The following is a 115,343-nucleotide window of genomic DNA, read 5'->3' on the forward strand; positions in this document are numbered from 1 at the left end:
AATAAAAAATCCCTAGTACAATTAGTGCTAGGGATTTTATCATCATTACTTATAACTTACTTATTAGTATTACTGATTATTTACAAACTTCTCTTTGAAAAGCTCGTCGAAGTCAGCCTGCGCTTCCGCAGTCCACTCTAGCCCTGCCTCATGGAACGCCTTTCTTTGCTCCATGTAGTCTGCGTTGTAAGTGTCTCTGACGTTCATCATTTTATTGCCCGTACCCAACGATACCTCTTTGATTGTATTCGCTGTCTGTGGCTTGTACTTGCCCTCTACGGTCGTTACGTAAGGGGTGATACTCATTACAGACAGGTCGCCGTTAGGTTCTGCGTTGATATACGACTCAATGGCGTGAGACCACATAGCGGCAAACTCTTCTGTTCCTGCCGCTTCGGCACTGTATCGCTTGTTGGCAAGAAAACGTGTAGCTAGTGTTGCCACTTCGCCCTCTAGTGCCTTCATTTGCTGCGGGTCGTAGCCTTTGCGGTTGCCAATCACACGTGCGATGTCCTTACCAACTTGCGTGAGCTTTTCGCGAGTCTGCTTCTGCATTTTCTGACCGTCTTCGAAGTTTGTGCGAGTGGCCTTAGCTGCTTCGATTTGGCTGTCGAGTAGAGCCTTCTCAGCCTTAAGGACACGCGCTTTGTTTTGGCTACTTGCAGTTTCGGTCGTGACACGGTGCTTCTCAAGGTCATACTTGTTGAAGCGCATATCACCTGTTTCCATGAAATTAGCCATAGCTCTTTCATCAATTTGGCCTGTGACGTAAAGCTCACCTACAGCCGCATATTGATCACGGATGCGAGAAAAGCGCTCTCGGACTGCATGTGTCTTGTCTTCGACAGTTGGCTTCTGCGCGATTTCCTTAGTCTTAGCGCTCGGCTTAGGTAGGCCACCGCCGTTTTCTTCCATGATACGTCGAGTCTTCTGCAAGTCCTCGACACCTTTGGGCGTGTTTATGCTATTCGTTGGGCGAACCGTGGCCTCGTCGTTCTTGGTTAGTTTGACCTTGGCCTGATCACCGAATAGGACATACGAGCCTGTCTTGCGTACATGGTCAGAGATGCCACTAGAAACGAGCCAGTCACCACGGATGAACGTATTATACATTTGGCGAGCGCCTCGGTTGCCTGCTTCGTACAGCTCTTTACCGTGGCCTACAACGCCTTTGAAAGCGTCCTTTTTGGCCTGCTCCGACTCTCCACCGTTCCCTACGTCAATTGGGACGTCCGAGTCAACGAACTTCCCTTTCATGGCGTCCAGTAGGCCTTGTTCCTTAAGATTAGCCATGAACTCACTCTCGCTCGCTGGTCGTGCTTTGCCATCGTCGCCTACTGTGAAGCCTGCACGGATATAAGCCGCCGTTTCTTCAGGTGTTGCGCCATTGGCCTCTGCTATCTCAGCGCTACGAGCTGCGTGCTGTCTAGCCTCACCAACATTCGCTTTAGGGATGCGGAACGGCGGCGAGTTCTGGTCGTGCGGGTTCTTAGTGAATGGATCGACACGACCTTCGCCTTTCTTTACACCGAGGATAATGTCATCGCCATCGTCGATGACCTCAACGCCTTGGCCTTGGCCTGACGCACCCGCGCCAATTGCTGCAAAGGCCTTTTGCTCACTAGCGTTAAGCTCCGCCATCATTGAGTCGCGGTAGCCCTCACGTGCTTTCTGTGCTGCTGCTCGCTCGTCTGCAATTCGCTGGCGTTCTGAGTTGCGGTACTCCGCTTCGTCCATCTGCATAGAGAGTCGCGCATTTTGTCTGTGCTCGTCCATCGCTAGACGACGCTCATTGATGCGGTTCTCGTAGTCTTGTTGGTCGCGAGCATATTCGATTTGCTCTTGACGTTGTCTGTAATTGGCGTAGTCGCCAATGGCGCGAACGATTGCTGAACCGTCGCGCATACCATATCCTGCCATATTAACTCCCCATTGCGCCGCCAGCGGCACTGCCTACTGCTGCACCTGCCGAAGCACCCGCAGGGCCACCATAAATTCCGCCGATAACACCACCGACAACCGCACCAGCTTGGGACATGAATCCCGTCTTAGCTGATTTGTAAGCCTGTTCGCGTTGGTTCTTCGCCATGTATGCCTGAGACATAGACGCCTGACCTGATTGCTGTAGCTGCTCAGAGATAGACATCAGCTCCGTTCGAGCCGCTTGCTGTCTGTTTCGCTGGTCATCATGAGCCTGTGTCATCACAGCGTTTCGCGCCTTAGTTACCGAGTGTCGCTGATTATTAGTCAGTGAAGACTGTCGAGACCAACGTGCCGCCCATGCTATAGCCGAGCTGCCGTTGCGTCATTTCCTCAGTCTTACCTTGAAGCTGCTCAGACAAACGACGAGAGCTGTCAACAATCTGGGTGCTGGTAGTTTCATCAACTAGCTGGTCGATAATAGGCACAGTATTTTTGTTGTAATCCAGAATCTGTGACTGGTACATCTGATTCAACTTGTACTCATACGTATTCGTATAGTTGTCTGCGGCTACCGACAACGGGTTGTTGCCATTGGAGCTATTAACTTGCCCCGTCCCGTCCTTGGTCTTTCTTCTGCCGTCCTCAACGGCTGGTCTTGTTGCCATTTTATGCCCCCATTCCTGTTGAATCGTAATTCATAGCCGACATGCTGCTGTAAGGGTCAACACGTGTTTCTGCCCTCGTTTGGTCTGCGATACGTCGTTCTTGTTCAGCCTCTCGCTTGTCCGCTTCATCTTTCGCGTACATTGCCGCTGTGACCGCTGACATGCCTAAGTCCATCACTGCCTGTTTCTTCTTGTTATCTTCGACAAATTCAGACATAGACTCGTCATTGTCGATGCGAGCCATGCTGCGGGCAACGCGCTCAGTGCTTGAAGTGTCACGACGTACAATATCGCCCTCAGTGTTGTATGAACGCCCGCCTTTGCCTGTCGCTGAAATCCCCGCACTGGTCACATCAACCGACGAGCTAACGGTCTTTGTGCTGCCACTTCTACGCGCCTTTTTGAGCCTGTTGAGTGATGCTTTAGCCGACTCTGCCCCGACACGGGACATTGCCTGACCTCGCTCGTCGCGTCTGTGTGAAGCTAGGAAGTCGTCACGCACACCGTCTTTAATGGTCGAGCCTTTTTCGAACATTTCGGTCGCTAGATTAACCTGTAGCTTCTCACTTAGCGGCGTTTTTGGTTTATCAGGTGAAGCCATCAAATATCCTTCGCATAAGTTATTGTTTCAACGTGGAAACCATTTCTGATCGCCACCTTTTTCCAGCCTTCTCTTGGGCTAGTGAAAGTGATTTTACTACAGTGGTACTTCTTAGCATAGCTAACAGTTGAACTAATAACCTCACTCAAGTCTGAAGCACGACCATTGAAGGAATGAGCCGCCAGAACGTGGCAAACACCCGGCATCCATTGAGCAATGAAGAACCCTTCATCACCTACCAGATGCAAGGTAGCTGCACGCATTTCTAACAGTTCGTAGGTCTCTTGCGGCGAGTAGCCACCAAAAGAACGGTAAAGCCGTTCAATGAACGGCTCTACTATTGGGTACACTTCAGGTAAATCCTTTATCTGGAAAGGGTCTGTTACCATGAGAACCCCTTGTTAAACTGGACTGCGCGCTTAGGCCTGCTACGGTCTCTACGTGTCTCACGTTTAGCGAGTTCGATACCCTCGCGGAAGTGGTTTTCGTAGAACGCAGCCGCACGTCCATTAGTCCAAGGCTGTTCGGGCATAGACAGCAAACGAGCTACTGCGCCACGTCGAATAACATCGAACCACTTATCGCCTAGTGAGTCAGGCACACTGTCAATATTACGGTTGGGCTGCACGACAACCGATACCTCAAGCGTGCCCTTCTCTGCTGCGTCTAGCAAAATGGTGTTACCACTGTGCGAGAACTCTGAGATCTGGTTCGTTGACTCGATACGGTGCGGCAGAGTGCTTACGAGCTTTCTGCGACCGTCACGGCCTTCTGGTTCAAAATAAGCGTAGCGAGTCGATGCTACATACGTTTCTGCTGGCATGTCCTGAAGTAGTACGTTTATGTCTTTCACTGGCAACCGTTCCGTGTGTCGCCATGCCTCAGACAGCCTGAAGAACTCTTGGATTGCGTAACGTACCTGTCGCGCAACCAAGGAGTCTAAAGGCTCTGGTACATCAGGGCGAATGCTGTCTACCCAGTCTTGCACCAGTACCATTACTTAGCCCCGTTTCTATCGCGTGTTACTGCGTTGTCTTGCTCCATGCTTGACTGCGTATCACTGATTTGCGACGTGAACAGGTTATAGTAACCAGATGCTCTCGTTTGCATCGCTTCTGACTCTGTGAACTTGGCGAACGCACGGAATAAGACGTAGTTCGCAACACAGGCCGCATACATTGAAGGTAGCGGGAACGCGTCAGTCAGTTCAACAACCTCGTCAGGTGTTGTGCCGATGACCATTAACAGGCTACCAGTGCCGTCAGAAGGCGGGTAAACGAAGAATGAGCGTGGATCAGTAAGACTCGCACTGTATCGGAACACAGTCTTTGTCTTAGTGCCAGCCATCCAGTCAGGGTCTTCATTGTCTAACGTAGAGCGCTCTACGCGACGAACAGCACGACCTTCTTCACCATCAACAAGGTTGCAGATAACCTCTAGTACACGCGATGCGCCTGTTGACACTACAGACTGCTTAGAGCCTGCTGCTAGTGCGAATGATTCAGTGCTGCTACATGACTCAGGGCGAACACGGGCAATCTCTGCGCACGCTTCGTTGAACCATTGAATAAGCTCTGGGTCGCGCCACTGCACACCACCTTCGTCGATGTCGCGCAATAGAACGCGCACGCGGTTTGTTAGTATTGTTCCTACGGTAAGCAAGACGCTATCCCCTTATTAAGCTTGTTCTTTCTTTGCTGCGCGTGTTGCTGCTGCTTTCTTGGCTGCTGCACTACGCTTAGCTTTTTCGGCTTCTTCTTCAAGAATCGCTGCTTTTTCCGCTTCAGCCGCAAGTTCAGCTTCGCGCTCTGCTTTAGCTTGGCGTTCAGCTTCAGCCGCGAGTTCAGCTTCGCGCTCTGCTTGGCTCATAACGTCTTCAAGCGGTACAAGGCCAGCACGGATAGCTGCTTCTTCTAAGTGCTTTGGTACTGTGCGTACTTCGCCTGATTTAACGCGGATAACATGACCGCCGATTGGTGCTGTTACACGGATTACGTTGCGTGAGAAGTTTTTTAATTGCATTGTTATTTTCTCTTAAGGTGGTAACTGGGGGTGCGTACGTCACCCCCGTTCAAGTTAGATTGCGAAGTCGATTCGCAGTACACCGTAGTCTTGCTTGACGTTACGGTCGGCAGTCTTCTTAGCGTCTTTGAACTGCATTTTCTTCATACCGAAGATTTTGCCGTACGCGATGCCGTAGTTGTTGCCGTAGTCGAAGTGGTCTCGCTCGTCCCATGAAGGAGAATCTAAGTCGATGAAACCTAGAGCCTGAGCACCACACAGTAAGCCCATGCAGCCTTCAACTGTGCCGTCTGCGCCCCACTTAGAACCAGCCTCAGCACCTAGCGTTGTAGGAACGTGGCGGAACTCGTGAATGTGTAGGCCGTCAACGATGTATGACTCACCGCCAGCGAATAACGTGTTGCTTTCACCACGAACGCCTGCATGACGCGCGTTTTCTTTGAAGTCAGGGTCTAACTTCAGTGCCGCTAGTGCCATTGGGTGTAAGAACAAGTGATACACTTCTGAGCCGCCGTTACCGCGAATACCACGGATATAGCGAGTTTTAGCGATCGCTTGTAGGCGAACGATGTGGTCATAACCTAACTTGTCGTCAGCCGTAATTGCAGTTGTATCTGCATCAACAACTTTACCGCCTTTAAGACACATTAAGTGGCGCTCTGAAGTAGGCGCTAAGCCACCCGCAGTGTTGAACGCAAGGTCAGATAGGTTGTCGTCATTTTTACCCTGACCAGGGCGAACGCGACCGTCGTTGGTTTGTGCGAAATCTAGGCCTGCTAACTGTAGGAACGTCATTTGGTCCATACGGTCAGATAACCAGTAAGCTAGTTGGTCACGGGCTTGCTCACGGAAGTTAACAACCGTCTTCTGGTCGTTCATCTTACCTGTGTTCTTAACAGCGTTTCGAAGTTGGTCAACTTCTACTTTGTCTTGGTGAGCAGTTAGCGTCGCTTCGTTGCCCGTCAGTTCGTTGTCACCAACGATACCGTCGCCGTGCATATCTGGTACTAAGGTCACGATTGCTTCTGTACCACGCTCTGACTTAGTCAGCTCCGTGATGCGTTGGATCATCGCGTTCTGGCCTGTACCCATGAACTTCGAAATGAACATCTTTTCGCGTGCTTGGTGCCACGTATCACGTGACCATACTTTTTTAGCGTCGTCGTCTAACGCTGAGAAATTAGTCTTTGCCATTTTAAGCATTTCCTTCGTTAGTCCCTGCGTCGTACTTCTTCTGGAACGACTACAGCGGACTTGTAAATCCGAGTGTTTGTGTCGTCCCGTAACGAGGGTCTAGCGATAAAATGCACGGCATAACTGAGCTGTGAGGCAGGATTGTTTGACAAGGCATCACCTTGGCGATATGGCTAAATATTAGCAAACCTAATATTTAAAGTAAACAGTGCAGCTAATAAAAGTATTTAGCAGTGATGCTGTCATTTATCTCATAGGGGCGAATTCTGTCATTGACGATGGTAATAATATTTTTTAGAGGGTACTATTTAATCGTGGGCTGGCTTAGAGGCGTTTGACGTAAGTGTAAGCTAACTTTTTATGCCGTATAATGTTTTCTGTAGGCATGAAAAAGCCCGCAAACCAAGGGAGTGCGAGCTTCTTTACTGGACTGCCTTTAGCAGAGGCAGACACTTAATTTTGACTTTAGCGGGTCATTATCAGATGAGGCTTACCAAATCTGATAACACATATTAGTGTAGCCAGTTAAGAACTTCAACCATTTTGGTTTAATTCAGTACGCTTTTTGAACTATCGCGTGTGTTTTACCAGAATGTAGGCGCTCCCATACTGCGTAATCCTTATTTGAGGAAATTAAATGACTAGACTACTTCTAGACCTAATGTCATCGATAGAGCTTGTAGGGAGCTTCTGGGGCTACGCCTCAGTTTTAACAGTCTGTATTACTGCAATCATTTTGCAGAAAATGGAAGGGGCTGCGAAAAAAGAATAGATAAGCAAAAGCCGACCACTGGGTCGGCTTTTTTACGTTTAGAGTATCAGGAACAGCACAGCGGCTACTATGGCAACCACTACACCCAGCGCCGTAGCGATTGCTGAGTGAACCCATGCACCGATGACAACGTAGGTAGGGTAAGTCATACCCGCCCCCGCCAGTCTGCGGCCTGTGAGTGGGCACACGGCTAGAACCCACATTAGGCCGAATAGGACAGCGAACGAGATCATTCTACGTAATCGCCACGTGCATGAGCTAACGCTTCTTTGCTAAGCTTGCCGAACTCGTCGTCGCCTAACTTAGAAATATCAATTCGAGGTCTGTTGTTCTCACCTGAACCGCCTAGCTTACCACGCTCTTTGTTGGCCGCTTCTAGCTTGCGCTTAGCGTTGATTGGCTTCTGGCGAGGCTTAGCCATGTCAGGCTTAGGCTTCTCGTATTACGGTCAACTAGGCCATTGTCCAATGCAACAAGCTTAACTGACTTCATAAGCGCTTCAGCCATCGACATGCCACGGTCAACGTACAGGTCACGCATTTCGACAACTTCTTCGATTAGGCCTTGGTCGGCATCTTCGTTGCTGCTGTCTAGCTCTGGGTAACTTTCGCTAAGCTGTGCCGCTGTGCTCTGTAATTCGCTTACGGCACGGTCACGGTCAATCTCAGAACGAACACGGCCTGACACTTCAGCTTCCGTTGCTTCACGAACTAACTGGCTTTGAGAGGCCATCATCTTGCCGAAGATTTCGAACGCCTTGTCCGTTTCACCGTCAAGCATCGCTTCCTGCATACCCTCAAAATCTTCGCGTGTGAACGCCTGTGCCTGTTTCTCAGGTTTAGGGTTATCATCCTGCGGTGCTTGCTCTTTAGCGCTTCTGAGCTGTTTCAGCTCGTCCTCAAGCGCACGACGTTTCAAGATTTCCTTGTTTAGTCGAGACAGTGGGACTTTAGCGTTTGACTTACCTTTGGGCTGCTCAAGCTCTTCGTCTTCGCTTTCTTCTTCAGAATCAGCCTCGTCAGCATCTTCGCCCGCTTCTTCCGTAGACTCGTCTTCTTCTTCCAGATCGTCTTGCTCGACATCCAACTCACCTTCTTCTTCTTCGTCTAGTTCTTCCTGTTCAGGCTCTTCCTGTTCAGGCTCGTCATCCACGATGAAGTCGCCACGCTCTTCTGGCGTAGGAGGTGTGTAGTCATCGTCCAGTACAACTGTACTTGCGTTTAGTCCGTTGATGTCTTGGTTTGCAGCCATTATTAGTCACCCTTTTTGTTATTTTTATCAGTGTTACTGTTATTTTCGGCATTATACGCTAAATCCATAGATTTCATAGCGATTTGGCTAGAAATACGTTTATCGTTCATGCTGTTTTGGTTCTGGTGGCCTCTAGCCGCCAGTGCGATGCGTAGTGACAGCTCTTGCTGTTTGGTCTCACGTTCTTGCTCTAGGCGCTTAAGCTCCATCTGAGCCTCGTTGAAGCCTTCCAGCGAGTTAGCCTTCGCCATCTTCTCTTTAGCCGTAGCCAGTGCCACGCCGATGTCCGCGTCCATCTTCTCAAGCTCTTTGCGAAGCATGTTAATCTGGTGCTCGACTTGTAGTTCTTCAAGCGCTGCTTGTTCCTCGGTAGGTTCACCGAAGCCTTGGCTGTTCTTAAGGAACTCAGCGATTTCGCCACGTTTGTTAAGGTTAGAGTGCTGTACGACAACATGGTCAGGGATTGCGACACCCATTTCACGTAAGCGCAATGCTTCTTCAAGCTCTTGGTCAGCCATAGTGCCGCCTGCTGCTTTGAAGCCAACTTCAACTGCGTAGTCACCCACTGTTACATCGTTCAGGATATTACCGTCGTCCTGTGGCATATTGATGCCGATCTGTTCTGTTCGTTCCTCACCCTGCATGATGCTTGAACCCGTGTTGTTGAAGTAGCGAGTCTCTGTGTAAAAGTCCTGCACTAGCTCAAGTATCTTACGGCCTACACTTCTACGCGCACGCTTCAAGTTACCAACGACAACTGACACTTGGATTTGACCACGGCTGATTGCTGCTTCTTGCGCACGGCCTGACTGGTCTGCTCGCGATGTGCCAAGCATTGACGAGTTAACTGCCGAGATTTCACGGATAGTCGAAGCGGCTTTCTGTGAGATTCGGTCGATACCGGTAGGGATTTGGTTTGGCTGAATCTTGTCTGGCTTTTCGTAGCCACGCTTGTACTGAAGCACTAGGCCTGTTTCAGCGCCGCGCTCTTCTAAGTCTTCAGCGTCCATGTCAACGAGCGAGTCTTCTTGGATCACCCAGCCTGAGTTAGCCGTCGTATTAACGATGTGCAACTCTTGTGAGCTGGTCTTGTTTAGAAGGTTCTGCGGGTCGATAAGGTTATCAACTGGGCCGAACGGATTACCGCGACGGAAGTACGGGAAGAACGGTACAATAGTGAACGAGCGATAGATTGACCAATCATCATCAAGCACTACGTCGTCTGCCGTTACAGTCATGCGAACTCGGCGACCTTTGCGCTTAATTACTTCTAGGCCGTACTTTTCTGCGAAGGCTTCTGCTTCTTCTTTCTTCGAGCCATACGGTACTGGGCGAAGTGCACCAGTCGTCAGGTCAGCAAAGAAATACTGGTCATCAACTCGATAGTGTTGGCGTTCGATAACACGGATGCGGCGAAGCTCACGGCTGTCGGCCTCGTCCTGCTGTGGTCTACGCTCACCGCCGAATGTCTGCTCGAAATACTCGAAGTTCTCGACCGAGCCAACCATACCGCTATCGACTAAGCCTTCTAGCTCTTCGGCCTTGTCCCAACCATAAGTCGCACCGATTTCATCAGGCGTCAACCAGCGTGAAATGAATACCTCATTCCATGTGGCAGGGTCAGCGCTCTTGGCCTCACTGTCTGGGATAATATCGACTGGGTCTTCGTGCGTTACTACAACCTCACCTTGTAAGTTACGTTCGAACGACATACGCACGTCGAAGTAGCCACGACCAGTGATAAGGCCATCAGCAAACACGTCTTCTTCCACGTCGTCAAAATTACACGCGTCAAGAATCGTCTTAGTGATTGTGTTAAGGGCGAAGGCTGTCTGTTCGTCACCATAGTCGCGAGGGCGATAGGTTACTTCGACCTTACGCTCAAGCTGCTCGCCAATGATAGCGTTCACGGTAGATAGAATCATGTTCAGTGTAAGAGCTGGTCGGCCTTCACCGTCTAGGCGTGCCTTGTCCTCTTTCTTCCACTGTTCCCCAGCGTAATACTTGTTATTGCGTATCGCGCGTTTAATGAAGTCTTTGTGCTTGGAGCTGTTAGCTTCCTCGAAACGAGCAAAGTTATCGCGAGCTAATATCTTGCCTTCGAGCTTTTTGCGCGGCGATGTCTTCTTAGTCATGTTTATCCAGCCTATCTGTCAGGCGCTCAATGGCGTTCTTTAGAGCATCGAGTGTCGAATCTAGTTTCGCGCTGCCAATCTCAAGCTTGCGGATACTCTCGTTGTTCAGCTTTGTCTGGTCTTTTAGAGGCTTAATAACGACCGTGTGCCATAGGCCTACGACACCGACTACTAAACCCCCAAAAGAAACGACTATCTGGAAAGTCTTAACGTCCAAGGTTCACCCTGTTTTATTATTATTGTTTTACTGTTGGGATATAATAACAGTGACACTAATAATTAACAACGCGAAGCTATGCAGACATGCCCGATTTACGTGCTTTCCTGCCACCGCCATACTTGCCCAACTTATCCTTAAACGACTTCTTAGGTTTGGCCTTCTTCTCGTTGCGAATACCGAACAACATAATCATCTGACCAATCCAAGCTAAGGCGTCCACTTGGTCATCGTTAGCGCCTAGAGGGAACTTAAGTAGCTCATTCTGTAGCGCAGACATCCAAGGGGTTGACTCAACTGTCGGAAAGTAAACCTTGCCCTGCTCCATACGACCCTGAATAGGTCTCGCACGTGTACCCTTGTCCGCGCCGCGTGTCCTAAGCTTCTCGTAACGTAGAGAGATACCGCGCTCTTGCTCGGCCTTCTGGATGAATGGCTCAAGGGTTAGCTCTATTTGGCCTGTCTCGATGCCGAATAGTTCTGGGTTGTACCGCTCTTGTATCTCGAACATCTGGTCGATTAGTCCCAGCGAGTTCCAGCGCCCCCGCTTCAGGTCAATGAGCCAAATGTTCTGTTTCCGGTCGATACCCACAACGGCGAACACGCTGTAGTCGGCAGTCTGCTTAGTTGAGATAGCCAAGTCAGCGGACGCATACAAGCGCATTTCATTCAACGGTGGGCACTCCGACGGGTGATAGTAGCGGAACATATCTTTAGTGAAGAAGTCACCGTCTTCTGATACTGGGCGCTGTTGGTATAGTGCTTCCCAGTCTCGCGGGATCATCGCACGCTTGATACGACGAAGCGCAGGCAGTGGGTAGCGGTCTTCGTGCAGCGCTTCACCCTTTTTACGGTACTTCTCGTCTTGTGTTGCAATGGCTGGGTATTCCACCAAGTCCCATTGGTCAACGTCTTCAGAGATTGGTTCGCCCTTCTCTGCTGCTTCCTTCTTCGCTTCAGCAAATACGTTAAGCAACCAGCCCGCTAAGTCGTCATCGTGCCAGCGAGTCTGAATGATAAGGACACCACCACCGGGGGCAAGACGTGTATAGAACGCTGACGAGTACCAGTCTTTCACTTTCTGGCGTGTAACTTCCGACTCGGCCTCTTCACGGTTCTTCACGGGGTCATCAATGATACCCAAGTGAGCACCACGACCTGTGATTGGACCACCTACACCCGCCGCAGTGAAGCCGCCACCTTCAGTCGTCATCCACTTTTTAACGCTCTTCGTGTCTGGCGATAGTCGAGTCTTGAACGCGGCCTTGAACTTGTCGGTGTCGAGTAAGTCACGGCACTTACGGCTGAAGTCCTCTGCTAAGTCGCCCGAGTAAGAACAGGTAATAACCTCATGCGTCGGGTTACGGCCTAAGTACCAGCTAGGGAAAGTCTTTGAACCGATTTCACTCTTACCGTGACGTGGCGGCATGGTGATCATCAAACGTGGTGAAAGGCCGTTCTCGATGTCCTGTGCAAACTTTTCCAGCCGCATACAAATGTCAGCATGAACCCAACCCGGCATATACGCGTCATTGTGTCGCTTAATGAACGGCAGTAACCGTCGGCGCACAAGCTCACGTTCTGCAAGCTCTTTCTTGGCCTCAAGTTCTGCGTTGAATGACTCGATTTCCTCATGGTCTATGCGCTGCATTTCCATCTGCACACGGTCTATCTGGTCTTTGTTTGTAGGCCGAACGAACGTACCGAGCGACTTAGCACATGGTATGCAGTGTCGCTTGTCGTACATTTCAAAGTGCGGGATGGACTTCAAACATTCATGACAATGTTCTACTTTAACCATCCTCTGACACCTCCATGTAATCGTCAGGTGATAGGTGTATCTCTTGGCCTGCCAGCTTCATTAGCTGTTCGTCGTCCATTGATTCCATTTGAGAACGGTTGGTCACAGTGACTTCGACCTTCTCAGGCGTCGCTAGGCCGTGCAGCTTAACCAGCGAGTCAACGGCACGTATCTCTTCCATCGCCGTAGCGGATTTCGCGTGCGCCTCAAGGTAGAGCGCCGTTGCGTCGTCTTTGGTGAACTCAATAGCACCAGCCTGAACTGCAACTTGTCGCTGCATTTCGCGCATGTATGAGATAGCGAGTTTGATGTCTTCGCGTTCGGATAATTCCGCGACAGCACGCGCTGGGTGTCGGTAGCCCGCAGCTCTAGCCGCAGCAGAAGGGTTAACCCCCTGCGTGCGACGTTGAACGTAAGTTTCTTCTTGAGCTGTGAGTTTTGCGATACCGAGTGATGCGTAGCTGCCACTTAAAGTTTGCAGTGACAGGTCGCTCATATTAATCCCTCCAGACGAAGGTGTTGCTACCCACGTGTGCCCACTGCTCTTCGTCGTACTCAAGAGCCTCTGTGACGGTCAAACGGACAGAAGTATAGGTAATGCCCCCCATTCGCTTTTCGCCCACGTAGACGATCTTAGGCGTCGTTTTTAGGCCTATGGTGTCGATGGCTGTGCCAGCAAACATGCCTAAAGGGATAACGAGCGTGATTTGTCTTGGCTCGCTCTTAATCTCAGTATTCGCTTCGTACATTAGGTCTTCTGCCACTTCTACTAGTTGAGTAGCCAGCGCCTTAAGTTTTCCAGCGAGGTCTTTCTTATTCATTATTATTAGCCTTACTGTTGATGTTGGCTAATAGTACCACTAATGGTTATCGTCGCAAAAAATTTGCAGAAAAATAATTGAGATTCGTCGATAGAAGACCCCCGCCCCCTTGTTCGTTTTTAGTTGAGAGTTGCCCGTGGTTTTTCTGTGTTTGTGGTTGGTTGTTGTTATGTATGTGTCTTCTCTGTGAAGGCGCGGTCAGTTCGGATTGATTCTGATTCGGACTATTCAACACAGATGGGATTGAACCTACTTAGGAGTCCCTTAAACAATAAAGGTAAATACAATGAAAAACACTTTAATCACTCACGCTACATCTCAAGAAATCGTTGTTGACGGCAAGGCTATGCTCAGCCTATCAGTGGCTAAGTTCGCAGAGCAGGTCACACTGGCTGTAGATGAAATGGCTACGGTATATGGACACACCACTAACCGAGTCATAGGCTCGCTGTCAGGTGCTATGCGTAGAGAGTTAAACAGATATATATACAAGGCAGACGGTGCAGTCAGCGCCTCAATGTCAGCAGCACTGATGAACAAGGAAGCAGGCAAGGTCAAGGAGTTGAGCAAGCGCGTACAAGCTGTGGCGGACTGGGCTGAAGAGTTATTCGACAACTACAAACCACACGCAGACATACTGGCTGGCCTGTCATCGTTCGAGGTCGAGTTCCACCCATTCCAACGCCAAGTCGCTCGCACATTCGAGGTCAACAACGAGTTGGATGCTGAAGAGCATGACGAGTACACGTTCGACGACTCAGAGGACTACATGGACGACATGGCCTCACTATGGCTGGAAGAGCAATCGTTGATAGCTGAAATGTCACAGGCTGAGCTGCGGACACAGAAGGTAAACGTCACACAAGCAATGGACAGCGAGCCACAGTTCGAGACACACAACATCACCAAAGAGGAATGGGTCGAAGACCGTGTCCACCGTAAGCCTGACGAATGGTACGAAGCAAGCCGCTTCTCAGCATGGGACGCTATTGCACACGTCATGGAAGAAGGTAAGAAGTCACCGCACTATCCGCTAGTTGTTGAGACCATCGGAGACATGCCAGAGAAGAAGCTAGGCTATGCAACGAAGGTTATGCGCAAGGCGATAGACATGGAGCTGCGTATTGACTACCTAGAGAGCCGTAAGGTCTACATTCAAGACCAAATACACAAGATGGACAACACAAGCGAAGAACTCACGATAGCAGCTATGTCGAACTCATTTAGAGAGGACGAGATAGACGAGCTAGACATGAATCTGCGCGATGCACGTAAGGTTTACAACTTCTTAGCGCATCAAGCAGCACAGTTCGAGCAATGGTTGTCGCTTGTTCAGCTGGACACACCACACCGCGTCTACTCTTCATACGTCGCCTTCGACCCTGTTGAGTTCATGGTCAACCAGATGGTTAAGAAAGCTGGCTATCAAGGCGAACGCGTCAGTCCACGTGCTCTAACACAGTTCCAAAAGGACGCATACAAGATGCTGGGCAACCCGACGACGATTGAGTCATTCAAGCTAGAAGATGGAGACAACGCAGGCTTGGAGCTGTGGGGTATTCACTTCACATCGGGAGCACATGACGAGCTGAAGGACGCAGCACGCAGCATTTCAAAAGTACGCGCTATCAAGAACCGTCACGATGAACTTGGCGCACGAGCTGAGAAGTTAGACAAGATAGTTAAGAGCGCAGCAATGCGCAATAAAAAGCCTACTAGCCCTTTCGAGCTAGAGGCCATCACGAAAAAATTCTTATTCTAAGAAAACTTAGATAAAGAAAATAAAGACAGGGTGTTACCAGCACCCTGTCTTCGCCACGCACTATAAGAGAGAGAAAAACATATGTCAATCAACACTTTATCAATCGACGATTTATTCGACACTAACGACCTGTTCGAGAGCGCAGCACACTTCGAGGCATCACTAGCCGAGGTTGACACGCCTGTTGCTGAGAAGATACGCATAAGAGCGTACAGCGCTGAGTATTACGAGTGGATAGGCCAGAGCATACCAATGCCTGAGAAAAGCCCTGAGATTAAGGCTGTGGAGCTAATCAAGGCATCTAGCCACGGTAAGGACTGCAAAGCATGTGACGGCACAGGCCTGTATCGCATCCACAAGCACAACAAAGACATTCCATGCGCCAAGTGTGCAGGCAAAGGCTACATCACCCCAATCGACGAAGCACGCGGCAAAGCGTACACAGCACGTCGTAACGCTGGCCTACCGATGGACGCAAGCCACACTGACTACATTCACTAGTCTGTAGCCCTCGTCATTCCTACAAATCTTAATAGCCTGGTCAAACACCGAAAGGGACACTGAACAACGGCTAAAACATCTGCTTTTAGGGCACAGTCAGGGCGATGGCGCACAGGTATGTTGTTCTGTCTCGCCAGTCAGTGAAGAGTGAAGAGGTGAAGAAACAGCGGGTATGTGAGTGTGAGAAGTGAGAAGTGAGAAGTGAGGAAGTGAGGATCAATAAAGAATAAAAAATGAATGTCGATAGTCGCTCATATAACAACGATCAGATTCTATATAACAAGCGGTTAGGAGAGGGATATAGAGCAATGTGGACAGCAATGTGGTTCATGCGGTTTGGAGAGTGGGCGTTGTGATTGTAAGTGGGGAGCTTAGATTTTGCTTACAGACGTTCCACTTAACCTCAACGCTTAGTACGCTTCGTACAGCCCGCTACGCTCTTACACTCGTTCCTCGTTCCACATGTCCGGCGTCCTGCGTCAAGGTAGATTCCACGACTGACACAAAAGTCCAAGCGATCACCCCACTGACTGCACACAAGCCGAGAGCGGGATAACGGTTACGAATTTACTTTTACTGGGGCCTCTTATGACAGAATTATAGAGTCATTCCGATAGAGGCCACACTACTGAGGCCACACTACTGAGGCCGTACTACTGAGGCCGCTCGCCGAGCAACGACCACTGACCACTGACCACTGACCACTGACCACTGACCAACACACAACGCGCACCACTCACCGCGCGACGCACGACGAACAACACTCACCGCCTGCTGCTCACTGCATACTGCAGGACGCGACACCACCGCGCATCGACCAGTGAGAAGTGAACAGCTAGCGGCGCTCAACACAGACTGGCCGACCTTCATAGGCCGACCTTCAACACAGGATAGACACATGCAACCGATTAACGCACTACACCGCCGACTGCTGGCTGCTGAGCCAACGCTTGACCTCTTCACACTTAGCGGGCGAGTAACAGCGCTCGGCATGATAGGCCAATGGCTAGACCACTGCGGTCAATGCTTAGATAAGGCGCACGCCCTTCAAGCGGCAGGCGACCGACGAGCAGCGGCTAAGCCCTACCAACAATGGTTCAACCTGACGATACAGATTGGGCAGTTGCACGACCTGATACACGAAGCTATCCAGCTACACGACAAACAACAAGCAGCATAGAACAGGAGACATTCGCATGGCGATGAACACGACCAACACAATTGAACGAATCAAGATGGCACGACGCGCGATGGGCGACCAACGTCAGCAATGGCAGGCGGCGATGGACGCAGGGCTTAGAGGACGAGCCGAGTACCATGCCCAACAAGCGGCGATGTACGGGCGAGAAGTGAAACGCCTACTAGACCGCTGCCCGACCTTCATTTACAGTTAATTGCAAAACAACGGGGAGAAAGTCGTTAAGGAACAACAGCTTGCACGCGGGTAGTGCTACTTTTACGGCTTTCGGCCAATATTCGACGCGTATTGAATAGCGGGTACAGGGCGTTTTCGGGGCGGTGGACGCAAGATAGGCAAAGTGTCCAAGTTATGACACCGACTGTCCACCCGTTGTCCAACCCCCTTGGACAGCCACAGCCCAGAGGACGCAACGCCCAGAGCGATTTGTCCAACTTGTCCAACTTTTTTCTACCCTACACTGTGTAATAACTATTATTCATTATTTAATACTTAACACATAGTAAAAACTTTTCTCTCAACGCTAGGCTGTAGAAGTTGGACAACTTGGACAACATGGACACTGTACGAATGTCGAGCAACTAGCGGCTCTCGTATAATTCCAACAAACTGTCATAAAACGGGTGCGGGGTAAGTGACCACTAACAGGTCGTACCAGTGAAAGTGTCCAACTTATTTTTGAAACTTGGACACCAACTTGGACAACTTGGACACATTGTTTAATCATTAACCACTTTGCGCAGATTATCGACAGGTGGTTAATGATTGCACAAAGACATGCAATTTCACACGATAGACGCCCGATATGAGGCGAACCGACCAAAACAGACAATTAGGAGCACAGAATGAGTGTAACAGTACCCTACTCGCGGCGGCGGAGATATGTTCAGCCATACTTCGACCAAGGAGTGTATTTGTTTGAAATCGAAGGCGCAACACTGAACGGCGCAGGCGACCCAGCTATCAACATGAGAGTGTTGGAGTCGTTTGACGGGCGTCGTGTTGGTGTCTACTACTTCCGCAACTTTCATCTTACTGCAGCTACCAGCGAGAAGTCTCGCGCCCTGTGGGACAGAAAGTTCGACATGCTACTCTCAGCGCTCGGCATCCAAGAGCTAAATGACCTCGGTGTCCTTGTAGGCCGCACGGTGCTTGTGGAGTTCACGAAGGCAGGCCTTGAGCCATTGCCCAACTTCTTATCACCTGAAGCGCGAATGAAAGCACCGCCAACGTTCACTACCGAGCTGGCTGCTGCTTAAATATATTAGCGCTACTGTTGACATAGGTTAACAGTGGCATTACCATTCGCGACCTTTGACGGAGGGAGAGCAATGCCCAAAGCAAGAACAAGAGCTGTTAAGTTTAACAGCATGTCGTACCGCCAACGAGCGGAGAAACGCCTAGCACGCACGGCTTTCGGCTGTCTAGGTATAGTAGTAATACTGTTGGCAGCGGCTATAAGCTACGCCAGCAAGTAACGAACAACAAACAACTAACACAACTTACAGAGAGAATCCCCGATGGAAACTATTCGCACTAACGCAATGACAGCTACTGAAGTAACAACGCTAATCAAGAACTTCATGGGCAACCCACTCCACGCGCTAAGCAAGGACTTGCACCCGCTAATCATAGGCAAGCTGTTCGCCGAAGGCACAGGCGCTAGATACCGCCATCAGCTAATGGGTGCAGCTATTAACTCAATGTTTGTAGAGGAACTGGCAGCGAACATCAAGTTCGACCGCGAGAACCCACAACAGATGATTGAGCAAACCATCGAGTACATGACTGTGATGTTCAAGGAGCAACTTGAGCACTTCGCTGCGCAACCTATCGCCCTAGAATCGGCGACGATAACGCACGACGAATACTACGCGAAACGTGACGAGAAGCCTGAGCAGGCCGACGAAGAACCTGCAGTAAGCAGCGAACCATCGGACGACGTGCCAGAAGAGATTGTCGAACTACTTGACGCTATCGCTGACGCAATGGGTGGCGAAGGCTGTGGTGAGTGTGAAGGCTGTAAGCGCCGCGCGGCTAAGAAAGCTGAAGCGCAACAGGCGAATGACTAGAACTCTATTGCGGGTATTCCAAGGCGGAATGTCCGCCTTAAGCAATAAAAAGGAATACCCCATGTTCGGCAGCAAAGAACAAGCAAGAATAATTAATGAACTAACAGCGCGCGTTTCAGCACTGGAAAGCGCCCTACGCCAGAACCGACGTGAAGCCGTGAAGTCACACGACCGTATCGACCAAGCAAACCTACGAGTAGCGAACATCGAGCACTACATCGGTATGCGTTCACACAGCTTCAATGACGGCGGTCGCATGTGGAACTACATGCAACTGCACAAAGACATAAAGAACGGACAGCGCCCACAGTCGTTGTTCGTAACCAAATCAAGAGTACAAGCAGCATGACAGACAACAACCAATACCTACCAGTCACCCAAGCGGCGGCGGTTGAAACAAAGATTCAGAACTCAGTAAAGATTAGCAAGCAGCTAATGAAGTCTGAGCTCAAGAAGCGCATCGACGACCTAACGAAAGAAGAGCGCGAGGCTGACACCAAACTATCAGTGGCACGCGACTTGGTGAAGATGGCGACCAGAACGCTAGTCGAGAAACACGCAATGGACTACGTAGCCAGAGATGGCGAGCTGACGCGCATACGTAACTTCTTCAACAAGTTCTCATGTATTGAGCGCGATGCGGCTGAGAAATACTTCGACAAGAACACAGACATGGTTCGTTGTGTTGAAACAGGCCTTGCTGAGTCTTGCATGTTAGGCACTAGCAACTTCAAGAACATGTGGCCTGAGTACCAAAAGCAGTTTGAGGAAGACGGCACGTTGAACCTGACTGTTGAGTTGCGTATTCGTGACTATGAAACAACTGACTACCATGAAAACTATTTGCGATTCGACCTTGATTTCCATGCAACCGAAGAGCTTTACAAGCTGAGCGATGCCTTCAAGGAAGCGGAAGAGAAGTGGCGCGAGCTGAGCAACAAGCTTGATTCACTCAAAGAGAAGCTGAACGGCATCGACCAAGTTGCTGAACAGATGGAGGCACAGCTATTAGTTCAAGAGCTTAGCCAGTCAGAAGAAGGTCGCTTGGCACTTGAGACCGCAGGCCAACTGGTAGGCGACATGCTGGGCGAGACCCCTACTCTTCTACAGCTGAGCGGTGACAGCAATGGTTAAGCACCCATACGCTGTCCAGCTATTGATTGAAGCGGGTACTTACGAGAAGTATGTCACCCTAGTCGGCGAAGCACGAACAGAGGACGAGGCTATCACAATGGCCTTGCTCCAAGAGTGCCACAACGAGCTGTACGAAGACGAAAAAGAAGAAGGTAAGTTCATCGACGACATCTTCACATACTCAGTGCGCAACGTTGCACAGGTGTCGTACGACGAATATCTAGTAATCAAGAAATACACAGGAGCATGGTAAATGGCAAGTCATAACAACGTACTGGTTGAACGCGCAGACATTCAAGACATGGAATTTCATGTAGACCTAGAAGCTGTGGTGGCTGACTTTGTATCAACCCCTAGCGACATCAAAGACGTATTAGCAAGTGTTGACAGCGACGACGTTGCTGCCTTCGTTGCAGCATGGCTGAACGACGAATACAACTCAGGTGAGTTTGTCCCTGCAATACGTCACATCATGTATGCGAATACCATGCTAGACCTAGCGAGCCTACTAATCGCCGCCGCTGAGCAAGAGCTTGAAGATGGTACGGACGTGGACCCGCTGTGTGTCGAGAAGATGGTAGCTGAAGAGCTTGCGAAGCGCGGTCATACTGAAGAAATGCAGAAAGTGTTATCGGAAGATTACGAACTGGCGGAAGCACTGAAGCAGCAGCTATTCGGAGACCACAGCAGAGCCTTGCGCAAGATTAGCCAGTCACTAGAACCAGCTATCGAAGCGCAGCGAAGCATTCTTGACGACACAAGCAAGCCTATGCTTGAGCGCATTGACGCTGCGGCACGCATCAAAGACCTGTCGGAGCTAATCAAAGCGATTAACCCTACCAATGAAAAACAACCTTTAGAGGAAGCAGCATGAACCATAATTCATTTCAAAGCCAGTTAGCAGCAGCAAAAGGCGCACCAGCGAAAGCCGCACCAGCGAAAACACCGACTGCACCAGTCTACAGCAAGACACCGGTAGTCGAAATTAACACCGTAACATTCCTAAATGGTTCAGCAGTTGAGAGTTACTCGACCGACGAACTAGTGGAGATTGTACGCAGCCTTGAAGCACGTCGAGCGGAACTTGAAGGCATTAAGGCCGAGAGCGGCAAGATCAAAGAGATGGTAAAGGCCATTGATGAAGACATTAAGCAAGTTATTGGGTTCATTGATGAGCGCGATTAACAGTACCACTACTATCAGCGGCATTAGTGGTAGCACAGTGACCATCAACGGTCAGTCGTTCAAAGGCGGTGACGTGGTGATTGCTAATGGTCGCGTTTACGTGGACGGCAAAGCACAGACAGTGCAGGCCGAACCAGAAATCAAAATCGAGATTGAAGGCGCTGTCCACTCAGTCTCGACCACATCAGGCGACGTGTCAGTGAACGGCACAGTCGAGCGAGTTAAAACGATGTCAGGCGACGTTGAAGCTAAGGCCATCACTGGCAATGCAGAGACTATGTCGGGTGACATCATAGTTAAACCATAACCAACACAGGTATTAATCATGAAAAAATTGAAGCTAGGCCTACGCCTTAATGCGTACAACCGCCAGAAGATTGCACAAGCTGTAGTACACTCAAAAATCGGTGGTCGTATTGACAGCCTGAACCGCGAGCTAGCTGAGCTGGGCAAAGAAGTTTACCAATCACTGTTCGACATGTACGGCCTTGGCAACCTTTGTGCTGACGGCCAAGACGTATCGACTATCATAGAAGGCACACTGCCTACTGCCCCGCACTTAACAGTTGTAAGCGCTGACCGTGGCTCAATCATGAACCTTGAGTTCGGCGGTGTGAAGCCTATCCCTTACCGCTATCAGGTGGGCAACGTTAACGAAGCATTGTTCGAAGACTTGCCGATGATGGAAGAGCGCATCATGGGTGTATTCCCTAAGAGCGCCTATGTGCAGAAGCAGGCGGCTGAGATTCAAGAGAAGATTATCGCTTTCCTTGAAGGCCACAAAACACTTCGTACAGTGGTTGAAGAAGCCCCAGAACTGGCTGACATCATCCCCGACGAATACTGTGAAGCACCAGTCGAAGGTAAGTCACTGGACAGCATCTTGTCGGGCGACGAGCCTGCCGAAGAAACTGCAGTATCGGAAGAAGCTGCGGAAGAGTCAACAGAAGAACAGGAAGGTGCTGCATGAGCAGCACTTTCAACCGCAACGACCGCCTAACGCTGGACGTGATCAAAAAGGCTTTTAACCTAGACATTATCGTTTTCCTTGACTGGGAATCGTTCTACAAGTCGAAGGCCAACCAAGGTTCTAAGTCGTACAGCCTGAAGTCTCTAACCTACCCTGAGTACATCTTAGGCGAGCGTTTCCATGAGACAGGCCTAGGTTTAGCAATCGACCTTGACGAGACCATTTTGTACGGACATGGCAATGATTTCTACCGTGAACAGATGGACATGATCAAACGTGCAAGAGCAGACGGCCTGCGTGTTGGCGTTGTTGCTCACAATACAACGTTTGATGGTGCAATCTGTAACTGGGTGCATGGCGTTGAGTTCGACTTCTACTTCGACACAATGCTCATGCGTAAGTATCTAGCTGCGCACAAACCAGCACGCCTTGACGCGTGTGCAAAAGACGAGTGGCCTGATGACCCTGCATTGCGTAAAGGTAATGACTTGGCGGACGTTGACGGTATCAAGTACGAGTACATCACCGACGAGCAGCACGCATCGCTTGCTAAGTATTGCCGTCAGGACGTTAACCTAATGCGTCGCTTGTTCTTGGCTTACGTACCGCGTATTGGCCTTGGCGAAAGCATCGAGTTAAACGCTATGAACATCACGCTACGTGGTGCGATTGAGCCGCAGTTCGACATCAAAAACGAGCTACTGCATGAAGTGTTGGTCGAAGAGCGAGAGAAAGACGGCAAAGCGGTTGTTGCGGCTATTGAGTATTGCTTAGAGCACGACATCAAAGACGTAACACCTAAGACGTTCGGCTCTAACCAGCAGTACGAACAGCTACTACGCGAGTTCGGCCTAACTGTGCCTAAGAAGATTTCGAAGACCACAGGCCTACTGTCACCAGCACTGGGCAAGGGCGACCCTGAGTACATTCGACTACAGATTGACAACCCACAGCACGCAGCGCTCTACAAAGCCCGTGAACGTGTGAAGTCAACCATCGCGTCGAGTCGTGCCCAGCGTATGATTAGCGTTTCAGAGACCTTCCGCAGTGTTGGTTTTGATGACGCATGTATGCCGTTTTTCCTTAACTACTATGGTGCGGGACAGACAGGCCGTTGGTCGGGTGGGCAGAAGCTTAACCAGCAGAACAACACCCGTGGCGGTAAGCACCGTCTATCAATGTTAGCGCCTGATGGTTATCAGATTGGTGTGTGTGACTTATCGAACATCGAGCTACGTGTGAATATGTGGTTCTGTGGTCAAACTGACGTATTAGACCAGATGAAGGCCACCGATGACCTACCAGACGACCACCCAGACAAGTATGACTACTACTGTGACGTAGCGGGCGGCATCTTCGACCGTAAAATCACAAAGTCGCAGGACAAGAACGAGCGCCAAATGGGTAAGGCTGCGGGCTTAGGCCTAGGCTTCGCTATGGGCTGGTTCGGCTTCCAACAATACCTTGCAAGTGGTCCGCTGGGCATGGAACCGATGTTCAAAGACGATGCGTTCTGTCGCGGCGTAAAGAACTCGTACGACACCAAGCACTACGCAGTTAAGGCTATGTGGCACTACCTAGCGAACACTGTAATGCCAGTGTTGGTTAACGGTGGCGAGCTACGATTCGGCCCTAATGACTCGTACTTGGCACGCAAAGACCAGATTGTTCTACCTTCAGGCCGCGTACTTCAGTACAGCAACGCCCGTTACAAAGGCGAAGAGACTCAGTCAGGCGTGACGATGAAAGTCGTGTTCGACTCTGACAAGTACGACCGCTGGGGTAAACCAGTCCCTAAATACCTATGGCACGGCCTACTAATCGAGAACATCGCGCAGGCAACAGCTCGCGACATTCTTGCCGAACAGCTTGTGAACGTGAACGCAGAGCTTGAAGACACTGGCCTAGGCTGGGTTATGGGTAGCGTACACGATGAAATTCTAGCCGCTCTAACTGAGCGAGACCTTGACCGTGCGTACGCCGTAATGGAGCGACACATGGCAGTAGCCCCTAGCTGGGCAGTGGGCTTACCACTGGCTAACGACGGTGGCTACGCAAAAGAGTATTCAAAATAAGAGTAAACCAGAGGGCGGCGTCCTTGTACCCGCCCTATTTCCCCATTGAAGAGAATTAAATATGTCAGTTCAAAACATCGCAGACAACGCTACAGCAATCCTTGAAGAAATCGTAAAAGTAGCTGATGACCATAACAAAACCGTTGACCAATTCAACGAGGCCGTTGACGAAATCGAACGTCTACGCGCACAGGTGGAAGACATGCAGAACGTCATCAATGAGAAGAACCGACTACTAGACAAACAGAGCATGGTGATTGATAAGGCCGTCGAGCACAAAGGCATCGACAAGGCGGAAATCACGCGCTTGAAAGCAGAGCTGAAGCACCTACAGCAGCTTGACCCTAAACGCTTGTTCAAAGTTAACAAGACCCAGAAAGCAACGATTGCTGACCTTAAGGCGACAATCAAAGACCTTGAAGAGAAACGCAAAGACTCAATGCGCAAGGCTACTGAGATTGCACGCAAGGCCAAAGAAGAAGGACAAGCGCCGTTCTACGTTGACCCTGTGACGGGCAACAGCCTCCGAGCTATTCCGCGCATGTATGTAGCTAAGAACAATGAGTACGGCGGTATGCCTGACACACCAGTTCTTGAGTTCCATCACCGAGACCGTGGCATCACACGCCAAGGCACATTGCTGCAGAACGGCAAGGTCGCATGGGCAGCAGCACAGAACTCAGCGCCGACCGAGTCTGACGCTCAAATCGCAAAAGATTATATCCTGACGGACGCTAAGCGCCGTGGGGTGAAAATTAAATTCACTAAAGAACTAGAGGCCGCATAACATGGCAAAGCCAAACAATTTCGCACAAACAAAACCAGTCGTTGTATTGCTTGTAGTACCTGACGAAGAAATCAAGGTACTGAAGGACGACAATAACGAAGTAATGGTATTCCCTAACCTCAAGAAAGCGCAGAAACACGTTTCTAACCGCATTGAGTCAGAGTTCCACCCTTTCATCCAATACGCCAACGAAATGCCTGTAGCGGGCGCAGGAGACCGTGAAGAGACCAACAATCGTCGTTGCCTTCGCTGCAAGGAGTTCCTACGACCGAGTTACCGCCAGACAATGTCGAAGATGCCTGACGGCTCTCAGATGGCAGTAACCGAGCTAGATTGTCCTAAGTGTGACTTAGGCGAGTAAATTCACAATAGTTCCTTGGGGGGTGTGCGGAAACGCCACCCCTTTTTTCTGTGGAGTAAAACATGAGAACAGTTGATCAACTAGTCGTAAACGGCGGCAAGAAAGTTTATTCAGTAATGAAAGAAGCGAATACCGGTGTATTCGTTTACATCGAAATGACGTACAGCAAGAAGACCGGTATCAAGCATAAGGTTATCCAAGCGCACGAGAAAGAGTGTATTCGAATGATGGATAAGGCCAAGTTACACGCACGCAAACAAGAAGAAATGAAGGCAGCATGATAACGCACCAATTCGACAAAAAACGAGGGATGCTAACCCTTGAACACATTAACGACGAGCTGGCGATAGTAATCGAAAGTCACTTCGTCCAATACCAGGGTACTACGACACATACACGGATTGGTTCGCCTTCCGATTCTGAGTCGTACTACCTTCAACGCAAGCAAGAACTATCACCGCCTAAAGTGCGGAAAGACCACAACACAAGGATTTAAAGACATGAGCGCAGTATTGAACTTCCCTACAAAACCATCGGCCTTAAACTTAATCAAAGCCCGTGACGAAGCAGCTAAGCAACATGCCGCAGCAGGCCTGTTCTTCCCTGTAGACTGTCAACCGCTGTCAGACCTAACAGGTATGCCAGACCGAGGCCTACAGGCCGTTGTACGTAAAGACACGGACACTGTACTGGCGGTGCATGGTCAACGTTACAGCCTAATCAAGAATAGCGAAGTGTATGAGCGTGTAGACGCTGCAATTCGTGAATCAGACGTACTCGATACGAACGGAATGGAGATTACCGACTCTATTGCGTATGAAGGTGGTCGTTCGATTCGTTCGTACATCTTCCCTGAGCACAAGATTAGCATTGGTCGCGGTCGTCGGGATGTAACCAATCTGCGCTTGAATGTAATCAACAGCTATGACGGTTCGACGAACCTACGCATCAACATGGGCGGTTATCGCTTAGTGTGTGCGAACGGTATGGTTGTCGGAACGGACGTGTCGAACTACGTCGCCCGCCACACATCAGGCTTCAAGGTTGACGAAGTTAAGCAGCGTGTAGCCGCTTCAGTAGAGAACTTTGTGACTATGGGCAACCAGTGGCGCAAGTGGTCGAAAGAGCCATGTTCTGACGAGAAGGCAATCGGCCTAATCAGTGAGTTCGCTCGCGGCTCATTAGCCATGAACAACAAGCTGTTCGATATTTGGATGAACGAAAGTAAAACACTTGGCAAGACCATGTGGGCGTTCTTCAATGCCCTGACCTACTGGTCTACACACGCCGAAATTAAAGAGGCCAGCGTACCAAACGCCCCAGCGATTGTACTTGAACGTGAAGCTCGCGTGTCACGATTCTTGGGCAACCCGCTAATTAAAGCCGCAGCTTAGGTTTCATAATTATTAGTAATACTGTTAGAATAGCAAATTTATTAACTAATAATCATAACAACCGATGCCCGACATTATAGATAACTCTGTGGCGCAGCAGGAAATGATGCTTGCTGTCCACATACAAAACGCGCGGCTTAACACACCGCGTTTAACACCCAAAGAAGCTTGCCACAACTGCGATGAACCGCTGGACAGCCTTGAACAGTTGTTCTGTGACGCAGATTGTGCCGAAGATTACGAAAAATACCCAAGGGAGGCTTAAACCAAATGAAACTGCACTTTGTTTCAGCACTGAGTAAGATCGGCCCCTTACGTAAAACAATCGGTCTAGCTGATGGCAGCTCGCGCTCGTACCCACTTGCCGCAAAGCTAACATCGCATGAAGCAGAGTTGAACGTCGAAGAAGACGGGTTAAAAGGCTACCGCAGTCTACTTGTAGAGAACGCTAACCTAGGTAGAGCACTTTACAAAGGCCAATTCATACGCCCATTACAAGCTGAGTCGCGCCGTGGTATGACAGACCAAGACGCCAAGACGCAGTTCCTTGTGTTGGACATTGACGGCCTGAAGCTAGAAGGTGGGATCAAAGACCGATACCGCAAATCGGACGTTGAAGCCGTAGCCGAATCAGTAGTTAAAATGCTACCGAAAGAACTAGCCAATGTGTCATACGTGGCAATGGCGTCTAGCTCGTTCGATTTGCACAAAGACGAAGTATCGGTACATATCCACTTCTTACTTGAAAACCCAGTTAGCCACCGTGCATTGAAAGACTGGCTCACCTCGTTGAACTATACACAGGCAGAGATTTACGAACGTCTAAAGCTTACGAAGACCAAGACACGACTTAAAAGTGTTATTGACCCTTGTTTAGCTGAGCCGTCACGCCTTGTGTATATCGCACCACCTAGTTTTGGTCCTAAGAAAGCAAACCCGTTTGTTAACGATGAAGACCGCTTTGTGTTGGTTGAGAAAGAGCATAAATTGCTTGACCTTGAACCACTGCTAGAAGAAGTGCTCGACAAGATGGAGCGAGTTAACCAAGTACGCGACCAGCGTATTAAGGACTTGCAAACGGAAGCTGGCATCACCCGCCACAAACCGAAGTATGACCGAATTAATGTGAACGGTCGTGCGGTGAACGTCATGTCTAACCCGCCGCCTGCCCGTATGGAGTTTGCATACGAAGACGACGAGTTTGTTCGCTATAACGTTGGCGGTAGCCGCAACAACGCGTACTGGGTAGCCCGTTCTAACCCTGAGATTGTCCGCTGTTTCGTGCCTGACGAACCTGCGTTCTTGTTCAAAGCCGCTGACCCAGAGGCCTATGCCAAGCACGTTGAGAAGTACGGTGCGGCCTATGACGAAGTGAAGGACGAGGAAGTCGGTGTCGTACGTAAAGTACAACGCAGCATGTTCATTGACCAAACCACTGACGCTTACGTCACGATGGAATACGACAAGGAACACGACGAAATCGTTGAAATGAACGAGCGACGTAATGGACAGGTAGCCGAAGAGTGGATGAAGCACTACGGTCAGCTTGTACCAGACCCAGTCCCTGCCCGTCATGTAGTTCTCGACCCTAACAACTCTAAAACGTTGTTTACCGTTGGCGACAAGGACTACGTGAACCGATTTAAGCCAACTGTGTTTATGCGTGATAAGACAGTTCACGAACACCAAGACACGTTGCGCTACGGTAATGGCTGGATGCTCAGCTTAGACTGCCCAATTATCAGTGAAATCATCCTGAACATGCTCGGCGATGATATGGACTGTTTTGAGCACTTCATTAACTGGCTGGCCTTCATCATTCAGAAGAAGGACAAGACACAAACAGCATGGCTAGTACACGGTACTGAGGGTACGGGTAAAGGCCTGTTCTTCAAAGCTGTACTTCGCCCTCTATTCGGTCATGACTACGTTGCACAGAATACCCTACAAGGTATCGCTGACGACCAGTTCAACGGCTGGATGGAAGACTTAATGCTGCTAATGGTGGACGAGTTCAACATGCGTGGTGCACAAAGTCTGACGAAGACTGCATCGCTGCTCAAAACGCGCATTACTGAACCGACAATGATGCTTCGTAAGATGCAACAGCAACAACGCGAAGTCGTGCAACGCTTGAACTTCATCTTTGCGACGAACGACCTAGATGCAATGCCTGTAGAAGACAAACGTCGTTACAACATCGCGCCTAGACAGCAACGTATGCTTGAGACTCGATTAGCGTATCTTAAGGTTTTCCGAGAGCACTCTAACGAGTTAATCAAGGCCGAGCTATTCAAGTTCGCTACGTTCCTACGCTCGTTCAAAGTTGATGTGAACCAATCAGGCTCAATCATCATGAACCAGGCACGTATCGACACCCAGAAAGCGGGTATGAGTGCTGCTGATAGTTTCTTCGATGCGCTAACGACTGGTGATTTTGGTGCCTTCATCGGCATTTTAGATAAGTCAGCCGCCAACCTAGAAGCTGCGGACTTCACGCAACTATCACGCGTCAAAACGTTCCTGACTGCGAACCTAGAGCACGTAAACACGGGCAAGCCTTGTTACCTATTACCTGACGACCTAAAGATGCTGTACGGCTATCTGGCGGGCAAGGAAATATCGGACAACGCCCTATCACGGATGCTCAGTACGCATGACATCGTACGTAAACGCAAATCGACACCTGTAGGCGCACCTAAAGCCCTACCTACACGCCCTCGCTGTGTAGAGGTTGTGTGGAAGTACGACGACCTTGAGATTCTAGAAGAAATCCGAGAGGCCAACGCTGCACTGCCGACCAACGTGTCATCAATCAACAAAAGAAACAGCTCAGAAGAGTTCGAGCGTGCAATGGCTGAGGCCAAGGCAGAGCTAGAACAATCGGCTGAACCAGAAATATATTCAAATGAAGGTTACGAACTATGACCCCTGTACTATTCAAAACAAAGAACTGTAAATTCTGCGGTGACGTCCGCGACTACGCAAATTTCGCTGGCGTTGAGCTAGAAGAGAAATTCATTGAAGAAGAGAACCCGCACGGCCTACGTACTGCGCCTGTAATCGCTCATGAAGGTGAGCTTTACACTGGCCTAGACGAATGTGCAGCGTTCCTTCGTCGTCAAGCAAAGCGAGCCGCCTAATGGGGTTCGCTGAAACGCTTAAGGCCAAAGCGAAAGAAACAGGCCAGCAGACTATTCAAGGCACGTCAATCGAAGGCCAAGCCAAGAAGGAAGCAACGCAAGAAAGCTTTGCCGCCCGTCTTGGTGCAGTGGCTAAAGCGACCAAGCAGAAGGCCGTGAGCACGCCGCCGCCGTCTGGCCCACCCGTCGGTAAGTCGAAAGACCTTAAGAGCCTAGCTGACTCACTGAAGAAGGCTAAGGAAACACGTGACAATGAGCGTGGCGCAATGGTTGTAGACTTCCCTGTCGCAGCCGTCAAAGCATGGTCATTCTCAACCCTTAAGAAGTTCGAGAACTGCCAGTGGGCGGTGAAGCTTGGCAAGGTAGACAAAATCTACGTTGAGTCAGGCGAAGCAGCACAGCGCGGTACACTGATCCACGATGGTTGTGAGGCTTGGGTACGTGGCAAGATTCCAGAACTACCAGCCGACGGTCGCACTAAGTTCGACGCTTTCGCAGCCGACTTCGCACAGCTTCGTGAAGACTTCCGAGCGGGTAAGGTATCACTTGAGGACGACTGGGGTATTCGCAAAGACTGGTCGCCGTGTGACTGGGACGACGAAGAGCTGTGGGGACGCGCTAAGCTAGATGGTTTTGTGATGGAGAATGAGAACTCATGTGTAATCATCGACTACAAAACCGGTAAGAAGTTTGGCAACGAAATGAAGCACGCTGACCAAGGCCTAAGCTACGCATTGCACGCGATGCACCGCTACCCTGAGTTAGATGTGTTTAAAGTTGAGTTCTGGTACATAGACGAAGGCGTGAAGATGATTCGCTCATTCAACCGCCGTCAGCTATCAATGCTATTACTTCGCTATCATAACCGTGCTGTGAAGCTTACGACGACCCGTGACTTCATCCCATCAGCCAACGCACATACCTGTCGTTTCTGCGAGTACGGCTGTAACACTAACCGTGACGGTGTTGCATACGGCAATGGTGCATGTGGTTTCGACCACTATAGGGGGTTAGATGAAGCCGTCTAAGCCAACCTTTAAACCATTCACGCACCAAGAGCGCTTTGCCGCTCTTTGGGGCGCTAACGAACGCGTATTGAACTTCGACGGTTGTGGTACAGGTAAAACCCTTGCCTGTGTCCACACGGTCAAAACGTACTGGCCTGAAGCCCGTGTGTTGGTTCTTGCCCCTCTTTCCATCCTCACGCCTGCATGGGCTAAAGACCTACGTTTCGGCTGGCCTGAAACGACTTATGCTGTTGCCGCTGGTACTGCCGCTAAGAAGCGCAAGGCCTTTGAGAGCGATGCGCAATGGGTTATCACCAATCACGACACCGTAAAGATGATCGACAAAGAAGGTTATGCCGACAAGTTCGATGTTTTGATTATCGACGAAGGTGACGCATTCCGCAATAGAACGTCGATTCGTTCTAAGTCCCTGAACGCTGTTTCCGCAGTAATCCCACGAATGACGCTTATGACAGGTACGCCAACACCTAATACCATTTTAGATATTTGGCACTTGGCTTTTCTTGTTGACCGTGGCGAGCGCCTAGGTAAAAACTTCTTTGGTTTCCGCCAGCAAGTTTGTGACCCTAAGCCTATTCTCGGAGCACCACCGGGAGCTATGGAATGGAAGGACAAAGCAGGCGCGGCTGACCACGTGACATCAATGTTATGTGACATCACCTCGCGAGTGTCGCTAGATGACGTGCAAGAACTGCCAGACACCGTATTCCGTGAAGTAACCGTCGAGTTACCGCCGAAGATACGCCGTGACTATGAGTTCCTGAAGCGTGAGTCAATGCTTGCCCTTGAATCTGGCGAAATGCTAAACGCGGTTCATGCTGGATCACGTATGCAGAAGCTATTACAAACACTGTCGGGCGGTGTCTACAACGAAGACGGTTCAGTGGTTAACGTTCACAAAGAACGATACGAGCTGGTACTTGATTTAGTAGAAGAAACCGACCACGCCCTTGTGGCCTTCAACTGGACGCATCAGCGTGACGGCCTGATAGCTGAAGCTGAGAAACGCAAGCTTAAGTACGCTGTAATTGATGGCTCTACGAAGACGCTTGAGCGTAACCGCATTGTCTATCAGTTCCAGCAAGGCAACATTCAAGTAATTTTCGCACACCCGCAGTCAGCGGGACACGGCCTTACCCTAACACGCGCTAACCGCATTATCTGGGCAAGTCCAACCTACCGCGCCGACCTATACGAGCAGTTCAACCACCGTATTGTCCGTACAGCGTCAGCAACGTAAAACTGAGATTATTCATATTGCAGCCGAGAACACTGTAGAAGAAGAAGTCTACGCCAAGATGCTCGACAAGCAGATGAATATGATCGACCTACTGAACACAGTAGCAGGCCTATTCCAAGCGGCCTAAACCAAGCAACCTAAACAAAACACTATAGAGAGAACCAGTAATGACTGATAAATCAAACCAAGCACCAAAAGCACCATTAAACGCATTTGCAATCACAGCAGCAGACTTCGACATGGACTTGTTCACGGACATTGTGAAAGACGTTCGTAACACCCGTCGTCAGGTTGTAGAGTTCGGTAGCGACTTCGACGAAACGCGCGATTCACTACGCAAAGCTGAAGAAGGCCTGAAGGCAGCTATGGCTGACCTGAACCTTGAGGAAATCACGAAGCTAACAGCCGAGTGTAAACGTCTTAAGGCCAAGTTAGCTACTACGCCGACCATCAAGATTCAAGCGTTTGATGAAGCAATGGACAGACTGCACGCGTTCTACGAAGCGCAGTGTCGTACACCGGTAACAGAAACAGAAGATAAGAAGGTAGCATAATATGTCAGCAGCACTACAATTAAACATCGAACCAGAAGCAGTCGAGCAAGCACCAACACATGACCGTAAAGAGATCGTCACGGAGCTTATGAACGTTCGTCGTGAAATCGCCCTAATCGAATCAGCAGAGCTGAAGTCACTGAAAGAGCGCAGAACAGAGCTTGAGAACCACCTTAAGGCTACCCTTGAAGTAGGCGAAAAAGTCTCTTACGCGGGCATTGGCATGGTTTCAATGAGCGAAGAAACACAACCATCAGTTCAAGACTGGGATGCACTATACGAGTACATCAAAGAGAATGATGCGTTCTACTTCCTTCAGCGCAAGGTGAACGGCGCACCATATCGAGAGCTTTTGAGCACTGGCGAATCACTGGCTGGTGTTGCCCCAGTAAAAGTCCGAAAACTATCGGTTAGAAAATCTTAGCGTTACTGTTGACTTAAATTAACAGTAACACTAATATAGCGACCTCAACTGGTTCTCTCCTTGTGTCAGTTGTGGTTGCTTACTTATTGGCCCCGCTTCCTCGTCAGTCGTGGGGCTTTATTGATCTTAGCGGATCGAGAATGACGAAAACTAACTAATTAACGAATAAACAGGATATAAACATGTCTAAGAATACAGAAGTAGCAGTACAAGAAGAACAATTTGCTGGCGTAGCGACAATCGAAGAACGTAACGAATACGTTGGTCGCGGTTCTGAAGCCGTAACGACTAACGATTTAGCGATTCCTCGCTTGAAACTACTTCAAATGATTAACGACGAAGTACAACCTGGTCATCCGAAGCAAGTTGAAGGCGCACAAGCGGGCATGATCATGAACAGCGTGACAGAAGAACTCTACACGTCGATGTTCGTAATCAACCTTAGCTTTACAAAGAAATTCGTTGTATGGCGCACACGCAAGACTGGCGGTGGCATGGTAGGCACTTACGACTCAAAAGAAGAAGCACTAGAAGCTTTAGCTGAGCAAGGCCTTGCTGAAAAAGACCACGAAATTAAAGAGAACCCAACTCACCTAGTATTATTGCTAGACGATGAAGGTGCTCCTAAAGGCGTGGCAATGTTAGATATGCCGGGGGTTAAAGTCAAAAAGTCTAAGGTTTGGAACACCCGAATCAACGACGAAGAAAAACAAGGCAACCCTCGCTTTGGCTGTGTGTGGCAGCTTGGCGTAGTATCTGAGTCGAACAACTCAGGCAACTATTTCAACTACGACGTTACATTGGTCGCTCACGCACCTGACGACCTTTATGACCAAGCAGTTGCAATCTACGACGGTCTGTTCGCAGCTCCTGCGGCTGAAGCAGCTTAACTCAGGCTTAAATGAGTCTTTCGCCGACCCCCACTTGGGTCGGCTTTTTTATGTGCAACGATCCCCATTTGGGAACAAAGTGCTAACATTTCCAAAAGAAAGCCGAATTTTTAAAACTTTATCCAAAATTCAAGCTTTTGTTCCAAACGGGCAACAAACTTAGGCCGAAATTGCACATAACTTATTTAAAATTAAAGGTTAATTTTGGCAGCAGAACTGTAAGGAAATGTAAACTTGTCGATCAATGTTTGATCAACGATAACGTTTCCTTAAGGCATTGTTAAGCCTTGGTAAAATCGTTCCAATTTAGTAATTTTACCCTTTTCATTCACAAATCATTCAGATAGAGTTCGCCACCCAGTGAAGGTGAACGATCGTTCAGTAGGAGAAAAACTCATGGCATACAAAGACTTCATGCTTGACCTTGAATCAATGGGGACAGAGCCAAAAGATGCGATACTGTCTATTGGCATCTCACCGATGAACCTCGCCGAGCGCAAAATAGGCGAAGGGTTCTACACCCGTGTAAACCTAGAGAGTTGTCAGAAACTTGGGATGAATATTAGCGCCACTACCGTTATGTGGTGGCTTCAAGAGTCGCAGGAGGCGCGTGACGAGTTTAGAGCAAACTACGGACACGCGCATATCACGACCGCATTGGCAGCCGTGTCGGAGTTCATTAGCAAACAGGCTGGTGACACGCCGATAGATCAAATCCGCGTCTGGGGTAATGGTTCTATGATGGACAATGCCCTTCTACTAGCGGCGTACGACATGGCTGACAAGCCCGCCCCTTGGACATACAGAGGCGACATGTGCTACCGCACCCTAAGAGCCTTAGCACCGAACGTTGAGCGCGTTAAACCAGAAATCGCGCATCATGCGTTAAGCGACGCGGAAGCACAGGCTAAAACGTTATTTGCCATCTTGGACGAGACTGACCTAACCCTGTAATGATTGAATCCCAATACACATCGAACGTTGGTAAGAGATTACCAACGGCGCTGTTTCGTAGCTGGAAGATAAACGACAACTTTGCTGGGGGTGTCCCTGACGCCTTCTACCGCTCGAAGAATGGTGTTAAGCCGCTTTGGGCTGAGTACAAGTTTATCAAGCAGCTACCCAAGCGCGGATCAACAAAGATTAAGCCGAACCTGTCTGAACAGCAGTTGTTCTGGCTCAAAGAAGCTTTAGCGGCTAACGAACTAGCAGTAGTTATCGTCGGCTGTGAATCAATAAAATATAAACGACAAATTTGCGGCGTGGTGCTGACCGACCCTAGAGAATGGGCGGAAGGTATTACCGCTGACGAATTTGCAAAACGTGCAGAGACAATGAATTACGATGCCATGGCAGCGTTTATTTCTCAGGTCACGGTGAACGGGTTTATAGTCGAACCCCAGTAGAACACACGGGACGGGCACGGATTGCACTGCTTATAATAGTGCATAAATTAACATGGGTTAACACAAATGCTTTGACTTTTAACAGTAACCCTGATAATTTAATTATAAGCAACTACAATAAACATAGGCACGAGTATGGAATACGGTGAAGACGTACTCAAACGAGTACAAGCAGCTTGGCAGTCTCTCAAGCAGACTAGCAAACTGAGCCAAACATCTGCTGCACAAGCAATGGACATGAATCAGTCTGCATTTAGTCAGTATATTCGCGGTGCAATCCCGTTGAACACAGACTTTCTTAGAAAGTTCGCTGCGTTATCGGATATGGAGTTAGATGATTTTGGCATTTCTAATGCTATCTCTGACACCGTTCCTTCAAAACCAATTAAAGTAATGGCGACCCTATCTGGACGCAAGCCGACTGAGAAGTCAATTCTTGTGAACACGATACTCGAAGCAAGTGGTTGCTACTTCGTAGAAGTAGACTACAACGACCACCCTTTCGAACGAGGAACTATGCTACTGGTGAACCCTAAAGGGAAGATAGCCAGCGGCGATAGCGTCATCTACTTTAAAGGTGAAGGCGAGCGCAATGTGTTTGGCAAATTGGAATTAACCGAGGAAGGCTGGGAGCTGACAGAAAGGCTCTGGCAAGGCGGAAAGCGCTACTTGGTTGACAGTGTAGACCACGTCTACCGAGTATCTAGCGTTTACTTACCTAGTCAGGGGGGAAAACAATTTAGATAGTGGCGGAAGCCGCAGGATACAAATGTCGAACGCAGTACAAAACGACCAAGACAACACAGAAAAAGCAACACATTACAACAGCCGAACGATCGAAGCTATCGAGTTCATCCGTGAACTGGACTTCGCGCTCGGCTCAGTGTTCAAATACGTTTGGCGCGATGACGTTTAAAGATGCCACGACCGTTGAGCGAAAGAAACGAAACTACTATATACGCGACGCGTTGATTCACCGCCCTGTTACAATCGGTGTTCATCACGCAGACACGCTTATTCGTAAGCTGTCACTTATTTGTGACCAATTCGAGAACGATGATTTCGAGTTACTGGTCGCTGTTCTATCCGCTGCCACTGGTGATTACACTCTACTAGCGGAGCAAGCCAAAAAGCATAAGCTGTTTTCGACCGCCGAAACCAAGTTTGTACTGAAGGCATAGTATGACCTTCAGAGTTGAGTGGGTGACGCTTAACGCTATGGCTGAGGCGACGGGCTACTCCGTTGCCGCACTGAGAGCGAAGATAAAGCGCGGACAATTATTTGAAGAGAAGCATTGGCGTAGAGCACAGGACGGTCGTCTTCTGATGCACGTCGAGAATTTTAATGCTTGGCTTAAACAGTAACACTAATAAAGTAAGTAGTAGTATCATGATAAACGTAACAATCATAGCAGACTCAATCGCAGACGGCGTACGTATAACGACCGTTGAAATGGAATACCCGCGCTTCATCCACGCGGAGCTTATGACGCATCGTGTGTTCTCACGAAACGCAGCAAGCAGCCGAGCGATACCAGCAAAGAAAGTGAGACAGCAAGTATGGGACAACCCTGCACGGCCTTTACATTGGGGCGAGAACAGACGTGGTATGCAAGCGACCCGACAACTACTGGGAATGAAACGACGATTAGCGCGCGGTTTCTGGAACGCTGCATCAAAAGCGGCATGTACGTTACATTGGGGGATGGAAAAAGTCGGGCTACACAAGCAAGTCTGCAATCGTATCTTAGAACCGTTCCAAACAATGAAGGTTTTGGTTACATCGACGGAATGGGCAAATTTCTTGTGGTTACGGGATCACACTGATGCTCAACCTGAGATTCATCGCCTTGCAGCTGAATTAGACGTGGCTATGAATAACAGTAGACCTGTTACTTTGGGTTATCAGGAATGGCATCTACCGTACATCACTGCCGCGATGCGCGAAGAGCTGGAATTGCAAGACCAACTAGCGTTGTCGGTTTCATGTTGTGCGCAGGTGAGCTACCGAGCGCTTGACCTTTCAATGTCTAAAGCGTACCGAATCTTTGAATCACTGACGTCGGGTAGCCGTGTTCATGCGTCACCGTTCGAGCACCAAGCGTCGCCGATTCCTAAGTTCCAACGGATTACTAACGCTAAAGCGAAGCGCATTGGTGTTACACACACAGACAACGACGGTGTTCGCTGGTCGGGTAATTTTAAAGGCTGGATACAACACCGCCAACTTATTAAGGGGCACGTAGTAAATGACTGAGATAGAAGCAATGATGCGAGAGCTAGGCTGTAAAGACGCTTACATTAGCTCGGAACACATACTAAGTAAGATACAAAAAGTAGAGTTTGAAACAGTTGAACTGTGCGGCACTAAATTCATGTACTGCGGGATTTTGATGGACAACGGCTTTACCATTGTAGGTACGCCATCAGCCTGTATGAGTCCTGAGAATTGGCGAGAAGAGATAGGCAAGAAAGTATCTTTCGACAATAGCTTCGAAGAGATATACAAGCTCGAGGCCTACAGAACAATGGGCAGTGGCTATGTTAAATAGATTTAAAATCAACATGTTCACTGTTGACTTTTTGTAGCAGCAACACTACTATGCGCGCCAAGAAGTGATGTTCTTGCCATTGTCCGATCACCTTTTGGCTTAATTACTACTCGTACTCTATACAAATCATAGTTGATACAAAAAGCCCCGCTATCCAGTGGGGCTTTTTTATATGGACCAATAAGCCTCAGCACTCCAAATCGCTCTACTCTTCCCACGACCTGCCACTGTCGGAAGACAATAATTTGAAACTTTTTTGCCTTCCCAGTCCGCCTTTCGTGTCAATAGAAGGTATGTATGACAATAAAGATCAAAACTTAGATCCAATCAACGTACCTATCCAAAGAAAAATTGTGACAACAAAGATTGAAACTCACTTTTGGACAAAAATGAGTTAGAGCTGAAGGACGGCTCTGTGCCCAGACTGTGTGAAAACTAATTTTTAATAAATTGTCTTGGGTATGTTCTTAGTTTGAAACCATTTAAGATGGTTGCGATCGATTTTTTCTCAGTATCGCAATTTTCTCCGCGCGAGCGAAACTGCTATGGCAACGCTACTCTAATTGCTTTACTTAGGCCGTTAACTCCCATAATTGTTATCATTCTTCTGAAGTTGTAAGCTAGGACATGAAGACTTATTTCTGTCCCCACGCTTTTTAAACCTCGTGTTAGTAAGTGGGTAGCTCCCATCCAGAGTTTAATTGTGCCAAAGGGGTGCTCAACAGTTTGCTTGCGATGAAGCATCAATTCAGGTTCATTCTTTAGCTTTTGAAGCATTTCTTCTGTCAGAATCTCATGCACCCACCGCCTTATTCGCCTAGGGTCTTTTTTAGAGTTAGTGCACTGACTTCTTATTTTACAATCTCGACAAGCAATGTGATTGAAGTAAACATCAAGGTATTTACCTTACTCAAATACCTGCATTCGATTTTGAAGTTCATTACCAGCGGGGCATAAGTAAATATCTTTATTTGCATCGTATTTGAAGAGTGAGCGGTTAAATATCCCTTTCTTTTCAGAGGACGATGTATCCGTCTTGGGCATGATTGGCTCTGCACCCAAATCGATAGTATCTTTTATATCGGGCTGACTGAAGTAACCTTTATCTGCTAATACCCTTATATCTTCCTTGCGCAATGCTTTTTGTGCGAGTTTTGTCATTGACGCAAGCTGGCCTCTATCTGGCACGTTGGTCACCTCATGCGCCACTATAAGGTGGTGCTTGGTATCAACCGCACTTTGCACGTTATAACTCACAACTCTTGTAAAACCTTGAGTTTTCATTAAACGTGAATCAGGATCAGTAGTGGATATTTGCTTGTCAGGATGAGCTTCAACTTGTTCTTTAATCTCGTGTAGTTTTTTTAACTGGCTGCGAAAGTCAGCTAGCCTATCTTTTGTGGCTTTAATTTTTGTGACGTTAGCTTGCTCTTTATCGGCTTCATCAAGTAATTCAAGGTAACGTTCAATATTCTTTTCGACTCGGTCGATGTGGAATTTAACTTTGCTTGGCGTAAAATTATTGCCTTTGTTGTTGCTAGCTTTAAACTTACTACCATCGATGGCAACAACTGGTTTCTCAAACATATTCAGACGACGGCAGACTTCAACAAACGTTTTGCACACATTTTTTATACCATCTCCGTTGTCTTTTCTAAAATCAGCAATCGTTTTAAAGTCGGGTGCCAACTTACCAAGTAGCCACATCAGTTCAATATTGCGTTGGCATTCGGTTTCTAATCGGCGGGATGATTGAGTACGGTTGAGGTAACCATAAAGATACAGTTTTAATAATGTGGCTGGATGATACTTAGGGCGGTTTGTGGACTTTAAAGTTAACCCTTTAAACTCCAATTCAGCTAGATTTAGTTCCTCAATGAAAACATCAATCACTCTGACCGTATTATCTTCACTGACGTAGTCTTCCAACGATTCTGGAAATAACGTTGATTGGTCACGACTTTCACCGCTTATAAACTTTGACATACTGCCTCAACCCTCAACTGAATCAATAGTCTAATTATATAAATATCAGTATATTAAGTGAACTAAATGTATAGATTAATAGATCATAAGCAGAACATACTTAGACCAAAAGGTGATCAGAGTTTTCACACAGTCTGTGCCAATTGCGGACGTTTGTAACGCCAGCCAGTATGCGCGGCTACGAAATGGAGGCGAAGCCGCAATGTAGTAGGCGTCGCCGTGCCTGGCCTTGTTAGCGACTCCATGGCACCGGGTTATCTCTCCAATCTAGGCCATCGCCCAGAGCATCCTCAGCGGATTTTAAAGCCTCGGAGTGACTACCACCTTGGCCATACATACCGCAATCCTGACACTCGCACAGATAGAAGGTGTCCTTGATTTTGTAGGTATTCAGTGCCTCCAACCCACACTGCGGACATTCATCAACCTGAACAAAAGACCGTTCTTTCTCTGCCTTCCAAGCATTAGCGAGCATCTGCGTGATTTCTGCGCTAGCTGCTGAACGTTTCCCCTCTGCCTCCCGAACTCTTTTGGCTCCTTCTGGGTCGAACTTTCCACCGACATAATTGCCAGGATTCTCTTCAGGAAAATCCTCGAAGTATTCAGACCATTCACCCATTTTTAACCCCTCCTGTGGGTTTGTTTACTGCTCGCTAACGCCCGCCTAACACGCAATGTGTTGGCGTGGCTTTTTGCGTTGTTTGCCAAAACCATGACAACTAATCATTGTCGGAGTTAAGGCGCTTGTTATATGTATCTGCGAATCTAAATAAGAATGACAAAGCAGACGCGTAGATTGTAAAGAAAATAAAAAATGCCACTGCCAAGCCTATTTGTGCAGCCCAATTACTTTTAGTAGACAATTCATAAATTAAGTATACGGAAATAGGCAATGAAAGAAGATAGTTATTACTCTTAGCAATAGCCTTTTCAAAAGTCGATATACATTTATCAGTCAGGTTTGGAGAAAAATAAAGGGCTAATGGGATGAGAAATAAGCCAGCGAAAAGTATATCTATTACAACTTCTTTCAATTTAGAAACTCCATATCTAAGTACATATAACGCCGCGATGTGCGGATTTTAAAAGTGGAGGCGAAGCCGGAGCTTCTAAAATTCCGTACCATCGCCTTGTTAGCTGTATCCTAGCCGCACAACAAAAGGCAACCAAATTACATCCAGAAACCCCAAACTTCCTTCACACTTACTCTTAACACCCAACAATCATAAAAGACCTTTCCCAGTAAGAAGAAACTTGATTGCGTCACCAACCAATGCGAACCCAGCTATCGCAAGCAAAGCAGGCATAAGATAAGCACTAGCGCGCTCTACAACTAGATTTATACGCTTCAATAAAGATTGACTGCGCTCTCCATTCATCGCCACTAGAACAGGAACAATCACGAAAGGCAGAGCATAAAGCAAGTTGTAAGCAAACAGCACGATAACCGAATCAATAATCGTCAGGTCAGCCTTAAGAATTTGGTTGAGTGCAGCAAAATACGGCAAAGCAAAGGGGATGCCTACAAAGTTGATGATTGCTCCTAAACCGAATGCTTTTACCGGAGTGAGAACTCCATCCGGTTTAGCTTGTTCCTTTTTTGTTTTATTTTTTGGACGGAATGTAACCCACAATAAAAGGATTCCAAGTAGCAAGCTGATAATATAATCAACAAATTGCGGATTTGCTAAACGGTCGGTAATTCGCTCAAGTCCAAGCGCTAAGATAAAGCCTGCAATGAAGTAAGCAACAGCGTGCCCAATAAGAACTGCACTACTGTTTGAAACCGGGTGTTTTGTGCCTGCAGCATACACCATAAAGGCAAACAATACTGGGTTCATCACGTCTACAATCAGGATAGGTATCAGAATAGTCCAAATTTCAGTCACAATCTCTCACTCTTCTTCGGGTAGAAGTTAATATACAGCTAACAATTTAATAGTGCGCTCATCGCGCATATCTCTGCCGACTTAACGCTCACTTTTCTATATTATATAGTTTTAACAAATTACCTAAGGTATTACTATCACTAAGTTTCTAAAACTTTTAAGTAAAGTTAAATGGAACAATATGCGCGCATCGCTCATTTTCATGAATATATGCGCAAAGAGTAGTTTAACCAATCAACTAACTCTTGTGTTTAGCCAACCTCAATGACCGGTTATCGCTAAAAGCTGCCCTTAGAGCATTTACGTTAACTCGTTTTGGGGCAAAAGCTTGTTAGAACAAAAGGCAGACTGCGACAAATAGCATCGAAAAGTTTCGAACTATTGTCCTCCGACAGCCACACGCAAACTTTAATACACGTTTTTTGGGTCTAGGTGGGGGCTAGAACGTCTGTGCGGGCGCACACTTTTGGGACTACGTTGTCAGAGGGTCGATAGATTTTTTTGGGTCCATTGAGGGTCCATTTTGGGTCTGTTTTTAGTGTGGGGTCCATGCTGGGTCCATCCCGATTATAGTCTATGTTTAACTATGTCAACGCTACAGCCCAGCAAATTCGGGGGGTGTTAATTTATGATAATGTATGTTCGAACAGGTAGTCGTAAAGCCCCTTTACAAGCTATTATGGTCAACATAGATAAGTTCATCTGTTTTAAAGCCATATTCTTTTGCAGTGTTTATAAAGTCCTGCATTTGCTGTTTTGTCACGGTCGGTGTGCGCGACAAAAACCATAAATACTCTTTGTTATAACCTGTGATATAAGCGTATTGATAATTTTGCTTATCTAATTCAAACACCACGTAAGAGCTGTAAAATGGTCCAAAGAATGAGACTTCTAAGTGGCCTATGTTTTGTTCCTCTGCAAACTTCGCTTTACCTTCAGCTTGCTGCCATTCTTTATCTTCAGCGCTGTAACCCTTGTTGATAACCTTCACACTGCCATCTGGGTTAATTGAGTATTCGGCGGTAATGCCCTCAATACGCGTTCAAATGAATGATCTAAACGTGCAATTTCGTACCATGTTCCTGTGTATCTGTTTAACTCAAAATTATCGACGGGTTTGATGTTGTCTGGCACGCCTGTACATGCAGATAAAATGACTGTGATACATAAAACCCCGATTAATTTTAATGATGTTTGCACGTTTTTACTCCCTTTAAAAATTAAACAAATTAATACGTTAATAGCACTAATTTAGTTCAATTACGGTAAACTATTAATGTCTAAAATTAAAGATTGAGAACAGCATGAAGATTTGGGTTGATGCAGACGCCTGCCCCGTCGTTATTAAAGAAATATTGTTTCGTGCCGCAGAGCGCACACAGACCTTTACCACATTAGTGGCGAACCATGCGATGCGAGTACCACCCTCAAAGTTTATTAGCCGTTTGCAGGTATCTTCGGGTTTTGATATTGCCGACAACGAAATCGTTAAACGTATTGAGCCGAATGATTTGGTGATCACCGGTGATATTCCCTTGGCTGCAGAAGTCATCGAAAAAGGCGCACAAGCGCTTAATCCGCGCGGTGAATTATATACGACCGAAAATATTCGCTCACGTTTAAACGTTCGTGATTTTATGGAAACAATGCGCTCAAGTGGTGTTGAAATGGCCGGTGGCCCACCGCCGTTAAGCCAAGCAGACCGCCAAAACTTTGCAAATAATCTTGATCGAATCCTAGCTAAACAGTTATGAGTGTCGTTAATAGTGCGCCACTGCAGGGTTTTGGTGATGATGCGTTTAAAGTCGCTGTTTATATAGAAAAGCGCCCGCCGATGCCTGCTTGGCAACAGCTTGATCATTTGCATGCAATGCAACCCGGCCAAATAAACGAAATAAACCAAGCATGTGGAAATGGTTGGCGCAAAGTTTTTAACGTGTATGGCAAAGTGCTGTTTGCACTACCAAGTGAATATTATGATTTTGCAAAAAGAGCATCTGATTGGCAGAGCTATCGCGATGAACAACTGCTGCAAGCACACAGCCAAACTACATTACTGTTTAGTCCGCCGATATTAGGCAAACCAGAGCAATTGCATATAATTGCAGGGCGAACACATGCTAAACAGCTTATAAATGACGGACTTTTGCATTGCCAATTAACTTGGCTTGATGATGAATTTGCTATTAGTAAATCAGATAAAGTGATTGTTTGCCCCTATTTTGATTATCGCCAGTTAAGTAATATTAAAATTGCACGACTTAGCCAGCTTGTTGCCGATATTTTTTCTTAGTTTCTAGTTTATTGCGTTATTGAGTTAGCAAACTAAGCTTTAAATACTGTAGAGCTTAATAGGAGTTTAGATGAAAACTCTGATCGAATTGTTAAAGTGTGAAAAATGGAGCTAAACCGATGTTTAAGCATTTACCAATAGTGAGTTTGTTTACAGCTAGCTCTGTTATGGCGAGTGCTGAACAATTTACTTTATATACTGAAGTGTTCCCACCCTATAATTTTGTGGAGCACAATCAGCTCACTGGTATTAACACCAAAATCATGGAATCTTTGTGCGAAAGAGCTAAGTTGAGCTGTACGTTTAGTGTATTGCCTTGGAAGCGCGCAATGTCACTAACCCTCGCCCAACCGAATGCAGGAATTTACTCTACTTCACGTACCGCAAAGCGAGAAACTCAATTTTACTGGGTTGGTCCTTTGGTATCTGGGCATTCATGTTTCTATCGCTTAAATGATCGAAACGACATTAAAGTAACGAGTACACAGTCGTTGCAAAACTACACCATTGGCGTATCTCGTGGTGATGTATATCAAACCGTTCTTGCTGATTTTAACCTTACTGAAGGCCAGCAATTTTTAACTTACTCAAAAAAGTTCGAAGAACTTAAAATGTTTAAGCAAGGCAAGCATGATTTACTGATTGGCTCCTCTCTCACTCTATCAACACAATTGATGAATGTAGGTATGAGCCCAGACCAAGTCACACCTGTATTTGAGTTAAAGCACCCTGCTTTAGTGGGTAATTATTTAGCACTTAACAAAAACACATCGCCGGAGGTAGTTACTAAGCTGCAACACGCCCTCGATACCATGAAGCAAGAAAACCTGATTGACCCTTTTGTTGATCAGTTTGTCGAAGAGGATAGGCACTCTCACGGCGAAGCATCCAAAGTATCAGAGCAGTGCTTAAATGGCTCTGCCATTTATTAAATTGGAGTGATTTTAGGTAAGTTAGCCGCTATTTTTCTTATTTTTGAAGTCAATCGCGATTTTTCGCGCTCGAACGCAAAGCCATTGCCTGATCTTAAATTGCTTTTTATAGTGACAAATAAAAAGGGCAAAAAATTATGAAACCAACTCCACTCTTCAAAAGCTTAGTGCTAGCAGTATGCTTAGGCACAGTAGGTGCTGCTCAAGCTTACGATCGTATCACAGGCCATAACTTTGCTAGTCGTTCTGAAGTCATCGCACAATCAGGGATGGTTGCTACATCACAGCCGTTAGCTACGCAAGTAGGCTTACAAGTTTTAAAAGACGGCGGTAATGCTATTGATGCGGCTATTGCGGCAAATGCAGTGCTAGGCCTAGTTGAACCAACAGGATGTGGAATTGGTGGCGATTTATTTGCCATTATTTGGGATAACAAAAGCAAGCAACTTTACGGTTTAAATGCCTCTGGTCGTTCACCACAAAGCTTGTCTTTTGAAACTTTAAAAGCACAAGGTGACTACATTCCTGCTTATGGGTCATTGCCTGTCTCGGTACCTGGTGCTGTAGATGGTTGGCTTGAGTTACATAAAAAGTTTGGCAAAACACCAATGAAAGCCTTACTGCAGCCTGCTATCGACTACGCTGAAAATGGCTTCCCTGTGTCTGAACTGATTGCCTATTACATGCAAAAAAGTGTGGCTGCGCGTGGTAAATACCCAGGCTTTAAAGATGTATATATGCCTGATGGGGCAATGCCAGAAAAAGGAGAGATCTTTAAGAACCCTGCCCTTGCAAACACCTATCGTAAAATTGCCAAAGGCGGCCGCGATGCTTTTTACAAAGGCGATATTGCTAAAGAAATAGGTCGCTACATGAAAGAAAACGGCGGCTATTTATCGTATGAAGATTTAGCTGCCCACCATAGTGAATGGGTTAAGCCTGTGAGCGCCGATTATAGAGGGTATACGCTTTGGGAGTTACCACCAAATGGCCAAGGTATTGCCGCACAGCAAATTCTTAATATTCTTGAAGGTTACGATATCAAAGCAATGGGTTTTGATAGCCCAGAATACGTACACACCTTTGTTGAAGCGAAAAAGCTCGCGTTTGCAGATCGTGCAAAGTACTACGCCGATCCTGCGTTTAACACTATTCCCGTACAAACACTTATTTCGCAGCAATATGCTGATGAAAGGCGTAAACTGATAGACCCTAACAAAGCTGCAAAACGTGACCACGCAGGCCCAGTAGAAGGCGATACCATTTATATGACGACCGCCGACAAAGACGGCAACATGGTTTCGCTTATTCAAAGTAATTATCGTGGCATGGGCTCAGGTATGACACCTGCAAAATTAGGCTTTGTATTGCAAAACCGTGGCGAAATGTTTGCCCTTAAAAAAGGCCACATGAATCAATATGAACCAGGCAAACGACCATTTCATACAATCATTCCTGCGTTTGTCACCAAAGATGGCAAGCCATATATGAGTTATGGCGTAATGGGCGGTGCCACGCAGCCACAAATGCATGCTCAAATACTTATCAACATGATTGATTTTGGCATGAACCTACAAGAAGCCGGTGATGCACCACGTATTCTGCACACAGGTTCATCGCAGCCAACCGGCGAGATCATGGAAGACGGTGGTTTTGTAAGCTTAGAGTCAGGTTTTTCGATGGAAACCCGCCGCGAGTTAATGAAAAAAGGCCACACCTTACAAGACGCGGTTGGCCCATACGGTGGTTATCAAGCAATATTGAAAGACCCAAAAACCGGCGTTTATTACGGCGCATCTGAAACCCGTAAAGACGGACAGGCCGCGGGGTATTAGGCTATTGTAGGTTGGGTAGAGCGGAGCGAAACCCAACAAGCAAGCGAGTTTCAAGAGTAAAGTTAGCGAGCTTTGATGTAGTAGCGATTTCACATCGCGTAGGCGTGAAATTTATTTCGCGCGATGGTTCATTACTCGCTAACTCCCAACCACCTACCCTGCAAATAAGATCAAAATCAGCGTTGAGCCGTTTTTCTGAATATCTTTAGTATCAATAAAAATTTATAGTTAGCAATGCATTACGTTATTTGTTTATAGTAGATTTACTAAATACATTAGCGTGATATCGGCAAAAAGATACGCGAAGCGCGCATTGTAAATTTTTGTCTGCTATGAGGAAATCACTATCAGTTACTCCGAAAAAGCACTTATTGAATGTTGCAATTTGATTGCGGATGATTTAGGTGTTCCAAAACCAAAATCAAACGACGTAGTAGATAAATTAACGGAAATTCTGGTTAACCGGGAAAGCTATATTTGCATGGAAAAAGGCATTATAACTCAAGACGAATTAGCTAATCTTGTGTTTCAACACCTCTATTGCTTGGTAAATAGGGAGTTAGATTCTGCCCATTCAATAACCTGCTCAAAAGGTGTTGAAATACATGCCAAAATCAAACGAGCACTTTTACAAAATGCCACATAACAACCGTATGAACTTGTTTCCTTCGGTCACTCAGACAAAAACATGGCGCTGCTTCGTCGCTAATTTAGGCCAACAATTTTAGCCCTTTATGGGGGCGTGAATATCGAGAGTTGATGTTTAATTTACTAAAAGAGAAACTAAAATTTGCTATTTTACTTGCGCCAGATGCTTTTGCTTATTCTCTAGTTTGTATCGTTTGGGAGCCTCTTTATAGGCTATGTATTTTAGTCGGTCTTGCAGAAACAGGCTTGGAGTGGTTTCCATTTAAATTTGGTTTAATAGTATTTGCTCTGCTTTTCAGTTATCGATACACCGTCTATTTAATAAAGAGAAAAAGTAAGTAGCCATATAACAAGCCGTTTAAACGGGGGTCTAAAACTTGGCTTACGCTCGTAACTTGCCGCTTATTGGGGTGTTGGTATCAAATGAAAAGTTCTGAGTTATATGAAGATTGGGGTTTACCTTATATCATCATCGGATCAGGTGTACTAATCGCTCGTGAACAGGCTTTAAGAGTGATTGAGTTGTTATACGAAAAAGGTTTTTACTTCTTGGGGTACGACGCCTTTACAGTTTTCCCAGATGGTACTAGACAACCACATATGGAATTCAACGCATCATTCAGCAGGGAAAGACAAATAACGTCTATGGAAGCTATTGAAACTATCAATGAAGATCCATCAGAGATTACTCACTATGAATTTTATTTTGGACCACAAGCCTAACAAGCGCCATCAAAACACCGCTTCGCTTACCCAACGAGCTCTAAAGGATGAAAAACGCTTGGCTTGCGCTCCTTCTTCGCTGATTTTAGCTAAGCATTTTGTGTGGTTTAGCACGGCGTTGCCTTATAGAAAATTCACCTAATACAGACGACCTAAAACGTTTTTCCCTAGGAGTGAGTTTGTTGACTCAAGGCACAAAGCTGATATTCAAAGCAAGATTAAGCTCAACTATTAAGTGAAGTTACCAAGTTCAAAGAGTAAAGTTAGAACCATCGCGCGAAATAAATTTCACGCCTACGGTAACTAATCCATCTCAGCAGCGAGTAGGCATCAACGACTTACAGCTTAAAGCGCCTTACTCTTTCCCCTTGAAACTCGCTAACTTTACCTAAGTTTGTTGGGTTTCGCTGCGCTCTACCCAACCTACGAGTTGACAGCTCTAGAACGTAGCTAACTCCCAACCACATATCCAGCAAAACCAAGCACTTTAAAGTACTGTTTAGGGGTGCTGAAGCGGGTTTCATTCATTAACTCTGCAAAACGAATTCGGTCTAATGGGTAAAACTCGTGCTCTAGGTTGTGGCGCATGCGTTCTACGCCGACTTCGGTTAAACCTAACTGCATACACAGCTGTAGTTGAGATTCGCGCTCAAAAGCGGTTTCAGGGCGCATTAAATCGGCAATGTATAAGTTGCTCGATTTTTTAAGCTTGCTGTGAATCGCTTTTAACAGCGTTTTTTTATCGCCGTTATCTTCAACAAAGTGCATTACTAGTAAACACAGTGCGGCGTCACATTGAGTGTCGATGTCGTTGATATCACCGCAGTGAACTGTCACGCGATCGCTGATGTTATGCTGGCCAAACTGTTGCTCGGCAATATCGAGCATGTCTTGTGAAATGTCTTGAGCAATAAACTGCCAGCTTGGTTTTAGCGCCGCTAATTCGATGATTTCTTTACCAGTTCCGGCACCAACCACTAAAATGCGCGCATCATCGCTCAGCGTGGTTGCTAATTGTGCTGCGGTTGCTTGATGTAATAGTTCATAACCTGGAACTAGGCGCAAAATGCGTTCGTCGTAATGATTTGCTTCTTCGTGGTTAAAAGTAGGCATGCTAATCCTTTAAATAACTGAGATGGTCGAATAACCACCTGGTTTTTTCGCCACATGCACTTGCGTGGCAACGCGTTCGGTCATTTCTGATACGTGCGAAATAACCCCTACTTTGCGGCCTTGTGCTTGTAGTGAATCAAGAGCATCCATCGCGATGCTTAACGTTTCACTGTCCAACGTACCAAACCCTTCATCGATAAACAAAGAGTTTATTTGCACTTTATTCGACGATAACGAAGCAAGCCCAAGCGCCAGTGCTAACGACACTAAAAATGACTCACCGCCCGATAATGTATTAACAGAGCGCTGCTCATCGGTCATGTCTTTATCGATAATTGCGATATCGAGCGTTTGCCCTATGGCTGTTAATTTGTAGCGTTTATTTAGTGTCTGTAAGTGACTATTCGCGTAGTGCAGCAGTATTTTTAAGGTTTGCGTTTGCGCTAAATTACACATGGTTTTGCCGCTGGCATCCCCTAAGACCTTATTGAGTAAATGCCAGTGCTCATAGCTTTTTTGCTGCTCAACCAATTGCTTTTGTTTATCAGCCAGCGCTTCGCTATTTTGTTGATGGGTTTTAAGCTCAGTCGCAACTTGCAATAATGCGTTATTTTCTTGTACTTGTTGCTCTGTGGCTTTATTAAGCTGTAATTGCAGCTCATCTTCACCGAGAGCTGGCTTGTCTTTTTGATGCTGAGCCAATGCCTGTTGTCGTTGTTTTAAAAGAGCCTCTGCGTCTTTTAAGCTACTTTCGCTGGTGTGGAAATCTGCCAGAGTTTGTTTGATTTCAGCGGGGTTTATCGTTAATAGCTGACTAACAACTTGCTCATCCAAGCTTGGGTGCTGCGATTTAAAATCATTAAACCACAGACTAAAACGCTCATTTAGCGCAGCTTGCTCTGCGGTGAGTTCTTTTTCACGCTCGTCAAAATTGGCGATTTGAATGGCTTGTTCGTCACGCGCTTTTATCGCGTTACTATGGGTTGCTTGGGCAAGTTGCAGTGCCTGCTGCGCTGAATCTATCGCCTTTTCAAGCTCTGCTATAAACTCATCTACCGATATCGCCGCGTTACTAAATAAGCCCTCGCGCTTTGATTGTATCTGCGTTAATTCGGTTTGAGTTTGGCTTAGTTGCTCGTTGCACTGAGTTAAAGAGGCATGTGCTTCGTTAAGTTGCGGCGTTACATGCGCAAGGTGCTGCTCAATGGCTTTTAAGTTCGTTTTAAGCTCATCCGCCGTTTGCAGCGAAGCTTGATAAGCCTCAACATGCTCTGCAATAACCTCTAAAGAAACGCTTTGTGTATTGAGTGCCTGCCACCAAGGTGCACTGGTGAACTGTTGATTCAGGGTCGTATAAAGCTGCTGATGCTCATCATTGAGCTCATTTAAACGAGTTTGCAGATTATTTAGCTGTTGCTGTAATTCGTTTAACTGCTGCTCTTTGCCATGTAGCGCTTGCCCTTGCTGATTATACTCAGCTTGCTTAGCCGCAAGCGTGTTTTGCAGCTGTTGTTGCTGTTCAAGGGTTTTGTAGTATTGCTGTTTTTGCAAGCTGAGCTGTTGTTGACGCTCGTTTAACTGATCTTCGGTTAAATCATTTAGCTCAGTACGATTAGCCGCCATGGTTTCTTTGAGGTTCTGTTGTTGAGCGCTCAGTTCCGAGATTTGCCCGCTTAACGAGCTTATCTGTTGGCTGCATGCCGACAGCTCATTACTTTTAGCTTGCTGTAATGCTTGCTGAGCTTTTAAGTGCTGTTTGGCGTTAGTTAGTTGGTTGGTAAAGTCGTTAATAAGTTGACTAAATTGCTCGTTTACCATTTCTTCATGCATAAACGGGTGCTCTTTTGAGCCACATACAGCACAAGGCTCCCCAGCCTTTAAAGTGGCGCGTAACTGGCTGACCCCTTCACTGGCTCTTAACTGCACTTGTTGTAAGTTTTGCTCACAAAACGAAACCTGCTGCTGTGCTTGCTCTGCCCCTTGCTGCGCATCTTTTAATGCTGTTTGTAGTTGCTGCTCAGTTTGGTTTAATGTGTTTAACTGGGTTTGCCAACTTTTTAACTGCTGATGATTAGTTTGCCATACTTGGCGCTTTTCAATCAGGTGTTTAATCGCCTCAAGCCTAGCGTCGATATCTGCCATTGATTGGGTGTTTAAACTCGATTTAAAGGCAGTATCTTGCTCATTTAGGCGCTTAATTTCTTGCTCAAGGGCTTGGTATTGAGTTTTACACTGTTGCGCAGCTGTTTGCTGCTCATCAATTTTAGGTTGAAGAGCTTTTACGTTTTGCTGTGATTGGCTAATTGTGTGCTGTTGCTGGCTAAAGCGGCTTAACTCACTTTTAAAGAATGACCAGTCTTTTGCTAATGGTTGCCATTGTGCATGTGTTTCTAAATAGCTATTTATTTGCGCTTGTTGATCGAGCTGTTTTTGCTGCTCTGCTTTATGGCTATTTAGTGTATTAGTCAGCTCTTGATGATGGTGCTTAGCTTTCTCTGCTTGTACTTTTTGCGCGGCTGTTTGCTGGTTTAATACAGCAAGTTGCTTATCTAACTCTCGGTAATTGGCTAATAATAGGCTGCGCGTCTTTTTGTGCTTGCTTTGCTTGGTTTAGTTGCGCGGTTTGCTTCTCAAGCGTTTGCTCAGCGTCTTTGATCACTGTTTTATGATCAACATTTAAAAGCTGCTCACGGTTTTTAATAAGTTGCCCATGTTGAGCAGCAATCGAAGTAACGCGCTCGCGGTTATCTTTTATTTCTAGGCATTGCTGGGCTTGTTTCGCTTCAGTGGCTTTTTCAGCAAGCGCGTGCATTTGTTGCTGTAATTCTTGCTTTGCTTGCTCTGCCTGGTTTAGCTGTTGTTGCTGCTGAGATGCTTGCTTGTACCACCCTTGGTACTGTTCAAATTGTTTTATTTGCTTTTGCAACTCAGCAAGTTTAGCTTCAAGCGCTTTTTGTTCTGCTTGTTTCGTTTCGACCTGTTCAGGGCTTAAAACCTGATAATTACTTAAACTTAACTTTAACTGCTCTAATGCTTGCAGCTGCTCACGATGGCGTTCAAAAATTCGCTGACCAATACGGCTAAATTTATCGGTGCCTGTTAAGCATTCAAGTAGTTGCGCACGCTCATCTCCGGTCGCTTTTAAAAATGCCGCAAATTCATGTTGCGCAAGAAGGACTGCTCGTGAGAACTGCTCAAAGCTCAAACCGATAATACGCTCGATTTCTTTACCTGCCGCGCTTCGATCGGCGATTAGGGTTTCATCGGGTAATGAGTGCAGGCTATGTTGTGCAGGTTGTAACTTGCCATCGGCTTTATTACGCGCTCGGCTAAAGCTTAACCTTGCTCGGTACTGTTGTTTATCTTGGCCAATAAAGTCGACTTCGGCATAGCCCTGCCCTGCCCCGCGGCGTAATAAGTTTCGCGAGTCATTGAGTTTGATATTGTCGCCGTTAAAGTCAATTTTATTGCCTGTATCGCCGCGTAACCTTGCTGTTTTGTTATAAAGTGCTAAGCAAATGGCATCGAGTAATGTGCTTTTACCGGCGCCGGTATCACCGGTGATAGCAAACAACCCTGCTTCTTTTAAAGGCGAAGCGCTAAAGTCGACTTCGGCGTCTAAGATAGAGGCTAGTTGGTGAACACGAATCGCTAAAATTTTCATAGTAGGTCCTCTGCATTCAATTCATCGATCACTTGGCTTAGTAAGCTTTCTAATTCTTTTGGCACCGCCTGCCCTGCCATATCTTTATTGTTTGCAAATGCTTGCTCTAAAAGTGAATGTGGATTTAGCGCTTCAATTTGCGAGACATCTTCAAATAGGGTTTGTTCATCGTCTTGCTGGTTGCTTTGCTGACGTACTCTTTCAATGCCACAAAACTTAACCTGCTTACCTTCAAGGGCTTGTTCTATTTGTTCTCTGAAAGTGGTGTCAGTGTCATGGGCGCTCAATTTAACCCGCAGATAGGGCGCTAAATCTTCATCTGTTAAATCGAGCTGTTTTATAAGCTCACAGAGTTCGTTCAGTGGCACACAGTCTTTTTCTGGTAGTAACATGACTTTACAGAAGCTAGGAATGTAAAGGGGGTTTACAGAAGTACCTGAGTCAGTAAGCTCGACTATTACAACTTGATGTTGGTAACGCCTTTCAGAAAATGACATCGGCATTGGCGTGCCACTGTAGCGAATGGTCTCTTTCTTCGCGACGCTTTGAGCCTTATGAAGATGCCCTAGTGCGACATAATCAGGTTGATCAGTAAATATGCTTGCCGATATCGCATCTTCACCACCAATCACTAAGTTACGTTCAGAATCAGATGAGATGTCTCCACCTTTTGCATGCAGGTGACCATAGCAATTAATGGCGCGCTTGGTAATTCGCTTGCTGTTTGTAATGCATCTTTGTAGGCAAGGGCAACGCCTTGATTGTATGTTAGCGGCTGCTCTTGTTGACGGTTATAACTGCTTAAATCACTACTTCGTAAAAACGGCATAGCAACAACATTCGCATCGCCGTTTTTTGTGCTGATTGGCAGTACTACTTCATGAGGAGCATTACTATCAAAGCGGCCAACAACATAGGTATCAAACTGAGCCAATAAAGGCTTTGCCGCCATAATGCGATTTGCTGAATCGTGGTTACCAGCAATAATCACTATGTGTAAGTCAGGGCAATGCTGCTTAGTGGTTTTAATAAATTGGTAGAGTTGGTTTTCTGCGCTGGCAGGAGGTGTTGCCGTATGATAAATGTCACCCGCAACCAGTAGTAAGTCAATCTTCTCTGACACAAGCGTATCGGTTAACCAAGCTAGAAATGCTTGATGCTCATCGAATCGGGAATGCTCGTAGAATTGTTGGCCTAAATGCCAATCAGATGTATGAAGGACTTTCATTAAACGCTCTTATTATTTATTAAGAGCGTCAATATACCTAAGCTGAGCCAAGATGCCCAGCCTGGTTTGTTAACTTAAGCTATACCAAGCAAAAACCACCATTGGCAAAGCTAACAATGCCATTATCATAGGTACTTTAAGCGCTTTAGTTTGCTTAGCTTGTAAAATCTTAAGGGCATTTGTTTCATTACATGCCGCTACTTTGTCGATATAAAAATACCCTGAATCTAGGTACTGTTTACAATTTTGTTCGTCCGCTGGAATTGCAATTAGTTCTTGTTGTTTTTTTAGGATATAGAAATCCATACGCTCACCGAATTCTATGCTGATTACCAAACATTTTGGGGTTAAAATGCATGCTGCGTAGACCCCAAAATCAAAAAAGTGGGCGATTTTAAATATAAATGGCAGTAAATTTCAATAGCAAATGCTACAAAAATTACTTAATTGCAAAAAATAATTATGGATAGGGTCAAAATAACCAATGAAGATGACCAAATTAGCCATTTGTTAGCTCTTTTAATCTCTGGTTTTGTTCGTGATAGGGCGTCTGACTCATCACATGCATTGATGACCTCAACAAACTTAAAACCACGTTCTTGGTACTCATTTAAGATTGATTCTTGCGCAGGAATGGCTGCTAAACGAGAGTCTTTTTTTACAATATAAAACTTCATCTAATCACCCTTTCATCATTAACTAGAATTTAAGTAGATTACCTTCTCTTTAACTGTAATGCTTTGGAATGAATTAGTGCTGAATTAAAATTAATCAGTTTTTGTAAACCCCCTTTACAAGATATTAATTAAAAAAAGCAACAATTAATCTTGATTAGTAATAACCGATGAATACTACCTGAAAAATACCGCAATTTATCGTGATAATGTTGCAACTTTGTTTTTAGTTTGCGATGTTACGGTTGCAAACTAATTACAGGATAAACAATGAAAAAAGCAGTTCTCAAATTGAGTGCTTTGGTATTGCCTTTAGCAGTATCTTCAGCTGTTATGGCGTCATCTGTTGAGCAAACTAAAGGCTCATTCGTTGACAAGTTCCGTCAGCTAGATGAAGCACTTCCAACTCCAAACGTATACCGTAGTGCGGCCGGTGAGCCTGCTGAAAATTACTGGCAACAGCAAGTAAACTACGACATCGATGTAAAGCTAGATGAAAAGAAACGTCGCTTAACAGCAAGCCAAACTATCGAATACAAAAATAACTCGCCGCACACCTTAAAGTATCTTTGGTTACAGCTAGACCAAAATATCTTTAAATCTGACTCAATTGCTGAAATGACATCTACTTTCAATGGTAAAACATTGCAAGGTGATCCTCAGCCAAAATCAACTAAATTGAGCTTAGGTCAGTTACGTCGTCAGCAATTTATGGCCGACAACGAGCTGGGTTATCAAATCGCCAATGTTAAAGACGAAGACGGAAAAGAGCTTAAAGTTACTGTAGTAGATACCTTAATGCGTATCGACTTAAACGAGCCGCTTAAACCGGGAAAAGACGTTGAGTTCAGCATGGACTTCGCCTTTAACATTGTTGAAGAAGACGCCGTTGGTGCACGTTCAGGTTATGAACACTTTGAAGAAGATGGTAACGATATCTTCTTATTAGCGCAATGGTTCCCTCGTCTTGCTGCATACACTGATTATGAAGCGTGGACTAACAAAGCTTTCTTAGGCAGCGGTGAGTTCACACTTGAGTTTGGTGATTACGATGTAGAAATTACAGTACCTGCTGACCATATCGTATCGGCAACGGGTCAGCTTGATAACCCAAGCAGCGTTCTGACTAGCACACAGCGTAAGCGTCTTGAACAAGCTGAAGATGCTAAGCGCCCTGTTTTCATCGTGACTGAAGAAGAAGCGTTAGAAAACGAAAAAGAAGGCACAAACAAAACGAAAACATGGCATTTTAAAGCTGAAAATGTACGTGACTTTGCGTGGGCTTCTTCACGTAAGTTTATGTGGGATGCAAAAGGCTATCATCAAGGCGGTAAAGATCAGCCGTTAGTAATGGCGATGTCTTTTTACCCTAAAGAAGGTGGTGACCTTTGGAAGAAGTATTCTACTGAGTCAGTAGTTCATACAATGGAAGTGTATTCACGCTTCTCGTTTGACTACCCTTACCCAGTTGCTCAATCTGTAAATGGCCCTGTAGGCGGTATGGAATACCCTATGATCACCTTCAATGACCGCGTACAGATCTACAAGAAGATGGAACTCGTACCTACTCCCAAGCAGAAAAACGCTTCTTGATCGGTGTGGTTATCCATGAAATTGGCCACATTTACTTTCCTATGATCGTCAATTCTGATGAACGTCAATGGACGTGGATGGATGAAGGCCTTAACAGCTTCTTAGATGGTGTTGCTGGTCGCGAATGGGACCACACTATTCCTTGGGGTGTTGAGCCTCGCGACATCGTTGAGTACATGAAGTCTGAAAACCAAGTGCCTGTTATGACACAGTCAGACAGCGTATTACGTTTAGGCCCTAATGCTTATACTAAGCCTGCTGCTGCACTTAACATTTTACGTGAAGTGATCCTTGGCCGTGAGCTATTCGACTTTGCATTCAAAGAATATGCACAGCGTTGGAAATACAAGCGCCCTACTCCTGCTGATTTCTTCCGCACTATGGAAGAAGCGTCAGGTGTTGACCTTGATTGGTTCTGGCGTGGTTGGTTCTACACCACAGATCACGTTGATATCTCGCTAGACAAGGTTTACCAACTTCGTTTAGATACCAAAAATCCTGATATCGACTTTAATCGTTTACGTGATATCGAAGCTGACAAGCCAATGCCGTTATTCGTAAAACGTAATAAAGAAGAAGGTAAAAAACTGTGGGTTGAAGAAAACCCAGATGTAACTGACTTCTACGACGAAAACGACCGTTTCACAGTAACTAACAAAGAGCGTAACGCGTATAACAAATTCCTTAAAGGATTAGAGCCTTGGGAGCGTAAAACGTTTGAGCGTGCAATCAAAGAAGATAAAAACTACTACGTACTTGAGTTCTCAAACTTAGGTGGTTTAGTCATGCCTATCTTATTAGAGCTTACTTATGAAGATGGTACGAAAGAAGAGCAGTACATTCCGGCTGAAATCTGGCGTCGTAACCACAAGCATGTACAAAAGCTAATTGTTACAGAAAAAGGTAAAAACCTAGTGTCTGTTACAGTGGACCCTCGCTGGGAAACAGCGGATGTTGATGTAGAAAACAATAACTACCCGCGTCGTATTATTCCATCACGTATTGAAGTGTACAAACGTGAGAAGAGTAAAGCGAAAGTCAGCCGCGATATCATGCAAGATATTAAAACTGAGCTGAAAAAAGACGACGAAAATGATGCCCAGGAGCAACAATAATGCGCTTTATAGCCATTATTTTTGCTTTATTACTGAGTGCGCCAACCATGGCGCACCAGTTAAAAGCGTCTGTGACTACCGTGTTATTTAACAAACGCACCAACAATATTGAGCTGATGCATCGTTTTTATTTACATGATACAGAGCACGCCGTTGAATATTTGTTTGACGGCAATGCTGATATTTTATCAAATAAAGAAGATCAGAAGCGTTTTGCTGATTATGTTGAGTCACATATTGCTCTACAAACTTTAGATGGCAAGCCGCTTGAGCTTAAAGATGTGGGTGCGCAAGTTGATGGTAAATTCTTTTGGGTTTACCAAGAAGTCATGATCCCTGAGGGAATTCATGGTATTCGAATGAGCAACGGAGCACTTCGCGACCTATGGCCAACACAAGTGAATATGGTAAATATTGAGGGTAAAGGTAAGGTAAAAACGCTGACCTTTAGCCAAGATGATACTTGGCTTGAGGCTAGATTTGAGCCGGTCAATCCAGAGTAATAGCAGTCCTAAAGGATTAAAAAAGTTACTTTTTTAATCCTTTGATCCTTTAATAAACCCATTTCGTAAACTATCTTATTAATGGGCATCAACATTTTCCCACTTCTCATATACAGGGATTTATATGACTATCCATGACAACAATATCCGTGGCGTAATTTTTGACTTAGATGGTACTTTGGTTTCATCGGAGTTGGATTTTTCACTGATCAAAGCACAGGTAGGCTGTCCGCTTGATAATGACTTACTTGCTTACATTGCTTCGTTACCTTCGCCTTACATGCGTGAAGAAGCGATGAATATTGTTCATCAGCATGAACTTATTGATGCGCAGCATGCGCATTTATTGCCAGGCGTTGCTGAGGCAATTAAGAGGCTGAAAGAAAATAACATCCCGATGGCGATTGTGACTCGCAACTACGACCGTGCAGCTGCCATTAAATTAAAGAATAACCCCTTACCAATAGAAACCGTGTTGACTCGCTCTGATGCGCCTGCTAAGCCTGATCCAAGTGCTTTAAATGCGATTGCGACATTATGGGAGCTTGATCAGTCTGAGTTACTGTATGTCGGCGATTACTTATTTGATATACAAGCAGCTCACAATGCCAACATGCGTGCTTGCTTGTACGCGCCAGATGAAATTCCTGAGTATGCAAATCAGGCCGATTATGTAATGCATCATTTTTCAGAACTACCTACTTTGGTTGACTCATTCCAAGAAAATAAAGTGTTATGTTAAATAGCTTTGTTTTTTATTTTTCCTGAGATTTATTGTTAGTTTTTTATTTTTCAAAATGCCCTAGTACTAGCCCAAGCTGTCATGAGTTGCTAAAATATCGGCAATTATCAAATGTATTCATAGAGGCATAAGATGGGCAGAGCATTTGAAGTCCGCAAAAACGCCATGGCTAAAACAGCCAATGCAAAAACTAAAGTAAATTCTAAGTATGGTAAAGAAATCTACGTTGTTGCTAAAAATGGCGAACCAGATCCAGAAGTAAACCAAGCGCTAAAACGTATTATTGAGCGTGCAAAAAAAGACCAAGTTCCAGCACACGTAATCGACAATGCGATTAAAAAAGCAGCCGGTGGAGCAGGGGAAGACTACTCTCCAGCACGTTACGAAGGCTATGACCGGGTAACTGTATGGTTATTGTGGACTGTTTAACTGATAACCCTAACCGTACTATTAAAGATGTACGTTTACCGTTCACTAAAACAGATTCAAAAATTGGCACACCGGGTTGTGTAGCGCATATGTTCGACCACTTAGCTGTTTTAGGCTTTGAAGGCGATGACGACGAAGTTGTACTTGAAGCGCTAATGATGGCTGATGTAGACGTAACAGATGTAGAAGTAGAAGACGGCAAAGTATCTGTATTCGCTCCACATACTGAGTACTACAAAGCAAAAACAGCTCTTGAAGAAGCATTTGAAGGTATCAACTTTGAAGTAGACGAAATCACGTTTGTTCCACAAGTTCATACTGACATCACTGATCCAGATGATATCGCAAACTTTGAAAAGTTTATTTCTATGCTTGATGACTGTGATGACGTGCAAAACGTTTATCACAATGCGATTGTTAAAAACTAATTTTTAAAAAATTAGTACGTATTAGTACGTAAAAAGGGGCATTTGGTAACAAATGCCCCTTTTTTAATAGATTTTCATTATGCCATGAATGGTGGCTATTCACTGTCGTTATGAGTTTATACCAATACGCTTAATTTAGTGGTCTATTTTGAGGCAATAAAACCTCGTTGATAACAAGGCAAAAGTTTCGTTATTTAGTTGTTCTAAATCAGAAATTTTTAACGCAGGTAGCGACAGGTTTAATCCCTCAAAATAATTAAGTATTATTGCGGATTGGTATCAGTTGATATTAGCAAAAAAAAGCAGCCCTTGGGCTGCTATGAACGACACATGAAACTCGAAGGGGAGTTGTGTAGTGGCTAATTTAACGATTTATACTTTATACGGAACGCATGCAATAATGGTTCAGTATAGCCACTAGGTTGTTTAACTCCCTCTAATACAAGGGCTAAAGCTGCTTGATAAGCAACACTTTGTGCTAAAGTTTCGGCTGAATCAGCCATATTATTGTAGGCCGGATCACCTTCATTTTGACCATCAACAACTTTCGCCATACGTGCCATGGTTTTTCTAATTTGCTCTTCAGAACAAACGCCATGATACAGCCAGTTGGCCATGTGCTGGCTTGAAATACGCAGTGTGGCACGGTCTTCCATTAAACCGACATGGTTGATGTCTGGTACTTTTGAGCAACCAATACCTTGGTCAATCCAACGCACAACATAACCTAAAATACCCTGAGCGTTGTTATCAAGTTCGGCTTGAATATCTTCTTTGCTTAAGCTGCTGGCATCTTTCATAAGCGGTGGAGTGAGTAAGCTAGTAAGGCTTGCTTCTTTGCGGTCCATAAGCGCTTTTTGGCAGGCAAATACATCAATATCGTGATAATGCATTGCATGTAGGGTTGCAGCAGTAGGAGAGGGCACCCAAGCGGTATTTGCACCACTTTTCGGGTGACCACTTTTTTGTTCCATCATTAACGCCATTTTATCTGGCATTGGCCACATACCCTTACCAATCTGTGCTTTACCACTAAGGCCAGTTGCAAGACCAATATCTACGTTGCGATCTTCGTATGCGCTGATCCAAGGTTCAAGCTTAATAGCGCCTTTTGGCAGTACTACACCTGCTTGCATTGAAGTATGAATTTCGTCACCAGTGCGGTCTAAGAAGCCGGTATTGATGAATACAACACGCTTTTTAGCTTCGAAAATACAGGCTTTTAAGTTAGCTGAAGTACGACGCTCTTCATCCATAATACCCATTTTAATGGTGTTTGCAGGCAAGCCTAACAGCTGCTCAACGCGGGTAAACAGGGTATTAGTGAAGGCAACTTCTTCTGGACCATGCATTTTTGGCTTAACAATATTAATACTATTAGCCGTTGAATTTTTAAGGCTACCTGTAGCTTTTAAGTCATGAAGTGCAGCGGTGCTAGTGATAATGGCATCCATAATGCCTTCAAACACGTCATTGCCCTCACTATCTTGGATAGCTGGATTAGTCATTAAGTGGCCAACATTACGCACAAACATCATGCTACGACCTTTTAGCGTGATTGTTTCGCCATTTACACCTTGATATTGGCGATCTTCTGCTAAACGGCGTTCAATGGTTTTACCTTCTTTGTTAAATGCTTCTACTAGGTTTCCTTGCATTAAACCAAGCCAGTTTTGATAGACGTTTACTTTGTCTTCGGCATCAACGGCAGCAACGGAATCTTCACAGTCCATAATCGTTGTAAGGGCTGCTTCTAGTAGTACATCTTTAAGGCCTGCTTTATCTGCTTGGCCTATTGGGTGATGATGGTCTATTTGTAGCTCAATATGTAAGCCATTATTTTTCAATAAGATAGCGCTTGGATTTTGCGCTTCACCTTGGTAACCAATAAGTTGTTCAGGGTTTGCTAGGCGAACCTGACTACTATCACGTAATGTGATTAAAAGCTCATTATTAACCACTGCATAGCTGGTGCTTTCGATGTGTGAGCCGTTTGCTAAAGGCAGTGCTTTATCAAGGAACTGGCGGGCATAAGCCATGACTTTAAAGCCACGCACAGGGTTGTATGTAGAGCCTTTCTCAGCGCCGTCGTCTTCACTTAATACATCTGTGCCGTATAGCGCATCATACAGTGAGCCCCAGCGCGCATTTGCGGCGTTTAAGGCAAAGCGTGCATTACTCACTGGCACAACAAGCTGTGGCCCAGCTGTGTTTGCGATTTCAGGCTCTACTTGCTCTGTTTCTATGCTGAAACTAGCTGGCTCAGGAACAAGGTAGCCAATGTCTTCAAGGAATGCTTGATAGTTAGCAGCATCCCATACCGGCTGCTGCTTATGGTAGTCATCAATCTTAGCTTGTAGTTGTTCGCGTTTTTCTAAAAGCGCACGATTGATTGGCGTTAGTTCATTGACGATATCAGCAAAACCTTGCCAAAAAGTGTCTGTGCTAATGCCTGTTCCTGGTAAAAGTTGCTGTTCAACAAACTGTGCAAGTTGTTGATCAACGCTTAAACCGTTAAGTGAGAGAGTGGTCATAATAATGTCCTTTAAACGAGCTTAAATTGATCATTCATGGTTCAACCATATCGTAAAAAAGGCTAATAAGCAGGCTATTTACCATTCACTAAAAATATAGTGGTAATAACAACTATAAATTTACTAAATTCCAAAAATCCGCCTAATGTTGAATTAAGCGTTACGAAGCAAACGCCAAGTAGCCACTCTCACTAACAAAAAATAGATAACCCGTTCGAAGGATTTTTATTATGACAACATATCAACGCGAAACCGATAACTTAGCTACTTTATGTCAATCACAAGGCAAAACGTGGCAGTCAATCAACCCAGAATACGCAAGCCGTATGCGTTTACAAAACCGTTTTCGTACGGGTCTAGACATTGCTCAATATACTGCAGACATTATGCGTGCAGACATGGCTGCTTATGATGCTGACCACAGCCAATACACACAATCATTAGGTTGTTGGCATGGTTTTACTGCACAGCAAATGATGATGGCAATTAAACGTCATAACAAAACAACTAAACGCAGCTATGTATACCTAAGTGGCTGGATGGTTGCGGCACTTCGCTCTGAGTTTGGTCCATTACCTGACCAAAGTATGCATGAAAAAACATCTGTTCCAGCGCTAATCGAAGAAATCTACACTTTCTTAAAGCAAGCTGATGCACGTGAGCTTGACCACCTTTACAAAGACCTAGACGAAGCGAAAGCAAACGGCGGTGACGTTCAAGCAGTGCTAAATAAAATCGATAACTTCGAAAGCCATGTTGTGCCAATTATTGCTGATATCGATGCGGGTTTCGGTAACGAAGAAGCAACTTACCTACTTGCTAAAAAGATGATTGAAGCGGGTGCATGTGCTATCCAAATCGAGAACCAAGTATCTGACGCAAAACAATGTGGTCACCAAGCTGGTAAAGTAACTGTACCGCATGAAGATTTCCTAGCAAAAATTAACGCGGTTCGTTACGCATTCTTAGAGCTTGGCATTGATAACGGTATTATCGTTGCTCGTACTGACTCATTAGGTGCAAGCCTTACTCAAAAAGTGCCAGTATCTAAAACTCCTGGCGACCTTGCTAGCCAATACACGTCGTTCCTTGAAACAACACCAGTAAACAGTGTGGATGACTTAAACGAAGGCGACACTGCAATGAAGCTGAATGGTCAGCTTTGCAAACCAACACGTTTAGATAATGGTTTATACCAGTTCCGTGAAGGTACAGAGAAAGACCGCGTAGTTCTTGATTGTGTAACTAGCTTACAATCTGGCGCAGACTTACTGTGGATTGAAACAGAAAAGCCAAACGTTAAACAAATCGCTGAGCTTGTTAACCGCGTTAAAGAGCAAGTACCCAATGCTAAGCTGGTATACAACAACTCACCATCGTTCAACTGGACACTTAAATTCCGTGAGCAAGTTTATGCTGAATGGCAAGAACAAGGTAAAGACCTATCTGCTTACCCAAGCATTGATGACAATAAGGCATTAATGGCGCCAGAAATGGATGACACAGAGCTTGCTGCGGCAGCAGACGTACTTGTACAAAACTTCCAAAAAGATGGTGCACGTGAAGCGGGTATCTTCCATCACCTAATCACGCTACCAACTTACCATACAGCGGCGCTAAGCACTGATATTCTATCAGAAGGCTATTTCGGCGACCTAGGAATGCTGGCGTATGTTCGCGACGTACAACGTCAAGAAATCCGCCGTGAGCAAGCATCAGTGAAACACCAAGACCTAGCAGGTTCAAACATTGGTGATACTCATAAAGAGTACTTTTCTGGTGATAATGCGCTTAAAGCCGGTGGTGAAGCAAATACCATGAACCAGTTCTAACCAAGTTGTAATTTCCTTTATAGCTATTCAATAATGTTGTTAGGGCCTTCGGGCCCTTTTTCATTTGAAGCTGCTAGCTTTCAGCCGTCAGCCATCAGACTCGCACCTCGTATCTCGTATCTCGTAGTTCGGATCACTCTTTAACCAAGTCTTGGATCAGCCATTTACTAGCTTTATAAAAATACAGATCACGCATTTACCAGCGTTAGAATTTTAGATCAGTATTTAACTACCTCCGCCGTATAAGTCTTAATTTAGGGCCTATTGCCTTATTACAGCCTATAGAATGGTTAAAATTGGCTCATATAAATGGCAATTTAATGTTGTTTTGTAGAATCTTGTGATTTACAAACCGATTTTTTATTAACTCACTCAAGCCATAAACCGATTTTTTACCAACTCAACACCCTTACAAACCAAAATTTTACTAACTGAAGCTAGGTTTTTAGCGGCGCAAACCGGTTTTTTACTAACTCAAGTTACTGATTTTGGCTATAAACCGATTTTTTACTAACTGCTTTTGGATTAATGTCCGATATTTGAGAGGTGTATGTAAGGAGTTACTCACATTTTGACTGTAAAGGGGGTTTACAGAAAAGAGAGCTGTCAGCTTTCAGCCGTCAGCTATCAGATTGAAATTCAAAAGTTAGAAAATAGCAGCGGGTTTATCCCGCGTTATGGTTTATATATGGCGCGGCATAAAGCCGCACCTAAACTATTGCTCGCAACCCGCAACTACTTACTATGTTTATCAAACCACCATTGAATATAGGCGACTTTGGTCATCAGGTTTGATGGGCGCGCGGTAATACCATGTGAGGCATTAGGAATACGCACCATCGCTGTATCAACGCCTTGAAGCTTTAACGCTTGGTAAAATTGCTCGGTTTCAGAAATCGGCGTGCGATAGTCTGATTCACCAGTTAACAGCATAGTGGGTGTTTTTACATTGCCCACATAGCTAATTGGAGAGCGCTTCATATAATGCTCAATATTGTCCCATGGTTTACCTGGGAACCAATAGTCAGCAAAGAAAGGGTAGAAATCAGCAGTTAGTACAAAGCTGATCCAATTGATTACAGGTTTAGCAACAACAGCGGCTGCAAAGCGGTCTGTATGACCTACAATCCATGCAGTTAAAACACCGCCACCTGAACCGCCGGTGACAAACAACTTACTCTCATCAATAAAGCCCTTATTGATGACAGCATCAACACCTGTCATCAAGTCATCAAAGTCATTACTTGGGTAGTTATGATGAATTGTTTGCGCAAACTCTTTACCGTATGAGTCACTGCCGCGTGGGTTCATATACAGTACAACATTACCTTTGGCTGCGTATAATTGTACTTCAGGGCTAAAGTGAGGGCCGTAGTTTGCAACAGGACCGCCGTGGATCTCTAAAACAAGTGGATACTTTTTGTTTTTATCAAAGCCCGGCGGGTAAGCAATCCAACCTTGAATAGCCAAGCCATCGTGGCTTGATTTAACCCAAATTTCTTCAACCTTAGCCAGCTCTTTGTCGCCCAGCGCATCTTCGTTTAATTGCGTTAAACGTGCGGTTTTACCACGCTTAATTAATGCTACATCAGCTGGACGCTGGGTATCTGCAAGTGTGAATGCAACTTCACCATCTTCGCTCACATCAAAGTCACCACCTGAATATGGGCGACCAAAGGCGACACTACCAATCTCTGAGGTAATCACCTTATGTTTACCACTACGCGGCTGGTAAGCTAGGTGAGTTTTACCTTCACTATCGTAGCTAAAATAAAGACCTCTGCCGCTATCATCCCATTTAATGCTTTCGACACTACGGTCTAAATCAGCAGTGAGTACTGAGGTTTTGCCTGATTTTAAATCAAGTAAATAAATGTCGTTATTTTCATAGTTAGTTTTTTTGTCGTCGTAGCCTGTGTATGCAAGGTAACGACCATTTGGCGAGACTTTAGGGCGTGAATCTGGGCCTTTACGGTCTGTTATTTGGGTAATTGAACGATCCGCTAAGCTAAGTTTATAGATTTCAGATTCAGTTGGGTGTAATTCATTGTCTTCATAGCGATTAGCCGAAAAATAAAACGCATCGCCTTGTTCGTTAAAGCTAATAGCACCACCATGATCAAAATCACCAGAACTTAATTGACGTGCATTGCCGCCCGTTGCACTGATGATAAAAAAGTGACGATAACCTTTTTCAGAGTAGCCACCGCCATCGGCACGGTAATAGGTATCGTCAATATATTTAGCTGGCTCTGCCCACTTAGCGCCTTCAGGCTTGCCCGGTAAAGACACTGGGCTTGCTGATTTTGCTGGCACAAACTGGCTAAACACCAATTGTTTGCCATCTGGCGTCCAAGTTAATCCGCCAGGGCTTTGCGTTAGGTTACTAATTTTTGCTACGTTACCGGTTTTTAACCATTTTACATAGATTTGGCTGCTACCATCTCGGGTAGAAATAAACGCTAAACGAGTTTCATCTGGTGACAATACCGGAGAGTAATCCATATGCACGCCAGACGTTAGCGGTAGCATGGTTTTACCATCTGGGTTTACTGACCAAATATTACTGACTTTACGGTCGCTTTTAATATCCATGCGATTACGCACAAAGTAAATTGTATCGCCATTTTTTGTCATTTCTATTTGGTTGGCGTATTCAAGATCAAAAACATTTTCAAGTTGAAAGGTATTGCTAGCTCCTGCATGGCTGTAAAAGCTGGCTGCTGCAAGCAGTGCTAAAGACGTTTTAAACTTCATTTTATTTCCTTGTTAGTGAGCAGAAATTAGGGCGTGTTAACCTGTTATAAAGTAACAACCATCAGAAATATAGTCCATTGCGATGAATGGAGAAATCAATAGACAGATGGTCATTTCCCTTTTATGTTGAGTACAGACACTTTTAAACGTAAGGAGCACACAATGATAGGTTACATCATGTTAGGCACTAACAACCTAGCTAAAGCAGTAAAGTATTACGATGAATTGTTCGCCACTCTAAGCGCCGAGCGCTTTTTAGAAACTGACCGCTTTGTGGCATGGAGCACAGGCCAAGATAAGCCCGGTTTTGCGGTTACCAAACCTTATAACGATGAAAAAGCCACAGTAGGTAACGGCACTATGATTGCTCTGGCAGTCGACACCCCAGCCCAAGTAGATGCCTTTTATAAAAAAGCCATAGAACTAGGTGGCACAGATGAAGGTGCCCCCGGCCCACGCGAAATGCCCGGCTTTTATGCGGGATACTTTAGAGACTTAGACGGTAACAAACTTAATGTGTTTTGTTTTACGCATGGGTGAGGGGAGTGAGCGAGGGAAAGTGAGCTGTAAACTTTCAGCCGTCAGCTATCAGATTGAAAGTTAACAGGCGCTAGGCTCTAGGAAACAGGGCCTAGCTTATGTAGCTTTATGCCGCGTAACTCTTAACTCTTCTTTGCGCTATGCTCACATGGCACGCCAGTAACATCGCATACCTACCGGCTCTTCGCGCGAAATAAATTTCACGCCTACAAGAAAATTGTAGGGTAATCTTAAGCTGTGATTAGGAAGTTGTTGTTCGGCGCTAAAGCACCTCCTACCTCACATCTCGGTCCTCGCATTTCGCACCTCGAATCTCATACTTCGCATCTCGAATCTCGTACTTCGCACCTTAAAAACACACATCACAATACGGTTGTATTTATTTTAGGAAATAGTTGTCTTTTTCACTATTTATTGGTGGAAATATCAACTATGCTTTTGCGTGAATAATCCATTTTATTGATTTATATGAGGTTATATTGTTGGTTCGATAATTGCTCCAGTCTTTTTACCAACACTTTTAAAGGAAATAAAAATGAAAAATACACTAACGCTTACCCTTCTTGCTGTACTGCTTTTGGTTCTGTATTCACAGTTCACAGAATTAGCCTATAAATTTGGTTTTGCTGAGCTCAAACTAAATGCGGTTTTGGAAAACAGTGAACATATGAAAGTAAAGTGTGATGCATACTCACTAGGCTTTTTTGATGAAATAAAACTTCAAAATAAATTTCAAAAATGCATCAATGATTATGAAGCCAAAGGCTACGAAATCGTGAGCAGAACAGACCAATAATCGTTTCGAGTAAGCGCCATGCTCGCATGGCGCGCCGCTGCACCGCACAACTGCCAGCGCTTCGCGCGAAATAAATTTCACGCCTACAAAAACTGATGGCTGACGGCTGAAAGCTGACAGCTAGTTCCCCTACCAACTTCCGCTTATTTTCATTACACTGCGCCAATACAAAAATAATTATAAAATTGAGAATAATCATGACGTCGAAACTGTTTAAACCTCTGTGCTGTGTATTTGCACTGAGCCTTTTGGGCTGTGGGGGAGGTGAGGTGTTTACTGCCCCTGCTAGTAGTGAGTTTGCCCATGGCAATGAGTTACTAAGTGCCACGGCACTAACCGAGGATGCTAGTCACGCGTTAGTGGCAACCCAATCTGAGGTGTGCGTTTGGGATAATCAGTTAAAAGCGCGTCTATACGATTGTATAACAGGGCAGGGCGCTGAACATGTTGAGCTTGTGGGCTTTAGCGCTAACAAATCTCGTTTTTTCATTTCAAATCGATTATCGGTGACTTTATACGATACTCGCACTGGGCGTAGTATTGGTACTTGGCTCACCGGGCAAGAAATCGCAAGAGACATCGCTATTTCAGCCGTAGGCGATACCTTGGTTATCGCTTATCGTAGCGGCAAGGCTGAGGTAATAAATACTCGCACAGGTGATACTAAGCGTTTTGATATTCATCGCTTAGATATTAATAGCGTGGCGTTATCGGCTGATGGGCAGTGGGCGTTTACCGGCTCAAGCGACAAGTACGTTAAGCTTTGGTCAACAAGTGATGGCAGCACTCGCTTTGAAGAGCGTTTAGCGACTAGAGTGAATCACGTTACTTTAAATAAAACAGCAAGCTTGGGCTTTGCAATTGACTCGGTTGATGATCGTGTATTCTTTGATTTAGCCAATAAAAAAGAGTTATCAGAAGTGGCTTCATATTCTAACTTTATTGAGTTCACTGCATCGCAATTTATTAATCAAGATAAATGGCTATTAACGGGCTCGCCAAAAATGAAGATGCGTTTATATCGCGTTGCAGATGGTGAACTAATCGCTGAATACGAAGCTAAACAACAGCGCCAGCGAACGTCGGTTCTGAGTGTGGCTTACGATGGTAAGCAACTATATTCAGAAACCAGTGACAACCATCTTGCAAGCTTGGCCTTATAAAGCAAATAAAAGCTAAAACAAAAACGCCTACTTGCAGTAGGCGTTTGTTTTTGAGAGCGATTAAATTAGTAATCAAACTTATGCTTGGTAAACAAGCTTTGCACTTGTTGCCAAACTGCACCAGGCTTACCATCGCCAACTAACTTGCCATTTACTTTTACAACTGGGCCAACTTCTTTAGTGGCGCTAGTGATCCATACTTCGTCGGCATCAAGTAACTCGTCTTTACTAATAATGCGCTCTTGCACTTTAAAGTTACTGTAACTGTGAAGAATATTGAGGATTAACCAGCGGGTGATCCCCGGTAAAATTTGGTTATCAAGTGGTGGCGTACTGATCACAGCATCTTTAACAATAAACACGTTACTTGAACTAGCTTCGGTTATTTCTTCTAAGCGGTTAAAAAGAATGGTTTCTTTGTTGCCCGCTGCTGCACCGTGCTGGTAATGTATCACGTTGCCAAGCAGTGCCGTTGATTTAATATGGCAACGTTGCCAGCGACGGTCTTGCTCAAGTGATACGGTGTAAGTTGTTGCATTGTCGATATCGCTTTTTGGCTCTGCCGGAATTTCAAAAGCAAATGCAAATACGGTCGGGGTAATATTAGTTGGGTAGCCGTGGGCTCGTTTAGTGTCGGCGCCGCGGCTAACGTGCAAATAAATCCCTAGATTATCACCTTGGTTTTTCTCGCATAAATCATTACAGATTTTACGCCACGTATCGGCACTGTAATCGAGCTTAATTTCAAGTTCGTTTAAACCGTTATTCATACGCTCAATATGTGCGCCAAAGCCAAGCATTTTGCCTTGGTATGATGGGATCACTTCATAGATGCCATCGCCAAATAAGAAGCCGCGATCCATGGGTGAAATCTTTGCTTCATCAGCGCCAAGGTATTCACCGTTTAGGTATACCGTGCCCATTGTTAAACCTCATTCTCTGTCGTAAAGCCGCCAATTTGGCGAAGCCGAGTTATTAATTGTTGACCATGCATTGCATGCAGGCCGTCTTCGGTGAGCTCATTTTTATGGGTGACGCCATCGACACTACCGCGCTCACTTAGGTAATGTAAAATGTTGAGTGGCTCAATATCAGCCAACAAATCAGTGTTATGCCAGCGACTTAAAAAGGCAATGAGCCCGTATGCTGCCCAGTTAGATACATCGGCGAGTAACAGCTCATCACAGGTTGTTAAACAAGGAGTGATGTTTAGCGCTTGCATATGCTGTGCAAGGTTACCCATGCCTATTTCGTTACCGCCATCACCAATCGCTATGGTGGGGCAAGGTGCTTCTGTCACAAAAAAATCAAAGCAGCCGCAATGCTCCGAAATATCAATACCGCGCATATTATAATAACGCTGATGCTCGTTAAGCCCCGGGCGTTCTATTGATAAAACACACTCAGGTTTTAGCTGCTCAAGGGCTTTAATGCTAAAAGTGTGCGCATTATCAATGCTATTAATTGGCAGCTCAAAACAGTTAAAGTCATTTTTCAGGGCACTGTAAAGGGGGTTGCCAGTAACCAAAATAGGCTGTTTACCAAGCTTTTCGAGTACCTTGTAAAGTGCAATTGCACCAACCGGACCATCAGTCTCGAAGGTATTGTTGACCGCAAAGCCGGTACCTATCAACACAGTACCTTGTGCTTTATAAAGGTATTTTGCTGCGCGTAAATACGTCCCCGTTAGTTGTTTTGCGTATAAATGCTGCATACCACGTGGGTTTTGTTCAACCATCATGGTTTCAATGTGTTGGCTGAGCGCTGCGTCGCTTAGGCTTGCTGACATAGTGCTTTGATCTCTTGAATGAGCGCAATACCTGCTTCATTATCGCCGTGTACACATAGGCTGTCGGCATTGAGTGCCAGCTGCTGGCCACTTCGCGTTGTAACTGTGCCATGTTCAATTAACTGTTTAACCTGCGCTATTAGCGCCTGTTTGTCGTGTACACTGCCCGCTAAAGAACGTGAAACAAGCTTACCTTCGTCTGTGTATTGACGGTCGGCAAACGCTTCTAAAATGAGTTCTAGTTGCAGATCGTTGGCTTGTACTTTGTGTTTGGCAGCTTGGTTGGTAGCTAAAATCATTAATTTTAATGGTTTTGCATAACTTGCCACTGCGCGCATGACAATATTCAGCGTTTGCTCGTCACTCATCATGTCGTTATACAGTGCGCCATGTGGCTTAACGTATTCGAGCGTTAAACCATGCACTGCAGCCATACCGTCAATTGCAGCAATTTGATAATGCAGGCAATTGGTCAGCTCTTTTTCGCTCATAACCATTGAGCGGCGACCAAAACCTTGCTTATCTGGGTAACTTGGGTGCGCGCCAACCATTACTTTGTGCTGCTTGGCTAGGGCTAGGGTGTTTGCCATCACATCGGCATCGCCAGCATGAAAGCCACAAGCAATGTTTGCCATATCAATATGTGGCATAACTTGCTCGTCTAAGCCCATTTTCCACATACCGAAGCTTTCGCCAAGGTCGCAGTTTAATTTCATCGTCATTTATAACGCTGCCATTTTACTATTTGGAATATCAGTGATCAGCATGTGTCCTGGACTATGCGTGATACAAAAATCAGGAGCCGCGTTGGCAATCGCGACTTGTGGAGTAACACCACAAGCCCAAAATACGGGCACTTCGCCTTCTTTAATGGTCACCGCATCGCCAAACTCAGGTTTGTTAATATCTTTTATGCCAATTGCAGCAGGGTCGCCAAAATGCACTGGCGCACCATGTACATTTGGAAAGCGGCTGCAAATTTGGATAGCACGAATGGCATCGGCAGGTTTCATCGGGCGCATACTCACAACCATATTGGCGTGGAAAATTCCCGCACTCTGGCACGCCATATTAGTCACATACATAGGCACATTCTTTTGCTCGCTGATGTTTCTGATTTCAAGACCTGCGGCAATCAGCGCTTCTTCAAATGAGAACGAGCAACCAATTAAAAAGGTGACTAAATCGTCGCGCCAGTGACGGGTAATATCGGTTACTTCTTCAACCATTTGGCCATGTTTGAAGACGCGGTAACGAGGTAAATCGCTACGAATATCAATGTCTTCACCAACACTTGGCATATCGGCAACGCCCGGTAAGCGACTAGAGGCAATAATTGGGCACGATTTTGGGTTTGCTTGACTAAACTGCAAAAAATCAAACGCGTACTGTTTGGGTAAAATGACTAAATTAGCCTGCACAAAGCCCGGTGCAAAGCCCGATGTATTACCACTGTAATCTCCTGCGCGAACCATTTTTCGTATAGCTGCGGGAGTGGTTAATGATGCATTTTTTTGCATATACCGATCCTTACCAAATGCTTAACTGATAGTTTTACAATAACACTCAGTTCAGATCATTAATAGTAACGGGTAGCTGTCCTTTTGCAGGAGCTTTTCCTAGTAATACTTTTGCCAGTGCTGTGAAAGCTGGCCCTGCAATTTTCTCATCAGTATCTACATCAATATTGTAAGCATAAGTAGCAAGTACAGCGTCGCTAAATTTCCCGAATTGGGCAATATCGTAAGGGGCACGTAAGCTTACAAATATAGTCTTCTTATGGGCTAATTTTGCTTGTTTTAGCAATGACTCTAATGCCGCAGATTGGTCGGCTTTAGCAATTGCAAACTCCGGGTTGTCAGCTAAGTCATCCATCCCGCCGACTTCAACAGCACTTTGTTTTGGTGACGCATTGGCGGCAATGATTATATCCGCTTCGTTAATTTCTTTTAATGTTGCAAGCGGCTCATAACCTTGCAAACTTGTGCAGCTAAAGCTGATTAACTTATCGGTGGTGTCAATTAACGCCTGCTGCAGAGCATAGCATTTACGGGTATCTGGCATAATAATATGCACTTTGCTGTTCGATTTAATGCTAAGCGGTAAGGTGTTTTTCTCGTTTTTCACTTCAGTGATAGCAGCTAATGCTAATTCGGCTTCTACTTTTCTATGGCTTTGATCACCGAGTAAAAGCTGCGCTTTTTTGATGGCTGCTTTGTCATCAAGCAACGAAGTGAGCTTAAACTTTTCTTTAAGTTTTAAAATGCGTGTAGCAGAAGCACTTATTTCGTTGGCATTTAACGTGCCGCGTTGTACTTCTTGTTCTAATCGCTCAATCAGGGCTTCAAGCACAGCTAAGTCTTTAGGGCTTCTGATTTCGATTGGCATCAGAGCAATATCAACACCCGCTGCAAAGGTATTTACGACCGCTTCAATTGGTTCAAAAAAGTGGCTGATCCCCGCCATATCAAGAGCATCTGTGATCACCACACCTTGATAACCAAGTTCGTCACGTAATAAGTCGGTGATGATTTTGCGCGACATCGTTGCAGGCTTGATCATGGTTTTGCCTTCTTTACTGACAAACGTGCTGTCGTCGAGGGCGGGGTATTGGATATGTGCAGTCATGATCATACCCGGTTGTTGGTTTTTAATAATTTCTTTAAAAGGTGGTAAGTCTTGCAGCCAAATGGTTTCTTTATCATGCATTACTTTTGGCAGACCTGTGTGGCTATCTACATTGGTATCGCCATGCCCCGGAAAGTGCTTTAACGATGAAATAACGCCGTTGTTTTCAAACCCAGCTACTTGGGCACCACCTAGTTTTGCAACCAATTGCGGATCTTCACCGTAAGAGCGCACGTTAATAACGGGGTTATCTGGGTTCATGTTTACATCAACCGTGGGTGCATAGTTAACATTAACACCCAGTGCTAATAGCTCGTCGGCAATAATGCGGGCAGACTCAGTCGCGAAGTGGGTACCATGTTCTTTATAGGTCGCGCCAATCGACATGTTACCGGTAAACGATGTACCTACATCACGAGGAATACGGGCAACTCGGCCGCCCTCTTGGTCTATCGAAATAAACAGTGGTAAGCCTAACTCTGACTTAGCAGCGGCTTTTTGTAGGTCATTGTTAAGTTTGATCACTTGCGGCACAGTATCGATATTTTCTGCAAATAAGATCACCCCACCAATGTTATGTTTAGTGATGATATTCGCTAAATCGGCCGGCAGCTCTGTCACCGGTGTACGGCATTTTTGCTCACCCGGGTCTTGCTCGCAGTAATAACGTAGGTCAAGCATGAGCTTTTGCCCTAACTGTTGTTTTAAAGTTAATGCAGACTCAGCAAATGATGATTGTAATGGCATGAAACATCCTAATCCGATAACCAGTGACGATAGTGCAAACTTATTTAACACAGCAAGCTCCAAAGCAAAACGCTTATTTAGTTTTTAGAATAAATTATTCTTGATGTTAATGGGTTTTTAAATATAAATACAGTATTTTTTTGCTACCCTAGCGGTTTTTGAGTCCGACTGCAAAAAGCTAAGTTAGATCACTAAATAGGGCTAACAAGCTTAAGTAACCAAACCTTTATACTGATGAAAAGCGTGGCAAGTTGATAATTTATCAATTTAATGGGTCGCTTTTTAGTACAATTTAAAGTAATAATATATTCCATATTCATCAGCGTAAATATGACAAGCCTGGGGGCGAGATGGCTTTTACTCGATTGCACGCATTTAAACAGCAAATTAAACCTTTTTTACCAGAGTCTGCATTAATAGAAGATTACTCGCGCCGTTATGCGTACGGGACAGACGCCAGCTTTTATCGATTAATCCCTGAATTAATTGTATTAGTGAGCAATCAAAATCAAGCACGGCAAGTGATCATTGCTGCCAACGAGCAACAGGTTCCCATTACTTTTCGCGCCGCTGGCACGAGTTTATCTGGGCAAGCAATTACCGATTCGGTATTAGTTTTATTGTGCGATAGTTGGAGCAAGTTTGAGATTATTGATGACGCCGAGGCAATCCGTTTACAACCGTCGATCATTGGTGCTCGAGTAAATCAAGTATTAGCCCCGTTTGGTAAAAAAATTGGCCCTGATCCCGCTTCAATTAATAGCTGCAAAATAGCCGGAATGGCGGCAAATAATTCATCGGGTATGTGTTGTGGGGTGGCGCAAAACAGCTACCACACAGTAAAAGATATGACCCTCATTTTTGCCGATGGCACTGTGCTAGATACGGCTGATAGCCAAAGCTGTAATGCCTTTTTACAAAGCCATAGTCTTTGGGTTGATGAGCTAATGAGCCTTGTTGATAGGGTAAAGCAAAACCCCGATTTGAGTGAGCGCATCGCCCATAAATACCGTTTAAAAAATACCACGGGTTATGGTTTAAATGCACTGCTGGATTTTTCTGATCCAATCGAAATCATTAAGCACTTAATTATCGGCTCTGAAGGCACCTTAGCTTTTATCGCCGATATCACTTACCACACCGTGGTTGAGCATAAGTACAAACACACAGGTTTCTTTATTTTTGACGATATCAGCAAGGTGTGTGAGCTGGTACAAAGGCTGAGTGAAGTTGATGTTGCGGCCGTTGAGCTGCTAGATAAACGTGCCCTGATGTCGGTATCTGAACACGCCATAATGCCAAAAGAAGTGGCCAGCTACCCAGAGCAATCAGCGGCACTGTTAATTGAGTTAAGAGCTGAAAATGCACAGGCTCTCGATGTGCTCACTAAGGTCACCGAACAACTTCTTGCTGAGTTTAAGCAAAGCCAACTGGCAGCGATTGAGTTTTCAGCAGACAGCGCCCGTAATGCGGCACTTTGGAATATCCGCAAAGGCACCTTTCCTGCTGTTGGCGCAGTGCGCGAAACTGGCACTACTGTGATTATTGAAGATGTTGCCTTTGCTCTTGATAAATTAGCTGAGGGCGTAAATGCGCTGCATCAATTATTTATCAAATATGGTTATGATGAAGCCATTATTTTTGGGCATGCCCTTGCCGGAAATCTGCATTTTGTATTCACCCAAGCTTTCGATACACCAGAGCAAGTAAGCCGATACGAGCAATTTATGGCTGATGTGGCGAACTTAGTGGCGGTTGAACTAAAAGGGTCATTAAAAGCTGAGCATGGTACTGGGCGTAACATGGCACCGTTTGTTGCCACCGAATGGGGAGACGATGGCTTTGCGGTGATGGTTGCGCTTAAAGCATTATTCGATAAACAAAATATTCTTAACCCTGGGGTTATTATAAATCACGACAAAAATGCTCACACTCAGCATTTAAAAGTCATGCCAAAAAGTGATGATATTATCGATACCTGTATTGAATGTGGTTTTTGCGAAGTTGTTTGCCCGTCAAAAGGGCTTAGCTTAACACCGAGGCAGCGTATTACTTTATGGCGACACCGCACCGAGTTACACAATCAATTGCTAACAACCGAAGATTTAGCAAGCAAGCAGAAGTTAAATCAAAAGCTCAGTGTTATCGAGGCCGACTTTAAATACTTAGGTATAGATTCATGCGCGGCAACGGACATTGTGGCCTTAAATGCCCGGTGGGAATAAACACGGGCGAATTTATAAAATCGCTCAGAGCAGAGCAAGCCTCATCGAACAAAGTTGCGCGATCATTATCACGTTTTGCTAGCAAGCATTTTGCGGTTGTTGCTAAGGGTGCACGGTTTGGTTTAACTGTGATGCAGGTGCTCGAAAAAGCAATCGGCAGCAGTAACCTAAGAAGCCTAAGCAAGCCTGCCAATAAGTTGCTTGGTACACCGCTTTATTACTCGGCATGGCCAAGAGCTGAGCAACCAATTAATAAGCAATTCAAGCAGCTCCAACAAACGAAAAAGTTGGTGTATATGCCAAGCTGCGCCAGCCGGATTTTTGCCCCCGATAAGTTTGCGGATGATAAGCGCCCACTGCTAGATGTTATCTATTCACTCGCTGCCAAAGCAGGCTATGAAGTGCTACTTCCGCAACAAGTAGATTCACTTTGTTGCGGTATGCCATTTGCTAGTAAAGGCTTTAATGAAGAGTTTAAAAATAAAAGTAAGCAGTTACTTACTGAGCTCGAGGCGCTTTCAAATAATGGCCAATATCCCATTGTTTTTGATGCCAGCCCTTGTGCACTTACTACTCTTAATACCGCGCAAAATACGGCACTCACAATTTATGAAAGTGCTGATTTTGCAGCCCAACATTTACTGCCTAATTTGCAGGTAACCCCCGTGCAAGAGCCGGTGATGCTCCATGTTACTTGTAGTTCTAAGCGATTAGGTAAAGAGCAAAGCCTAGTATCACTTGCCAAGGCATGTAGTAATGAGGTGATTATTCCAGCTGATATTGAGTGTTGTGGTTTTGCAGGTGATAAGGGCTTTAACTTGCCAGAACTCAATGGCAATGCGTTAAAAACCCTTAAACAACAGGTACCAAAGAACTGTAATCGCGGCGTGTCTAATAGCCGTAGTTGCGAAATTGGTTTAACTGAACACAGTGGCATTAGTTATCAGTCAATTTTGTATCTACTCGATAAGCAAAGCCATGCAATAAAACAGGCTTAATTGCTAATTTGATGAGCCAGTTGCTGACTGGCTCATCTATTTTTTAAAGCTTACACTTTCCAAAAAATGCCTTTGCGGTAGCAGCCGTACATCACACCATAAGACACCATTAAAAACAGCAGTGAAAAGCTAAATGAAGCGAGGTGATCATTACTGATCACTAATTGTATTAAGCCATAAATACTGCCTTTTAAACTGCTATCGCCGAGCGGGATCATAATTAATAGCCGTGCAAACACGCCCGCAAACATAAAAAATAATATCGCATTCGCACCAAATACAATAAACGGAGCGCCCCAACTACGCAGCTTATAAATATCTAAAATAGCACTGCACAGTGCATAGAAAATCGCTGCAAGCCCTGAGCTGAGTAGCACATAGCTCGGCGTCCATAAGGCTTTATTGATAGGTGTTATTAGTGCAATCGCATAGCCAGCAATAACGGCTAATGTGCCCAGTAAGATAAGTGTACGGGCTTGTTTTTTAAGGTCGGGTTGCTTAGTTAAATAAACCGCAGCCAATATGCCGCTTAGCGCACTTGCAATGGCAGGCAGTGTTGAGAACAGTCCTTCAGGGTCAAATGGCAGTGGCTTAGCATTGGCATAATACAGGTGATGACTACCAAGTACGGTATTGTCTATGAAGGCACTTAAGTTATTGCCATGTAACCATAAACCACTCACTACCTCGCCGTTTGGCAAGGTATACGGGATATAAAGCATGGCGGCACCATAAAATAATAAAAGAGCGATGCAAGTAATGGCTATTTTCTTAGGTGATAAATAAAGATAACAACACAGAGCTACTAAATAGACCAAACCGATACGTTGCAGCACACCTAACACGCGCAGCTGTAATAACTTGTCATCAACCCAGCTAAAAGAAGGATCTCGAAAGTTGTAATAAAACAAGGCTAAAAACCAACCGAGAGCAATGAGTTTAATGGTACGAATAACCCCTGCTTTTAGTATGTGTTGATCACTGATCCCTTTAGCACGCAAGCTATTTACTGATAGCGTGATAGACATGCCGACAATAAAAATAAAAAACGGAAAAATTAAATCGGTAGGTGTCCAACCATGCCAGTCAGCATGCTTTAAAGGCCAATACATCGCTCCCCAACTGCCAGGGTTATTCACTAATATCATGGCGGTAATAGTCAAACCGCGCATTACATCTAACGCCATCAGGCGGTGTGAAGGGAGTTTATTGATGATCGCAGAACTATGTTTAAACATGAAAAATTTCTATATTTTTTCTTTATTGTAATAAATTATTCCTTTTGGGCAAGTTTATTTGTCAATATAAATTTTGATTTTATTGCATCATCATTGAGCTAAATCAAATTATGACGAAAGTTTTATAGAGGCTGTAGTGATAAATTGCTAGTATAAATGTATTAGATGTACCCGATATGGACATTGGGCTTTGATGTGAGAATTACAGTGCTTAATGGTCTTAAGGCAGGTTTAAATCTGCGCCGCTTAATTTTATTATTAGCGTTTTCGGCAACGCTAATCACCTTTCTAAACAGTTATTACTCGAGCTATCAAGTTCAAAAGCAACAACTAATAGATAAAACGCTTGAAAATCACAAAGCTTACGCAGCTAAACTGGTATCGGCTACCGATAATTTTTTATTGGCGGCGCAGCAGCAACTGGCTTATGTAGGTAAAATTCTTGAAAATGACTTTAATAATCAAGGGTTGATAAATGCTGAAGCAGAACGATTGAGGTTACAAACTAACAGTTTTAACTCGACCATTATTGTTAATAAACAAGGTGATATCTTAGGGGTATCACCGCAATCCTTAAAACTTAAAAATCGCAAAGTTGATAGTTTTGGGACTAAAGCTGCGCTTTCTTATCGAACCCCGATGATCAGCGAACCGTATATTTCGATGGCGGGAAATTTGCTGATTTTTATTTCTCAGCCTTTATTTGATAAGCAAGGTGAATTCATTGGCTATGTCGGCGGTACATTATATTTGAAGCGCACAAGCATTCTAAACCAGCTTTTACAAGTTCACTATTATCGCGATGGTTCATATTTATATGTTGTTGATGAGAATCATCGCTTGCTTTATCACCCTGATACAAAAAGGATAGGGGAGCAAGTTTTTGAAAACCCTGTGATCAAGGCTGTTTTGAAAGGGCAAGCCGGAACTGAACTATTAAGTAATAGCAAAGGGGTTGAAATGTTGGCTGGCTTTGCTCCTTTAACCGTTGCTCCTTGGGGAGTCATTGCACAACGACCCCTTGAAGACACATTAGCACCGCTTGATAATTTAATGTGGCAAGTCTTCATAAAAACGGCGCCTGTGGGTGTCATCACTTTAATATTAATTTGGGTATTAGCTAGAAAAATAGCGAGCCCATTGAGGCAACTTGCTGAAACCGCAAATACGCTGGATAGGCCAACCACAACACGCGAGTTAATGCTAATCCGCTCATGGTATTTTGAAAGTAATGAGCTTAGAAAAGCAATGTTAAAGGGAGTTGGTTTATTACACAGTAAAATTGGTTTGTTACGTCAAGAAGCACAGACAGACTCACTAACAGGGTTACACAACCGTAGAAGCTTTGATGCGCAGTTAAGTCATTTTATTGCACAGCGCTGCCCGTTTGCAGTTTTGGCAATCGATATTGATCACTTTAAGCGGGTTAACGACGAGTTTGGGCATGATATTGGTGATGTGGTATTACAGTCGCTTGCTAAAATTTTGTTAGATGTAACTCGTGATAGCGACGTTGTTGCTCGTACTGGTGGAGAAGAATTTATTGTGATCATGCCAAGAGTTGAGGTCAAACGGGCGTATCAGCTTGCAGAGCGCTTGCGGATGCGGATATCTGAAAGCTACATTGACCCTGTTGGCTGCATTAATGTATCTATTGGTATATCTGGTTGGCCGATTGAGCAACTGAACATTGATGAAGTACTTAAGCTCGCTGACCAAGCCTTATATCAAGCTAAAAAAACGGGCCGCAATCGTTCTGTAGTTAATGCAAGTTATGGCCAAGATTTCACAACTATTTCTGAGTCTCCAATCTTGGAATAAGTTATTTAATGTGCAATAGTGAATGTTATTAAGTTATTTATGGAAAACCAAAATGGCATTCACTTTTTTGACTCGTTTACCTAAATCCATTTCCTTGTTAAGTATTGCTGTTATTTTAACAGGCAATGTTTATGCAGACTCAAGCGATGATAAACGTAGCGAATTTGTGGATGTTGGTGCTTTGCTACCTAATGCTGTGTTAGATATTCGTTATTTTGGCCATCACAACTTTGTTGGCAAACCAGTTGATGGTTACAACGCGCCAAAATGTTTATTGCACAACAGTGCTGCTACAGCCCTTAAAAAAGTGCAAGTAGCAGCGCAAACCCAAGGCCTGAGCTTGAAAATATATGATTGTTATCGCCCGCAGCGCGCTGTTGATCACTTTGTGCGTTGGGTAAATGATTTAGAAGATACCCGCACTAAAGCTGAGTTTTATCCAAACTTAGGCAAAGACAAACTGCTTGGTGATTACATCGCTGCTAAATCGGGTCACAGCCGTGGTTCAACGATTGATTTAACGTTAGTTGATGCAAAAGGCAAAGAGCTCGATATGGGCTCACCATTTGATATGTTCGACACTCTTTCTAACACCGACGACCCACGCATTAGTGCAGAGCAAAAAGCCAATCGATACAAATTAAAAAGCCTGATGACTGGATGCCGGCTTTGCGCCTTATTCAATGGAATGGTGGCATTTTACTTACAAACCGCAAGCATACCCCGCAACCTATTTTGATTTTGTGGTGGAGTAGGTAAAACAGCTTTCAGCTGTAAGTTTTAAGCCGAAAAGTGTTGTTTTTGAATGTTGAATCAGCTTGATTAAATAGCGTTGAATGTTAGACACGCCATGCAAGCATGACGCCTACGGTTTGATGTAGGCGTGAAACTTGTTTCACGCGTCTGACAGCTCCTTCTAGAACCTAGCGCATCATGACGCGGGCTAAACCCGCTGCTACAGGCTGACAGCTTCTTCACGTTGGGTTTCGCTGCGCTCTACCCAACCTACATCACCTCTTTTACCGGTGAATAATCAACTTTAATTTCAACAATATCGACATTGGCATTTTGTTTAAAAGCGTTTTGCACTTGCAGTAAATCAGTGTCTTTTTCTGCAAGGTAACGGTAGCTTTTGTTGGTCATTTTTTTCAGCGCATATTGACTGCTAAGCTCTACCGGTAAGCTATTCTCTTTTAGCGTTAAGTAAATTGCACCCGTTGCAATGCCGCGCTCTTGCATTGCGTGATTAAAGACTTCTGTGCCCTTGGTTAAAGTCGGTGCATCAAAGGTAATTTTTTCGCCATTATTACTAAAAGCGTTCGTAAATTTTTGCTTGTTGATTTCGACTGCTTTTTTAACATCTTTAACTGAAATTTGTTCTTTTTGTGAACTGGTTGTTGGCTGTTGTACTGTGTCTTGCTCGCTTATTTCATTTTTTTGACAGCCAGTCATTAGAGCTAAAATTAATGTAATAAATTGTATTGTAAATGTTTTTTTCATACCCCACCTGTTTTTTTGTTACTTTTTTTTACAATTAATTCTGTTTTTTAATTGTTCTATTAGGTACATTGGAATTGGTTATGATTGTTAACCGAAAATAAAAATATAACAATAGGGAACGTAAATAATGTCACAATTTAAAGTAACAGCAGTTGCTACTATGGTAACGGCTATTTTGGCATCATCTCAAGTACAGGCAAGCGAACAAACTCGTTTTTATAATACTTCAAGCGTTAGCTCACAAGTGCAATTCAACCCCCAAGTATCTCAACAACGTGCATTAGCTGAGCGAAGAACTGTTTCGGGTCACAAATCAATTTTCGATGAGCAGTTAGGTAAAGCTACGTTCTTATGGAAAGCAGTTGGTCAAGCTAAACCTGATATGGCGATGGTGCTTCCTGAGCAACGTAATGCCTATGCTGCAGATTTTTATTTAAATGCCTTAACGGGTGTTAGCACTGCGAAAAAAGGTTTTTCAAGTGCTGTATTAACAGATTTATCTGAGCAAAAACTTGGCTCAATCACAGCTAAATACAAGCAAAAAGTACTCGGCGTTGAAGTTTTCAACCGTGAATATAACCTGATTATGGACAAAGAGCATAATTTAGTTGCTGGCTCTGGGTATTTCGCAAATAAAGTGACGAGTTCAGTTGCTCCTCTAGGTGAGTTCACAAGTGCTGAGCAAAGCATTAAACGTGCAATTAAAGAACTTGCTGATATCAATGTGTCTTTAACTAAATCAACTGAGCAAGGCGACTATGTTAAGTACACTGTGTCTAACCAAAACGGTGACAAAGTTGTATTAGGACAGCCACGTGCTAAGAAAGTATTTTTTGAAGTAGCGGGTGAGCTGCAATCTGCATACTATGTTGAAGTAGAAGTTGCTGATAAAAACAGCCTAGAAAGCGATTACTTCAGCTACGTTATTGGTGCGCAAAACAGCAAAGTTTATTTCAAGAAAGACTTAAAAGCACACGCGGCAGACTTTAACTACCGTGTATGGGCTGACGAAGATGGTTACCCGTGGGAAGGTCCACACGGTGACGTGATCCCAGCTGATGGCCCAGATCAAATTGATGAAACTGAAATCCTAGATGCACCACTTGTAAGCCTGTCTTACTACAAAAAATTAAGCACGATGGATCCATGGCTTGCTGATGATGCTACAACAACATCAGGTAATAACGTATTTGCTTATGCTGATGTTATCGCACCACAAGGCTTTACAGAAGGTGACTTCACAGCTGAAACCACATCAGATTACACATTTGACTACCCTTATCAAGTTGATCAAGTAGCAAACAGCTACGACAACCGTAAAGCAGCTATCGTTAACTTGTTCTATATGAACAACTTCTTACACGATTTCTTCTATGACCATGGTTTTGACGAAACATCAAATGTTGCGCAAGTATCAAACTACGGCCGTGGTGGTGTAGAAGGCGACCCTATCGAAGCGCAAGCGCAAGATAATAGCGGTTTAAATAACGCTAATATGGCAACCCCTGCTGACGGTGCAAGCCCACGCATGCAAATGTATTTATACAACTCGAAAGATGCGAAAGTGGGTGTGGATTTTGGTGTGGTTGTTACATCTGACGAATCAATTGGTCTTCTAGAGTCCTCTAAAGTATCAGGCTTTGGTCAAATGCAATTTGCTGATATCGCAGGCGAAGTTGTTCGTCTAGTTGATGGCGATGATGCCGATTCTGGTAGCGTAACAGATGGTTGTCAACCAGCAACAAATGCAGCTGAACTTGCTGGCAAAATTGCGCTAGTTGATCGTGGCTCTTGTAACTTCACAGCAAAAGTACTACACGCTCAAGAAGCGGGTGCAATTGGTGCTATCGTTGTAAACAACAACCCTGATACAGATGAACCAGCGCCGATGGGCGGTGAAGATGATGCCGTTATCATTCCTAACATGGGTCTGAACTATGCTGACGGTCACGCACTTTACGATGGTATCGCTGCAGGCGACACTGTTACTGTGAACATGTTCAACAAAGCAACGTTAAAAGACGGTACGCTAGATAACGGTATTATTGCTCACGAATGGGGTCACTACATCAGTAACCGTTTAGTGGGTAACTCATCAGGTCTTATCAACTTCCAAGGCCGTGCGATGGGCGAAGGTTGGGGTGATTTCCACTCGCTTATGTTCATTGCTAAAGCTGATGACATTAACATTCCAGGTAACGACAAGTTCCAAAAAGCGTACGGTAGCGGTACTTTCGTAGAAGATTTCTACTACGGTATCCGTCGTGTTCCATATTCAACTAATATGGAAGTAAACCCGCTGTCTTTCCGTCACATTACTGAAAATGAAGGTGCTGATGTAGGCATTGCACCAACAAGTGTTGCTTCACCACACGCAGCAGGTGAAATTTGGGCAACTATGCTTTGGGAAAGCTATGTAGCACTTATCAACGAGCACGGCTTTGAAGACGCACAAAACCGCATGGCTAACTACTTAGTTGCTGGTTACAAGCTAACTCCTGTTGCTCCGCTATACACAGAAGCACGTGATGCTATCTTAGCTGCAGCGTACGCAGTTGATCCTGAAGATTACAAACTAATCTTAGGTGCATTTGCTAAGCGTGGTATGGGCTTAGGTGCTGTAGCACCAGAGCGTTTCAGCGAAGATTTAACCGGTGTTGTTGAATCAGACAAAATGAAACTTGCTAGCTTCACATTGAAAGATGTGGCAATGAATGCAAACTACAACGGTGCTGAATTAGGTTATTGTTCAAACGATAACGTGCTAGATAAAGGTGAAACAGGCACATTAACTGTTAGCATCATGAACACAGGTAGTGAAGTACTAACGGGTACACAAGCACAGTTAACAGTTGTTAGCGGTCACGATGTAACGTTCGAAAATGATGGTTTAATTACATTCGACGATACAAACCCGTATGCTTCACAAACAAGCGCGCCTATCACGTTTACGCTAAATGATGCAGGCACTGCTGATACACTTGAAATCGAAGTGTCATTCCCTGAACTGTCTGCTGATGACGAAATTGTTGAAGCAGCAACCGATAAAGTATCTTATCTTGTGAACATGGACTTTGAAGATAAAGCACCAGTTAGTTCACAAACTGCTGACGATATGGAAATTGCAGGTGCATCATTACGTGACTGGAAAGAAAACGTAATGACAGGTGATGACCTAGCCGTTGGCACGCAAAGCATGGCAAAAGGTGGTTACGTTCCATTTTTTGATAGCTTTGGGTTTGGTCTTGGCGAGCAAACCATGTACCTAAATAACAATGACTTCCAATCTGATGTTGCAATCGAATCAAGAGAGTTTGATATCGGTTTTGCGGGTGACTTTGAAGTTTCATTCTGGCACTTCTACCTAATCGAAAACGAGTGGGATGGTGGTGTTGTAGAAATCAGCGTAAACGGCGGTAACTGGGTTGATGTTACTGAAATGGGCGGTACATTTGATGTTGGTTACGATGACCCTCTAATCGAAAACGACGCGCAAGCACTACAAGATCGCGATACCTTCACAGGTAACAATGTTGATGAAAACGATGTGTATGGTAACTACGAAACAATTCGTTTCGGAACTGAACTAAACGGTAACCGTGCCAAGCTTCGTTTCCGTATTTCATCTGATAATGCCGTTAGTAGCTTTGGCTGGTGGATTGATAACGTAACTGTTAGCAATGTAACGACACCAATCTTCTCAAATGTGATTGCTGGTGATACATTCGCTTGTGATAATGCACTACCATTACTTTCGGTAGCAGGTGATGCGACAGTGTCTGAGTCAGCTTCAGGCACATTAACAGCAACAGCGTCAGACCGTAACAGTGATGACACACTAAGCTATGCATGGACGCAACTAAGCGGCACAACTGCAACACTTACAGGTGCTGATACTGCGACTCTAGGCTTCACGCCTGGTGCTATCTCAAGTGATGACGAGTTAGTATTTGAAGTAACAGTGAGCGATGGTACAGACTCTGTATCTGAGCAGTTCACTGTTGCCGTAACTAACGAAGCTGAACAAGAAGAAAGTAATGAAGAGAAGAAATCTAGTAGCGGTAGCTTTGGTTTCTTAACACTACTACTTGCACCACTAGCGCTTATCGGCCGTCGCCGTAAACGTAAATAAGACTTTTAAATAGTGATAACAAAGCCCTTACAGTTCGCTGTAAGGGCTTTTTTGTTTATAAGTTAGCGAGAGTAAAGTTAGCGAGGGGAAAGTTAGCGAGGGGAAAGTTAGCGAGGGGAAAGTTAGCGAGGGGAAAGTTAGCGAGGGGAAAGTTAGCGAGGGGAAAGTTAGCGAGGGGAAAGTTAGCAGCGACTTTACATCGCGTCCTAGAGCCCAGAACCTAGCACCTTTTCGTAGGCGTGAAACTTGTTTCGCGCGTCTGACCGCTGATAGCTGAAGGCTGACAGTTTCTTAATGTTGGGTTTCGCTGCGCTCTACCCAACCTACGTGGAGAGTCAACAGGTTGAATGCTGTGAGGTTATAAACACTCGATAACCCCACATTTCTGACTTACAGCTTAGAGCTTACAACTGAAAGCTTAAGGTAAGCTATTGAACCGTTGCTTTTAGGCCGCGGCGTTTTAATAATGCTGATGTGTCTGGCTCTTGACCGCGGAATGCTTTGTACGATTCCATTAGGTCACGTGAGTTACCGACTTCTAAAATTTCTTTACGGTATTTATCACCGATTTCACGTTTTAGACCGCCTTGCTCTTGAACAAAGGCAAAGGCGTCTGCTGCTAAGATTTCACTCCACATATAAGCATAGTAACCCGCTGAATAACCGCCGCCCATTGAGTGTGAGAAGAAGGCTGACTTATAACGAGGTGGTACAAATGCTACATCAACTCCATGTTTTGCAAGCGCTTGTTGCTCAAACTTTTCAATGTCTTGTAAAGGAGCATCAGCAGAGAGTGAATGCCATTCCATATCAAGTAGTGCAGCAGCAACGTATTCTAGGGTATCAAAACCTTGGTTGAAGCTACGTGATTGAATTACTTTTTTCAGTAGCTCATCAGGAATTGGCTCGCCAGTTTTATGGTGTTTCGCATAGTTAGCGATAACTTCAGGATACATTGCCCAATCTTCTTCAAATGTTGATGGGAATTCAACGAAGTCACGTGATACTGAGGTGCCAGATAGAGTAGGGTACTTCACGTTTGAGAACATGCCGTGTAAGCCATGGCCTAGCTCGTGGAAGATCGTTGTTGCTTCATCATAACTGATAAGCGTAGGTTCGCCATTCGCGCCTTTTTGAATGTTCATTACGTTTACGACAACTGGCTTTTGTTCTTTAAGGCCTGATTGTTTAACGAAAGAAGTCATCCATGCACCACCACGTTTACCTTCACGCGCGAAGTAGTCAGCAAAGAAAATGGCTAAGCTTTTACCATTTTCATCAAATAACTCATAGGCTTTTACATCCGGGTGATAAACCGGAATATCGTTACGTGGTTTAAAGGTGATACCGTATAAACGGTTCATGGTGAAGAATACGCCGTCTTCTAAAACACGGTTGAACTCGAAATATTCTTTCACTGCATTTTCGTCAAGGTTATATTTATCTTTACGCACTTGCTCTGCGTAGAATAACCAATCCCATGGCTGTAATTTGAACTGCTCACCTGACTTATCAATCTTAGCTTGAATTGCAGCGGCCTCAGCGTTGACGTTCTGCATTAATGCAGGGATCATGCTCGCAAACATATCAAATACAGCTTGTGGTTTTTTCGCCATTTGCGACTCTAAACCAAAATCAGCCCAGCTGTCGTAACCTAATAGTTTTGCTTTTTGAGCACGTAAGTGAGCAAGTTCTGCCACAATATCACGGTTACTATTTTCGCCCGATAATGCACGCTCAGCTGATGCACGCCATACTTTTTCACGTAAATCTCGGTTTTTCAGTGTTGCCAGAATAGGCTGACGCGTGGTGTTTGTGATCTTAATTAGGTATTTACCAGGGTGGCCAGCTTCAGCTGCGGCATTGGCAAGCTGCTCAATTTGACCTGCTGGTAAGCCTTCAAGCTCTGCTTTGTCATCCACTAAAACAACATTTGTTTTAGTAAGCGCTAATAAGTTTTGTGAGAACTGAGTTATTAAGCTCGAGTGCTTTGTATTGATATCACGAATTTGTTGTTTTTGCTCTGCACTTAATTTTGCACCAGCACGCACAAAACGTTTGTAGTAAACGTCTAATAAACGCTTTTCTTCAGCAGTTAAGGCAAGGCTGTCAGCTTCGCTGTGAATAGCCGCTACTTTCTCAAAAAGTGCTTTATTTAAGAAAATGTTGTCGCTATGAGCCGCTAGTTTTGGCGCTAACTCTTTTTGTAATTCACGACGTGCCGGGTTTGAATCCGTACCCGCTAAGTTATAAAAAATACTGCGTGTGCGTGTTAATAGCTCACCACTTTTCTCAAGCGCAACAATCGTATTGGCAAAATCAGGCTTTGCTGGATTGTTGATAATAGCTTGCACTTCAGCCATTTGCTCAGACATGCCTTTATTAAATGCCGGCATGAAATGTTCATCTTTAATCGCACTGAAATCAGGCGTTTCGTATTGTAATACGCTTTTCACAAACAGTGGGTTAGCTTGCTCATTTGCAGCAACAGGCGCTGATTGCTCTGATTTAGGCGTTGATGTTGTTGTTTGCGGTTCTGAACAGGCTGTAAGTAACAGCGCAGAACTGATCGCGGTTGCGATTAGGTGTTTCATAGTTTTTCTCTTGTCATTTTTAAAATTAAATTGTGTCGATATAACCTTGCACATACGTTTTATAAGCTCTTGATTTGCATAGCGGTTAAAACGGATTACAAAAAGTGCTACAAAAAAGCACTTATATGAGGCAGGTATCACCATGTGATCAATGAGCCCAGCATACTGTGTCTTATTACAATTGACCTCATACGTTGCGATAAGGTGATTATTGGCTGCGATAAGCCGTTAAAATTCTCTAAGATCGGAAAGCCACTTATAACTTTACAGCTTAAATAGCTCGACCCAATTGATCTTTTTGACTCATAACAGTGTCCAAATAAAAATCTTATGGTATGTTATATTGTAACAATTTAATCTGCAATCAATCTTGCCATGGAGTGCATTTTTTTACGATAAGTTGCAAATGTTGCTGAATAAGCAAGGAGTCATATGGCTATCATAATCAAACACGCCTGCGTTGTTAATGAAGGACAGCGCGAATTAAACGATGTACGAATTGTTGGTAACCGAATCGCTGAAATTGCCAAAGATATCAATGCCAAGGCCAATGATGAGGTAATTGATGCAAGCGGTCTGTTGCTATTACCAGGCATGATCGACGATCAAGTTCATTTTAGAGAGCCGTCTTACCCACAAAGGTACGATCGCCAGTGAATCTGCCGCGGCAGTGGCAGGTGGCATTACAAGCTTTATGGAAATGCCTAATGTCTCACCTTCGACTACCACGGCAAAAGCACTTGCTGATAAATACGCGATAGCAGCGCAAACGAGCGCTGCGAATTATGCGTTTTACTTTGGCGCAACCCCAGACAACCTTGATGAAATTAAAGCTCTTGATGCTAAAAATGTATGCGGCGTTAAAGTGTTTATGGGAGCATCAACAGGTGATTTACTGGTTGAACACCCACATGCTCTAGAGGCCATTTTTCGGGAAAGCCCAGTACTCATTGCAACCCATTGCGAGCAAGGGGAGGTTATTCAACAAAACCAGCGCCGAATAGAAAAACGCTATGGTGAGTTACGAATAGAACATCACCCGTTAATTCGTGATGAGTTAGCGTGTTATGCATCATCATCGTACGCCGTATCGCTGGCAAAACGCTATGGCTCGCAGCTGCATGTTTTACACCTTACAACAGCAAAAGAGCTAGAGCTATTTAGTAACGCGCCTATAGAGCAAAAACACATAACCGCCGAAGCTTGTGTGCATCATTTGTGGTTTAACCAAGATGATTACACACACTATGGTAATCAAATTAAATGTAACCCTGCCATAAAATCAGAGCAAGATCGCCAAGCGCTACTCGCAGCAGTACGCGATGGTCGCATTGATATTATTGCCACCGATCATGCCCCTCATACTTGGCAAGAAAAGCAGCAACAATACAGCGCTGCACCAGCAGGACTCCCGCTCGTCGAGCATGCATTACTATCGTTACTTGAGCAGGTAAAACGTGGTGCGTTGAGCCTAGAGCAAGTCGTTGAAAAAACAGCGCATAACGTGGCAAAGCGATTTGCTATCGAAGATCGAGGGTTTATCAGAGAAGGTTACTTTGCAGATTTAGTCCTAGTTGACCCAATCGCAGAAAAGCACGTTGAGCACACAAACACACATTACTTATGCCAATGGACCCCTTTCAATGGCACTACTTTTTCACACCGAATAACACATACCTTTGTAAATGGTGAGTGTGTCTTTGATGGACAGCACGTATACCCGCACAAGCAGGCCGCTATGGCCTTAACATTTAATCGTTAAAAGAAGTTGATATGCAATTACCCGATATTACCTCGCACTCTAATGTAGATTTTCAGTCGCCTTTAAAATGGGTTGGCATGGAAAAAATAGCATTGCCTTTGAAACTTGCACAACCTCATGTTGATGTGCACCTGAATGCCAAAGCCGATATTTTTGTTAGCCTTGATAGTGATGCTAAAGGCATTCATATGTCGCGTCTTTATTTATTACTTAATCAGCTATTGGCTAATCAAAGCTTATCGACTAAGCGTATTAACGAGTTTATGGAAGCCGTTTTAGCATCACAAAAAGGCTTAAGTAAAGGCGCAAAACTGGTGCTGCATTTTGATTTACCCGAGCTAAAACCAGCACTCCTTAGCGACAATGCCGGATACAATGCTTACCCTGTTGTTTTAACGATAACTAAGAAGCAGTCGATGACTATCAACTTAAAAGCTGATGTAGCCTACAGTAGCACGTGCCCGTGTTCAGCGGCATTATCGAGGCAGCTTTTGAGCGAAGCCGTCGATAAACAATTTAGCGATGAGCATATAGATAAAGCCTCTTTACTCAGTTGGCTTGCAAGTGAACAGGGCTCTATTGCAACCCCTCATAGCCAGCGTTCTTATGCTTATATTGATGTCACTTTTAGTAATGAGAAGCTACCCGATATTGGCGGCTTTATCACAGTATGTGAGCAAGCTATTGGTACCCCTGTACAAACGGCCGTGAAGCGTGAAGATGAACAAGCATTTGCTGCCCTTAACGCAAAAAACTTACTGTTTTGCGAAGATGCAGCAAGGCGATTAAAACAGTGTTTCGAAACCATGCCGAGTATTGCTGATTACCAGTTTAAGGTCGAACACCAAGAAAGCTTACATGGCCACAATGCCGTGGTTCATGAATCTAAACATTAAGCTGATGAGTCTAAGTGTTAGGCTCATGAACCTAAAATGGTTTACAAATTTTGACATTAGCGGTCGCAAATTATTGCTATTCATCTTCACAATGATAATGATATGACCGCTAAAAATGATAAACATAATAATATAAAGGACGACTATGCGTTTTAAATTTATTGCTGCTGCAGTGGGTCTCGCTGTAGCAAATGTTGCTGTTGCCGACGAAGGCATGTGGCAACCTCACCAGCTACCAGAGCTTGAATCAGTGTTAAAAGCGAAAGGCTTGAGCATTGATGTAGAGTCAATTTCTAAATTAACAGAGTTTCCGATGAACGCGGTAATTAGCCTTGGTGGCTGTACTGCTTCGTTTGTTTCACCGAAAGGCTTAGTCGTAACTAACCATCACTGTGCCTATGGTTCGATTCAATATAACTCGACCACCGAAAACAACATTTTAGAAAATGGCTTTTTAGCAAAAACAACGGGCGAAGAAGTGCCTGCAGCGCCGGGTTCTCGTGTTTATGTAACCGAGGAAGTGGTTGAAGTAACTGATAAAGTAAACCAAGGTACTGAAAAGCTAACGGGTAAAGCACGTTTTGATGCTATTCAAGCAAATGAAAAAGCACTTGTTAGTGAGTGTGAGCAAGACCAAAGCTACCGCTGTAATGTGTATACTTTCCACGGTGGTCTTGAGTATTACCTGATCAAATCGCTAGAAATCAAAGATGTGCGTTTAACGTATGCACCCGCTATGGGCGTCGGTAAATACGGCGGAGATATCGACAACTGGATGTGGCCGCGTCACACAGGTGATTTCTCGTTCTATCGCGCGTATGTTGGCAAAGATGGCAAGCCAGCTGAATATTCAGTAGATAACGTGCCGTACCAAAGTGATGCGTTTTTAAAAGTAAGCGCTAAAGGCGTTCAAGAAGGCGATTTTGTGATGGTGACCGGTTACCCTGGCAGCACAAACCGTTACCGTATTTCGCCTGAAGTTGATTACGTGTTTAACACAGCTTACCCATTAGCGCGTAAATATAACTCTAAATATGTCTCGTTAATTGAAGAAAATGCGCCTGAGGGGTCAGAGGCACGTATCGCTTATGAAAGCACGATAGCGGGCTACAACAACTACATTAAAAACTATGGCTCAATGATTGAGAGTTTCAATAAAGGGTCAATGTATAGCCGTAAGCAACAATTCGAAAAAGATCTCACTGCGTGGATCAACGAAGATAGTAAGCGCAAAGCTAAATACGGACAGGTACTTGCTGATTTATCTGCGCTAGTTGCTCAGTCGCAAGAGCATAACCAGCGTGACCGTATGTTAGGTTACGTACACCGCTCACAAATGATTTCAACTGCTCGACGTTTATACCGTTTAGCTTACGAAAAACAAAAGCCAGATGCTGAGCGCGAAAGCGGTTATCAAGAGCGTGATATGCCACGTATCGAGTCTCGTTTAAAAAGCATGAGCCGTCGTTATGATGAAGCCGTAGATAAAGCTATTTTACTGTATTTTATTGAGCAGTATGCAGCATTACCTAAAGACGAGCGAGTTGCAGAGGTTGATAAAGCACTGGGTCTAACAAACGGTTTTGATAAACAAAAACAACAAGCCATGCTTGATGATATGTATGCTAAATCGGTTCTTGCAGATGAAAGCAAGCGTTTATGGATGGCAGATCTTGACCTTGCTCAGTTAAAGCAAAGTAGCGATCCATTTATTCAATATGCGCATGCAATTTTTGCGGTCACAAAAGATATTGAAGATGCGAAAAAAGAACTGGCTGGTAAACAGCAAGCTGCTCGCCCTGCATTAATGGAAGCAATCATTGCTTATAACAAGGCACTTAATAAGCCTGTTTATGCAGACGCTAACAGCACCCTGCGTGTAACTTACGGTACGGTAGGCGGCTATTCACCGCAAGATGGCTTAGTGGCAACCCCCTTTACATCGTTAGAAGGACTACTTGCTAAAAACACCGGTGTTGAACCATTCAACTCACCAGAGAAACAAAACGAGTTAATTAAGCAAAAGCTTTATGGCGATTATACCGGCGGTATGAATACTGTTCCGGTTAACTTTTTATCGAACGTAGATACCACAGGTGGTAACTCAGGCTCTCCAACGTTAAACGGTAATGCTGAGCTCGTTGGTTTATTATTTGATGGTGTTTACGAAAGCATTATTGGTGATTGGGATTACGATGAAAACTTAAATCGCTCAATTCACGTTGATTCACGATACATGTTGTGGGTGATGGATAAAGTTGATAATGCTCAAAATTTACTTAAAGAGATGACTATCGTTAATTAACCTGAGTTTAACGTTAATTTTAGTATTAAAATGCCAGTCACACAGACTGGCATTTTTGTTTTTAATAAAAATAAAAGCATTAAATATCATGAGGTTGAAAAATATTTGTAAAAATTAATTTTTCTTAAGTTTTATTTAAGTTTCGCTCGATAAATTTTACACATAACCTAAGTGGAGCGAACAATTATGCTTTCAGTTCAACAATCACATCAAACTCAAGTTCAAGATCCGGCCTTTGTTTGCACTCGTGAAGGAGGTCAATTCCGTGACCGCCTTGAGAGTAATATCAAGCAAGGTTTTGCTGCAGCTTATGATGCGAAAATTTCGCAGTTCATGCCGCTACTTTGTGAGCTTAATGTTGATGATGAAGTATGTACGTTAGGTCTTCGCTCCGCATCACAACCTTTGTTTATTGAACAATACCTCCCTGCGTCTATTGAGCACTTTGTCGGTGCCAAGCGTGAGCACATTTTTGAGCTAGGTAACTTATGCTCAACGCATCGAAAAGCCACCTTGGCACATTTTGTTTTAATGAACGAAGCACTCTATCAAGCAGGGGCAAAATATTTAGTGTTTTGTGCAACCCGTAAAGTGAGAGCGCTATTAAAAATGCTGGGTGTAAATTGCAAAGAAATCGGTGTTGCCAATGCGCAAGCACTTCAAGATCCAGCAAGCTGGGGTAGCTATTACGACAATCAACCAACCATTTGTGTGGTTGACCTAAACGAAGCTCATCAGCGTGTTTTAAATACCCCCGTTTTATTCAATATCAAACAGCAGTGTTTACAGTCATCGCTTGAGCTTGCTGTATTTTTGGAGGCGTTATGAGTTGGTTAACACAGTTACCACATAAAGATAGCGATACCTTAATGGTTTGCCACAAAAGCGATGGTGTGCGCTCACTAACTAAACAAGAATTTACTGAGCAAGTAACTCGTTTACTACCTACTTTGGTAGAATTTGATGCCCAAGGTGTGGCTTATCAATTAGATAACACACCTGCTTGGTGTGTATTAGAAGCTGCGCTTAGCGAGCTTAAAAGAGTGGCTATTCCGCTACCAACGTTTTTTACGGCTCAGCAAGTAGCGTTTGGTTTGCAAAATAGCGGAGCAGGGCTATTTGTATGTGACCGTGCTTACGAAGGTGAGCATGCTAAATTAGTGGCGTTAGTAGATGTATGTAAGCATTACCCTTTATATGTTTACCAATTGAGTAATACACAGCCTGTGCCATATTTTTCAAACACGCAAAAGATTACCTTTACGTCTGGCTCAACAGGCACACCGAAAGGCGTGTGTTTATCGCTTGAGAGTCAATTGCAGGTGGCAACATCACTTTATCAAAGCATTGATTTAGAAAAGCCAAACCATTTGTGTTTACTGCCGCTACCGGTTTTGCTTGAGAATTTAGCCGGTGTTTATGCGCCGCTATTAGCTGGTGGCACGGTTAATTTAGTGCCTTTAGCTGAACTTGGTTTTTCTGGTGCACAGTTACTTGAGCCACACAAATTAATAGCCGCAATTGAGCGCACTGAGCCAAATACCCTTATTTTAGTGCCTGAACTACTGACTTGCTTAGTGGCTTTCGCAAAGCAAGGTTGGCAAGCACCTAAAAGCTTAAAGTTTATTGCAGTAGGTGGTGCTGTTGTAAGCCAAGCGCTTATTAAGCAAGCCCGTGAGTTCGGTTTACCGGTTTATCAAGGCTATGGTTTGTCTGAATCGTCATCGGTAGTGAGCTTAAACACTCGCGATGATGATGACATCGGCACCGCAGGGCGAGTACTTAAGCACATTCAATACAAAATTGAAAATGGCCAGCTTTATATCAAGGGTTCATTGTTTTTGGGGTACTTAGGTCAAGCCGCGCAAAATGCTGACGATTGGTATGCAACCGGCGATCTCGTTACTGAGCAAGCAGGTCGCTTGATTATTCAGGGCCGCTTGAAAAATCAGCTGATCACCAGCTTTGGGCGCAATATCAGTGCCGAGTGACCTGAGTCGTTATTGCTTAGCCACAGCCAAGTACAACAAGCGGTGGTGATTGGCGAAGGCCAGGCATTTTTAGCCGCGCTTATCTATGCAAACCAAGCGATGAGTGACGCTGAACTTGCTGCCCATATTACGGCACAAAACGCGCAACTACCCGAATACGCACAGATCAGAAAATGGCATCGAATGGCAGAGCCTATGAACCACACGCAAGGTTTATTAACCAGCAATAATCGCCCTAAACGCGATGTTATTAATCAATTTTTTGCTACAGAGATTTCAGCACTTTATCAAGAGGCGACGAGCATGAGTCAATTTTTCAATACATTACAAGCCGAAACACAGAAAGAACGTGACTACCTTTTAGCTGCGCCGATTATTGGCCGCGTTTTTAAAGGTGAAGTAAGCCTAAGTGAATATGCATCGTTCTTAACGCAAGCTTATCACCATGTTAAGCATACAGTACCACTGCTGATGGCAGTCGGTGCAAAGCTGAGCGATAAACAAGAGTGGCTGCGCGAAGCTGTTGCAGAATACATCGAAGAAGAGTTAGGCCACCAAGAATGGGTGCTAAACGATATTGCAGCATGCGGTTTTGATAAAGAGCTAGTACGTCATTCTCGTCCACAGTTTTCGACCGAATTAATGGTGTCGTACGCCTACGATGCAATTAATCGCGGTAACCCATTGGCATTCTTTGGCATGGTTCATGTGCTTGAAGGCACTTCGATTGCGTTAGCTGATAATGCAGCAGGGCAAATCCGTGAGGTTGTAGGTTTACCTAAAAAGGCGTTTACCTACCTTACTTCGCACGGTGCACTGGATATTGAGCATGTGAAGTTTTTCGAAAACCTCATGAACAAAATTGATAACGAGGACGACCAGCAAGCCATCATTCACGCCGCAAAATGTTTTTATAAACTGTACGGCAATATTTTCCGTGACCTCGATTCAGAACCTTTCTTTAGCGAGGCTGACTTGGAGCAAAGCGCATGAGTAGCCCAGTTTGTGTGCTAACCGGTGCAACAGGGGGGATTGGCCGTGCTATTGCCCTTCGCCTTGCAAAAGAAGGTTGGCGTTTATTACTTGTTGGTCGAAATGTGAAGCAACTTGCTGCACTGCAATTGGAATGTGGCAATGATGCTGAGTATTTTCAGGCTGACCTAAGTAACAGTGAATCTCGCGATGACCTTGCTAAGTTTGCTCAGCAAATTGGCGGGGCAACGTTACTAATCAATAACGCAGGCGTTAATGTAATGCAGGGGTTTAGTGAAATTAGCGAGCAGCAAATTGATCACCTGTTAAATATTAATCTGCATGTGCCTATTAAATTATGTCAGCTGTTTTTACCACAAGTGACCCGCAATAAAGGCACGATTGTCAATATTGGTTCGTCGTTTGGCAGCATTGGTTATCCATATCAAACCTTGTACTGCGCTAGCAAGTTTGGCCTAAGAGGGATGACCGAAGCCCTTGCCAGAGAGCTCAGCCACAGCGATGTCAAAGTATTGTATTTAGCGCCTCGTGCCACCGATACCGCGATTAATTCGCCGCAAGTACGCGCGATGAACAAAGAGCTGGGTAACACCATGGATCCGCCAGAAAAAGTGGCTGATGCATTAATAGATTTAATTAAATCAAAAAAACGTCGTCGTTTTATTGGTTTTCCAGAAACATTATTTGCCCGTATTAACGGTGCATTTCCATCACTCGTTGATAACGCAATAGCAAAACAACTTCCTAAAATTAAAAGTTTTTTTGCCAACTAAATTGATTAAGGTGAATGATTATGACTAAACTAAATTTTAAAGCCCTAATGATGTTAGGTGTTATCATGGCTGCGCCTGCAAAAGCCGACTTTAATAGCGATTTAAGTTCGGTGCAAAAACAGTGGGCAGTGGTTAATTACGAATTAGTTGACGATGCGCAGTTAGATGCATTCGAAAAATTAGCGAGCGAAACCGCAGAGTTTACAAAAGCGAACGACCAGCAAGCAGCCAGCCATATTTGGTACGGTATTGTGCTATCGAGCTATGCGGGGGCGAAAGGAGGTTTAGGCGCGCTAGGTCTTGCAAAAGATGCGAAAGCACAATTTGAAAAAGCGCTAAGCCTAGATCCAAAAGCGCTTGATGGCTCAGCATACACGAGCCTTGCAACCTTATACGGTAAAGTACCTGGTTGGCCAATTGGGTTTGGTGATGACGATGAAGCGAAAAAATTGTTTAAGCAAGCGCTTGAATTAAACCCGCGTGGTATCGATAGCAACTATTTATATGCGTCATTCCTATATGACGAGCGCAAGTATAAATCAGCTAGAGAGTTTTTATTGGTTGCACAGCAAGCGCCAGCACGCCCTGATAGACCAAAAGCAGATCTTTACCGCCAACAAGAAATTACTAAGCTATTGGCTAAGGTAGAGAAAAAAATAAAGAGATAAACTATGCATTTATTGCTCGTTGAAGACGACCACTTAGTGGCAGAAAGGTTTGTGTCGTTCTTTACGTCAACAAGGATACAGTGTTGAACATAGTTCGACCGTTAAGTCAGCGATGCAATGGCTGAAAAATGATGAAATTGAGCTGGTAGTCCTTGATTTAGGACTACCAGACGGTGATGGCATCGACATTTTAAAACACATCAAAAAGCATCGTAAAAACCTGCCCGTGGTGATTTTAACGGCTCGGGGCAGTATTGATGATAAAGTTATGGGGCTTGATTTAGGTGCTGATGATTACCTAGCAAAGCCTTTTGATCCCGCAGAATTATTTGCCCGTCTTCGGGTTGCCAGCAGGCGTGTGACCCAAGCTCAGACCAGCACTTTAAAAGTCGGTGATGTTGAAATGGACACCGCCGCTTTTACCGTGAGCTTTCAAGGTGAGCCAGTAAACTTGCCGCGCAAAGAGTTTATGCTCCTTAAAGCCTTGCTAGAAAACCAAGGTCGCGTGCAATCAAAACAGCAGTTAGAAAGTAAACTGTACGAATGGGGCGAAGAGGTGGGGTCTAATACCATCGAAGTACACATTCATCACTTGCGTAAAAAATTCCCAAAAGAGTTTATTAAAACCTTGCGCGGCATTGGTTATGTGGTGGGTAAACGCTAGTGTCAATTCGTAAAAGGCTGACTCTACTTATATTGTCTATGGTGATCTTAACCTGCTTTTTGGCATTTACTAAAGGTTACCGTGAAAGTATGAATCAGGCTGAAGCACTGCTCGATAACGAGCTAGTAACGCTGGCACATGTGTTAATCGAGCAGCCACTCAGTAAAGAAACTCCAGCTTATACCAGTGATTTACCGCAGTTATTGTTTCAAGTTTGGGTTGATGACAGCTTGGCCTCAAGCTCAAAATCATTGCAGCAAAATCTTAGTAATCAAAGTCAGTGGCAAACCGGGTTTAGTGTTGAGAACTTGGCTGGGCAACGCGTCAAAGTGTATCGCTTAAGCGAAGGTAATAAGCGGGTGCTTATTGCTGAGCCCTTGAGTAAACGTGTGGCGCTAACCGAAACCGTGATTCTATCGGCCATGACGCCGCTGTTGTGGAGTGTGCCTATCCTTGCTCTCCTTATTAGTGTGTTTGTAAAACAAGGGCTTGCGCCACTAACTCGGTTATCAAATCAACTTAAACATCGTCAAGCAAATGACTTTACTGCAATACCTTGGCAAACCCCAGAGCAAGAAATAAAACCCGTAATAAGCCGCTTAAACGATCTATTCAAACGGGTTGAAAGTGCCTATTTACGAGAGCGCTTTTTTGCCTCAGATGCGGCCCATGAACTGCGTACCCCGCTCAGTAGTTTAAAAATCAATGTGCATAATTTAGTGGCTCAAGGTGTTGAGAGTGTTGAGCTTGATGCGATGGAAAAAGGCGTTGATAAACTGAGCAATATCGTTGAGCAAATGCTGATTTTGGGGCGTACTTATCCAGAGCAATGGCAAGCGCAATTTAGCCCCATGTCGGTGTTAGAAATTAGCCAACAAGTTGTTGCACAACTTTATGATCGTATTGACGAAAAAGAGCATTCCATTAGCATTGATGGCGATGATTTTATCATTGCCGGTGACGAATTCACCTTAGTTACTTTGTTTGGCAATTTACTGAGTAACGCCATAAAATATACCCCAGCTGTGGGAGAAATTTGTATTACGCTGAAAACCGAAAATAATCGTTTTATTTGGCAAATAGATGACTCGGAACCAGGTATTAATGAAGCTCAAAAACAGCGCATTTTTAACCGTTTTTACCGTGTGGGTGGTGATAAACATCCATCAGGTGAACAAGGAGCCGGGCTTGGTATGGCCATTGTTGAACACATAGTCTCGATTTATAATGCTGATATTGCTTTAGCAGATAGTCACCTTGGTGGCTTGCGAGTGAGTGTCTCTTTTATGCAAGGAGATGTCAGTGAATAAATGGATTTTAGCGCTTTCTATGCTGCTACTATGTATGTCGTCTTGGCTTGCCTATGCCAAAGAGTACAAGCTGATTTTAAAAGATCATTTGTTTTACCCCGCTGAAATAACAGTACCTGCCAATAAAAAGCTGCGATTAGTTATCGAAAACCAAGATGATACCCCAGAAGAGTTCGATAGCTTTGACTTAAACCGTGAAAAAGTGCTCTACCCTGGTCGTAAGAGTGTCATTTATATCGGACCGCTCAGCCCTGGACGTTATGATTTTTTTGGAGAATTTTCGCCTAATACAGCCAGAGGAACTGTCGTGGCTACGGAGGTGAATGATGCTGATAACTAGTTTATTAATGAGCATTAATCAGCTTTTACCTGTGGTTATTTTAGCTGTGCTTTTGAGTTTGATCGTGCCTTTAAGTCAGCGCCAGCTGAGTATTTATGCCGTTATTGGTACCCTGATGAGCTTAGTATTTGTACAAGCCGCTGCTTGGCTGAGTCAGTTATTTGATCACCGAGGCTTAGAGTTCATACAAATGCTGCTGTGTATAATGATTTTTGTCGCTGCACTAATGAGTTGTCAGCATCGAAAAATGGCGGCTGCACTGGCCTTGATTGCAACCATGACCTTGTATTTAAGCCATTACATGATCTATTTGGTCAGCTTTTGGCACAGTAAAGATACCGCTGAGCCATTGATACTCGGTACATGTTTAGGTGTGGGCATTTGTATTAGTTTTGGTGTGTTATTGTTCTTTTTACTGGAAAGTATCGTCAGACGTGCAGGTGTGCAGCCTTTAGTCGTGCTGCTTGCCTTTAATGCAACAGCAAAGTTATTGATATTTCTAGATTTAGCAAGTCAGGTCGACTTACTAGACGTGACCTCAAATTATTTAGATTGGCGTGGATTTTTAGTTGAAAACTCAGAGCTTGGGCGCGTATTAAAAGCCTTAGTGGGCTACGAAGCCACGCCGAGTAAAACTGCGCTCTGGGTGTATGTTATTGCTGCTGTAGTATTTATTGCCTTAGCGCGCGTTTTAAAAATTAAAAAGACAGAGGAGCCAGTATGCGGTTCTTAATAATTAGCTTAAGTTGCTTGTTGTTAGCAAGTGTCAGCCAAGTCGCGCAGGCAGATGGCATGGTGGTTGATAAAGTATATCACCCTTATGTGATGCCGTTTGAACGTGAGGTCGAGTGGCGTTTAGTGTCTCGGCAAACCGATAACGGTAATGTCCTTGCACAGCGTGCAGGCTTTGGTGGCGCAATTAACGACACCATGAGTCTTGAGGGCTACTTAGTTGGCGAACGAGATGATAACGGTGATTTTGGCTTATCTTCGTATGAGCTTGAGTTACGTTGGCAGCTGGTTGAGCAAGGCCGTTTATGGGCCGATTGGGGAGCGTTATTTGAGCTTGAAAAGCAGCATAATATCGATGCATACGAAGCAACAACTGGGTTTTTATGGGAAAAAGAGTTTGGCCGTACAAGCCTGACTATGAACGCATTTTTAGTGTATGAATGGGGCGCTGATATTGCAAACGAGTGGGAAAGCGAGTTTCGCTTACAATACCGTTATCGCTATCGTTCAGCCTTTCAACCATCGATAGAAATCTATGCGGGAGAGGACTTTTTTGGGGTTGGTCCAGGCTTTATTGGGCTACACAGATTTAGCCCTAAACGCCAGTTAAAATGGGAAGCGGGTTTTATTAGTGAACTTAGTCAATCGGGCAAAGATCACAGCTTTCGTTTAGCACTTGAGTTTGAGTTTTAAGGACTGTTTTAGTTACTTTAAAGTAGCTTAAGTGCCCTGTTTATATAGCCTAGCAAACGATAGTATTTGACATATTCTGGCAACTCTATATAGTGAGCGGTAGCTAAAAAGCGTGTAATTAATAAATCTTTATTTCGTTGTTGTATAAGTAATACTTGTAGTACCGTCCTGAAGTTTTTAAGTTCCATCTGATTTTTTGCTACACCCGCCCACTACGGGCAATATTTAATTTTTTATATCAGGAATATGACTATGTCTAACGTTGTTTCAGGTACAGTTAAGTGGTTTAACGAATCTAAAGGTTTTGGTTTCATCGAGCAAGAAAATGGTCCAGACGTTTTCGCTCACTTCAGCGCTATCCAATCTGAAGGTTTCAAAACTTTAGCTGAAGGCCAACGTGTAGAGTTCACTCTATCACAAGGTCAAAAAGGCCCTCAAGCGGACAACATCAAGCCGCTATAATTTTACTGAAAAGTAAAATAGAGAAGAAGCAAGCTACGGCTTGCTTTTTTTATGTCTAAAAATTGACTGGGCTAGTTAATATTTCTATATTTAATGCAGCTGTGTCATTAGAGTGTATTAATTATTTTAAAATATTTGTTGTTAGCGTGCCTAAGCTTTGCACCTGTAGTGTTTGCAAAAGAAAGTGTCACCATTTACACCGAGCATTTCCCGCCATATAACTTCTCAAATAAAGGGCATTTAGAGGGTATTAACTTAAAGTTTGTTAAGGCCATGTGCATCGATGCCAAAATTAAGTGCAATTTTGAGCTCTTACCTTGGTCAAGAGCATTCCACTTGGCGCAACAACAGCCCTTGTCAGGGTTAGTCTCTACAGCCCGAATTACGCAAAGAGAAAAGCTGTTTAACTGGGTATAATTTGTTGGCCTCATCGCGAAATTTCTTTTATAGATTAAAATCAAATGAGCGTATTAATCCACTTGATCTACCCCAGGTAAAAGAACATAGCCTATGTGTTGTGCGTAATAGTATCTATGAGCAATTTGTAGAAACAATTGGTTTTAGTGATGGTAAAAATTTGCTGAAAGTGAGTCATAGTTATGAGTGTCTTAATTTATTTTTCAAAAATAAAATCGAGCTAATTATTGGTTCAGATCTATCATTTGATTATCAGCTAACTCAATACGGGCACCCTGGACGAGAAGTCGTTAAGCTAGTTGAGCTTCCTCTTAACGATACATTAGGGAATTATTTAGCATTAAATAAAAACATACCCATCGATGTAGTTGAACGTTTGCAATCAAGTTACGAAAAGCTAATTGCTCAGGGTAAGTTAGACTTTTTTATTGAGCAATATAGTAATACCAATACAAAATAATTTTTATTAGTCATCGTTAGCCGTTGAAGCTATCGGTAGCTGAGTACTACTATCATGGTGCAGTGTAAAAGGCACTGGGGGTTGTTCAGAGTAGCAAATAACGAATTTTTCTTGCTCTTACTTAAGGCCTATTTGTTCGCATGACCTGACTATATAGCGTTGATGCCTGAATCTCAGCAAACGCATTTTTTAATGCATTGATATGGTGTGGGTTAGTATTTTTGTTTGCAGCTAGGAACCCTTTCATCGCTAAAAAATCAATTGCAAAGGCAAAGTGTAAGCGCGATTCATCAAGGCCTAATTCATTAGCCATCGCGGCGATATAGTTTTTATCGTCAATGATTAAATCAACCTTCCCCGACATCTACAACTGATATGACTTATTGATGTCTGAAGTATACACAACAGTGTAACCGCGCTCAGTTAAGCGTTGTGCTGCTAAGTCATGACGCTGAACTGCTATCTTGTATTGTTTGGCTTGCTTATTGGAGGTGATGTTTATATCGCGGCGTTCGCTTAATTTCACAAAGCCCATTTCATAGGTGGCTACTTCACCAATCCAATAGAAATGATGTTCACGCTCTGGAGTTTTAGCCATGCTGTAAATGAAAGTATTCGGCTTTTTTAGTGCCATATTATAAGCACGGGCCCAAGGGTAGAGCTCTATATTGGCATTTAAGTTTGCTTTGGCAAAAATAGCTCTTACTAATTCAGTGCTTTTACCGGCAACTTGGTTATTGATCAAGGTTTGATTGGGCGGTGATAGTTCGGTAACAACGGTTAGGGTCGGCTTGCAAAGGGCTGGCCAACTTAAGAAAAAGGTTAGTATATAAATTCTAAAATAGTTCATTTATGCACTTAAAAGGATTTAGTAAATAAATCTTAGCACATAAAACGATAAAAGGGCCTTGCGATCCTTGGTGAAGTATCGTTCAAGTCAGATAGACCTTTAACCCCTTAAAGTCCTATCCTATTGTTTTGCAACTACGGCTCATCTCATTAAGTTTCTAAGCTAGCGAGAGGAAAAAACCAGCAATTGCTGCACTCATGAGGTTAGCCATAGATCCTGCTAACACTGCTCTGAGCCCTAAGCGTGCGATATCCTTTCGCCGACTAGGCGCCATACCGCCTAATCCACCTAGTAAAATTGCTATCGATGATAAGTTAGCAAACCCACATAACGCGAATGTGACAATCGCTTGTGTGTGCGCACTTAACGTATCGCGATAATTAATAAAGTCGAGGTAAGCAACAAATTCGTTAACTACAACCTTCTGACCTATAAAACTGCCTGCGATTACTGCTTCGTCCCAAGGTACACCTAATAACCATGCAACTGGAGCGAATACGTAACCTAAAATTTCTTGTAGCGTTAATGTTGGATGATCAAACCAACCACCAATACCGCCTAATAACCCATTTAGAAGTGCAATAAGTGCTACGAAAGCCAGTAACATCGCACCTACGTTCAGTGCTAGTTGCATACCGTTTGCGGCACCTGATGCGGCAGCATCAATTACGTTTACCGGTTTTTCTTCTTGTACGTCTAAATCAGCTAAATCTTCTTTTGGTGTTTCGGTCTCTGGCACAATCATTTTTGCCATTAAGAAACCACCTGGTGCCGCCATAAAGCTGGCTGCAATTAAGTATTTAAGCTCTACACCAATTGTTACGTAACCTGCCATAACAGAACCTGCTACGGTAGCAAGGCCACCTACCATTACCGCAAATAGCTCTGACCTAGTCATGCTGGCGATAAATGGCTTAACAATCAATGGTGCTTCTGTTTGGCCAACGAAAATATTGGCGGTCGCAGAAAGCGATTCAGGGCGCGAGGTTTTCAACAGCTTTTGTAAGCCACCGCCTAGAATCTTGATTATCCAATCCATCACCCCGATGTGATACAACACAGCAACAAGTGCTGAGAAGAACACGATAACGGGCAATACTTGTATCGCAAAAATAAACCCTAGGGTATCTTGCGATGCCAGTGAGCCAAATAAGAAGCTAATCCCGTCATTGGCATAACCAATAACCGATGAGACGCCTCGCGACATACTTGCCAGTACGTTTTTGCCCACTTCGAAGAACAAGACAAAGCCACCAATTAACACTTGAAGTAAAAAGGCGATGCCTACAGTTCTTAAATTAATTGCTTTACGGTTCGTTGAAGCCGCAAAAGCAATGCCTAGTAGCACAACAATGCCTACTAAGCTCATAAATGTTGTCATACTGACTGTTTCCCGTTGTTATTGTTGCAGTAAATATTTTATTTTACTTTTAATTATATCAATGGCAACGCGATTCATACCGCCGCGTGTGACTACGAGATCAGCTTTGTGCTTAGATGGCTCAATAAACTGATAAAACATAGGTCGCACTGTCGCTTGATATTGATCAACAACGGACTGTAATGTTCTGCCACGCTGCTCCATATCTCGTTGCATACGGCGCATAAGGCAGATATCTAACGGTGTATCAATGAACACCTTAATATCAAATTCTTTTCGAAGTGCCGGATCACTCAGTAGCAAAATACCTTCAACGATAAGTACTTTTGCAGGTGCCACTCGACGCGTTTCATCGCTTCGGGTATGCATTGCATAGTCATAAGTTGGTACGTCTACTGATTCTCCAGCGCGCAATTGAAGTAAGTGCTCATGCAAAAGCTCATGCTCGAAAGCATCAGGGTGGTCGTAATTGGTTTGCGTTCGATGGTCAAACGGCAAATGCGACTGGTCTTTGTAATAAGCATCTTCTTCGATCACTGCGATCGCGCCCGGTTCAAGCTCATTGACTAATTCGTTATAAATTGTCTTGCTAAAAAGAGACTTGCCCGACGCAGATGCGCCAGCAATAGCTATAATTGTTCGTGTCACTAAAGTTCTCGCCCACACAGAAGGAAACATTGTTAGGTAGATCACAATAGCAAAAAAGACACGATTAATCTCTTTTGCTTCGCTTAGAGATGCAAATTTATAATGTTTCCGTTTTATGAAACAGGACTTATGTCCTGTACCAAAAATTCAAAGAGCATATAAAGTATTCACATATTGATAACGAGGTACCCATGGCAAGAGCACTCATCTTAATGGCAGATAGCCTAGGAATTGGCGCAGCACCTGACGCAGAAAAGTTTGGTGACGTAGGTGCAAATACCTTCGCTCATTTACTTAAAGCCTATGCAGAAGAAACTGGTGAGCACTTATCGCTTCCTAATCTTACCCGTTTAGGTTTAGCTGATGCATGCGAAGCCGCAGGTAAAGAACCTTGTTTAGTCAGTGACCGCCAAGCACCTATTGGCGCATGGGGTTACGCTAAAGAGTTATCAAGTGGTAAAGACACGCCTTCAGGACACTGGGAAATGGCCGGTGTACCTGTGTTATTTGATTGGGGTTATTTCCCAAACACACAGCCGTGTTTTCCACAAGAATTTGTTGATGAGCTAATTGCTCGCGCAGAGATTCCTGGCATTTTAGGTAACTGTTATGCCTCAGGAACGACCATTTTAGAAAAGCTAGGTGAAGAGCATATGCAAACCGGTATGCCGATTTGCTACACCTCAGTTGATAGCGTGTTTCAAATAGCCGCGCACGAAGAATCATTTGGACTGGAGAAACTTTATCAGGTTTGCGAAATCGCACGGGCGCTGCTTGATGAAATGAACATAGGAAGAGTGATTGCGCGGCCATTTTTGGGTTCGAGCCGTGACGATTTTGCCCGTACAGGCAATCGTCGTGACTATTCGGTGTTACCTCCGTCGCCAACCTTGCTTGATAAATTATCGCAAGACGGCGGTGAAGTGATCAGTATTGGTAAAATTGCCGATATCTATGCGCACCAAGGCATCACCCAAAAACACAAAGCGCCAGGGTTAATGAACTTGCTTGAGAAAACCTCAGAAGTAATCGCAAGCGCACCTGACCATAGTTTGATTTTTACAAACTTAGTTGATTTTGATGAAAAGTACGGTCATCGCCGTAATGCAGTTGGCTATGCTAAAGCATTAAAAGAGTTTGATGATTACCTACCGACCATTTTAAATCAGCTAAATAGTGATGATGTGTTAATTATCACGGCCGATCACGGATGTGATCCAACAGCAGCAGGCACTGACCATACACGTGAATACGTGCCAGTACTTGCATACCAACCGGGAATGACAAACACCCCGCTTGGAGAACGAGCTAGTTTTGCAGACATAGGTCAAACCCTTGCCCAGTGGTTTAATCTTCCTGCACTTGAATACGGTGATAGCTTTAACGACAAGCTATTAGCGAACAAAAAAGGAAACCAATAATGAGTACTCCTCATATCAGCGCCAATGTAGGCGAATTTGCAGAAACGGTATTAATGCCGGGTGATCCGCTTCGCGCTCAATACATTGCTGAAAACTTTTTAGATGACGCAAAACAAGTAACAGGCGTTCGTAATATGTATGGTTTTACCGGTACCTACAAAGGTAAGCCAGTGAGTATTATGGGTTCTGGGATGGGTATTCCATCAATGTCAATTTATGCCCGTGAATTGATCGTTAGTTACGGCGTTAAAAATCTAATTCGTATTGGTACCTGTGGTGGTATTGGTAGCGATATCAAAATCCGTGACGTTATCTTTGCACAAGGTGCAAGCACAGATTCAAACGTAAACCGTGCACGTGTACGTGGTTACGACTTTGCCGCAATTGCTGATTTTGGTTTATTACTCAACGGCGTAAACGCAGCAAAAGAATTAGGCATTGAAGCGAAAGTAGGTAATGTATTTACAACAGATACTTTCTACCAAGCAGATAACACATTCTATCAAGAATTAGACAAGCTAGGCGTACTTGCTGTTGATATGGAAACAGCTGGCATGTACGGCGTAGCTGCTGAATACGGCGCAAAAGCGATGGCACTATTTACTGTAAGTGACCACGTAATCACTGGTGAAGCAACACCAAGTGAAGAGCGTCAAAGCACTTTTAACGAAATGGTTAAAATTGCTTTAGAATCAATTTAAATAAGTTCCTTGGTAACGTATTCACTGAAATTTGGAAACACGCCCAAAGTGAAGTGAGACTAACCTCAAAGCCGCATTTATGCGGCTTTTTTTATGACTATGTATTTATGCTCGCAACTGCCCCTTAAAACTTGAAAATTCAAGCAATTGTTGCCACTTTTAATAGAGGACCAACAATTAAGGATGTGTATGTCTAATTGGGTTGAAGCTAAAGTTAAAGATGTTAAATGGTGGACCGACTCACTATTTAGCTTAATTGTTAATGCCGATGTTGAACCATTTGTAGCAGGGCAGTTTACAAAGCTTGCTATGCAAGTGGGTGATAAACGGGTAGCACGTGCATATTCCTATGTTAATGCGCCGAATAACCCCGACCTCGAATTTTATCTGATTAATGTTAAAGACGGTCAACTTTCTCAACAACTTGCGCAATTAAAGCCGGGTGACTCAGTGACTATAGAGCGCCGCGCGACAGGCTTTTTTACCCTTGATGAAGTGCCAAGCAGTGAGCAGCTTTATATGTTGAGTACAGGTACTGCGCTTGAACTTTTATTTCAATTTTAGAGCAGGGCGAAGTGTGGCAAAAGTTTGAGCATGTTCACTTAGTGCATGGAGTTCGTTTTAATGAGGACTTAAGTTATCAAGCGCGCATTAAAGCACTACAGCAGCAGTACCCAAATCTTTACTATTCGCCTGTAGTCAGCCGAGAGTCAGCCACAATAGGTTTTAATGGCCGGATCACTGACGTAATAAAAGACCGTCGCTTATTTGATGTAGTAGAGCTTCCTGTTAAACCTGACTCGACACAGTTCATGATTTGCGGTAATCCAGAAATGGTAAAAGATACCACGGCCATTTTGTTAGAGCTTGGTTTTAGCCGCAACAGGCGTCGTGAGCCTGGGCAGATCACCGTTGAGCAATATTGGTAAAAAACTATGCCAAACTGTGAGAATTTGCTACCTTAACGCCTTAAATCAGGCATGATGTATTTAGGAAAAGTATGAAACCGTTATTTTTGGCAATTAGTTTATTATTCTCTTGGCAGTCATTTGCTAGTGAAGAAACCACTGAACAAGCCGAGCCTCAAACTAGCCATGAACAAAAAGCCGAAAAGAAAGACGTACCTAGTTTAGAGTTTATTGAAGAAAAGCCAGTAACAGAGCAAAAAGTAATTTCTGAATCTAAGAAAGAGGTCGCAGAAGTTGATGATAGCAAAGTACTCGGTACTCAAACGCCTACACCTGCCGAGCAACCAAAAACAGTTGAAGAAAAGCAGCAAGCAGTTGATGAGGCTGAAAAGGCCGTAAAGCAAGCAAAAGAGGCGCTAACAGCCAAGCAACAAGAAAAAGCGCGTCAGTCACGAGAATCAATCGCTGTAATTGAGCAATTAATAGCAGCATATAATGCTCGTAATATTGATGCATTTATTAAAATGTATGATGAAAACGTCGAGTTTTACACATTCCCAAATGAGTTAATGTTCACAGGGAAAGAAAAGCTTATAGCTCGTTATGGCATCATGTTTAAAAAGCTTAAATGTATAAAATCGTCTCCAATTAAACGAATTGTGCATGGAAATATTGTGATTGACCATGAGCTATCAGAGACTTGTTCACAAGACCCTAAGGTGGTTGATAAGCGAGCTGAATTTGTCACTAGTTATAAAATAGAAAATGGTAAAATAACCAAAGTGTTATTCTTCCGCTAGAAAAAGAGCAGCCCAGCTGCTCTTTTTTTATGGGTGAAAGTTAGTGGGTTCAAGCTAGCGAGTTTCGAGATATGAGGTAGCAGCGATTTTACATCGCGTCCTAGAACCTAAATCCCAGCGCCTATGACGCGGGATAAACCTGCTGCTACATGTAGGCGTGAAACTTGTTTCGCGCTATTAATCTTCATTAATTTCAGGAATTACACCTTTTAAACGGGTGATATCTTCATCACTAACGTCTGCAAAATGTTTAAAGTGAGTCGGCCAATCTTTGCAATATTCTTCAATCTCTTTAATGATGTTTTTTGCTGCTGAATTTGCTAACCCAAATCGCTTAGCCTGAGATAAAAAATTGCTTTTACTTGCATAACGGTCATCATCACCAAAGCCAAGACCATGTTGTTTTGAGTTGTTTATTGGAGTGATGTCATAGGCTGGACTTAATCGCCAATTTTTTTGTGAAAATGAATATAGGAATGCATGATTGCGAGTGTGATCATCTGTATTACCAATATACGCATTGAACACCATTCGCTTAAACAACTCTTCAGCATCACCTGCATTTTGCATTGTTTGATGCCTTATAAATTCAGCTAATTGACCATATGAGTAGTCACTTGAAAGATCACTCATAGCAACTTTGGGTTTTTGCAGTAAGCTATTCGCACTTAAAAAGTGGTGTGTTGGTAACCCATTACTAACATCAAACCGCTCAACAAGTAGCACATCACCGGTATGTGTTTTATGAATAAAGGTAGGAGCCGTTCGAATACCAAGCTGTTCCGCCATTTTCATTGCAGCATGTTCAGCTCTGACTAGATTGAATAAATCATCTTGGCGATTGAATTTTGCTAAGTAGAGTTTGTTGTCAATTTGTATAGAAGTTTTTGGTCTAGCTCCCCCCATGCTTTGGCCAAACTCAAATGCTTTCTTAGCTTCATCAGAAATTGTTTTATTCGCCAGCAAGTCATCTTTAGCTTGGTCTAGCAAGGCTAAATCAGACAAGGTGTTTTTGTTAGTTTTATGCTTTGAGGCACTTCGCGAGAGACTAAAAACAAGCGCTCCTACGCCATATCCAGACCCAGCTAATAAAAATTCTAACTCGTTTTTGGGTTTTGTAGTATGAAGCGAAAGAATTAACTTGCGCCCCCACGAGTCAGCTCCTGCATCACTCAATACGCCAAATACACCTCTGTTTGCGCTGTAACTGAAAATCCCCGATTTTAATGGCAGATGTATTGGATCTAGAGCAAAGGCATCGCTTCGGGCTAAATAGCTCTTACCATAGTTGAACTCACCGCGACCTGATTGATTATCTAATTTAAAGTAACCACAGATAACGGGTTTTTCTTCTAAACCATCTATAAAAACATAGCACTCAGAAGTCATCATTGATTTCCTGTGGTGAATTTCGTTTGCGTTGGCGAGCATTGTATCCACCTACGTCGGCCGCTAATTCATTTATTTCATCGAGAAGCGATCCCTGTAAGTTAAGTACAACCAGCGCTTCAAAAAGAATGTCACTTTTCACAACATCACCTTGCTCCAACTTTTGTATAGTTGAACGTGATACCCCAATCATTTTCGCAAATGTACTTTGCGTATAATGAAGTGTTCGGTGCTGGCGTATCAAATCGCCCAGCTTTTGTGCCATTTTTGCAGCCTGTTCAGAACGCATATTGATTACTTTTTTAATCATTAGATACTTAATGATTAGTTTAGCGGTATTTGGTTTTTTTGCAATAGAGGGGGATTAAGTTAGTGGGTTCAAGTTAGCGAGTTTCGAGGTACGAGGTAGCAGCGATTTTACATCGCGTCCTGGCGCCTAGGACCTAGAACTCGCCTATGACGCGGGATAAACCCGCGGCTACATGTAGGCGTGAAACTTGTTTCGCGCGTCTGATCGTCTCTATATGTTGGGTGTCGCTCCGCTCGACCCAACCTACCTGGAAAGTGAATAGGTCGAATGCTGAGAAGAACAATCGACCTTAATAATCCCACATTTCGGCTGATATCTAATATCTGACCTCTAAAGACTAGAAACCAGCGATTTACATCTCCCAGCGCCTAAAACCTAAACCCTAGTACCTATGACGCGGGATAAACCCGCTGCTACATGGGGTTCGGCTATGCCGATTCATTTAACAACGAATTAAAGCTGTCGTTGTCGTGTAGGCTGGCAAACGCGCTTTCGTGTAATAGCTCGTTACGTAGGTTAGGAGAATATTCAAGAGCCATACGAATATCAGCCATTGCATCGGCGTGTTTGTGTAGTAATGCATAGGCACAAGCACGTTGCCAGTATGCGTAGCCGTAGTCGCTATCAATTTCTAATGCTTGATTACAAAGCTCGATAGCCTCACCTGTTTCGTTAATTTCTAACAGAGCATCTGCTTTATAGGCAATGGCTTCTACGTCTTCTGGTTTACGTTTTAAGATCTCGTCAAAAATCTCAATCTTATTCGCAACATCGCTTTCTAAATTGGCACGCATCCATAAAGAATGAACTTCATTGGTGATTGAGATCTTTTGTTGGTTTAATAAGATCTCTTCAGATCGCTCACGTAGTTTTTCTTCGAGTACTTTTAGGCGCTCTTCATATTCTTTTGTAATCGCACTCACGCGTGTATTAACAATATCTTCTACTTTATTTTTCACATCACGTAGGGAATTCCAACCGACTAAGACCAAGATTGAAGCGGTAATGGTAATAATGAAAAACACATTATTAATGGTGTCGGTTGTATAAGTTAATGCACGGTCGGCAGTATCAAGTTGTGTATGAGCAACTTGTTTTGTCACATCTTCGCGTAGTTTTTGTTGGTCTTGGCGCACCGCTTTTAATTCATCAAGAATATAGCGCTCTAACAATGGTTTATACATAGGTTCTTGAAGCTTATCGAGTCCTTGCTGTTGCTCTGCTTCAGTTAATGCTGGGCGGTTTTGTGGCTCATTTTGAGCTGCTACAAATGGGCTAAAGCTCATTAAAAAAGTGATTAAAATTAGGGTATAACGCATAACATATTAATTTTTGGTGATTACTGAGGTAACTGTAACATGCGTGAGCACTAGGGACTAGGCAAAAAAAACCAGCTCGGGGGAGAGCTGGCCAAACTGCTTAAACAACATAAAGTCGTAAGGGGTATCAACAGGAGTTAGGTACAATATACTCATTTTTATCTGAACAACTACTTAATACTTAAAGAGTTTCTAAAAAAAGTTAATCTATATGCGATATTGAGTTTGTTCGTCTAAACTTAAAGGATACTAAAACTAAAAGGTGAGAATATGCGCCAGCAACTAGTACAACTGCTTTATGGTGTATCAATTTCGTCTGATCTCGATAGTGGAAATGTTGAATTAGCTGAACGGCTAATCCTTAATGCTGTACTCGATGGACTCGAAATCGGGCGTGCCGGCATTTGGTTACTTAATAAAGAAAATACAGCAATTGAGTGCCGTTTATTACTCGACAGAGAAAATGGTAAAGAAATTCAAATGCTAGTGCTTCCCCGGGACGCATACCCTGACTATTTCAAAGCACTTGATACGCAACGCACAATAACAGCGGTTGATGCGCATACTGATCCTGCTACCTACGAATTTAGCGAAAGCTACCTAACACCACTTAATATTGGCGCTATGCTCGATGCACCAATTCGCTATAAAGGAAAAATGATCGGTATATTTTGTTGTGAGCACATTGGTAGTGAGCGACATTGGACAGAAGATGAATGCTCATTTATAGGCGCATTAGCAGATCTATACGGCAGAGCGCTATCAGCACAAGAAAATGAACGTATAAACGCAGAGCTTGAACGCGCTAATCAGCACCTAGAGGAGCGTGTTGTTGAACGCACTCGAACGCTCGAGAAAACCTTATCTGAACTTACCGAGATGCAAGAAAAACTTATTGAAGCAGAAAAAATGGCTTCATTGGGTAATCTGGTTGCTGGAATTGCACATGAAGTTAATACGCCAATAGGTATCGCGGTGACTGCAAACAGTTCGGCAAAAGACAAACTCTCTGAAGTTGATAAGCTTATACAGTCAAATACGTTAACTAAGGCTGCGCTGATAGAGAGTATTAATCATTTAAACGAATGTTTTAAAATATCATTCACTAATTTAGAGCGAGCAGCAAAATTAATCAGCGACTTTAAACAAACGGCAGTAGATCAATCTTCACTCGATTTATTAGAAACCAACATTAAAGACTACTTAGAAAACATTCTACACAGCTTAATGCCTTTAACCCGTAGTCATAACGTCAGTGTAAATGTGAATTGTGTCGATGACTTTGAGTTGATCACAGTCCCTGGAGCTTTGAGTCAAATCATAATGAATTTGGTTAATAATAGTTGCGTTCATGGTTTTGTTGGACGCCAAGACAACCAAATAAACATATCGGTTAATATTGACGAAGCACAAGGTGTTTATTTGCTTTGCTACAAAGATAATGGCCATGGCATGGATACAGAAACTTTGCATAAAGTGTTTGAGCCCTTTTTTACTACGAAGCGTGGCTCAGGTGGAAGTGGATTAGGAATGTCAATTGTTTATAACCTTGCAACGCAAGCATTACAAGGTGAAGTGAGTGCTGCGAGTTCACCTTCTAATGGCATGACAGTTAATTTTAAACTGCCTATAAAACTCGCATAACTAATTAATATTTATACAAGTTGAGGGCTAAATAATCTGGTGACTGGGTAATAAAATTAAAAATTAATCAGTTTGCTTAGCGAGACATGATATATCGGTGCACTTGTTGTTTTTGCAAAACTGCTTTATACGTTTTTTCGAGTATAAATAATTAATGCTTAAAGGTGTAACCAATAGCGTCAGCCAAAACAATAATGAGCTTCTAAACGTTAACCCCACAAGCGAAGCAACTACCAGCCCAGTTAACATTAAAATAGGTAAATTGGCGATAAAAAAGTTAATGCTTAATTGTCTAGCAACATCAGGATTAATTGTTTTCATAAGGGCTACTCGCAGTAA

Annotated in this window: 108 protein-coding genes and 10 pseudogenes; 74 read left to right on the forward strand and 44 right to left on the reverse strand. The window is 44.4% G+C overall.

The features are described 5' to 3' along the window. Positions 1-69 precede the first annotated feature (69 nt). From ACRWSG_RS17510 to ACRWSG_RS17550, 9 genes are read right to left on the reverse strand one after another with little or no spacing between them, the layout of a single operon-like run. On the reverse strand, positions 70-1,920 hold the full coding sequence (locus ACRWSG_RS17510; RefSeq protein WP_462167006.1) for a hypothetical protein: 1,851 nt from the start codon (positions 1,918-1,920) through the stop codon (positions 70-72). A 1-nt stretch (position 1,921) separates the two neighbouring features. Beyond that, complete coding sequence (locus ACRWSG_RS17515) at positions 1,922-2,206, reverse strand: hypothetical protein (RefSeq protein WP_462167007.1); 285 nt, start codon at positions 2,204-2,206, stop codon at positions 1,922-1,924. A 37-nt stretch (positions 2,207-2,243) separates the two neighbouring features. Further along, positions 2,244-2,588, reverse strand: coding sequence for a hypothetical protein (locus ACRWSG_RS17520; protein WP_462167008.1), 345 nt, complete (start codon positions 2,586-2,588; stop codon positions 2,244-2,246). Between the two features lies 1 nt (position 2,589). Further along, positions 2,590-3,189 (reverse strand): hypothetical protein, encoded by a 600-nt coding sequence (locus ACRWSG_RS17525; protein ID WP_462167009.1) that lies wholly within the window; start codon positions 3,187-3,189, stop codon positions 2,590-2,592. Beyond that, positions 3,189-3,578 carry a hypothetical protein gene (locus ACRWSG_RS17530; protein ID WP_462167010.1) on the reverse strand — a complete coding sequence of 130 codons (390 nt, stop codon included), beginning with the start codon at positions 3,576-3,578 and terminating at the stop codon, positions 3,189-3,191. Before ACRWSG_RS17530 ends, ACRWSG_RS17525 begins: the two co-directional genes overlap by 1 nt. After that, positions 3,572-4,186 carry a hypothetical protein gene (locus ACRWSG_RS17535; RefSeq protein ID WP_250660504.1) on the reverse strand — a complete coding sequence of 205 codons (615 nt, stop codon included), beginning with the start codon at positions 4,184-4,186 and terminating at the stop codon, positions 3,572-3,574. The genes ACRWSG_RS17530 and ACRWSG_RS17535 overlap by 7 nt, the downstream gene beginning before the upstream one ends. Then, positions 4,186-4,851, reverse strand: a complete 666-nt coding sequence (locus ACRWSG_RS17540; RefSeq protein WP_250660503.1) for a phage adaptor protein — start codon at positions 4,849-4,851, stop codon at positions 4,186-4,188. The genes ACRWSG_RS17535 and ACRWSG_RS17540 overlap by 1 nt, the downstream gene beginning before the upstream one ends. Before the next feature lie 15 nt (positions 4,852-4,866). After that, positions 4,867-5,211, reverse strand: a complete 345-nt coding sequence (locus ACRWSG_RS17545; RefSeq protein ID WP_462167013.1) for a hypothetical protein — start codon at positions 5,209-5,211, stop codon at positions 4,867-4,869. Between the two features lie 54 nt (positions 5,212-5,265). Then, positions 5,266-6,405 (reverse strand): N4-gp56 family major capsid protein, encoded by a 1,140-nt coding sequence (locus ACRWSG_RS17550; protein WP_335989604.1) that lies wholly within the window; start codon positions 6,403-6,405, stop codon positions 5,266-5,268. Positions 6,406-7,042: 637 nt separating this feature from the next. Between ACRWSG_RS17550 and ACRWSG_RS17555 the strand changes: the two genes are divergently transcribed. Further along, positions 7,043-7,177, forward strand: a complete 135-nt coding sequence (locus ACRWSG_RS17555) for a hypothetical protein (RefSeq protein ID WP_462167014.1) — start codon at positions 7,043-7,045, stop codon at positions 7,175-7,177. 229 nt (positions 7,178-7,406) lie between these two features. Here ACRWSG_RS17555 and ACRWSG_RS17560 read toward each other — a convergent pair whose 3' ends face one another. From ACRWSG_RS17560 to ACRWSG_RS17585, 6 genes are all read right to left on the reverse strand, one after another. After that, a complete protein-coding gene (locus ACRWSG_RS17560) occupies positions 7,407-7,598 on the reverse strand; it encodes a hypothetical protein (protein WP_462167015.1) in 192 nt (63 codons plus the stop codon). Beyond that, the gene (locus ACRWSG_RS17565) at positions 7,553-8,428 is read right to left on the reverse strand and encodes a hypothetical protein (protein WP_462167016.1); all 876 of its coding nucleotides are present in this window, start codon (positions 8,426-8,428) and stop codon (positions 7,553-7,555) included. Before ACRWSG_RS17565 ends, ACRWSG_RS17560 begins: the two co-directional genes overlap by 46 nt. A 2-nt stretch (positions 8,429-8,430) precedes the next feature. Continuing rightward, positions 8,431-10,563: a portal protein gene (locus tag ACRWSG_RS17570; protein WP_462167018.1), complete on the reverse strand. Its 2,133-nt coding sequence runs from the start codon at positions 10,561-10,563 to the stop codon at positions 8,431-8,433. Between the two features lie 293 nt (positions 10,564-10,856). Beyond that, positions 10,857-12,581: a phage terminase large subunit gene (gene terL, locus ACRWSG_RS17575; RefSeq protein WP_462167019.1), complete on the reverse strand. Its 1,725-nt coding sequence runs from the start codon at positions 12,579-12,581 to the stop codon at positions 10,857-10,859. Beyond that, a complete protein-coding gene (locus ACRWSG_RS17580) occupies positions 12,574-13,077 on the reverse strand; it encodes a hypothetical protein (protein WP_462167020.1) in 504 nt (167 codons plus the stop codon). The genes terL and ACRWSG_RS17580 overlap by 8 nt, the downstream gene beginning before the upstream one ends. Before the next feature lies 1 nt (position 13,078). Then, on the reverse strand, positions 13,079-13,402 hold the full coding sequence (locus ACRWSG_RS17585) for a hypothetical protein (RefSeq protein ID WP_462167021.1): 324 nt from the start codon (positions 13,400-13,402) through the stop codon (positions 13,079-13,081). A 286-nt stretch (positions 13,403-13,688) separates the two neighbouring features. On the opposite strand from ACRWSG_RS17585, the gene ACRWSG_RS17590 reads away from it, so the two are divergent. Together ACRWSG_RS17590 and ACRWSG_RS17595 are read left to right on the forward strand one after the other, a co-directional pair. Further along, complete coding sequence (locus ACRWSG_RS17590) at positions 13,689-15,164, forward strand: hypothetical protein (RefSeq protein WP_462167022.1); 1,476 nt, start codon at positions 13,689-13,691, stop codon at positions 15,162-15,164. Positions 15,165-15,245: 81 nt separating this feature from the next. Beyond that, positions 15,246-15,665: a hypothetical protein gene (locus ACRWSG_RS17595; RefSeq protein ID WP_462167023.1), complete on the forward strand. Its 420-nt coding sequence runs from the start codon at positions 15,246-15,248 to the stop codon at positions 15,663-15,665. A 639-nt stretch (positions 15,666-16,304) separates the two neighbouring features. Here the strand turns inward: ACRWSG_RS17595 and ACRWSG_RS17600 are convergent. Further along, positions 16,305-16,469, reverse strand: coding sequence for a hypothetical protein (locus tag ACRWSG_RS17600; RefSeq protein WP_462167024.1), 165 nt, complete (start codon positions 16,467-16,469; stop codon positions 16,305-16,307). A 431-nt stretch (positions 16,470-16,900) separates the two neighbouring features. On the opposite strand from ACRWSG_RS17600, the gene ACRWSG_RS17605 reads away from it, so the two are divergent. The 29 genes from ACRWSG_RS17605 to ACRWSG_RS17745 all read left to right on the forward strand — a co-directional run bounded on the left by ACRWSG_RS17605 (position 16,901) and on the right by ACRWSG_RS17745 (position 38,078). Further along, positions 16,901-17,059 carry a hypothetical protein gene (locus ACRWSG_RS17605; protein WP_250660493.1) on the forward strand — a complete coding sequence of 53 codons (159 nt, stop codon included), beginning with the start codon at positions 16,901-16,903 and terminating at the stop codon, positions 17,057-17,059. Positions 17,060-17,777: 718 nt separating this feature from the next. Further along, positions 17,778-18,122 carry a hypothetical protein gene (locus ACRWSG_RS17610; protein WP_250660492.1) on the forward strand — a complete coding sequence of 115 codons (345 nt, stop codon included), beginning with the start codon at positions 17,778-17,780 and terminating at the stop codon, positions 18,120-18,122. A 261-nt stretch (positions 18,123-18,383) separates the two neighbouring features. Continuing rightward, a complete protein-coding gene (locus tag ACRWSG_RS17615; RefSeq protein WP_462167025.1) occupies positions 18,384-18,935 on the forward strand; it encodes a hypothetical protein in 552 nt (183 codons plus the stop codon). 61 nt (positions 18,936-18,996) lie between these two features. After that, a complete protein-coding gene (locus ACRWSG_RS17620) occupies positions 18,997-19,284 on the forward strand; it encodes a hypothetical protein (RefSeq protein WP_462167027.1) in 288 nt (95 codons plus the stop codon). Positions 19,285-19,463: 179 nt separating this feature from the next. Beyond that, the gene (locus ACRWSG_RS17625; RefSeq protein WP_462167028.1) at positions 19,464-20,069 is read left to right on the forward strand and encodes a hypothetical protein; all 606 of its coding nucleotides are present in this window, start codon (positions 19,464-19,466) and stop codon (positions 20,067-20,069) included. A gap of 97 nt (positions 20,070-20,166) precedes the next feature. Beyond that, complete coding sequence (locus tag ACRWSG_RS17630) at positions 20,167-20,322, forward strand: hypothetical protein (protein WP_462167029.1); 156 nt, start codon at positions 20,167-20,169, stop codon at positions 20,320-20,322. Next, positions 20,323-20,943 carry a hypothetical protein gene (locus ACRWSG_RS17635; RefSeq protein WP_462167030.1) on the forward strand — a complete coding sequence of 207 codons (621 nt, stop codon included), beginning with the start codon at positions 20,323-20,325 and terminating at the stop codon, positions 20,941-20,943. Further along, entirely contained in the window at positions 20,940-21,254 is a 315-nt protein-coding gene (locus ACRWSG_RS17640; protein WP_462167031.1) for a hypothetical protein, read from the forward strand. The genes ACRWSG_RS17635 and ACRWSG_RS17640 overlap by 4 nt, the downstream gene beginning before the upstream one ends. Then, positions 21,241-21,561, forward strand: a complete 321-nt coding sequence (locus ACRWSG_RS17645) for a hypothetical protein (protein WP_462167032.1) — start codon at positions 21,241-21,243, stop codon at positions 21,559-21,561. The genes ACRWSG_RS17640 and ACRWSG_RS17645 overlap by 14 nt, the downstream gene beginning before the upstream one ends. Before the next feature lie 27 nt (positions 21,562-21,588). Continuing rightward, on the forward strand, positions 21,589-22,224 hold the full coding sequence (locus tag ACRWSG_RS17650) for a hypothetical protein (RefSeq protein WP_462167034.1): 636 nt from the start codon (positions 21,589-21,591) through the stop codon (positions 22,222-22,224). Continuing rightward, positions 22,221-24,299: a DNA polymerase family A protein gene (locus ACRWSG_RS17655; RefSeq protein WP_462167036.1), complete on the forward strand. Its 2,079-nt coding sequence runs from the start codon at positions 22,221-22,223 to the stop codon at positions 24,297-24,299. Before ACRWSG_RS17650 ends, ACRWSG_RS17655 begins: the two co-directional genes overlap by 4 nt. Positions 24,300-24,360: 61 nt before the next feature. Continuing rightward, entirely contained in the window at positions 24,361-25,086 is a 726-nt protein-coding gene (locus ACRWSG_RS17660; protein ID WP_462167037.1) for a hypothetical protein, read from the forward strand. 1 nt (position 25,087) lies between these two features. Continuing rightward, positions 25,088-25,447 (forward strand): hypothetical protein, encoded by a 360-nt coding sequence (locus ACRWSG_RS17665; RefSeq protein WP_250660483.1) that lies wholly within the window; start codon positions 25,088-25,090, stop codon positions 25,445-25,447. Positions 25,448-25,509: 62 nt separating this feature from the next. Further along, a complete protein-coding gene (locus tag ACRWSG_RS17670) occupies positions 25,510-25,728 on the forward strand; it encodes a hypothetical protein (protein WP_250660482.1) in 219 nt (72 codons plus the stop codon). A 219-nt stretch (positions 25,729-25,947) separates the two neighbouring features. Further along, the gene (locus ACRWSG_RS17675) at positions 25,948-26,841 is read left to right on the forward strand and encodes a DUF932 domain-containing protein (RefSeq protein WP_462167039.1); all 894 of its coding nucleotides are present in this window, start codon (positions 25,948-25,950) and stop codon (positions 26,839-26,841) included. 270 nt (positions 26,842-27,111) lie between these two features. Further along, a complete protein-coding gene (locus tag ACRWSG_RS17680) occupies positions 27,112-29,769 on the forward strand; it encodes a primase-helicase family protein (RefSeq protein WP_462167040.1) in 2,658 nt (885 codons plus the stop codon). Further along, complete coding sequence (locus ACRWSG_RS17685) at positions 29,766-29,984, forward strand: hypothetical protein (RefSeq protein ID WP_462167041.1); 219 nt, start codon at positions 29,766-29,768, stop codon at positions 29,982-29,984. The genes ACRWSG_RS17680 and ACRWSG_RS17685 overlap by 4 nt, the downstream gene beginning before the upstream one ends. After that, positions 29,984-31,012: a PD-(D/E)XK nuclease family protein gene (locus ACRWSG_RS17690; protein ID WP_462167043.1), complete on the forward strand. Its 1,029-nt coding sequence runs from the start codon at positions 29,984-29,986 to the stop codon at positions 31,010-31,012. Before ACRWSG_RS17685 ends, ACRWSG_RS17690 begins: the two co-directional genes overlap by 1 nt. Then, complete coding sequence (locus ACRWSG_RS17695; protein WP_462167045.1) at positions 30,999-32,252, forward strand: SNF2-related protein; 1,254 nt, start codon at positions 30,999-31,001, stop codon at positions 32,250-32,252. The genes ACRWSG_RS17690 and ACRWSG_RS17695 overlap by 14 nt, the downstream gene beginning before the upstream one ends. Before the next feature lie 167 nt (positions 32,253-32,419). Next, entirely contained in the window at positions 32,420-32,806 is a 387-nt protein-coding gene (locus ACRWSG_RS17700) for a hypothetical protein (RefSeq protein ID WP_462167047.1), read from the forward strand. 1 nt (position 32,807) lies between these two features. Next, positions 32,808-33,230, forward strand: a complete 423-nt coding sequence (locus ACRWSG_RS17705) for a hypothetical protein (protein WP_462167048.1) — start codon at positions 32,808-32,810, stop codon at positions 33,228-33,230. A gap of 182 nt (positions 33,231-33,412) precedes the next feature. Next, positions 33,413-34,120 (forward strand): hypothetical protein, encoded by a 708-nt coding sequence (locus ACRWSG_RS17710; RefSeq protein ID WP_462167049.1) that lies wholly within the window; start codon positions 33,413-33,415, stop codon positions 34,118-34,120. 396 nt (positions 34,121-34,516) lie between these two features. Next, the gene (locus ACRWSG_RS17715; RefSeq protein ID WP_462167051.1) at positions 34,517-35,074 is read left to right on the forward strand and encodes a 3'-5' exonuclease; all 558 of its coding nucleotides are present in this window, start codon (positions 34,517-34,519) and stop codon (positions 35,072-35,074) included. Then, positions 35,074-35,526 carry a hypothetical protein gene (locus ACRWSG_RS17720; protein WP_462167052.1) on the forward strand — a complete coding sequence of 151 codons (453 nt, stop codon included), beginning with the start codon at positions 35,074-35,076 and terminating at the stop codon, positions 35,524-35,526. Before ACRWSG_RS17715 ends, ACRWSG_RS17720 begins: the two co-directional genes overlap by 1 nt. Before the next feature lie 135 nt (positions 35,527-35,661). Continuing rightward, the gene (locus ACRWSG_RS17725) at positions 35,662-36,273 is read left to right on the forward strand and encodes a helix-turn-helix domain-containing protein (RefSeq protein ID WP_462167053.1); all 612 of its coding nucleotides are present in this window, start codon (positions 35,662-35,664) and stop codon (positions 36,271-36,273) included. Between the two features lie 22 nt (positions 36,274-36,295). Next, complete coding sequence (locus tag ACRWSG_RS17730; RefSeq protein ID WP_462167054.1) at positions 36,296-36,442, forward strand: DUF3310 domain-containing protein; 147 nt, start codon at positions 36,296-36,298, stop codon at positions 36,440-36,442. Next, on the forward strand, positions 36,432-36,707 hold the full coding sequence (locus ACRWSG_RS17735; protein WP_462167055.1) for a hypothetical protein: 276 nt from the start codon (positions 36,432-36,434) through the stop codon (positions 36,705-36,707). The genes ACRWSG_RS17730 and ACRWSG_RS17735 overlap by 11 nt, the downstream gene beginning before the upstream one ends. A gap of 164 nt (positions 36,708-36,871) precedes the next feature. Next, positions 36,872-37,783: an FAD-dependent thymidylate synthase gene (locus ACRWSG_RS17740; protein ID WP_462167056.1), complete on the forward strand. Its 912-nt coding sequence runs from the start codon at positions 36,872-36,874 to the stop codon at positions 37,781-37,783. After that, complete coding sequence (locus ACRWSG_RS17745; RefSeq protein WP_250660468.1) at positions 37,776-38,078, forward strand: Gp49 family protein; 303 nt, start codon at positions 37,776-37,778, stop codon at positions 38,076-38,078. The genes ACRWSG_RS17740 and ACRWSG_RS17745 overlap by 8 nt, the downstream gene beginning before the upstream one ends. 543 nt (positions 38,079-38,621) lie before the next feature. Here the strand turns inward: ACRWSG_RS17745 and ACRWSG_RS17750 are convergent. The 5 genes and pseudogenes from ACRWSG_RS17750 to ACRWSG_RS17770 all read right to left on the reverse strand — a co-directional run bounded on the left by ACRWSG_RS17750 (position 38,622) and on the right by ACRWSG_RS17770 (position 43,153). Further along, positions 38,622-40,064, reverse strand: a pseudogene (locus tag ACRWSG_RS17750) (IS1182 family transposase). Positions 40,065-40,296: 232 nt separating this feature from the next. Then, the gene (locus tag ACRWSG_RS17755; RefSeq protein ID WP_086994699.1) at positions 40,297-40,683 is read right to left on the reverse strand and encodes a hypothetical protein; all 387 of its coding nucleotides are present in this window, start codon (positions 40,681-40,683) and stop codon (positions 40,297-40,299) included. A 100-nt stretch (positions 40,684-40,783) separates the two neighbouring features. Then, the gene (locus tag ACRWSG_RS17760) at positions 40,784-41,098 is read right to left on the reverse strand and encodes a hypothetical protein (RefSeq protein WP_076921750.1); all 315 of its coding nucleotides are present in this window, start codon (positions 41,096-41,098) and stop codon (positions 40,784-40,786) included. 189 nt (positions 41,099-41,287) lie between these two features. After that, positions 41,288-41,953 carry a GAP family protein gene (locus ACRWSG_RS17765; RefSeq protein ID WP_086994692.1) on the reverse strand — a complete coding sequence of 222 codons (666 nt, stop codon included), beginning with the start codon at positions 41,951-41,953 and terminating at the stop codon, positions 41,288-41,290. A 667-nt stretch (positions 41,954-42,620) separates the two neighbouring features. Continuing rightward, positions 42,621-43,153, reverse strand: a pseudogene (locus ACRWSG_RS17770) (lipocalin family protein). 104 nt (positions 43,154-43,257) lie between these two features. On the opposite strand from ACRWSG_RS17770, the gene ACRWSG_RS17775 reads away from it, so the two are divergent. The 6 genes from ACRWSG_RS17775 (at position 43,258) to ACRWSG_RS17800 (ending at position 48,384) form a co-directional block, all read left to right on the forward strand. Beyond that, entirely contained in the window at positions 43,258-43,707 is a 450-nt protein-coding gene (locus tag ACRWSG_RS17775) for a YaiI/YqxD family protein (protein ID WP_138599750.1), read from the forward strand. Then, positions 43,704-44,246, forward strand: a complete 543-nt coding sequence (locus ACRWSG_RS17780; protein ID WP_138599749.1) for a DUF6942 family protein — start codon at positions 43,704-43,706, stop codon at positions 44,244-44,246. The genes ACRWSG_RS17775 and ACRWSG_RS17780 overlap by 4 nt, the downstream gene beginning before the upstream one ends. Positions 44,247-44,365: 119 nt before the next feature. Further along, positions 44,366-45,178, forward strand: a complete 813-nt coding sequence (locus tag ACRWSG_RS17785) for a substrate-binding periplasmic protein (RefSeq protein ID WP_462167057.1) — start codon at positions 44,366-44,368, stop codon at positions 45,176-45,178. A 137-nt stretch (positions 45,179-45,315) separates the two neighbouring features. Then, complete coding sequence (gene ggt, locus ACRWSG_RS17790) at positions 45,316-47,013, forward strand: gamma-glutamyltransferase (protein ID WP_462167058.1); 1,698 nt, start codon at positions 45,316-45,318, stop codon at positions 47,011-47,013. Between the two features lie 385 nt (positions 47,014-47,398). Next, positions 47,399-47,659 carry a hypothetical protein gene (locus tag ACRWSG_RS17795; RefSeq protein ID WP_339980346.1) on the forward strand — a complete coding sequence of 87 codons (261 nt, stop codon included), beginning with the start codon at positions 47,399-47,401 and terminating at the stop codon, positions 47,657-47,659. Positions 47,660-48,084: 425 nt separating this feature from the next. Then, positions 48,085-48,384, forward strand: a complete 300-nt coding sequence (locus ACRWSG_RS17800; RefSeq protein ID WP_462167059.1) for a hypothetical protein — start codon at positions 48,085-48,087, stop codon at positions 48,382-48,384. Between the two features lie 450 nt (positions 48,385-48,834). Here the strand turns inward: ACRWSG_RS17800 and ACRWSG_RS17805 are convergent, their stop codons facing one another. The 6 genes and pseudogenes from ACRWSG_RS17805 to ACRWSG_RS17830 all read right to left on the reverse strand — a co-directional run bounded on the left by ACRWSG_RS17805 (position 48,835) and on the right by ACRWSG_RS17830 (position 55,066). Continuing rightward, positions 48,835-49,497: a class I SAM-dependent methyltransferase gene (locus ACRWSG_RS17805; RefSeq protein WP_462167061.1), complete on the reverse strand. Its 663-nt coding sequence runs from the start codon at positions 49,495-49,497 to the stop codon at positions 48,835-48,837. A gap of 9 nt (positions 49,498-49,506) precedes the next feature. Then, a pseudogene (locus ACRWSG_RS17810) lies at positions 49,507-50,571 on the reverse strand (SbcC/MukB-like Walker B domain-containing protein); the annotation flags it as partial. A 1,471-nt stretch (positions 50,572-52,042) separates the two neighbouring features. Further along, positions 52,043-53,161, reverse strand: a complete 1,119-nt coding sequence (locus ACRWSG_RS17815) for an AAA family ATPase (RefSeq protein WP_462167062.1) — start codon at positions 53,159-53,161, stop codon at positions 52,043-52,045. Then, positions 53,158-54,389 (reverse strand): annotated as a pseudogene (locus tag ACRWSG_RS17820) (exonuclease SbcCD subunit D C-terminal domain-containing protein). The gene ACRWSG_RS17815 and the pseudogene ACRWSG_RS17820 overlap by 4 nt, the downstream one beginning before the upstream one ends. Positions 54,390-54,458: 69 nt before the next feature. Beyond that, complete coding sequence (locus tag ACRWSG_RS17825; RefSeq protein ID WP_054553375.1) at positions 54,459-54,695, reverse strand: hypothetical protein; 237 nt, start codon at positions 54,693-54,695, stop codon at positions 54,459-54,461. A 137-nt stretch (positions 54,696-54,832) separates the two neighbouring features. Next, the gene (locus ACRWSG_RS17830) at positions 54,833-55,066 is read right to left on the reverse strand and encodes a hypothetical protein (RefSeq protein WP_054553376.1); all 234 of its coding nucleotides are present in this window, start codon (positions 55,064-55,066) and stop codon (positions 54,833-54,835) included. Between the two features lie 267 nt (positions 55,067-55,333). Here ACRWSG_RS17830 and ACRWSG_RS17835 point away from each other — a divergent pair. The 4 genes and pseudogenes from ACRWSG_RS17835 to ACRWSG_RS17850 all read left to right on the forward strand — a co-directional run bounded on the left by ACRWSG_RS17835 (position 55,334) and on the right by ACRWSG_RS17850 (position 59,873). Next, a pseudogene (locus tag ACRWSG_RS17835) lies at positions 55,334-57,771 on the forward strand (M1 family metallopeptidase). Continuing rightward, entirely contained in the window at positions 57,771-58,274 is a 504-nt protein-coding gene (locus ACRWSG_RS17840) for a DUF6702 family protein (protein ID WP_054553378.1), read from the forward strand. The pseudogene ACRWSG_RS17835 and the gene ACRWSG_RS17840 overlap by 1 nt, the downstream one beginning before the upstream one ends. 124 nt (positions 58,275-58,398) lie before the next feature. Beyond that, the gene (locus ACRWSG_RS17845; RefSeq protein ID WP_166338222.1) at positions 58,399-59,016 is read left to right on the forward strand and encodes an HAD family hydrolase; all 618 of its coding nucleotides are present in this window, start codon (positions 58,399-58,401) and stop codon (positions 59,014-59,016) included. Between the two features lie 132 nt (positions 59,017-59,148). Further along, a pseudogene (locus ACRWSG_RS17850) lies at positions 59,149-59,873 on the forward strand (YebC/PmpR family DNA-binding transcriptional regulator). Between the two features lie 359 nt (positions 59,874-60,232). Here ACRWSG_RS17850 and ACRWSG_RS17855 read toward each other — a convergent pair. After that, entirely contained in the window at positions 60,233-62,407 is a 2,175-nt protein-coding gene (locus ACRWSG_RS17855; protein WP_206769704.1) for a malate synthase G, read from the reverse strand. A gap of 230 nt (positions 62,408-62,637) precedes the next feature. Here ACRWSG_RS17855 and ACRWSG_RS17860 point away from each other — a divergent pair, with 230 nt between their 5' ends. Then, on the forward strand, positions 62,638-64,239 hold the full coding sequence (locus tag ACRWSG_RS17860; protein ID WP_199528852.1) for an isocitrate lyase: 1,602 nt from the start codon (positions 62,638-62,640) through the stop codon (positions 64,237-64,239). Between the two features lie 735 nt (positions 64,240-64,974). Here ACRWSG_RS17860 and ACRWSG_RS17865 read toward each other — a convergent pair. Continuing rightward, entirely contained in the window at positions 64,975-66,996 is a 2,022-nt protein-coding gene (locus ACRWSG_RS17865) for a S9 family peptidase (RefSeq protein ID WP_294409372.1), read from the reverse strand. 162 nt (positions 66,997-67,158) lie between these two features. On the opposite strand from ACRWSG_RS17865, the gene ACRWSG_RS17870 reads away from it, so the two are divergent. From ACRWSG_RS17870 to ACRWSG_RS17880, 3 genes are all read left to right on the forward strand, one after another. Further along, the gene (locus ACRWSG_RS17870; protein WP_138600122.1) at positions 67,159-67,536 is read left to right on the forward strand and encodes a VOC family protein; all 378 of its coding nucleotides are present in this window, start codon (positions 67,159-67,161) and stop codon (positions 67,534-67,536) included. A 535-nt stretch (positions 67,537-68,071) separates the two neighbouring features. Then, a complete protein-coding gene (locus ACRWSG_RS17875) occupies positions 68,072-68,332 on the forward strand; it encodes a hypothetical protein (RefSeq protein ID WP_138600123.1) in 261 nt (86 codons plus the stop codon). Between the two features lie 269 nt (positions 68,333-68,601). After that, positions 68,602-69,495: a WD40 repeat domain-containing protein gene (locus tag ACRWSG_RS17880; RefSeq protein WP_462167063.1), complete on the forward strand. Its 894-nt coding sequence runs from the start codon at positions 68,602-68,604 to the stop codon at positions 69,493-69,495. A 65-nt stretch (positions 69,496-69,560) separates the two neighbouring features. Here the strand turns inward: ACRWSG_RS17880 and ACRWSG_RS17885 are convergent, their stop codons facing one another. The 5 genes from ACRWSG_RS17885 to ACRWSG_RS17905 are packed head-to-tail and all read right to left on the reverse strand — an operon-like array spanning position 69,561 to position 74,659. Continuing rightward, a complete protein-coding gene (locus ACRWSG_RS17885) occupies positions 69,561-70,418 on the reverse strand; it encodes an aminotransferase class IV (protein ID WP_462167064.1) in 858 nt (285 codons plus the stop codon). Between the two features lie 2 nt (positions 70,419-70,420). Further along, on the reverse strand, positions 70,421-71,284 hold the full coding sequence (locus ACRWSG_RS17890; RefSeq protein ID WP_199528849.1) for a glutamate cyclase domain-containing protein: 864 nt from the start codon (positions 71,282-71,284) through the stop codon (positions 70,421-70,423). Beyond that, on the reverse strand, positions 71,269-72,000 hold the full coding sequence (locus ACRWSG_RS17895) for a 5-oxoprolinase subunit PxpA (protein WP_199528888.1): 732 nt from the start codon (positions 71,998-72,000) through the stop codon (positions 71,269-71,271). The genes ACRWSG_RS17890 and ACRWSG_RS17895 overlap by 16 nt, the downstream gene beginning before the upstream one ends. Before the next feature lie 6 nt (positions 72,001-72,006). Beyond that, positions 72,007-72,804 (reverse strand): putative hydro-lyase, encoded by a 798-nt coding sequence (locus tag ACRWSG_RS17900; RefSeq protein WP_199528848.1) that lies wholly within the window; start codon positions 72,802-72,804, stop codon positions 72,007-72,009. 46 nt (positions 72,805-72,850) lie between these two features. Then, positions 72,851-74,659, reverse strand: coding sequence for a glycoside hydrolase family 3 protein (locus tag ACRWSG_RS17905; RefSeq protein ID WP_199528847.1), 1,809 nt, complete (start codon positions 74,657-74,659; stop codon positions 72,851-72,853). Positions 74,660-75,009: 350 nt separating this feature from the next. On the opposite strand from ACRWSG_RS17905, the gene ACRWSG_RS17910 reads away from it, so the two are divergent. Together ACRWSG_RS17910 and ACRWSG_RS17915 are read left to right on the forward strand one after the other, a co-directional pair. Continuing rightward, positions 75,010-76,884 carry an FAD-binding oxidoreductase gene (locus ACRWSG_RS17910; protein ID WP_462167065.1) on the forward strand — a complete coding sequence of 625 codons (1,875 nt, stop codon included), beginning with the start codon at positions 75,010-75,012 and terminating at the stop codon, positions 76,882-76,884. Next, positions 76,839-77,882, forward strand: coding sequence for a (Fe-S)-binding protein (locus ACRWSG_RS17915; RefSeq protein WP_462167066.1), 1,044 nt, complete (start codon positions 76,839-76,841; stop codon positions 77,880-77,882). The genes ACRWSG_RS17910 and ACRWSG_RS17915 overlap by 46 nt, the downstream gene beginning before the upstream one ends. Positions 77,883-77,932: 50 nt before the next feature. Here the strand turns inward: ACRWSG_RS17915 and ACRWSG_RS17920 are convergent, their stop codons facing one another. Continuing rightward, positions 77,933-79,120: an acyltransferase family protein gene (locus ACRWSG_RS17920; RefSeq protein ID WP_138619016.1), complete on the reverse strand. Its 1,188-nt coding sequence runs from the start codon at positions 79,118-79,120 to the stop codon at positions 77,933-77,935. Positions 79,121-79,315: 195 nt separating this feature from the next. Between ACRWSG_RS17920 and ACRWSG_RS17925 the strand changes: the two genes are divergently transcribed. From ACRWSG_RS17925 to ACRWSG_RS17935, 3 genes and pseudogenes are all read left to right on the forward strand, one after another. Next, the gene (locus ACRWSG_RS17925) at positions 79,316-80,941 is read left to right on the forward strand and encodes a sensor domain-containing diguanylate cyclase (protein WP_249364116.1); all 1,626 of its coding nucleotides are present in this window, start codon (positions 79,316-79,318) and stop codon (positions 80,939-80,941) included. Positions 80,942-80,993: 52 nt separating this feature from the next. Further along, a pseudogene (locus ACRWSG_RS17930) lies at positions 80,994-81,542 on the forward strand (M15 family metallopeptidase); the annotation flags it as partial. An 82-nt stretch (positions 81,543-81,624) separates the two neighbouring features. After that, complete coding sequence (locus ACRWSG_RS17935) at positions 81,625-81,696, forward strand: hypothetical protein (RefSeq protein WP_462167535.1); 72 nt, start codon at positions 81,625-81,627, stop codon at positions 81,694-81,696. 250 nt (positions 81,697-81,946) lie between these two features. Here the strand turns inward: ACRWSG_RS17935 and ACRWSG_RS17940 are convergent, their stop codons facing one another. Next, positions 81,947-82,441, reverse strand: coding sequence for a hypothetical protein (locus ACRWSG_RS17940; RefSeq protein WP_294409397.1), 495 nt, complete (start codon positions 82,439-82,441; stop codon positions 81,947-81,949). A gap of 127 nt (positions 82,442-82,568) precedes the next feature. Between ACRWSG_RS17940 and ACRWSG_RS17945 the strand changes: the two genes are divergently transcribed. After that, positions 82,569-86,573 (forward strand): rhombosortase-dependent M36 family metallopeptidase, encoded by a 4,005-nt coding sequence (locus ACRWSG_RS17945; protein ID WP_462167067.1) that lies wholly within the window; start codon positions 82,569-82,571, stop codon positions 86,571-86,573. Between the two features lie 428 nt (positions 86,574-87,001). On the opposite strand, the gene ACRWSG_RS17950 is transcribed toward ACRWSG_RS17945, so the two are convergent. Beyond that, a complete protein-coding gene (locus tag ACRWSG_RS17950) occupies positions 87,002-89,167 on the reverse strand; it encodes a M3 family metallopeptidase (protein ID WP_462167068.1) in 2,166 nt (721 codons plus the stop codon). Between the two features lie 432 nt (positions 89,168-89,599). Between ACRWSG_RS17950 and ACRWSG_RS17955 the strand changes: the two genes are divergently transcribed. The 17 genes and pseudogenes from ACRWSG_RS17955 (at position 89,600) to ACRWSG_RS18035 (ending at position 103,633) form a co-directional block, all read left to right on the forward strand. Next, entirely contained in the window at positions 89,600-89,824 is a 225-nt protein-coding gene (locus tag ACRWSG_RS17955; protein WP_462167070.1) for a hypothetical protein, read from the forward strand. Positions 89,825-89,837: 13 nt separating this feature from the next. Beyond that, on the forward strand, positions 89,838-90,929 hold the full coding sequence (locus tag ACRWSG_RS17960) for a dihydroorotase (protein ID WP_462167071.1): 1,092 nt from the start codon (positions 89,838-89,840) through the stop codon (positions 90,927-90,929). Positions 90,930-90,940: 11 nt separating this feature from the next. After that, positions 90,941-91,825, forward strand: a complete 885-nt coding sequence (folE2, locus tag ACRWSG_RS17965) for a GTP cyclohydrolase FolE2 (RefSeq protein WP_462167072.1) — start codon at positions 90,941-90,943, stop codon at positions 91,823-91,825. Positions 91,826-91,970: 145 nt separating this feature from the next. Beyond that, positions 91,971-94,130 carry a S46 family peptidase gene (locus tag ACRWSG_RS17970; RefSeq protein WP_462167073.1) on the forward strand — a complete coding sequence of 720 codons (2,160 nt, stop codon included), beginning with the start codon at positions 91,971-91,973 and terminating at the stop codon, positions 94,128-94,130. A 186-nt stretch (positions 94,131-94,316) separates the two neighbouring features. After that, positions 94,317-94,958: a thermostable hemolysin gene (locus tag ACRWSG_RS17975; RefSeq protein ID WP_166338257.1), complete on the forward strand. Its 642-nt coding sequence runs from the start codon at positions 94,317-94,319 to the stop codon at positions 94,956-94,958. Then, positions 94,955-96,412, forward strand: a pseudogene (locus ACRWSG_RS17980) (AMP-binding protein); the annotation flags it as partial. The gene ACRWSG_RS17975 and the pseudogene ACRWSG_RS17980, both read left to right, overlap by 4 nt. A gap of 12 nt (positions 96,413-96,424) precedes the next feature. Next, entirely contained in the window at positions 96,425-97,114 is a 690-nt protein-coding gene (locus tag ACRWSG_RS17985) for a TenA family transcriptional regulator (protein ID WP_105173768.1), read from the forward strand. Continuing rightward, positions 97,111-97,887, forward strand: a complete 777-nt coding sequence (locus ACRWSG_RS17990; RefSeq protein ID WP_054563176.1) for an SDR family oxidoreductase — start codon at positions 97,111-97,113, stop codon at positions 97,885-97,887. The genes ACRWSG_RS17985 and ACRWSG_RS17990 overlap by 4 nt, the downstream gene beginning before the upstream one ends. Positions 97,888-97,907: 20 nt before the next feature. Continuing rightward, positions 97,908-98,555, forward strand: coding sequence for a tetratricopeptide repeat protein (locus tag ACRWSG_RS17995; protein ID WP_130151988.1), 648 nt, complete (start codon positions 97,908-97,910; stop codon positions 98,553-98,555). A gap of 3 nt (positions 98,556-98,558) precedes the next feature. Further along, positions 98,559-99,219, forward strand: a pseudogene (locus tag ACRWSG_RS18000) (response regulator transcription factor). Then, a complete protein-coding gene (locus ACRWSG_RS18005) occupies positions 99,219-100,529 on the forward strand; it encodes an ATP-binding protein (protein WP_462167074.1) in 1,311 nt (436 codons plus the stop codon). The pseudogene ACRWSG_RS18000 and the gene ACRWSG_RS18005 overlap by 1 nt, the downstream one beginning before the upstream one ends. A gap of 19 nt (positions 100,530-100,548) precedes the next feature. Continuing rightward, positions 100,549-100,869 (forward strand): cupredoxin domain-containing protein, encoded by a 321-nt coding sequence (locus tag ACRWSG_RS18010; RefSeq protein ID WP_171041562.1) that lies wholly within the window; start codon positions 100,549-100,551, stop codon positions 100,867-100,869. Next, entirely contained in the window at positions 100,853-101,602 is a 750-nt protein-coding gene (locus ACRWSG_RS18015) for an iron transporter (RefSeq protein WP_249362658.1), read from the forward strand. The genes ACRWSG_RS18010 and ACRWSG_RS18015 overlap by 17 nt, the downstream gene beginning before the upstream one ends. Next, a complete protein-coding gene (locus ACRWSG_RS18020; RefSeq protein ID WP_138600143.1) occupies positions 101,590-102,294 on the forward strand; it encodes a hypothetical protein in 705 nt (234 codons plus the stop codon). The genes ACRWSG_RS18015 and ACRWSG_RS18020 overlap by 13 nt, the downstream gene beginning before the upstream one ends. A gap of 252 nt (positions 102,295-102,546) precedes the next feature. Further along, a complete protein-coding gene (locus ACRWSG_RS18025; protein ID WP_119852743.1) occupies positions 102,547-102,756 on the forward strand; it encodes a cold-shock protein in 210 nt (69 codons plus the stop codon). Between the two features lie 168 nt (positions 102,757-102,924). Then, complete coding sequence (locus ACRWSG_RS18030; RefSeq protein WP_462167075.1) at positions 102,925-103,173, forward strand: transporter substrate-binding domain-containing protein; 249 nt, start codon at positions 102,925-102,927, stop codon at positions 103,171-103,173. Positions 103,174-103,273: 100 nt separating this feature from the next. Then, positions 103,274-103,633, forward strand: coding sequence for a hypothetical protein (locus ACRWSG_RS18035; RefSeq protein ID WP_462167076.1), 360 nt, complete (start codon positions 103,274-103,276; stop codon positions 103,631-103,633). Positions 103,634-103,754: 121 nt separating this feature from the next. Here ACRWSG_RS18035 and ACRWSG_RS18040 read toward each other — a convergent pair whose 3' ends face one another. From ACRWSG_RS18040 to udk, 4 genes are all read right to left on the reverse strand, one after another. After that, on the reverse strand, positions 103,755-103,997 hold the full coding sequence (locus ACRWSG_RS18040) for a hypothetical protein (RefSeq protein ID WP_462167077.1): 243 nt from the start codon (positions 103,995-103,997) through the stop codon (positions 103,755-103,757). Then, complete coding sequence (locus ACRWSG_RS18045; protein ID WP_462167078.1) at positions 103,998-104,483, reverse strand: substrate-binding periplasmic protein; 486 nt, start codon at positions 104,481-104,483, stop codon at positions 103,998-104,000. Positions 104,484-104,640: 157 nt separating this feature from the next. Beyond that, complete coding sequence (locus ACRWSG_RS18050) at positions 104,641-105,864, reverse strand: NupC/NupG family nucleoside CNT transporter (RefSeq protein ID WP_294409436.1); 1,224 nt, start codon at positions 105,862-105,864, stop codon at positions 104,641-104,643. Positions 105,865-105,882: 18 nt separating this feature from the next. Next, positions 105,883-106,512 (reverse strand): uridine kinase, encoded by a 630-nt coding sequence (gene udk / locus ACRWSG_RS18055; protein WP_138618998.1) that lies wholly within the window; start codon positions 106,510-106,512, stop codon positions 105,883-105,885. 191 nt (positions 106,513-106,703) lie between these two features. On the opposite strand from udk, the gene ACRWSG_RS18060 reads away from it, so the two are divergent. The 4 genes and pseudogenes from ACRWSG_RS18060 to ACRWSG_RS18075 all read left to right on the forward strand — a co-directional run bounded on the left by ACRWSG_RS18060 (position 106,704) and on the right by ACRWSG_RS18075 (position 110,342). Further along, a complete protein-coding gene (locus ACRWSG_RS18060) occupies positions 106,704-107,933 on the forward strand; it encodes a phosphopentomutase (protein ID WP_138618996.1) in 1,230 nt (409 codons plus the stop codon). Beyond that, a complete protein-coding gene (deoD, locus tag ACRWSG_RS18065) occupies positions 107,933-108,634 on the forward strand; it encodes a purine-nucleoside phosphorylase (protein ID WP_036972525.1) in 702 nt (233 codons plus the stop codon). The genes ACRWSG_RS18060 and deoD overlap by 1 nt, the downstream gene beginning before the upstream one ends. Positions 108,635-108,823: 189 nt before the next feature. Then, positions 108,824-109,563, forward strand: a pseudogene (locus tag ACRWSG_RS18070) (ferredoxin--NADP reductase). Between the two features lie 71 nt (positions 109,564-109,634). Next, entirely contained in the window at positions 109,635-110,342 is a 708-nt protein-coding gene (locus ACRWSG_RS18075; protein ID WP_054553404.1) for a nuclear transport factor 2 family protein, read from the forward strand. Positions 110,343-110,519: 177 nt separating this feature from the next. Here ACRWSG_RS18075 and ACRWSG_RS18080 read toward each other — a convergent pair whose 3' ends face one another. The 3 genes from ACRWSG_RS18080 to ACRWSG_RS18090 all read right to left on the reverse strand — a co-directional run bounded on the left by ACRWSG_RS18080 (position 110,520) and on the right by ACRWSG_RS18090 (position 113,360). After that, positions 110,520-111,731: a type II toxin-antitoxin system HipA family toxin gene (locus ACRWSG_RS18080; protein ID WP_462167536.1), complete on the reverse strand. Its 1,212-nt coding sequence runs from the start codon at positions 111,729-111,731 to the stop codon at positions 110,520-110,522. Next, positions 111,721-112,041, reverse strand: coding sequence for a helix-turn-helix transcriptional regulator (locus tag ACRWSG_RS18085; RefSeq protein ID WP_462167080.1), 321 nt, complete (start codon positions 112,039-112,041; stop codon positions 111,721-111,723). The genes ACRWSG_RS18080 and ACRWSG_RS18085 overlap by 11 nt, the downstream gene beginning before the upstream one ends. A 428-nt stretch (positions 112,042-112,469) precedes the next feature. Beyond that, complete coding sequence (locus tag ACRWSG_RS18090) at positions 112,470-113,360, reverse strand: tetratricopeptide repeat protein (protein WP_054553406.1); 891 nt, start codon at positions 113,358-113,360, stop codon at positions 112,470-112,472. Between the two features lie 270 nt (positions 113,361-113,630). On the opposite strand from ACRWSG_RS18090, the gene ACRWSG_RS18095 reads away from it, so the two are divergent. Beyond that, positions 113,631-115,004 (forward strand): GAF domain-containing sensor histidine kinase, encoded by a 1,374-nt coding sequence (locus ACRWSG_RS18095; RefSeq protein WP_138600148.1) that lies wholly within the window; start codon positions 113,631-113,633, stop codon positions 115,002-115,004. Positions 115,005-115,343: the final 339 nt, after the last annotated feature.

It is taken from the genome of Pseudoalteromonas sp. GB43 (genome assembly GCF_054923805.1).

Excerpts from the sequence above, each read along its gene's own strand:
- ACRWSG_RS17975 (WP_166338257.1), top strand. The coding sequence starts at position 94,317 with ATGCTTTCAGTTCAACAATCACATCAAACTCAAGTTCAAGATCCGGCC.
- ACRWSG_RS17985 (WP_105173768.1), top strand. The coding sequence starts at position 96,425 with ATGAGTCAATTTTTCAATACATTACAAGCCGAAACACAGAAAGAACGT.
- ACRWSG_RS18045 (WP_462167078.1), bottom strand. The coding sequence starts at position 104,483 with ATGAACTATTTTAGAATTTATATACTAACCTTTTTCTTAAGTTGGCCA.
- ACRWSG_RS17910 (WP_462167065.1), top strand. The coding sequence starts at position 75,010 with ATGGCTTTTACTCGATTGCACGCATTTAAACAGCAAATTAAACCTTTT.
- ACRWSG_RS17845 (WP_166338222.1), top strand. The coding sequence starts at position 58,399 with ATGACTATCCATGACAACAATATCCGTGGCGTAATTTTTGACTTAGAT.
- ACRWSG_RS17945 (WP_462167067.1), top strand. The coding sequence starts at position 82,569 with ATGTCACAATTTAAAGTAACAGCAGTTGCTACTATGGTAACGGCTATT.
- deoD (WP_036972525.1), top strand. The coding sequence starts at position 107,933 with ATGAGTACTCCTCATATCAGCGCCAATGTAGGCGAATTTGCAGAAACG.
- ACRWSG_RS17605 (WP_250660493.1), top strand. The coding sequence starts at position 16,901 with ATGGCACGACGCGCGATGGGCGACCAACGTCAGCAATGGCAGGCGGCG.
- ACRWSG_RS17530 (WP_462167010.1), bottom strand. The coding sequence starts at position 3,578 with ATGGTAACAGACCCTTTCCAGATAAAGGATTTACCTGAAGTGTACCCA.
- ACRWSG_RS17755 (WP_086994699.1), bottom strand. The coding sequence starts at position 40,683 with ATGGGTGAATGGTCTGAATACTTCGAGGATTTTCCTGAAGAGAATCCT.
- ACRWSG_RS17570 (WP_462167018.1), bottom strand. The coding sequence starts at position 10,563 with ATGACTAAGAAGACATCGCCGCGCAAAAAGCTCGAAGGCAAGATATTA.
- ACRWSG_RS17580 (WP_462167020.1), bottom strand. The coding sequence starts at position 13,077 with ATGAGCGACCTGTCACTGCAAACTTTAAGTGGCAGCTACGCATCACTC.
- ACRWSG_RS17625 (WP_462167028.1), top strand. The coding sequence starts at position 19,464 with ATGGCGACCAGAACGCTAGTCGAGAAACACGCAATGGACTACGTAGCC.
- ACRWSG_RS18025 (WP_119852743.1), top strand. The coding sequence starts at position 102,547 with ATGTCTAACGTTGTTTCAGGTACAGTTAAGTGGTTTAACGAATCTAAA.
- ACRWSG_RS17555 (WP_462167014.1), top strand. The coding sequence starts at position 7,043 with ATGACTAGACTACTTCTAGACCTAATGTCATCGATAGAGCTTGTAGGG.
- ACRWSG_RS17695 (WP_462167045.1), top strand. The coding sequence starts at position 30,999 with ATGAAGCCGTCTAAGCCAACCTTTAAACCATTCACGCACCAAGAGCGC.
- ACRWSG_RS17840 (WP_054553378.1), top strand. The coding sequence starts at position 57,771 with ATGCGCTTTATAGCCATTATTTTTGCTTTATTACTGAGTGCGCCAACC.
- ACRWSG_RS17640 (WP_462167031.1), top strand. The coding sequence starts at position 20,940 with ATGAACCATAATTCATTTCAAAGCCAGTTAGCAGCAGCAAAAGGCGCA.
- ACRWSG_RS17545 (WP_462167013.1), bottom strand. The coding sequence starts at position 5,211 with ATGCAATTAAAAAACTTCTCACGCAACGTAATCCGTGTAACAGCACCA.
- ACRWSG_RS17775 (WP_138599750.1), top strand. The coding sequence starts at position 43,258 with ATGAAGATTTGGGTTGATGCAGACGCCTGCCCCGTCGTTATTAAAGAA.
- ACRWSG_RS17635 (WP_462167030.1), top strand. The coding sequence starts at position 20,323 with ATGGCAAGTCATAACAACGTACTGGTTGAACGCGCAGACATTCAAGAC.
- ACRWSG_RS17675 (WP_462167039.1), top strand. The coding sequence starts at position 25,948 with ATGAGCGCAGTATTGAACTTCCCTACAAAACCATCGGCCTTAAACTTA.
- ACRWSG_RS17995 (WP_130151988.1), top strand. The coding sequence starts at position 97,908 with ATGACTAAACTAAATTTTAAAGCCCTAATGATGTTAGGTGTTATCATG.
- ACRWSG_RS17780 (WP_138599749.1), top strand. The coding sequence starts at position 43,704 with ATGAGTGTCGTTAATAGTGCGCCACTGCAGGGTTTTGGTGATGATGCG.
- ACRWSG_RS17740 (WP_462167056.1), top strand. The coding sequence starts at position 36,872 with ATGCTTGGCTTAAACAGTAACACTAATAAAGTAAGTAGTAGTATCATG.
- ACRWSG_RS17855 (WP_206769704.1), bottom strand. The coding sequence starts at position 62,407 with ATGACCACTCTCTCACTTAACGGTTTAAGCGTTGATCAACAACTTGCA.
- ACRWSG_RS17720 (WP_462167052.1), top strand. The coding sequence starts at position 35,074 with ATGATTGAATCCCAATACACATCGAACGTTGGTAAGAGATTACCAACG.
- ACRWSG_RS17900 (WP_199528848.1), bottom strand. The coding sequence starts at position 72,804 with ATGCAAAAAAATGCATCATTAACCACTCCCGCAGCTATACGAAAAATG.
- ACRWSG_RS17550 (WP_335989604.1), bottom strand. The coding sequence starts at position 6,405 with ATGGCAAAGACTAATTTCTCAGCGTTAGACGACGACGCTAAAAAAGTA.
- ACRWSG_RS17955 (WP_462167070.1), top strand. The coding sequence starts at position 89,600 with ATGGCTATCATAATCAAACACGCCTGCGTTGTTAATGAAGGACAGCGC.
- ACRWSG_RS17680 (WP_462167040.1), top strand. The coding sequence starts at position 27,112 with ATGAAACTGCACTTTGTTTCAGCACTGAGTAAGATCGGCCCCTTACGT.
- ACRWSG_RS17735 (WP_462167055.1), top strand. The coding sequence starts at position 36,432 with ATGACGTTTAAAGATGCCACGACCGTTGAGCGAAAGAAACGAAACTAC.
- ACRWSG_RS17815 (WP_462167062.1), bottom strand. The coding sequence starts at position 53,161 with ATGAAAATTTTAGCGATTCGTGTTCACCAACTAGCCTCTATCTTAGAC.
- ACRWSG_RS17725 (WP_462167053.1), top strand. The coding sequence starts at position 35,662 with ATGGAATACGGTGAAGACGTACTCAAACGAGTACAAGCAGCTTGGCAG.
- ACRWSG_RS17895 (WP_199528888.1), bottom strand. The coding sequence starts at position 72,000 with ATGAAATTAAACTGCGACCTTGGCGAAAGCTTCGGTATGTGGAAAATG.
- terL (WP_462167019.1), bottom strand. The coding sequence starts at position 12,581 with ATGGTTAAAGTAGAACATTGTCATGAATGTTTGAAGTCCATCCCGCAC.
- ACRWSG_RS17730 (WP_462167054.1), top strand. The coding sequence starts at position 36,296 with ATGTCGAACGCAGTACAAAACGACCAAGACAACACAGAAAAAGCAACA.
- ACRWSG_RS18090 (WP_054553406.1), bottom strand. The coding sequence starts at position 113,360 with ATGCGTTATACCCTAATTTTAATCACTTTTTTAATGAGCTTTAGCCCA.
- ACRWSG_RS17655 (WP_462167036.1), top strand. The coding sequence starts at position 22,221 with ATGAGCAGCACTTTCAACCGCAACGACCGCCTAACGCTGGACGTGATC.
- ACRWSG_RS17860 (WP_199528852.1), top strand. The coding sequence starts at position 62,638 with ATGACAACATATCAACGCGAAACCGATAACTTAGCTACTTTATGTCAA.
- ACRWSG_RS18040 (WP_462167077.1), bottom strand. The coding sequence starts at position 103,997 with ATGTCGGGGAAGGTTGATTTAATCATTGACGATAAAAACTATATCGCC.
- ACRWSG_RS17950 (WP_462167068.1), bottom strand. The coding sequence starts at position 89,167 with ATGAAACACCTAATCGCAACCGCGATCAGTTCTGCGCTGTTACTTACA.
- ACRWSG_RS17630 (WP_462167029.1), top strand. The coding sequence starts at position 20,167 with ATGGCCTTGCTCCAAGAGTGCCACAACGAGCTGTACGAAGACGAAAAA.
- ACRWSG_RS18020 (WP_138600143.1), top strand. The coding sequence starts at position 101,590 with ATGCGGTTCTTAATAATTAGCTTAAGTTGCTTGTTGTTAGCAAGTGTC.
- ACRWSG_RS17805 (WP_462167061.1), bottom strand. The coding sequence starts at position 49,497 with ATGCCTACTTTTAACCACGAAGAAGCAAATCATTACGACGAACGCATT.
- ACRWSG_RS17915 (WP_462167066.1), top strand. The coding sequence starts at position 76,839 with ATGCGCGGCAACGGACATTGTGGCCTTAAATGCCCGGTGGGAATAAAC.
- ACRWSG_RS17665 (WP_250660483.1), top strand. The coding sequence starts at position 25,088 with ATGGCAAAGCCAAACAATTTCGCACAAACAAAACCAGTCGTTGTATTG.
- ACRWSG_RS17520 (WP_462167008.1), bottom strand. The coding sequence starts at position 2,588 with ATGGCAACAAGACCAGCCGTTGAGGACGGCAGAAGAAAGACCAAGGAC.
- ACRWSG_RS17870 (WP_138600122.1), top strand. The coding sequence starts at position 67,159 with ATGATAGGTTACATCATGTTAGGCACTAACAACCTAGCTAAAGCAGTA.
- ACRWSG_RS18015 (WP_249362658.1), top strand. The coding sequence starts at position 100,853 with ATGATGCTGATAACTAGTTTATTAATGAGCATTAATCAGCTTTTACCT.
- folE2 (WP_462167072.1), top strand. The coding sequence starts at position 90,941 with ATGCAATTACCCGATATTACCTCGCACTCTAATGTAGATTTTCAGTCG.
- ACRWSG_RS17685 (WP_462167041.1), top strand. The coding sequence starts at position 29,766 with ATGACCCCTGTACTATTCAAAACAAAGAACTGTAAATTCTGCGGTGAC.
- ACRWSG_RS17830 (WP_054553376.1), bottom strand. The coding sequence starts at position 55,066 with ATGAAGTTTTATATTGTAAAAAAAGACTCTCGTTTAGCAGCCATTCCT.
- ACRWSG_RS17940 (WP_294409397.1), bottom strand. The coding sequence starts at position 82,441 with ATGAAAAAAACATTTACAATACAATTTATTACATTAATTTTAGCTCTA.
- ACRWSG_RS18010 (WP_171041562.1), top strand. The coding sequence starts at position 100,549 with ATGCTGCTACTATGTATGTCGTCTTGGCTTGCCTATGCCAAAGAGTAC.
- ACRWSG_RS18085 (WP_462167080.1), bottom strand. The coding sequence starts at position 112,041 with ATGATTAAAAAAGTAATCAATATGCGTTCTGAACAGGCTGCAAAAATG.
- ACRWSG_RS17920 (WP_138619016.1), bottom strand. The coding sequence starts at position 79,120 with ATGTTTAAACATAGTTCTGCGATCATCAATAAACTCCCTTCACACCGC.
- ACRWSG_RS18080 (WP_462167536.1), bottom strand. The coding sequence starts at position 111,731 with ATGACTTCTGAGTGCTATGTTTTTATAGATGGTTTAGAAGAAAAACCC.
- ACRWSG_RS17865 (WP_294409372.1), bottom strand. The coding sequence starts at position 66,996 with ATGAAGTTTAAAACGTCTTTAGCACTGCTTGCAGCAGCCAGCTTTTAC.
- ACRWSG_RS18050 (WP_294409436.1), bottom strand. The coding sequence starts at position 105,864 with ATGACAACATTTATGAGCTTAGTAGGCATTGTTGTGCTACTAGGCATT.
- ACRWSG_RS17645 (WP_462167032.1), top strand. The coding sequence starts at position 21,241 with ATGAGCGCGATTAACAGTACCACTACTATCAGCGGCATTAGTGGTAGC.
- ACRWSG_RS17620 (WP_462167027.1), top strand. The coding sequence starts at position 18,997 with ATGTTCGGCAGCAAAGAACAAGCAAGAATAATTAATGAACTAACAGCG.
- ACRWSG_RS17710 (WP_462167049.1), top strand. The coding sequence starts at position 33,413 with ATGTCTAAGAATACAGAAGTAGCAGTACAAGAAGAACAATTTGCTGGC.
- ACRWSG_RS17670 (WP_250660482.1), top strand. The coding sequence starts at position 25,510 with ATGAGAACAGTTGATCAACTAGTCGTAAACGGCGGCAAGAAAGTTTAT.
- ACRWSG_RS17700 (WP_462167047.1), top strand. The coding sequence starts at position 32,420 with ATGACTGATAAATCAAACCAAGCACCAAAAGCACCATTAAACGCATTT.
- ACRWSG_RS18095 (WP_138600148.1), top strand. The coding sequence starts at position 113,631 with ATGCGCCAGCAACTAGTACAACTGCTTTATGGTGTATCAATTTCGTCT.
- ACRWSG_RS17890 (WP_199528849.1), bottom strand. The coding sequence starts at position 71,284 with ATGTCAGCAAGCCTAAGCGACGCAGCGCTCAGCCAACACATTGAAACC.
- ACRWSG_RS17990 (WP_054563176.1), top strand. The coding sequence starts at position 97,111 with ATGAGTAGCCCAGTTTGTGTGCTAACCGGTGCAACAGGGGGGATTGGC.
- ACRWSG_RS17970 (WP_462167073.1), top strand. The coding sequence starts at position 91,971 with ATGCGTTTTAAATTTATTGCTGCTGCAGTGGGTCTCGCTGTAGCAAAT.
- ACRWSG_RS17705 (WP_462167048.1), top strand. The coding sequence starts at position 32,808 with ATGTCAGCAGCACTACAATTAAACATCGAACCAGAAGCAGTCGAGCAA.
- ACRWSG_RS17615 (WP_462167025.1), top strand. The coding sequence starts at position 18,384 with ATGGAAACTATTCGCACTAACGCAATGACAGCTACTGAAGTAACAACG.
- ACRWSG_RS18060 (WP_138618996.1), top strand. The coding sequence starts at position 106,704 with ATGGCAAGAGCACTCATCTTAATGGCAGATAGCCTAGGAATTGGCGCA.
- ACRWSG_RS17745 (WP_250660468.1), top strand. The coding sequence starts at position 37,776 with ATGACTGAGATAGAAGCAATGATGCGAGAGCTAGGCTGTAAAGACGCT.
- ACRWSG_RS17535 (WP_250660504.1), bottom strand. The coding sequence starts at position 4,186 with ATGGTACTGGTGCAAGACTGGGTAGACAGCATTCGCCCTGATGTACCA.
- ACRWSG_RS17510 (WP_462167006.1), bottom strand. The coding sequence starts at position 1,920 with ATGGCAGGATATGGTATGCGCGACGGTTCAGCAATCGTTCGCGCCATT.
- ACRWSG_RS17715 (WP_462167051.1), top strand. The coding sequence starts at position 34,517 with ATGGCATACAAAGACTTCATGCTTGACCTTGAATCAATGGGGACAGAG.
- ACRWSG_RS17885 (WP_462167064.1), bottom strand. The coding sequence starts at position 70,418 with ATGGGCACGGTATACCTAAACGGTGAATACCTTGGCGCTGATGAAGCA.
- ACRWSG_RS17690 (WP_462167043.1), top strand. The coding sequence starts at position 29,984 with ATGGGGTTCGCTGAAACGCTTAAGGCCAAAGCGAAAGAAACAGGCCAG.
- ACRWSG_RS17585 (WP_462167021.1), bottom strand. The coding sequence starts at position 13,402 with ATGAATAAGAAAGACCTCGCTGGAAAACTTAAGGCGCTGGCTACTCAA.
- ACRWSG_RS17565 (WP_462167016.1), bottom strand. The coding sequence starts at position 8,428 with ATGGCTGCAAACCAAGACATCAACGGACTAAACGCAAGTACAGTTGTA.
- ACRWSG_RS17595 (WP_462167023.1), top strand. The coding sequence starts at position 15,246 with ATGTCAATCAACACTTTATCAATCGACGATTTATTCGACACTAACGAC.
- ACRWSG_RS18075 (WP_054553404.1), top strand. The coding sequence starts at position 109,635 with ATGAAACCGTTATTTTTGGCAATTAGTTTATTATTCTCTTGGCAGTCA.
- ACRWSG_RS17660 (WP_462167037.1), top strand. The coding sequence starts at position 24,361 with ATGTCAGTTCAAAACATCGCAGACAACGCTACAGCAATCCTTGAAGAA.
- ACRWSG_RS17590 (WP_462167022.1), top strand. The coding sequence starts at position 13,689 with ATGAAAAACACTTTAATCACTCACGCTACATCTCAAGAAATCGTTGTT.
- ACRWSG_RS17800 (WP_462167059.1), top strand. The coding sequence starts at position 48,085 with ATGAAAAGTTCTGAGTTATATGAAGATTGGGGTTTACCTTATATCATC.
- ggt (WP_462167058.1), top strand. The coding sequence starts at position 45,316 with ATGAAACCAACTCCACTCTTCAAAAGCTTAGTGCTAGCAGTATGCTTA.
- ACRWSG_RS17560 (WP_462167015.1), bottom strand. The coding sequence starts at position 7,598 with ATGGCTAAGCCTCGCCAGAAGCCAATCAACGCTAAGCGCAAGCTAGAA.
- ACRWSG_RS17525 (WP_462167009.1), bottom strand. The coding sequence starts at position 3,189 with ATGGCTTCACCTGATAAACCAAAAACGCCGCTAAGTGAGAAGCTACAG.
- ACRWSG_RS17875 (WP_138600123.1), top strand. The coding sequence starts at position 68,072 with ATGAAAAATACACTAACGCTTACCCTTCTTGCTGTACTGCTTTTGGTT.
- ACRWSG_RS17825 (WP_054553375.1), bottom strand. The coding sequence starts at position 54,695 with ATGGATTTCTATATCCTAAAAAAACAACAAGAACTAATTGCAATTCCA.
- ACRWSG_RS17785 (WP_462167057.1), top strand. The coding sequence starts at position 44,366 with ATGTTTAAGCATTTACCAATAGTGAGTTTGTTTACAGCTAGCTCTGTT.
- ACRWSG_RS17905 (WP_199528847.1), bottom strand. The coding sequence starts at position 74,659 with ATGCCATTACAATCATCATTTGCTGAGTCTGCATTAACTTTAAAACAA.